Consider the following 115,343-nt stretch of genomic DNA (forward strand, 5'->3'; position numbering starts at 1 on the left):
CAGCATCGTTGCTCATGATCATAACCGGTGTTTGTACTTTAGGCAACTGGAATAAGGGAGAGTTTTCAATATACAGCTGTGGTTTCTCCCACAAGGTAGCGCCTATACGGCTTTGTGTTTTTTCATACTGAAACTGCCTGTTCACACCCGATTCCCACCTGATACCACCATAGGCAGATGTCATATTAACTACAGGCGCACCTGCCCAGGCCGCAGCATACATATTGGTTTGGGTAATAAGATACGCCACCTGGTAACCACCCCAGCTTTGTCCCTGGATGCCAATGTGGGCAGTATCAATCCAGGGATTCTTCTTTAATGATTCTACACCCGAATTGATAAATTCTACAGCGGATGCCCCGGGATGCCCATTCTGGTAACTGATATCTGGCGCGAAAACCAGGTACCCGTTGCTTACAAAAAATGAAATAGGCAGTCGCGAAGGAGTAGGAGCAGGCGCAATATAATTGTAAAGACCTTCCGAGAGTTTTTCATAAAAATATACGATCATCGGATATTTTTTGGTGGGGTCAAAATCTTCAGGTTTGTATAAAATACCGTCTGCCTTAAACCCTTTCGGCGTAGTCCAATGAACCAGCGACGCCGTGCCCCAATTGTATGTCTGTTGCTGTGGGTTGATACTGCTTAATTTGATCTCCTTTTTCAGGTTAGCCGATAGATACAGATCTGGGGGTAATTCATAACTCTCCCTGGTATAAATATACATATCAGCATTTTTTGCCTTTAACAGATTGTTATAACTCATGGAAAGCATGGAAACTTTTTCGGGAATGGCCCTGCTTTCCGGATATTTGGTGAAATATCCCCACTGTTTATTTACCTCATTTTGAGCCTGCAGCCACATCACTTTTTTGGCCGGAATGAATTTTTGTTCCGGATCGGCAGCATCATAACGGATAATTAGCTTGTTTTTACGGCCCATGCCGTTGGTGAAATTGGTGGCGATACCAGTCGCAGGATCAATACTCCATATATCATAACGGTCATATATCAACACCGATTTATCACCCTGAACCCAGCCGGCCAGTCCATAATTTGGCGCATAGTCGGGTACATCATTTAATTCATCACCCATTTTGGTACCAACAGCGCCTGTTAAGTTTGTTTTTTTACCGGTAGCAATGGTATAGCAAAACCAGTTTTGTTTTTCCTGATCGAACCAGATGACATATTTGCCGCCGGGAGAGATGTGATACCGGGCTCTCGTACTCGCGTTAATAAGCCGTTTATTGCCACTTTTGGTATCTATTAAATATGCCTGCTGTTTGGTGCCACCTTCCCATTGGGCCTGTACACGGGCCCCTGTATCGGTAACACCTAATACATAGCGGGCATCTTTATTACATGCTACCTGTATGTCCTGTATAGCCTTGCTGCCAAGCTGCAATGGCGCGGGTACGGTTTCGTTGAGTTTTATGACGGCAAGATAACTGCGCTTTAATTCGGTTTGCAAATTTTTAAGCTGTTGTGGCTGCAGGTAATCGTCTTTATAATTCCATATATCGAGTTTGGCGACCTCAAAATCAACAATAGTGGTATCGGCTGGTTTGGGAATAGGGGCGGTGCCGAAAAATAAATTATTGCCGCTTTTACTAAAATAAACTTTTCCGTCACCGCTTACGGCCCATTGTTGAGGCATGCCTCTTAACCCGGTGGCGGCAATAACTTCGGCGCTGTCATAAGGGGTATTGTAATAATATAATTTAAAAGGTTTAACCAGCGCTTTTTCCGGATTTTTCTCGGCAGTAAAAGCTACTTGTTTGTCGTTATCATCAATGGTGATATTGCGGTAATTGCCCCTTCCCGTGCCTATCGGTTTCACCGTATTTTTATCAATATCATAAACATACATGCCAGACTTTATATCCTTTTGCTTTTCCGGCGCGGTAACCGCAAAAGCCAATAGTTTTCCATTTTTACTTAACTGGTAATCGGTAACATATTTAAATGTGCGGGAGGTTTTGCCTGATAGTTTACTCACAGTCAGGTCGGAACCTTCATGTGTTGGCGGGGCAATAATAGCGCTAACTGCCTTTTTTGAGGTATCATTAGCCGCACTTTTCTTTACTGTATCAGCTGCTGCAAGGTATGCCACAACGCTTGCGCACGAAGCCAGTTTGAACGAACGGATAGCGGGTATCTTAGTTACAGATTTTGAACCAAGTGCAACAATGACCAGGGTATCTTTAGGAAAATCGGCCTGCTTTTTCTTTTTGATCTTCGCTTCGCGGATTGCTTTATAAAAAGGTCTGATCAGGAGTACCGCAAACCGCGAGTCACTGGTAAAACTGGCGGTATCGGCGCGTTCAATTCTTAACTTATTGGCGTTATGGCTGTTGGTGATAAATAGTTCGGCATCACCTTGCTGGGGTTTTACGGTATATAATATCCATTTGCCATCGTCACTTATACGCTGGTTGCTGATGCTTTGCCAGCCGTCAAAAACGGTTTGATCTAAGGGCTTTTTACTTGCTTTTTGTGCGAATGCATTTACGCAGATAGCCAATGAAAACAACAATAGCAGGAATTTAAGCATACCTATTAATTAAAAATTAAATATGCTAAAAAGAGCGCGCTTATAAAAATTGCCTGATGAGAAAATATAAGGAGAGAAGGGGAGTGAGAAAAAAATTAAAGGCGAAGATTCAGATAGTTTCCCTTCGCCTTTAAATTCAAAATTATATCATCTCTTTATTTAGAGCTTTAATGGCTTCTTTAAAATCCTCGCGCGCTACCAGGAACTGAATGTTCACTTTACGTAAGGCAAAGCCACAGCTTTTTATGTTGATGCCTTTTTTTGCCAGAGCGGTTGCCGAGCGGGCAAGCAAGCCGGGCTGATCCATATTGGAACCGATGAGGCAAACCATGGCCATTTTTTCTACAGTTACCTTTTCAAAATCGTTTTCGAGCTCCTGTATCAGTTTTTTATTGAAATCCTTGTCCCATATCACAATAGAAATACTGTTGGCGCTGGTGGCCTTAAATGTATAGCTCACGCCAAATTTGTAAAACAATTGCATGATATGGAAATCGGTACCCACATTGCCAACCATAGAGGGGTCATAAATATCAATCATTAGCACCCTTTCGGTACCGGTAATCACTTCAACCCGTTTTTTATCGCAGATGTATTCGCGCGTGATCAGTGTGCCCGGGTGTTCGGGCTGGAATGTATTTTTGATACGCAGGTCAATGTCATTAATTTCCAATGGTTTTGACGCTTTTGGATGGATAGCCTCCATACCAACATCGGCCAACTGATCGGCCACATCATAATTGGTATTACCAACCGGGAAACAATTATCTACCCCCACCAGCTCAGGGTCGGCAGTGCATAAATGATATTCTTTATGGATGATTGCTTCCTGCGGTTTTACAGCCACAGCTATCTTACTAAAGGTAACCTCAGAATATCCGCGGTCAAACTCACGCATAATACCCTCGGTACCTTTAGTATAACCTGTTACAATGGTAATGGTGTTTTCAAAATCAATATGCTGCAGGTCTTTTTTTATACGCTGGTCAATTGTAAACGAACGATGATCATGAAAGCCGCTCAGATCAACAAAGGTGGCATTGATACCCATATTTTGGAGGATATTGGTAAAGTTAAAGGCCGAATGGCTTTCACCAATAGATGCCAGGATTTCGCGGGCAGCCAGCAAGATGTCTTCTTTATTAACATACCCGGAAGTCAAAATACTGGCTATATTTTCAAGATAAGTTTGAGCATCTTTTAAACGCTGCTCAATAAATTTATCGGCTTCGGCTAAATCAAGACCCAGGCTTTCGTAACTTTTATTGATCTGCTTTAGTTTTGTAATAAGATCTTTAAGTGGTTTGTGAAAATCCTTAAAGTTAGCCAACTTATGGTAAACACCGGGTGCACCGGTTTTTTTGTTCTCGAGCAAAAGATTTGTTACTCCCGAAAAGGCAGATACCACAAAAATACGATTATACAGTTGTTGCCCTGTACGTTCAAATTGAATGATGTTTTTTATAACATCGTTTAAGGCGGTCATGGATGTACCACCGATTTTTTCGACTGTTAACATTTTTTAAATAGACGCTTAAAAGCGTATGTGCCAAAGTTGTGCCATCTGTTAAATAATGGTCTTTTAATTAAAATGGCTTTTTAAATATTTGGTAATTAGGTTATTGTTGTAATTTCTATTTGATAGCCTGTATATCAATATGATATGCAGGCTATCAAAATAAGCATATTTATTCCTTTTTATAAAGGTCACCCGCTTTTTCGGCCGAAAGCCTGATACCTTTTATCATGGCCGAGCTAAAACCGTGGTGTTCCATTTCATTTAAACCAGCAATGGTACAACCGCTTGGCGAGGTAACCTTATCAATTTCCTGTTCGGGGTGCGATGACAGTTGCAGCAGTAGGTCGGCGGCGCCCTTAGCCGTTTGCGCGGCCATTTTTAAGGCATCATGTGCATGGAAACCTATTTCAGTACCGCCTTGTGATGCTGCGCGGATGGAGCGCAGGAAAAACGCTATGCCGCAGGCACAAAGCGCTGTGGCCGACGTCATCAATTCCTCATTGATCTGTATGCTTACACCTACAGTATCAAACATTGATTTAACAAGGTTTATGTTTTTATTAGTACCATTATCGGTAGCAATGCAAGTCATGGATTGGCCGATGGCGATGGCTGTATTAGGCATTGCCCGAATTACTTGTACATTAAGATCAAGCTGCTGGCGGATATCGTTGCAGCTAACGCCTGATATAACGGATATTAGCAATTGTTTTTCGGCTTTAATGGCAGGCCTTATTTCGTCAAGCAGTTTGTTGAGTTGCTGGGGTAATACAGCTAAAACAATAATGTCGGCTTTTCTTACCGCTTTAATATTATTATCGGTAGTGTGATAACCTTCCTGTGAGTATTCCGCTAACGCAGCTACATTTCTGCGTGTAAGGCTAATTTGCTGAGGCTTGCAGATGTTTGCTTTAACTAACCCTTTGGCTAAGGACAGCCCGATGTTGCCAGAGCCTAATATGGCTAAATGCTGTGATGAATTCATGCGTTTTTACTTAAACGTGTTCCAAATGGTTGATTATTTTTTAATTGACCCAGATCGTCGGACTTGCCAATGATAACAGCCTTTACACCACATGAAATGGCGGTAAAGGCATTGTCTAACTTAGGCAGCATGCCACTGTGTATAATACGACGGGTTTTAAGTTCTTCATAATGTTCCGGATCAATTTCCCTGATCAGTGAGTCTTCGTCATTAATATCAAGGAGTACGCCCTTTTTCTCAAAACAATAAATGAGCGTGGTTTCATAAATTGAAGACAATGACACAGCCAGCGCAGAAGCAATGGTATCGGCATTGGTGTTGAGTAATTGACCCTCGCCATCATGCGTTAACGCGCAAAAAACAGGGGTAAAGCCAGCTTCCATTAAGCGGCTTATATTTTGCGGATTGATGGATTGTTCGTCCATATCACCCACAAAACCGTAGTCAATGGTTTTTACCGGGCGCTTTTTGGCGCGGATAAAATTACCGTCGGCCCCCGTCAAACCTATGGCATTGTTGCCGAAGCGTTGCAATTGCGCAACTATATTTTTATTAATAAGGCCACCATATACCATGGTAACCACCCTTAAAGTTTCAATATCTGTAATACGACGGCCGTCAACCAGCTTAGCCTCAATACCCAATTCTTCAGCAATTTGAGTTGCTACCTTGCCGCCGCCATGTACTAATATCTTGTAACCATCAAGCCCTTCAAAATCTTTTAGAAAATGATACAGATTTTCGGAATTATCAATAACATTTCCGCCAATTTTTATAACGTGCAGGCTTTTCTTCTTCAATAATTGGGTGGAATTTGCCAAAACCGTATCAATTTTATTCATTCTTAACAATAATATAACCAGATAAATGCTAAATATCCATTAAACCAAACAGAAATCTGTTAAAAATATGAATTTATGGGATATTTTGTTTAAAAAATGTTAAAAAATGATTAAAGTATTATACTTGTAACTTTACAATTTGATTATGAAATAATTAGTATTATTGAAAATCTAAGGCATTAAACTTGTTGTAAAATTTTCCTATGGATCAAAAAAAAAGTAGTAAGCCCCGTGTGGTAATTATCGGGGGGGGATTTGGAGGACTTCAGGTAGCTAAAAACCTTAAAAATGCACCTGTGGATGTGCTTTTATTGGATAAGCATAACTATCATACCTTTCAGCCGCTACTTTACCAGGTGGCCGCGGGCAGTATAGCTGCCGATTCAATAGGTTTCCCGATACGACGGATATTTACAAAACAGCACAATTTCAGATTTGCGCTGGCAGAAGTACAGCAGGTAAATCCGGAAAACAATACACTTACAACAGATATAGGTACTATTTACTATGATTACCTGATTATCGCTACCGGATCAAACACCAACTTTTTTGGCAATAAAGAAATTGAGCATTTTGCTATGCCAATGAAAAATATCCCCGAGGCGTTAAACTTACGCAGCCTGATCCTGCAAAACCTTGAAAAGTCCCTGGTTTCTAAAGATCCGGAAGAAAAGGCGGCTTTAATGACCTTCGTGGTAGTGGGTGGTGGTCCTACAGGTGTAGAACTTTCCGGAGCATTAGCCGAAATGCGGCAGCTGATACTCATGAAAGACTATCATGGGTTAAGAAAACATAACATGAAGGTCTACCTGGTTGAAGGTAAGCCTGAATTGCTGGCCGCATTTTCACCGGCTGCTTCAACCAAGGCCAAAAAGTTTTTGACGGATATGGACGTAACCATATTTAACGGTGTGCATGTACAAAGCTATGACGGCATCGAGCTTAAGATTGACGATGGCACAACTATTTTAACCCGCAATGTATTGTGGGCCGCGGGGGTAAAAGGGGAGGTTCCAGCGGGAATACCAGAAACCAACATTACCAAAGGGCAACGTATACAAACAGACGAAATTGGAAAGGTAAAGGGATACTCCAACATTTTCGCTATTGGCGATGTAGCGGCCGTAATAACAACCGAAACTCCCAACGGGCATCCTGGCGTGGCACAGGTGGCGATACAACAAGGTAAACATCTTGCTAAAAATCTTATTCGGACACTTAACGGTGAACCTACCATCCCTTTTAAATATAATGATAAAGGGTCACTTGCCACTATTGGACGTAACAAGGCTGTAGCCGATATTGGTCGGATACACCTTCAGGGGTTTATTGCCTGGGTGATCTGGGGCGTAGTGCACATTATGTCCTTAGCCGGCTTTACCAACAAGGGAACTATATTTTTTAGCTGGGCCATATCCTATTTTACTAAAAACAGCGATAACCGTTTAATAGTACGCTATTTCGACATCGAAACAAGAATGACCGACCCCGAGTCGAGGTGAAAACCTTGGGGTGTAAAACATTGTTAAGCTTATTCCCTTACTAAGTAGGGTTATAAGTATGGAATTATTTGCTATTATTACTTTGCTGGTTATTGTAAGTGCCGTTTTTTCTTATTTAAACGCACGTTTTATCAAACTTCCCGGTACCATAGGGATAGTTTTGATAGCTACGATTTCTTCGATAATTATACTGATTATCGACAGGTCGAACCCCGCCTCTGCAAAGTACCTGACCACGCTTGCTAAAAATATTAATTTTTCAAAGGCGGTGCTCAATATTATGCTGGGTTTCCTGCTATTTTCAACATCATTTAACCTGGACAGCAAGCGGCTTAAGCGCGAAATGCGACCCGTATTTGTATTAAGTACCTTTGGGGTTATTTTGTCAACAGCGATATTCGGTTTGCTTCTGTTTTACCTGGCTCCGATTTTCCATATCCGCATGCCGCTCATTTACTGCCTGTTATTCGGGGCATTGGTATCACCGACGGATCCCGTAGCGGTATCCGCTATCATCAAAAATTCAAAGCTTCCGGCTCATTTAGAGACCATTATTTCGGGCGAATCATTATTTAACGATGGTATTGGGCTTATTTTATTTGTTATTATACTGGAAATAGCAAGAGTAGGCGAGGAAAATATTGAAGTGGCGAAGGTTGTGATATTAATTATCAAAGAGGTTTTAGGGGGAATTGTGGCGGGGGCCATTTTAGGTTACCTGGCCCATCGGCTTATGAAATCAATAACCGATTTTCAGACCATCGTTTTAGTATCACTGGCTTTGGTTATGGGTTTGTCGGTGCTGGCAACTATGCTTCATTTTTCTACACCGCTGGCTGTTGTAACTGCGGGTTTGTTTGCCGGCAGCCACTCTATAAATCAGGATAATAAAGAACGATCGCACGAAGCGCTTGAAAAATTCTGGAAACTGGTAGATGAAATGCTAAATACCATTTTGTTTGTAATGATAGGTTTACAGCTTGTCAACCTGCCTTTTGTAAATAATTATTGGATAACAGGGAGTATTTCTATAGTGATGATATTGATAGCCCGCTGGCTGAGCATTATGTTGCCGCTCACATTTTTACGCCGATCATTAAAGGTAAATTACAGCAATATCAATGTCATGACCTGGGCAGGCCTGCGCGGAGGCATCTCGATAGCGTTGGCATTGTCATTGCCTGACACACCTTACCGGCATTTGATACTGTCCGGCAGTTACTTTATCGTAATATTTTCGGTGATAGTACAGGGGCTAAGCCTTAATGCAATGATTAACAAAACATCGAAAACTATTGATTAGTCTTCATGTATTTAGCTATCTCATTTTCAGATTGATCTGCGCTATTACTTAAAGTCTTAATGATATTCTCTCTTTCCTGAGCGGAGCGGTTTTGGCTCAGTTTCTTTTTCGCTTGCAGGTCATCAACGGTTATTTCAAATGCAACTATACCTTTCATCATTTTTTGCTTGTAGTCGTCGGGTAAGCCATTCCATTGTTGCAGGTAACCGGCCTCGTACGTGTTTATGGTATGGGCTAATAGGTCGGCAGTTTTTTGTTGTTCATCAAGCAAAGTTGCCTTACCATACGCGTGAACAGCTAAATAGTTCCAGGTGGGTACGTTGGTTTCCTTTTCGTAATTGGCCGGCGAGATATAAGCATGTGGTTCGGTAAAAATAACCAGCACACTTTTATTCAGAATTTGGGATGCCTGTGGATTTGCTTTTGCAAAATGCGATGACAATATAATCTTGCCATCGCGCTGTGTTACCAAAAAGGGGAGATGAGTTGCAACCGGTACATCATCAACCGACGTTACTATAGTGGCAAAACTATAGCGCTGCATAAAGCTGATGGCTTCCTGCTCATTGTCGAATTTATTGAATGATGGTATGTACATGGTTAAAGAGCCAAGACTTTTAGATTCAGGAAACAAGAAAAAACAATAGCTTGATTACAAACTCTCCAGCATTTGTTTTAATACCGCCTGCGCGGCCCAAACGCGGTTGCCTGCTTCATGTATTACTATCGCATTCGGCCCGTCCAGTATTTCATCAGAAAGCTCCAGGTTACGGCGAACCGGCAGGCAGTGCATTACTTTGGCATCGTTGGTTATCTTCAGCTTTTCGTTTGTGAGCATCCATTCTTCATTTTTACCGAGAATGTTACCATAAGGCTCATAAGCCGACCAGTTTTTTACATAAATAAAATCTGCACCGGCTAAAGCTTCGTCCTGGTTATGGGTGATGTTTGCACCTTTTGTAAAATCGGCACAAAGCTCATAACCTTTGGGCTGGGCTATCGTGAAGTCCACATCGGCCTTACACATCCATTCGGCAAAAGAGTTGGGTACAGCCTGTGGCAAGGGCTTTATATGAGGCGCCCAGGTTAGTACAACCTTTGGGCGCGCTTTGGTTTTTAACTCTTCAATAGTAATCAAATCTGCCAAACTCTGCAAAGGGTGACGTGTAGCCGATTCCAAACTAACCACCGGTACTTTGCAAAACTCAACAAACTTGTTAAAAATCATTTCGCTATAATCTTCTTCGCGGTTGCGCAAGCCGGGGAATGAACGTACGCCAATAATATCGGCATACTGACCCATAACGCCTGCTGCCTCGCGGATGTGTTCTACAGTGCTTCCATCCATAATTACGTCATCACGAAGCTCCAAAGCCCATCCTTCTTTATCAATATTGAGCACCATCACATTCATACCCAGGTTAAGCGCAGCCTTTTGCGTACTCATGCGGGTGCGCAGGCTTGGATTTAAAAATACTAAGGCAAGTGTTTTATTTTTGCCCAGTTCCTGGTGCGCGTAAGGGTTTTGTTTAAGCTCCAATGCTTGTTTTACAAGAGCATTGATATCGGCAACATCATTTACAGAAGAAAATAGTTTCATTGGCCCGGATATTTAATAGCGAATTATTGGTTTAAAACATTTACAAAAGCCTCCAGGAACCTGTCGGCGTGTGCTTTGGTTAAATTAAGTGCAGGTAAAAGCCTCACTACATTTGGTTTGGCTTCGCCGGTAAAAATGCGGTGCGTAAACAGAAGCTCTTTCCGCACGTTTGCCAACTCTTCTGGCAGTTCAATACCAATCATCAAGCCCCGTCCGCGCACTTCTTTAACCTGCTCCAGTTTGTTTAATTCTTTTATCAGATACTCGCCAATAGTGGCTGCATTCTGCATCAGGTTATCCTGTTCCATTACTTCCAGCACGGCTAAACCGGCGGCACAAGCCAAGTGGTTGCCGCCAAATGTAGTCCCCAGCATACCATAAGCAGGTTGTATTTTTGGCGAAATAATAATGCCGCCAACCGGGAAACCATTACCCATACCTTTGGCCATACTGTAAATGTCGGCATTAACTCCGGCAAAATCCTGCGAGAAAAATTTACCGGTACGCCCGTAACCGCACTGTACCGAATCGGCGATGAATACTGCATTATGCTCATCGCAAAGCGAACGGATTTTTTGCAGGAAGCTTTCTGCGGCAACCTGGATGCCGCCAACACCTTGTATGCCTTCAATAATTACTGATGAAATGGCACCGCTATGGTCTTTAAAGGTTTGCTCCAGCGCTGCTTCATCATTCCATGGCAAAAATATAATGTTATCGGTTTCATTAACCGGGGCAACAATTTTAGGGTTATCTGTAGCGGCAACAGCCAGTGAAGTACGTCCGTGAAATGCTTTGCGGAAAGCAATTACCTTTTTTTTGCCGTTATAAAATGAGGCCAGCTTTAAAGCATTCTCATTAGCTTCGGCACCAGAGTTGCACATAAACAACTGGTAGTCATCTTTGCCAGATACTTTACCTAATTTGGCAGCCAGCTCTTTTTGAATAGGTATCTCGATTGAATTGGAGTAAAAACCCAGTTGATGCAACTGATCTTCTATCCGTTTTACATAATGCGGATGGGTATGGCCAATGGAAATTACGGCATGACCACCATACATATCAAGGTACTCGTTGTCGTGATTGTCATAAACCAGGCTGCCCTGGCCTCTAACTATATTTATTGGATTGACTGGGTATACGTCGAATAATTTCATTTTTAGATTAAACTTAAGAGATAAAATACTTAATTAATATTCCCTTCTAAAGGGTGTGATGATTAAAACGCTGCTGCCTTTAAGCGCAGCCCGGCTCGTTCATCCAGGCCAAATAGCAGGTTCATGTTCTGAACTGCCTGGCCTGAGGCTCCTTTAAGTAGATTATCTAATATGCTTATGATTAATAATTTGCCTTCGTGTTTTGTAACCTGTAGAAAGCATTTATTGGTATTCACAATTTGTTTCAGGTCGATATTACGATCGGTTACATGTGTAAACGGATCGCCGGCGTAATACTCCTGGTAAAGTTTCAGTGCTGCTTCTGCGCTCAGCGTACTATCAGTATATACCGAAGCTATGATGCCCCGGGTAAAATCGCCGCGGTAAGGGATGAAATTTATTGGCTGATTAAAACCGTTTTGTAACTGTTTTAATGATTGCCCGATTTCGTTTAAGTGTTGGTGATTAAATGCCTTATAAACAGATAGGTTATCGTTTCTCCACGTAAAGTGAGAAGTAGGTGATAAACTTTGTCCGGCACCGGTTGATCCGGTTGTAGCCGCAACATGTACTTCGTTATTCAGTAAGCCTTTTGACGCAAGCGGCAATAAGCTTAATTGCAAACAGGTGGCAAAACAACCCGGATTAGCAACATTAGAGGCTCCTTTTATGGCTTCACGGTTTAACTCAGGCAGGCCATAAACAAATGTTTTAGTTTTAAACGTTGAGTTTTGGCTTAAACGAAAATCCTGGCTCAGGTCAATGATCTTGATATGATCAGGAATAGGATTTGCCTCCAGGAATTTCTTTGCATCACCATGGCCAACGCACAAGAACAGTACATCAATAGCAAAAGATAATTCACCGGTAAAACGCAGGTTGGTATCACCAAAAAGATCGGTATGTACTTCGTAAACATGATTACCTGTATTACTATTGCTGTGAACAAAAGCAATTTCTACATTAGGATGGTTGATCAGAATACGCAGCATTTCGCCGCCTGTATATCCTGCACCGCCAATAATGCCGGCACGAACTTTATTTGATGTTGATTCTGTCATTGTTTGTTGATGGATAAGAATATAAAATAAATTCCAGGTCCGTCCGGTCGTTATTACTGATAAAGTGTTGTTGACCGGGCAGTATTTCAATACCCTGCTCTGGTTTTAACTCCGTAATGTCGCCATCAATGGAGAAGGTTGCCCGTCCTTTTAAAATGAAAAATACCTGTGTAGCTTTTTCGTGATAATGCAGCTGTTCGGCAGTGTCTGGCGGCATCAATTCCTGCTTAACAGACAGAACTTCGGTATCAATAAAAGTCCATCCGTGGCAATCATCGCCCCAATTATAGTGCTTTAGGCACTCCCCCTTGGAGAAAGCCCCCCGACCCCCTAAAGGGGGAGTTGGATTGGCTGCTTTATTTTGTGTGTTGTCCATTTACCCTTTAATTAAGCATTATTTGCTCCCCCTTCAGGGGGCTGGGGGGCATTTACCTTGTGATAGATCATTACCTGGTTGCCAAATATTTTGGAGAAGCCTTTTACATCCTCCCCAGACCAGGCATTATTCATTTCGCCGTAGCTGCCAAACTTGTTCGACATCAGGTCGTGATCAGACTCAATACCAACTATCTGGAAACGGTAAGGGTGCAATTCAACAAAAACTTTGCCGCTTACATTTTGCTGGGTATCAGTTAAAAATGCCTCCATATTGCGCATGATCGGATCATGGAACTGACCTTCGTGAAGCCAGTTACCGTAAAATGCAGATAGCTGATCTTTCCATGACAGCTGCCATTTGGTTAATACATGTTTTTCTAAAGTATGATGAGCCTTGATGATCACCATTGGGGCAGCGGCCTCGAAACCTACACGGCCTTTAATGCCAATAATGGTATCGCCCACATGAATATCCCTGCCAATACCATAAGGCTGTGCTATAGCCTGTAAAGCCTGTATTGCTTTGGTTGGGTGGTCATATCTTTGTTTATCTATACCAACCAGTTCGCCTTTTTCAAAAACAAGTTCCAGATTTTTTGCTTCTGATTCGGTAACCTGGGTTGGCCATGCTTCTTCGGGCAAACCTAAATTAGAAGTAAGGGTTTCCTTGCCACCAACTGATGTTCCCCAGATGCCTTTGTTGATAGAGTACTTTGCTTTTTCAAAGTTCATATCAACACCATGTTTTTTCAGGTATTCTATCTCCTCTTCACGACTCAGTTTAAGGTCTCGGATAGGAGTAATGATCTGTACCTCAGGAACAAGAATGTTAAATATCATGTCAAACCTCACCTGGTCATTACCGGCCCCGGTGCTGCCATGCGCTACAAATTCGGCGCCTATTTCCTTAGCATAGTTAGCAATAGCAGTGGCCTGGCTCACACGTTCGGCACTTACCGAAAGCGGATAGGTGTTGTTTTTTAAAACATTGCCATAAATTAAAAAGCGAACACAAGTGTTATAAAAGTTTTTAGTTTCATCAACCACATGATGCGAGGTAACGCCCATTTTATAAGCGCGTTCTTCAACTCCTTTTAATTCTTCGTCACTAAAGCCACCCGTGTTAACAATAACAGAATGTACTTCGTAACCAAGATCCTGTGTTAAATAAATACAGCAAAATGAGGTATCTAATCCGCCGCTGTAAGCTAATACTACTTTTTTCTTCATGTTTCTTTATGAGGTTAAAACTAAAAGCAAAAGGCTTAAAGCTTTATTATGTTTCAATTATTGTCTTAATTAACTCTCCCTGAGTAACCTTTAACCTACCTTTAATCCTGACCTATTCTCTTTTTAATGGCATTTTCAATACGCTCAAGCAGGGTAGCCTTGTGCGTTATTCTTTTCATTTTTTCTTCGTCCTGTTTTTGTTTCTCTGCCGGATCAAACAACATGGCGGTGCACATGCAGTTTTTACGCTCCTTGCTGGTTAAAATGTCATAATTAACACAACTTTTACAGCCGGCCCAAAAGTTCTCGTCCTGAGTGAGTTCAGAATAAGTTACAGGCTCATATCCCAGTTCGGAATTGATCTTCATAACAGCCAATCCGGTTGTTAAACCGAAGATCTTGGCATTAGGGTATTTGGTGCGTGAAAGCTGGAAAATACGGTGTTTAATGGCTTTGGCCAAACCTGCCTTACGAAACTGCGGGTTAACAATAAGCCCAGAATTAGCCACAAAATCGCCGTGGCTCCATGTTTCAATGTAGCAGAAACCGGCCCAGGTACCGTCCTTATGCAGGGCGATAACCGCTTTGCCTTCCAGCATTTTGTTGGCAACGTACTCTGGCGAACGTTGTGCGATACCCGTACCCCGTGCTTTAGCCGATTCGGCCATTTCAATACATATCTGGGGGGCATAATCTACATGCTGGGCAGTAGCAACCTGAATATCAAAATCTTGTATGGTCATTAAAATAGATATTACCGTTAAATTAATTGGCTTAACAGCCTTAATAATTAGATGGTTTTTTTAAAAGGAAGTTTAAAAACTTTCTTTCTTTTTGAGGGTTCAGTACGGGAAATTAATTCAAACCCTTGGCATATAGGGCCTTCGTCGGGAAGGGCAGCTTAAAAAAACAGTTGAAACCAAAGCAGCGGCAGCCGGAGCAAATGTTGCTCTTATTGCGGGCTTATTTAAGCTTTGTAGATTCATTTTTTAGAGGTATTACTGTGTTTTTAAATTTTTGTGCAAAGTATCGCATTAATTTTTATTTATGCAAGAAAAATTTGATTTAATAACCCTAAGATTATATTTAGTTCTTTTTCGGTTTTTATACTGCTTGTAAATTATTGACGGTCAGATAATATAACACTGAACTTTTTAAAGGTCAAATTTTAACAATTTTCGCCCCTAAAACGAAGAAAAAACGCTTCAAAACTGCCAGAAAATTGATCGGTAATTTTGATTTTAACACTTTTTTTGAAACGCTCAGCGAGTTTTGAAAACTTTAAAAAGTTTTAACTTATTGACATGTAGTTTCCTGATAAAAATAAGCTCATTTTTAAGCCTGTTTTATCTTTAACTAAACAGCCCGGTTTCTCTTTATCCAGAGAACCGGGCCGTTTAATATATAAATGTACTTAAATTTTTTACCTTTTCAAAGTTTGTCTTTTGGGGAGACGCTTCGGCATTCGTTAGGCTTACTTCTTTTCTTCAAACTTATCCAATACAAATCTCAGCTTTCTATCCGGCGATTGTGGACTTTCGGCAACAAGGGTAACTTTTCCGTCTTTGCCTTCAATGGTTAATACGTAATCTTTTTCGCCGTTTCCGTCCTCATCTTTTAGTGTAGTATTAATTACCGATTTTCCTTCTTTAAATGGTGTTTGCCAGTTGCAGTTGTTTGATTTGATGGTGCCCGTCAGCGTTTGTTTTCCGTTCTCGATATTAACGGAGATATTTTTGTCATTTATTTCAATAATGGTTTGCTCATCTGCAGTTCGCTCCAGGTTGCCGCTCCCGTCCAGGTGCTCGGTTTTTGAAGTTACAAGGTTTAGTTTTTTGTCGCATTGTGCGAAGGTTACGGTGCAGCCGGCAATGAGCAGCAGCAATGTAATAATGGTTGATTTCATGGGATTTGCTTTTTTTGGTTAATAACTTAAATAAAGATAGGTGTTTTATATAGTATTATGCAATACATAGTACTATTTTAATATAATAAAAAGCATATCTATTTGTTAATGAGTTATTAAATCATCTTATCTAAACCTTTTGTAAAACGGATTAGACTGATTTACCCTTTAGCTATGATGTCATTGATAATCATATCGGCATGGATACGGGAGTTTTCAATGAACCATAAATGGGTATCCAAACCACCGCAAACCACACCGGCAAGGTACAAGCCGGGCAGGTTGGTCTCCATGGTTTCGTGGTTGTATTGGGGTATGAATTTATCTTCAGACAGTATAATCCCCAGTTTTTTCAGGAAATCGAAATTGGGTTTATAGCCGGTCATGGCCATTACATAATCATTTGGAATAGTAATCAGTCCTTCCGGGGTTTTAATATCAACCTCATGCTCGCGGATGGCTTCGAGGTTGGAGTTAAAGTATGCCTTGATGCTGCCTTCTTTAATCCGGTTCAGGATGTCGGGGCGCACCCAATATTTTACGCGGGTACTTATTTCGCTGCCGCGCACTACCAAAGTAACTTCAGCGCCTTTGCGGTAGGTTTCCAGGGCTACATCTATAGCGGAATTACTGGAGCCAACTACCACTACCTTTTGCAGGGTGTAATAATGAGGGTCCTGGTAATAGTGTTTTACTTTGGGCAGGTCTTCGCCCGGAATATCCAAATTGACCGCTATATCATAAAACCCGGTAGACAGGATAACTTTTTTGGCGTGGTAGGTTGTTTTAGTTGTGCTAATAGTATAGCCGCCATTTTCTGCCTTAACGTTGTTAACTTCCTCAAACAGGTTTATGGGCAAATGATTGGATAAGGCAACCCTGCGATAATACTCCAGCGCGTCGGCACGGGTAGGTTTGTTATGTACGGTTACAAAAGGTACCCCGCCAATCTCCAGCTTTTCGGAAGTGGAGAAGAATGTCATGGTTGAAGGATAGTTGTACAACGAATTAACCAGGCAGCCTTTTTCAACAATTACAAAACTTAAGCCGGCTTTTTGGGCAGCTAAGCCGCAAGCCAAGCCAATTGGGCCGCCGCCTATAATGAGTATATCGAGCATGTTGCGAAGATAGTCAGTTTAGGGGGGAAGTAATATCGAATAATGAATTTTGACTGGCGAATGTCGAAGTACTTTATTATTGGATATTGGGTGTTCGATATTTTCCTCCCCGGAAAAATCAGGGCATAAAAAAGGGTAAGCTACTTTTATCGCGCCGCTCAACTCTCTACCCTTGCTGTGTTCCCACCCTGGGGGAGTTCAAGAGGAGCTGGCCGTAAAAGACTTACCCCGGCGCAAATATAGGAAAAGGTTTGTTTATGGTTAATAAATTGTTAAAAAAGATAATAGGCTATCATTTAGTATTTTATCTTTTTTTGCCCTCCAAATTTAGTCTGACCAGCGTTATAAAGCTGCCTGTTTTTTCCCGAACGGCAGCTTTTTATACACTTTATAATGGTCAAAAAGGTTACCGCTTTGTTTTTCTAATATGGTTAAACCGTCGGCTTCAAAGGTGTCTTTATAGTCGTTTTGTTGAAAATACGGCCATAAGGTGTCGAAACAGGCTGTGGGTATTTTGCGGGTAATGGTAATATGCGGATTAAGTTTTCTGTTTATCCTTAATGCCTGCTTAACACTGTCAAACCATTGTTTTGTTTCTTCATCTAACTCCAGGGCCGCGTAAATGGTCCTGAAATTTGGCCCGTGAACAAAAAACTTGAAGCCGCTGATCTTTAATTCACGAGCAGGTATTGTCCTGATCTTAAAATCCATCAGTTCATAAAAAGGCTTAAGTGCTACCGGTTTTTGGGTAAGTTCATCAATTTCATCCCTGATCATATCAAAAGAGATATGCGCCCTGGCATACATTCCCGGAAACTTCCCGATGTGTTTACCGCATGAACGTTTGAATAACCTGATCTTTTTATCTACGTGCTCAGGCGCCGAAATAATGGTAAGATAATCTTTGTGATCCATGACGTTTTGTTAAAAAAGATTGATTTGATCCCTAAACTGGCTATCAGCTTCGGCTTGCCTGCTAATGATGGCATCGGCAGTATTGGAAATGCTTGTTCTGCTTTTAAATTCAAAAGTTTTATAATGTTCCCATTGCGGAGCGGCAGCAAATGTTGCGCGTTTCAACAGGTGCAATTCCCTTATCCAAAAGGGTTCAACCAGTTTTTTATGTCTGAAATTTGGCCATAGCAGGTTAAAGTCGCTTTCGGCAATGTCGCGGGTAACCGTAATATGCGGTACAATGGTTTTCCTAACGCTTAGTTTCTTTTTTAACTGCTGAAACCATTCATCAACGGCCGGGGTAATCCTGATGTGGGCGTAAATGGTCACCCGGCCATGCAGGTGCTGGAAATAATTAAAACCATCAAGGTGCAACAACACCGGCGGCAAGGTATTTAAACTGTTCTCGAGTTTCAGTAGGTTTGTTTGGGCCATGAATGGTTTCTGACGCTCCAGGTGATGCACGGAGATGTGCGCTGGCGAATTCATGCTTTTGTAATTGCCAATTAATTTAGCCGAAGCTTTTTTATAGCGCGCAATTTCATGTTTAATCGCTTCGGGCGGCGAAAACAGCATCAAATAATCCTCATACATATTCATGGCTACAAGTTTTAGAGAACAAAAATGCTAATATTTTTAGTAAAATGCTAATTTTATTTTCATATTTGTACATGGATATTAAGCGGCATATCGTACATATCGATCTTGATTCGTTCTTTGTATCTGTTGAGCGCAAGTTTAACCCGGCCCTGATAGGTAAACCGGTGATCATTGGTGGCTCGGCCGAAAGGGGAGTGGTGGCCTCATGCAGTTATGAGGCGCGTAAATACGGCGTACACTCCGCTATGCCTACACGGCAGGCGCTCAAGCTTTGTCCGCATGCTATCGTAATCCACGGTACACATGGGCGCTATTCAGACGCCTCACGCGAGGTAACGCAAATTATCCATGACTCCGTACCGCTTTATCAAAAAACATCGGTTGATGAGTTTTATATCGACCTTACAGGTATGGACCGTTTTTATGATTGTTATCAGGTAGCCCGTAACCTGCGCCAAAAAGTGATCAGGGAAACCGGTCTACCTATTTCTTTTGGCATGGCATCGGGCAAAACCGTTGCCAAAATGGCAACCAACCAGGCTAAACCCAACGGCGAGCTTTTTGTTAAGCATGGCGACGAACTGCAATTTCTGGCGCCCCTCAACATCGGCAAAATACCCGGCCTTGGCGAGAGTACCTGCCAAAAGCTGTATCAGTATGGTATTGAGAAAATAGGTGATCTGCAAAAAACAAATATCCGTTTTTTGGAAGCTGTTTTTGGTAAGGCCGGCAGGTATCTGTGGGAAAAGGCCCACGGTATTGATGATAGTGAAATAGTTCCGCACTCCGACCGTAAATCCATATCAACCGAACATACTTTCATGACCAATGTAAACGACCTGCGTACATTGGAAACCTCGTTGGTGTCCATGACCGAAGAGCTATCGGGCAAATTGCGCAGGGAGAATAAACTGGCATCATGTATGGCTATTAAGGTACGTTATGCCAATTTTGAAACCCATACCCAGCAGCAACGAATCCCACTTACAGCAGCCGAACATATATTGATACCGGGCATAAAAAACCTGCTTAAACAAGCCTGGAACCAGCACCGCCCCATCAGGCTGATAGGCGTAAGACTCAGCAACCTGTGCAGCGGCAGTTACCAGATTAATTTGTTTGAAGATAATGAGGAACGCATCAGGCTTTACCAGGCCATGGACAAGATCAATTTTAAGTTTGGCGACAAAACCGTTTGCCGCGCCGCCGGAATGGAAATAGGTACCCGCAATTTTAATCCTTTTTTGAAGGATTAACGTAATAAAACGCGATAGTGTCATCCTAAACGCCGTGAAGGATCTGTTGACAGTTTCTTTTTTTAACCCTCATTGCGGCGAAGCCGTAGAGGGTGATCCAGCGAAGCGCAGATCGGGTGAGTCTAACGCTCAACTGTTCGTTATCTTTAAATATGTCATCTATAAAGAAGACATTGCAAATTCTGTGAAGACTCACCCCGGCTTCGCTTTGCTCGCCGCCCCTCTCTACGGCTTCGCCGCAAAGAGGGGATTATATGATTCTTATTTTTTATTTGTCATGCTGAAATGAAGAACCTTATATGCTTTGCAAGTTCAACGATAGATTCTTCCCCGCGTTCAGAATGACAAATTATGCCTTAATCAACCCGCGCTTTCCCGCTATAACCTACCATTGGTCAAAGGAAAATTACCATTGGTCAAACTGTTTTTATCAAGTAACCAGCTGTTGCTTCTTTTGATAAAAAAAGGACAACAATATGGAAACCACACAACGTCAAACTTACCTGGATTGGTTAAGGATATTATCAATAGCAGGTGTATTAGTTTTTCACTCCGCCATGCCTTATGCAGCCGGCGAAACCTGGCATATCCGTAACAAGGAAACCAGCGATCTGCTTACCTATTTTATTGCTTTTATGCACCTGTTCCGGATGCCGTTATTGTTTTTTATCAGCGGTACCGTAAGTTACTATATGATGAAAAACCGCAGCGCCTTAAGTTTTATAGGCTTGCGGTGTACCCGATTGCTTATCCCTTTGCTTGTGGGTATGTTTATTATAGTGCCACCGCAAATATACATGGAACGCTTAACACAGGGCTTTACAGGTAATTACTGGGATTTTTACAAAACCGTATTTCAGTTTGTGCCATACCCCATGGGCGGCAGCTTTAGCTGGCACCATCTATGGTTTATAGCTTATCTGTTTATATATGACCTTGTATTTGCACCATTTTTTATGTGGATGGTATCGGACAAAAGCAATAATGTTAAACAGGCCTTGCACAAGTTAAGCAAAGGTAAACTGGTTTACCTGTTAGCTATTCCGTCTGTAATTTGGTATGCGCTGCTGAGCAAACGCCTGCCCGAAACTGCCGATCTGGTTCATGATGGCTGTTATTTTGTTTACTGGCTGTTATTTGTATTGGCAGGGTTTATATGCATACAGGTGCCTTCGCTCATAGATAGTCTGCAGCGTAACCGCCGTTTTGCCATCAGCATAGGTTTTGTAAGCCTCATGATGTACTACTATGTATGGTTTAACGATGCAAAACTGCCTTTTGTCCCCGATGCAATATGGCCATTCTTTTCTGCCGCTTTAAAGCCTGTTATTGCATGGAGTTGGGTAATGGGTTTTATTGGTTATGGCAAGCAATACCTTAACCACCCGCACCGTGTACTCAACTATGTAAATCAGGCGGTATATCCTTTTTACATCCTGCATCAAACAGTAATTGTTATTTTAGCCTATTACATTACCCGGTCGGCCGGCGATACCGTACTCATGAAATACATTTATACTGTTATAGTTACCTTGATTGTTACCATGGGTGTTTTTCACTTCTTTGTGAAACCCTATCCGGTAATACGGTTTTTGTTTGGCATGAAACCATTAAACAGCTCAAATAAAAAAGCCGCCCCAGCCGCTAAAGTATTTGTAGAAAAAGAATCATTAGTAGAAATTGCAGCATAAAAATGGCAAGGTCACGATTTATAAAATATGTTTTCCCCGCAATATACGGGCTGATTGTTTACTTTACCATAAGGTTGTTGCAGGATACCGAAAGTGGTTTCCGTTTCTGGAACAGACCGCTGCTGGTTAACGCGCTCGAAATTGGCTTAAGTATATTGGTTGGGTACATCTTCATATACATGATAAACTATGTGTGTGACCTTACCGACCGGCGGCAACAACCTGGTGACAAGTTAACCCCATCATTATTATGGCGGGAAATATACATGGTTGCCGGTTTAAGCATTATCCTGGTTAATTTGATATTTACCCCGATAGCTGCATTTACAGACGATGGCTTATCATGGAGCGATCTGACGAGCATTAATATTGTTCCCCTGTTGTATGTGCTTATATATTATGGCGTTATCCGCAGCGGTAAGTTTTTAAAAGCTTATATTGAGCATCAGCTGCTGGTAGAGAAATTGACCAACGACAAATTAGAAACCGAACTGAAGTTTTTAAAGGCACAATATCATCCTCACTTTTTGTTCAACGCGCTGAACACCATTTATTTTCAAATGGATGAGGATGTACTGGGAGCAAAAAAGAGTACCGAGTTGCTCTCCAGTTTGTTAAGATATCAGCTTTACGACCAGCAGCAGCAGGTTGCTGTGCGGCAGGAGCTGGAATACCTGGAAAACTACATTCAGCTGCAAAAGATCAGGGCGAGCCAAAAAATGCGTTTAAATGTAGCTTTTGACGAACAATTAACCGATCAGCAGATTTACCCCTTGCTTTTATTGCCACTGGTAGAGAATGCTTTTAAATATGCAGGCGGAAAATACACCATTGATATTACGGCAAAAGGTACCCCGAACGGCATTGTATTTAGGGTGTATAACGATACGCCGGCACAAATAAAACCTTCGGGTAATTATAGCGGCATAGGGCTGGAGAATTTAAAAAGGCGCTTACATTTGCTTTATCCGGATAAACACCGGCTGGTTACCGGCCACACAGAAAATAGCTACACCGCCGAACTGGAATTAAATTTTTAAATAATGACATCAATCAGTTGTATTATTACCGATGATGAACCATTTGCTCGCAAAGGGCTGGAAGGCTATGTTGCCAAAGCTGGTTTCTTTGATTTGAAGGCCCAATGTGAGGATGCCATGGAACTGGGTATGGTTTTATCGCAGCAGCCGGTTGATCTGCTTTTTCTGGATATACAGATGCCGCACTTAACAGGTGTCGATTTTATCAAGTCGCTGGCCAACCCGCCGAAGGTGATTTTTACTACTGCCTTTAAGGAGTACGCTACAGATGGTTTTGACCTTGATGTGCTGGATTATTTGCTTAAGCCAATTTCGTTTGAGCGTTTTATGAAAGCCGCTTTTAAAGCCAAAGACTACTTTGATCTGCGAAGCAGTAATAATGATACAAACTATCTGTTTGTAAAAAGTGATGGCAAGCTGGAGAAGGTGGTGTTTGATGAAGTGTTGTACATTGAAGGCATGGAAAACTATATCGTGATACACACCGCCAATAAAAAGATCATCACCCACAGTACTTTGAAAGCTTTTGCCGATAAGCTGCCCCAGCGCAGGTTTTTACAAACCCATAAATCGTACATTATAGCTCAGGATAAAATTACCTCTATTGAGGGTAATATGCTAAATGTTGGTCAGCACCAGGTACCGGTGAGCAGGCAATTACGCGATCAGGTGATGCGTACGCTTATTAATGAAAGATAGAGGCTTATTCAGATAGTTCCTTTTTCATCAAGAGGTCGGTTTGTTGTTCGCTGCCGAGCATGAACGGGTGGCTGCCAAATATATCGAACCCATGTTTCCGGTAAAAATCAATAGCTTTTTGATTGTGCTCCCACACACCAAGCCAAACGTATTGCAAACCCATATCACGGGCAGTTTGCAAAGCGAAATTTAATAACTGGTGCCCGATTTTTTTGCCATGATGTTCGGCCAGTACGTAAATACGTTCAACCTCGAGCGATTGACTGTCCTGCAGTTCAGTTTGGGCCGCGTTGAAATTGATCTTGATGTAGCCGGTTATCTCGCCGTCAAGCACAGCAAAATAAAAATGCGAATCGGGGTTGCTGAGCTCGTCCTTTACTTTTTGAGTAGTAAACGCCGTGGAAGCGTATGCCTCCATATTTGCCGGATCATTTAAATGTGCAAAGAAATCAAAAAAAGTTTTTCTGCTAAAGGTAAGCAGTGTATCCGCATAGGCAAGGGTTGCTCTTTGAAGAACGATATTATTTTTGGTCATTAAAATAGCTTGTAATTAATCAAATTGCTCCTTTAAACGCACCAGGCGATCAATCATCAGGTTAAGTTTTTCTTCCTCGTTTTTAAACATACGGGGCTTTAAATAAAAGGTGGTGAACAAGAACCATATTATTGTAAAGCCGTAAGTGATGAGTTTAAATGGGAGGGAAGCGGTTTCGAGTACTTCGATTAGATAGAGGGCAAGACCGCCGCTGATGAGTAATGTGTAGATATAATAGAACCAGCCAATTACTTTAGTTCTGTTTTTTTGATAGGCTTTCAAACTGTCAAGGTATTCGGCGGGGTTAAGGGTTGCATCGCGCTTGCTTAATATGTGGTAGTGCCTTACTATGAGCGAGAGGTACATAAGCATGGTGACCAGCACAATCAAAATACCCACTGTGGTTACCCACGATTTAAAGGCCAGAAAAAATGTAATGATGAACGCGAATATGGTTATCACCACCATGGCCACTATACTCCAGTATAACTTTGTAGTTATGCTGCGAATCCCCTTCTTTACCTGCTTCAGCACCTCATCCACCGAAAGCTGATCTGGCTTTGGCTGTCCCTGCCAAACCGACATCAAATGATCAAAGTCTTTCATACTGGTTATATAATTCTGTTAACTTCTGTTTTATACGATAAATTTTCACTCTCAGGTTCCCTTCTGATATACCCGAAATATCTGCTATTTCGGGGTATGGCACTTCATCAAGCACCATGGTTATTATAATTCTTTCTGACTCCTCGAGCTTTGAAATACACTTGTACAACAAAGCCACCTGCTCGTTTTTATCTGATAGTTCCTCTCTTTTGGTTTCGGCTATTTGGGGGGTAAGTTCGTCTTTAGCCTGTCGTTTTTCTGAACGTAAGTAAGTTAAACAAGTATTTACGGCAATCCGGTATATCCAGGTTGATATCATGGCCTGGTTACGGAACTTTTCTAAATTTTGCCAAACTTTTAAAAAAGTTTCCTGCAAAAGGTCGTTCGCGGCATCATCATCGCCGGTGTAACCATAGCACAAATGGAATATCTTTTTAGAATTAGCCTCATATATTTGCTTGAATGCTGCTTCTTTGTTGGCCACAGTGTTAATAGATTTTTAAGTTTAGATTACGTTTATACCTATATGTTACAACAGGTAATCATTCTTTTTAAACCATCCCAATTTTTTTTCCGCCTCCTCTATTAAGTTGTTGTAACCTTCGGCATAGTCAAACTGCAGGTCTTCATGCAGCTTGCTTATCAGCGTCCTTGTTTTTTCTACCTGCCTGGTTAATATCAGCCTGATGGGTTTGTAGGATGTGCGCCTATCGGCATATTCGAGGTAATTATCACAAAAATTTAAGAGTAATTCAATTTCGGCCCCCTTTGATCCTGTAAATTTGGTGTATTTGCTTAACAGCCTCAAAATTTTACGCATCCCTTTAGCTGCATGATAACTTAAAGCAGGTAACTGACTGAACATAAAGCCTGCTTCGGCCTTAACTTTTTCAATAAAGGCAGTTTCGTCATGGGCTTCAAATAGTAAATAGGCCAGCAATTCTTTGTTCTCTTTTTTATAACGTGCCAAACGGAGCAATAATTCAGTTAACTGTTCATTGGGCAGGTGCTGAATTTCTTTTTTGATATGCTGTAATCCGTAAGAGCTTATGTTCATGTTGTTTTTAAATATTTTAGCAAAATATTAAATAGTTGTAGTTTAGCGCCCTCTAATGGGTTATATGCAAAAAAAAAGCAAGCTTACACTTTATATTTTTATAGCACTTATACTGGGTATAATAGCCGGTTATATTTACAATGTTAGTGTAATTAAAGCCATTAACGATAATATTAACACCGCCGATGCTCAGGTAAAAGCCATAAATACCAAATTGGTTTTACTAAATGACACTACCGCTGCTGAGCATATAGCGTTAAGAGCCCAAAAACTACAACAATTAAAGATCAGTAAAGATAATAATTCTATACGCGAGGGTAAGCTGGAAGGTTTTACCATTTTGAGCGATATATTTTTAAGGCTGATAAAAATGATAGTGGCGCCGCTTGTTTTTACCACGCTGGTGGTGGGTGTCGCCAAAGTAGGGGATATTAAGGCTGTTGGCCGAATTGGCGGTAAAACCATGCTTTGGTTTTTAAGCGCTACGCTGGTGTCACTTTTATTGGGGATGCTTTTTGTAAATGTGTTTGAGCCCGGAAAAGTAATGCATCTTCCATTGCCCAATAGCTATTTAAGTACCGGGATCAAAAAATCGGCACTGTCGTTAACAGATTTTATCGGGCATGTTTTCCCCAGAAGCTTTATTGAAGCTATGGCCAATAACGAAATACTGCAAATAGTAGTCTTCTCCCTATTTTTTGGAGTAGCGACTGCGGCTATCGGTGAGCAGGGCAAAATTGTTATAAAAGCAATGGATGCCATTGCTCATGTGATACTGAAAATAACCGGCTATGTGATGAAAATGGCGCCACTGGCAGTTTTTGGAGCTATAACCGCGGTAATTGCCAAGCAGGGACTGGGGGTTTTATCTACTTATGGTATTTTCATTAGCGAGTTTTATTTCGCGCTTATTATGCTTTGGGCCGTTATCATTTTCGCCGGCTTTGTTGTGCTGCGTAAACCGGTATTTAAATTGGTAGGTAATATAAAAGATGCCATGCTGATAGCTTTTAGTACATCTACAAGCGAGGCCGCCTACCCGAGGGTACTTATTGAGCTGGAGCGTTTTGGGTGCAGCAACAAAATTGTAAGTTTTGTACTGCCACTGGGTTACTCGTTTAATTTGGATGGCTCCATGATGTACATGACCTTTGCTTCCCTGTTCCTGGCGCAGTCCTACGATATTCATCTGTCTTTCGGGCATCAGTTGTCAATGCTGCTGGTATTGATGCTTACCAGTAAAGGGGTAGCGGGTGTTCCAAGGGCATCGCTGGTAGTTATAGCGGCCACCTTATCTATGTTCAATATTCCGGAGGCAGGTTTGTTCCTGCTGATCGGTATCGACCCATTGCTTGATATGGGGCGTTCAGCAACCAACGTACTAGGTAATGCCATGGCTACTGCTGTTGTAAGCAAATGGGAAGGGGAACTAAAATAATTATTGAATTATTGATTTTTGGAAGCGCAAATCAAATTCTTAAAATTGCACCCCATCAAGAAAAACGGTATCAACAAACAAAAAAATATAAATATATCAAGTAAAAAACTCAAAATTCGGTAACTCAATAATTCAATATTCAATAACTCAATAATTCAATAATTAAAACATGTCCGACCGTTCAAAAAAGATATTTTTCGCGCTTACCATCATTGTTCCATTTTTGGTTTACTGCTTTTACTATTATGGTATGATGATCAAAAACGCCCCTTACAGGTTCTCTGATTTTGATTCGATAACGTTCGCCTACGGTCCGGTTGATAGCCTGGTAAATAGGTACGATTCAAAAACAGGCGATTACCAGTATGTAGACAGACGAGATTCGCTGGTAAAAATGCATTTAAGACTTACCAACGACGATTTATTATACCTGCACCGTAAAGCGGCAGATCTTGGTTTCTGGGATTTTCCGGTAAAAGAACTGGCTGATAGCACACACGGAAAAAACAAATCTATACGCTATATTATTGAGTTTAAATACAAGAAAAAAAGCAAGCGGGTAGTGTTTGATACCGAGTATGCCGGCGACGTGAGGCTAATAGATGCAAATAAGACCCTGATTAAGGAAATAAGACAAAGTTTATATACGGCTGAAGAAAGACTGAAAAAATAACATATAGTATGTTGTTTTTTAAATAATCAATCCCTATATTTGCACCTCGAATTTTAAAACAATAATTAACAAACATGTACGCAATAGTAAGTATAGCCGGACAGCAATTTAAGGTTGCAAAAGACCAGCAGATCTTTGTACACAGGTTACAAGGCGATGAGGGCGCTAGTATTGAATTTGACAGTGTATTGTTAGCAGAAAACGAAGGTAAATTCAAATTAGGTTCTGATTTGAAAGGCGCTAAAGTATCGGCTAAGATCGTGTCTCATTTAAAAGGTGATAAAGTGATCATCTTCAAAAAGAAAAGAAGAAAAGGTTACAAAAAGAAAAACGGTCACCGTCAGCAATTTACCAAGATCGAGATCACTGGTATTACATTATAATTAAAGTTTAAACCGAGCCGATTGATTGGCTCATAAAAGATATTAACAATGGCACACAAAAAAGGGGCCGGTAGTTCCAGAAACGGCCGTGAGTCGCATAGCAAACGTTTAGGTATCAAAATTTTCGGTGGTCAGCCAGCTATTGCAGGTAACATCATCGTTCGTCAGCGTGGTACTAAACACAATCCTGGCGTTAACGTAGGTATCGGTCGTGATCATACATTATTTGCATTAGCTGATGGACAGGTAGTTTTCAGAAAGAAAGCTGATAACCGTTCATACGTTTCTGTAGTACCGTTTGAAGTAGCGCCGGTTGCAGAAGATGCAGCGCCTGCACCTAAAGCAAAAGCAGAAAAGAAAGTAGTTGAAGCACCAGCTCCGGTAGCTGAAGCTGTTGCAGAAGAAGCTCCAAAAGCAAAAAAAGTAGCAGCTCCAAAAGCAAAGAAAGCTGATACAGAAGCAACTGAAGAAGCAGCAGCTGAGTAATTAGCTGAAACTTTACAAATATTAAAAAGTCCCGGTCATTATTGATCGGGACTTTTTTGTTTGAATAAACCGGGTGTCATGGTGAGCCACTTCGAAGCATGGCGGTGGGGCCTCTACGCACGAGTCTTCGACAGGCTCAGACTGACATGCCTACCTTTTTATTTTATGCTCAAGAAAAAACAGGGGGTGTCATGGTGAGCTCAGTCGAACCATGGTGAGTAGGGCTTCTACGCGCGAGTCTTCGACAGGCTCAGACCGACACAGTTCCTTTTTTATTTATACTCAAACAAAAACAGGAGGTCATGGTGAGCACCGTCGAACCATGGTGGGTAGGGCTTTACGCGCGAGTCTTCGACAGGCTCAGACTGACACAGTTCCTTTTTTATTTATACTCAAACAAAAACAGGAGGTCATGGTGAGCACCGTCGAACCATGGTGGATGGGCTTCTACGCACGAGTCTTCGACAGGCTCAGATTGACATGGCCTCCCTTATTTAATTATCAATGCTCTCTCACCAGTAAATGATCTGCAAAAAACCGTAGGTGTTGTTTGCGCTCTTCGGGCAGGTTAATGCTATCCAGTGCCCCAAAAGCTTGTTCGGCATATGTTTGCATGGCTTGCTCGGCATATTGCCGTATTTGTAACTGACTGTATATACCGGTTACCGCAGTTACTTTTTCTGCCGCATCAAAGGTTTGGTTGTTTAACCAATTGCTCAGTTCATCGGCCTGTGCATCTTTAGCCAGTTCAAGGGCTTTAATAAGCAAGTAGGTTTTTTTGTTGGATATAATATCGCCTCCAACCTGTTTGCCAAATTTACCCGGGTCGCCGTAAACATCAAGTATATCATCCTGTAATTGAAAGGCCACGCCCAGGTTAACACCAAAATTGTATAGTAATTGTGCATCGGCCGATGTAGCACCGCCTATAATAGCACCAATTTTGAGCGTTCCGCCCAATAATACCGCGGTTTTAAGACGTATCATGGTCAGGTACTCGTCAATGCTTACATTTTGGCGCTTTTCAAAGCTCATGTCAATCTGCTGGCCTTCGCATACACCTGTGGCGGTTTCGTTAAAAACATCCATTACACGGCGCAAAATGGCGTCCTGTACCTTCATCATCAGTTTGTTCGATTCCACCATCATGGCATCGCCCGAAAGAATTGCTACATTGGCGTTCCACTTTTCGTGTACGGTTGTCTGACCGCGACGGAGTGGGGCCTTATCCATAATATCGTCATGCATCAGGGTGAAGTTATGGAACACCTCAATTGCCAGGGCAGGTTGAACGGCACCTTCCACGTCGCCGCCGAAAAGGTCGCAGGCCATAAGCAGCAGGGCAGGACGCAGGCGTTTACCGCCCAGGGCCAGAATATAACTTATAGGTTCGTATAAGTCGGCAGGGGTTTCCGGAAAAGATAGTTTATCAACCGCTTCATTTATCAGTGCCTGCAGATCTGTAAGTTTCTTCATATTATTAGTTAGTGGTGAGTGGTTGATCAAGTAACTATAACGGGAGATAACCGATTAACTACTCACTCAATCAACCACACACTAATATATCATTCCTGTACTAATGAAAAATCAATTTGTTTTTTTGTAAGGTCAACGTTCTTTACTTTGATCCTCACCTCATCGCCCAGCTGGTATATTTTCTTTTTACGCTGGCCAATGATGGCATAATTTTTCTCGTCCAAAGTATAAAAATCATCAGATATATCGCGCAAACGGATCATGCCTTCGCATTTATTTTCAATGATCTCCACATACATGCCCCATTCGGTAACGCCTGATATAATACCGGTAAATATATTGCCTACCTGATCTTTCAAATACTCAGCCTGTTTGTATTTTACCGAGGCGCGCTCCGCATCGGCAGCTTTTTTCTCCATTTGCGAGCTGTGCGAACATAGTTTTTCATAATGCTCAGCATTGGCCGACTGGCCGCCGTTTAAGTAATGAAACAATAGCCTGTGAACCATCACATCCGGGTAACGGCGTATTGGCGATGTGAAATGCGTATAATGGTCAAATGCCAAACCGTAATGGTTGCTGGTTTTGGTGGTATATATGGCTTTGGCCATTGAACGGATAGCCAGTTGGGTAAGCACGTTTTGCTCCTTTTTGCCTTCCACATCTTCCATCAGGAAGTTAAGTGACCGGGCGGTTTCCTTGTCAGATTTGGTATTGATCTTGTAACCGAAACGGGCAGCAAACTGTGCAAAGTTGGCCAGCGCATCGGGTTTGGGCGAATCATGCGTACGATACACAAATGTGTATTTATGCTTGCCTTTACCCATTTTGCTTACATGTTCGGCAACTTTGCGGTTAGCCAAAAGCATAAAATCTTCAATGAGCTTGTGGGCATCCTTACGTTCTTTTACATAAACGCCAATAGGCTTACCATGGTCATCAAGCTTAAATTTAATTTCTGTGGCTTCAAAGCTTATAGCGCCACTTTTAAATTTACGTTCGCGCAGTTTGTAGGCCAGCGCATTGAGCGTTAGTATTTCATTTACAAAATCCCCGGCTTTGTTTTCAATTACTTCCTGCACTTCTTCGTAAGTAAAACGCCTGTCGGAATAAATAATGGTTTTACCGTACCATTCATTCATGATATAGGCGTTTTGATCCAGCTCAAATACTGCCGAAAAGCAAAGCTTATCTTCTTTAGGTCGCAGGGAGCAAAGCCCGTTAGACAGGCGCTCGGGCAGCATGGGGATCACCCTGTCTACAAGGTAAACTGAGGTGGCGCGTTCCAGCGCTTCCTTATCCAGGGCAGAGTCGGGCGCTATATAATGCGATACGTCGGCGATGTGTACACCTACTTCATAATTGCCGTTCTCCAGCTGTCTGAATGACAAGGCATCATCAAAATCCTTGGCATCAAAAGGGTCAATGGTGAATGTGGTGATATTCCTGAAATCGCGTCTTTTAGCTATCTCCTGGGGACTAATAAAATCTGAAATGGCTTCGGCTTCATGCTCCACTTCGGCCGGGAATGATAGGGGAAAGCCATATTCGGCGAGTATGGCATTCATTTCGGTGTCATTCTCGCCCTGGGCGCCCAGTATATGTTTTATACGACCAATGGGGTTCTTCGCATCGGTTGGCCAGTCGGTAATTTCGGCTACAGCTTTTATCCCGTTTTTAGCACCGTTTAATTCGCTGATGGGGATAAAAATATCGTGCATCATTTTACGGTCGTCCGGGATAAAAAAGGCAAAGCGTTCCGATAGTTTCACGACACCTGTAAACTCCATTTTGGCACGCTGCAAAATTTCAATAATCTCGCCTTCCTTGCGTTTGCCCTTGCTTTTGGCGTATACGTAAACCTTAACCCGGTCGCCGTTTAGTGCATTGCGTAATTTACGTGGTGCAATAAAAATATCGCTCTCAAATTCATCATCGGTAACAATAAAGGCCGATCCGTCATTAGTCAGGTCTACCTTGCCTTCAACAAATGTTTTGAGCTCAAGCAGCTGGAATTTGCCGGGCGAAAGCTCCTTTAATACCGATTTTTTGGCTTCGTCTTTTAATATATCAAATATGATCTCGCGCGATTCGGGATCGCGCACATTTAGTTTAGCAGAAACTTGTTTGTAATTTAACGGCGTATTGCCGTTTTGTTCAAATATGTCAAGTACCATTTGAGTGAGCACCTGAACTATAGAAGAATTGTTTTTCTTTTTAGACATACATAAGTATTTACGCAAAGATACGGAATTTGCCTGTTAAGCGATTGGGGTTTGGGCGATGTACAAAAAGGCTTCGTTATAAAAAACGTATGCCGTTAGCCCTTTGGTATAGATGCAATTAGTCTTTTGGTATAATCTTCTTTAGGTCGATAATATATATCATCAGGATACCCGGTTTCTACTATTTTTCCCTGGTTCATGACCATCATACGGTCGGATATATGTTTGATAACGGCAAGGTCATGAGATATAAAAATGTAGGTAAGCTTAAATTCCTGCTGTAATTCCCGAATAAGGTTAAGCACCTGGGCCTGCACCGATACATCAAGCGCTGATACCGACTCATCACAAATAATAAATTTAGGCTGCAGGGCCAGCGCGCGGGCTATTACGATGCGTTGCCTTTGCCCACCCGAAAACTCATGCGGGAAGCGGTTAAAATGTTCGGGCAGCAGGCTTACCCGTTGTAATAACTCTAATACCTTTTGCTTGCGTTTGGTGTCATTACTATAAAACTGATGCACCTGCAAAGGTTCCATTAATGATTGCCCAACGGTTAAACGTGGGTTTAAAGAGGAGTAGGGGTCCTGAAAAATGATCTGGATATCGCGGCGGATCTCCCTGAGATCATTTTTTCTTAGGCTGCCCAGATCTGTTCCCTCAAAACTTACCTTGCCTGCCGAAGGCTCTATCAGCCGCAAAATGGTACGCCCCAAAGTTGTTTTACCGCAGCCTGATTCGCCTACCAGGCCCAGTGTTTCGCCGGGGTACACATCAAAACTTACATTATTTACGGCTTTAACAACCTCACCCGAGGGGCCGAATAAACCCGGATTTACCGGGAACCAGGTTGAAAGTTTTTCGATATTCAGTATGGGTTGCTGCTCGTAAAGCTTCTTTTTTCTTTCCGCTATCTCCACGTCGGGATAATGATATAAGGCCCTGATGCTTTCGATAGTAGCGGTTTGCGCGTTCGCGATATCATCAGCATTAAAAAAATCGGCAATAACAGGCAGCTTTTTTAGGTGCTGACCTGGTGAAGGGCGGCAGGCCAGCAAGCCTTTGGTGTACGGATGCTGCGGGTTATTGAACAGCTCGGTTACTGAGGCCTCTTCTACGATCTGGCCTTTGTACATTACCAGCACGCGGTCTGCAATTTCTTTAATCACACCCAAATCATGCGATATGAATATTAAGCTACGACAGCGGGTTGCTTTAAGGTTTAATAAAAGTTCAATAATGGCTTTTTGTACGGTTACGTCTAACGCTGTGGTTGGTTCGTCGGCTATCAGTATCTCGGGGTTGCATGAAAGCGCCATGGCTATCATCACCCTTTGTTTTTGCCCGCCCGATATTTGGTGCGGATAGCTGTCAAATATAGCCTCAGGGCGGGGGAGTTGCACTTCGTTAAAAAGCTCCAGTGTTTTCTTTCTGGCTTCCGCTTTGCTTAAACCAAGATGAAGTTGTATGGCTTCGGTAAGCTGAAAGCCACAGGTAAGCACCGGGTTAAGCGAGGTCATGGGTTCCTGGAATATCATGGCCATGCGGTTACCTCGTATGTGGCGCATTTCCTGTTCAGGGAGTTCAAATAAGCTGGTGTCATTTAGCTGTACCTTGCCGTTAATTACAGTTTGGTCTGTATTCAGCAAACGCATCAGTGCCAGCGAGGTCACCGATTTTCCCGAACCCGATTCGCCCACTATACCAATGGTTTCGCCCTTCTTTAAATCGAACGATATGTTTTTTACAGCCTTAAATAAGCCGTCCCTCGTTTTAAAACTAATCGACAAATCTTTTACACTCAGCATTATTACCCTATTATAGTGATAAATTCATCTTTTATCAACTCTTCGCCGCGGTAACGTCTGAGCAATTGGGCAGTAGCTATCACATCTTTTTGGCAATAGGTGCATATACGGTCTAACCGGTTCTCCTGCCAATAAACATGACCAACCATGCTGCCGTCAATATCATCTTTGGGGCTGGGGATGTTAAAAATAGCAGTAAGCAGGTTTAAGGAAGTATAGTTTTTATAATCGCCAAATTTCCATAGTTCCATGGTATCCAGGTGGGTTACTTCCCAAGGTTTTTTCCCAGCGAATTGCAGTTGGGGCGGAAACGGTAGTCCGTTTACAAGCAGCCTGCGGCAGATATACGGGAAATCAAATTCCTTCCCATTGTGAGCGCACAGCACCAGGTTGGTCGGCTGACTGAAGAGCAATGCTGAGAATTTGGCAAGTAACTCCTTTTCGTCGTGACCGGCAAATGATTTTACCCGTAGGCCGATATCCTTGCCCCCCGTGAAAATTCCCGCCGATATACATATTATTTTGCCAAACTCGGCCCAGATGCCTGCGCGCTGGTAAAAGCTGCCTGCGTCCTCATCTTTACGCTGGTTTTGTGTTTTAAGGTCCCAAAGTACCTGCAAGTTTTCGGGTAATTGCTCGTGACTGCTGTATTGTGGCACGGTTTCAATATCAATTACCAATAAATTATGCAGATCATACTGTTCAAGCATGCAATTAAAATTTATGAGGCAATATAATTATAGTTTTTAGTTTTGAGTGATGGGTTATGAGTTTACATAGAAAATAAGCTTCTTGTCATTGATGTACGAAGAAATCTTTACTCAAGTAATTATTGAAACGAAGGGTGTCTTGCTGCTCTGTAGAAGCATGGTGGGGTAACCTTTGCGCTCGCCCTTCGACAAGCTCAGTGTGACAGCCACTGATGCTGTCCTAAAGAGATTACTTCGTGCCTCGCAATGACACATTTTTTATTTGACTCATTTACTCAAAATCTCAAAACCGATATTGATGGTATTACCGTTTCCGTCAACCAGTGTAAGTATGTGTTTGCCGGGAGGCGGGTTTAATGCCATTTGATGAAAATCTTTGGTTTCGCCAACATATTGATCATCCAGGTGCCAGAATATTTTCATGCCCGGCACCCGATGGGCCGCGTTACAGATCATCCGGCCCCGGCTGCCGTCAGCCTCAAGCGGCACATATATTTTAGCGCCATCCTTAGGATATATTACCTCCATGGCGTTATTATTTTCGGCCTGGCTGCAGCCATCGCGGAACGGTGGCAATACATGGTACTGATAGTTGCGTGCTTTGTAATAATATTCCATTGAAGGCGGCAATACAAACCAAGTTTTATTGACCATGTTTTGCGGCGATTCGCAGTTGCCGTTTACCTGGTATTTGCCATCGGCAGAGAGGTGTATCAACTGGTGGTACGGGCAAACAGGTGCCCTTAACCCGGCTTTAGGTATCCACATTTCGTCGGTATCACTGCAATATTGCCCGGCGCGGTAGCCGCTTTGCCGGCATACGTTTATTTTTACCATTTCGCTGGTGGGCATTTCAAACCAATCACGCGTTACGGGTAATAGTCTAAATATTTCAAACAGTACCGGTGCGGCAGTATTGATGCCGGTTAAGCCGGGCCTGCCTTCGCCATCGGTATTGCCTACCCACACGCCAACCACATACCTGGGTGTAACGCCTATTGCCCATCCATCACGAAAGCCAAAGCTGGTGCCTGTTTTCCAGGCCACCCGTTGCGTGGAGCTGAATTGCTGCCATAACATTTCCTCGCCGGGCCGCATTACCTCTTCCATAGCCTGAAACGTGTAATAAATAGAGGCGGCATCCAATAAGCCCGATCTTTCTAAGTTGGGTTTCCCAGAATTATTCTGCAAGCTGTAGACCGGGTTATGATAATCGCCCGGATCATACATTCCTTTGTATTTATTATAGTGGTTAAGCACCCGGGCCATATCGGCATAGGCACCGCTGAGCTCCCATAAGGTGTTTTCGCCGCCGCCCAATATTAGTGACAGGCCGTAATGGTCAGCCGGTTTGGTTAGGGTAGTGATCCCTGTTTTATGCAGGAAATCATAAAATCTTTCATATTTAAACTGCTGCAGCATTTTTACCGCGGGCACGTTAAGCGAGCGAGATAAGGCCCTTGAAGCTGGTACTGCGCCATCATAACCCAGATCAAAGTTCTCGGGATGATAACCGGCAATTAAGGTAGGCACATCGGGCAGCAGACTATTGGGTAATATAAAGCCATTATGCAGCATAGACGCATATAATAAAGGTTTTAACGTGCTGCCGGGACTGCGGGGGGCATCTATCACGTCAACATCGCTTTCCATTTGAGGATCTTCCCGGTGCGAAATGTTACCGGCATATGCCAATGCAGCGCCCGTTTCCACATCTAAAACAATGGCCGCAATGTTATTAATATCATTTGCCTTTAAAACCTGGTGATGCTGCTCCAGTATGTCATTAACCTGTTGTTGCAGCGTTGAGTTTATACTCGTTTGAAGCCTTGTATCACCCAGGGGGTTGGCCTGGTGATCATTTTTAAAACGCTGTAGCAGGTGCGGTGCAAACTGCGGCAAAGGCATTGGCCTGTCTGGTACAGGCTCTAACTCGGCCAGGGCTTTGGTTGTGCTGTCAATAATACCATCCTGGTTAAGTTTGTTCAATAACAAATTACGTTTTTTGAGCAATATAGCCCTGTTCCTGCCGGGATGTACCAATGACGGGGAGTTTGGCAGAACCGCCATGGCAGCCATTTCGCCCCACGAAAGTTTATCGGGGCCCCGGCCAAAGTATCGCCATGAGGCTGCATCTAAACCTACCACGTTAGTGCCAAAAGGAGCGTTACTGCTGTATAAAGCAAGCACCTCATCTTTACTATAGGTAAGCTCCAGCCGCAGGGCCATAAAAATTTCAATTATTTTGTTCCAAATAGTGCGTTTATGTTTAGTTGCCAGCCTGATAACCTGCATGGTAATGGTACTGCCACCGCTGGTTACCTTTTTTGATTGCATATTTTGCCTGATGGCCCGGCCGAAGGCCAATGCGTCAAAACCAGGGTGGTGCTCAAAGCGCTTATCTTCAAACGTGATGATGCATTGTTTAAATTTTTCGGGTACGTTGCTGTTGTACGGAAAACGCCACTGACCATCAGTTGCTATGGCAGCCCCCAGTAATTGCCCGTTATTATCATCAATTACATAAGATGTAGGGCTTTTAAATAACGGTTTAGGCAAACAAAACCAAAATAGCAGGGTTAAACCAAACAAGAATACGAGTATTAGTACTACTTTTGGTTTTTTTAAGTAAACTTTGGCTCGTTTTAATATTGCTTGCATTAATATATTTTCAATAAAGATAAAATAAGCCATATACAGCAGCATAAGATACGCAGCGGCTGTATAGTTTCATAACAAAACAATAATGACAATACAAAAATTATCAATTATTATCCCTGCCTATAACGAAGGTAATACGATACATCTGATTTTGGATAAAATTAAAGCCGTAGACCTTACAAATGATATTCAAAAAGAGATCATTATTGTAAATGACTGTTCAAAAGATCATACTGAACAAGCTATTAATACTTATCAGCAAGCTAATCCCGACCTTAATATACAATACTTTAAACACGAAATTAATAAAGGTAAAGGCGCGGCATTACATACCGGTATATCAAAAGCTACAGGAGAATACCTGATTATTCAGGATGCCGATCTTGAGTATGACCCATCAGAATACAATGACCTGTTAAAGCCTGTTATTTCGGGCTTTGCCGATGTGGTTTACGGATCAAGGTTTATGGGGAGCAACCCACACCGTATCCTGTTCTTTTGGCATACTATAGGCAACAGGTGGCTTACGTTCGCATCAAACATGTTTTCAAACCTGAACCTTACCGATATGGAAACCTGTTACAAGCTGTTTAACACCAAGGTAATACAGGCCATACCGCTTACCGAAAGACGATTTGGCTTTGAGCCTGAAATTACCATCAAAATTTCAAGGGTGCCAAAAATCCGGATATATGAGGTGGGTATATCCTATTACGGGCGTACTTATGAAGAGGGCAAAAAAATAGGCTGGAAAGATGGGGTAAGGGCTATCTATTGTATATTAAAGTACGGTTTGTTTAAAGCCAGGTAAAAATCTTTCAAAGTTAACATCCCAATACCTGATTTCGCCGGCTGTTATTTCTGTGGCTAAACTTGCCATATTATTTTCGTCGGGTTTAAAGCTGTTTATAAGCCAGTTTGTATCTGATGAAAGTATGTTAATATCTACTTCATGATTGCCTGTTAAGCTGGGTATATATTTCAGGCAATCATCCAACCCCTGTGCTGTTGCTTTGGTAATGGCCTCCTTACGTGTCCAGAGCAAATAAAAGCTGTTAATGGTATCCTGATGCGCGATGTAATTGATCTCGTCTTTGCCAAAATTGTCTGCAAGTATCTCTTTATAGCTAAACGATGAATCTATTTCTTCTGTATCTACACCAACTTCGGTATTTGATATAGCAATCAGCACCCAATCGCCCGAATGTGATACATTATATTTGATGTTTTGCTGAAATATAGATGGCTTTTTATTGGCGCTTACCACAAATTTAATAGTTGTAGCGGGCTGATTGGTATATTTGGCAAGCAGGCATCTTAATGCGCCGCGACTTACCACAAACCTAAGCCTGTCCTTTTTTTGTACATAGCGGTTTGCCCTTACTATTTCATCGGGTAGTAATACCTTAAAAAAGTCGTCGATAAAAGCCAGGTTTGAACTGATTTTGATTCTCCATACATCTACCTGATTATCATTTAATTTATAATCGCATTCTTTCCCAATTTGCCATTTGACATCATCCTGAAACTGAATGCGAACTTTAATTAAACTCATGGGTATAGTTATTTTTTTGCGGCCTCGTTTAAACAGTTTTGCAATATACTGGCAAATATTTTATCGTTAGGGGCTTTGAAGATGGTGTTATGCTCTCCGGGTACCTTATGCACATTAACTCCTTTTAATGCATAAGGTTTCCATCCAAGATGCTCAAAGTCGTCCATATAAAAGGTTCGTTCCTCTGCTCTGAATAATTCTACAGCTATATCATTTGGCGCTAACCTATACCATTTTTCAGCAAGGATATTCATTTCATCAATTTTATTGGCATAGCCAAAAAAACCTTCCTGCTTTTCATTTTTTGATAATTTCCAAAACAGCCGGGTAAGACCGCGCTTAGCCATTTTACCTGCATGTGAAACAGTATCTGCAAAGCCGTTCGGAAACGATAAATTATATCCTACTTTTCTGCCAAAAAACTTGCCCCTTTTAATCTGCATGGTTAACCAGGGATCATAATAGGGCGAGCGATACGCATATGTATCAAACATAGCAAGCATTTTTACCTGTTTGCCCATGGCCTGAAACTGTTTGGCCATTTCAAAGGCAATGATACCACCAAATGAATACCCGGCAAGTGCGTAAGGGCCGTTAGGGTTTTGTGCCATGATTGACGCATTATAATGCGCCGCTATATCAACAATATTCTTTAATGGCTCATCAATGCCGTTAAGGCCTTTAGCCTGCAGGCCATAAACCGGTTGGTCGGCATCCATACCCGATGCCAGCGTATTAAACAGCAGTACATTTAACCCGGCACCATGTACAATATACAGCGGCATTTTGTTGCCCGTAGGTTTAATGGGTACGAGAGAATCCCATACAATAGACTTGCCATCCATCTCCAACATTAACGCCAATTTTTCAACCGTTGAATTTTCAAACAATGCAGCGAGCGGAAGGCGTTTGCCTGTAAGCTTTTCAATGCGGGTCATCACTTGTACAGCTATAAGCGAATGACCGCCCAATTCAAAAAAGTTATCGTAAATACCTACTTTATCAATCTCCAGAAATTCGGACCAGATATCGGCAACTAATTTCTCTACATCGGTTCTTGGGGCAACGTATAAATTGATACTTTCGGCCAGTATGGTGTGCTGAGCAGCAAGGGCTTTTTTATCAACCTTGCCATTAGGCGTTAATGGCATAGCTGGTATCACGATTAAATCGTCGGGTACCATATAATCTGGCAGGGCAGCTTTTAAAGTCATCCGCCAGCCCTTTATCTGCTCCGCTTCATTCTCCGCACGATAGTTATCGTTAATTACTAGGTAGGCTACCAGTTTATTAATCCCATTTTTATCCGGCCTTGCTAAAACCACGGCTTCCTTTACGTTGTATTCGTTGGCAAGGTGATATTCAATTTCGCCGGTTTCTATGCGATAGCCACGTATTTTTATTTGCGAATCGATACGCCCCAGGCATTCAATTTCACCATCTTCCATGAACTGGCCTAAATCGCCGGTGCGGTACATTTTACTGCCCGGCGTGGCGGAGAATGGATCGCTGATAAATTTCTCGGCGGTTAACTGGGCTTGGTTTAAATAACCTTTGGCAACTCCATCGCCGCCAATATAAATTTCGCCCGGAATACCGGGCGCAACCGGATTAAGGTATTGATCTAAAATATAAATGGATGTATTGTCAATCGGACGCCCGACGGTGATCATCCGATCATCAGCTTTTATTTGCTTAATGGTTGACCATACCGTGGTTTCGGTGGGCCCATATACGTTCCATAAACTCTCAGCGCGGGCGGTTATCTTCTCGGCCAGTTCCTTTGGTAGCGCCTCGCCGCCGCAAATAACCTTTATAGGGGTGGATTTGTTCCAGCCGGCTTCGAGCATGATGCGCCAGGTATAGGGGGTGGCCTGCATAACGGTTACCTTCTCGTTCCTGATGATATCAAGCAGGGCGCGGCCGTCTTTTGCTTCGGCACTGTTGGCAACAATTATCTGTGCGCCGCTGATTAAGGGTAGAAATAACTCAAGTCCCGAAATATCAAAACTTACGGTAGTGACAGCCAATAATTTATCAGCAGCAGTTATGCCGGGCGTTTTCTGCATGCTATACAAAAAGTTAACCAAGCCATTATGGGCTATCTGTACGCCCTTAGGCATACCGGTAGAACCAGATGTGTACAAAATATAAACCAGGTCATCGCCGGTTACCTCAACAAGAGGATCGGTTACAGGATATTGCGCAAGTTGTGGCCAGATATTTTCTATCAATAGCTCCTTAGCGTTTGATTGATAGCGCTCTTTATAATCATCGGTAGTTAGCAATAACACCGCCGCCGAATCATTCAGCATGTGATTAATGCGGTTTAAAGGGAACTGCGGATCAACAGGCACGTAAGTTGCGCCGGTTTTCATGATCCCCAGCATAACCATAACCAACTGTGCCGATCTGTTTAAGGCAAAGGCAACTTTATCACCTTTTTTTACGCCCTGGTTGATCAGTAAAGCAGCCAGTTGGTTCGCGCTTTCATTTAACTGTTTGTACGTTATGGTTTCGTCTGCAAACTTAACGGCTACACTATCGCCAAACTGTTCACATCGCTGGCTGATGAGCTGGTGCAGCGGTGTATCTTTGGGATAGGGAGCGTAAGTGTCATTCCAGACACTTAAAAGCTTTATTAGTTCACCGGAATTTTTAGCCGGGATATCGCCGATGAGCATATCCGGATCGTTTACCAGTTGCTTTAACAGAAACTCAAAGTCATCCATCATGTTACGAATGGTTGATGCTTTAAAGAGCTGCGTATTATATGACCACTCCAATACGAGTGTTTCGTCGCGCCCGGATATGTTTACAAATATTTCAAAACTTTCGTACTCCCGTGGATTGCTGATCAGCTGGTGCTTTAAGCCTTCAAACACCACACCGTCATCCATGCCCATATCAATGTTAAACATTACCGGTACAAGCGGTATGCGTGACGCGTCGCGGGGGATGTTTAAATTTTTGAGCAAGCTGCCAAAAGTGTACAGTTGATGGTCATAAGCATCCAGAATAGCAGAAGTGCGTTGTTTTAAATAATTTTTGAATGACTGATCGCCCTTTGGATAACTGCGCAGCGCGAGCAAGTTAACGCAGTGCCCAACCAACCCGTAATTTCCTGTAGCCGATTGCCCCGCGGCCGGTAAGCCTAAAATGATTTCTTCCTGTCCGGTTAAGCGCTGCAAAAATAGCTCGAAGGTGGCCAGCAGGGTGGTAACAAAGCTGCTGCCGCTGGTTTTGGCCAGTTTTTTAAGGGAGACAACCAGGTCAGTGTCCAAGCTGAAATCTTCCCGATGGCTTTTATAGGTACGCAATGCGGGGCGGGGCAAATCAGCCGGAATATTTAAGAGATGGCTGCTCCCCTTAAACTGATCGAGCCAATAAGCCTCGGTTTCTTTAAATTCAGGACTTTGTTCAAATGCTGATTGCTCTGCAGAATAATCGCTGAATGAAGGCGCAGGTGGTAATTGTATGGGTGCATTATTAGAGTGGGCGTTATACAATTTGCCCAGGTCCTGCATCATAATACCAATTGACCAGCCATCGCATACAATATGGTGAGCGGTAAAGGTTAAATGGTGTTTTTCATCAGCCAACTTAAGCAGGTTTATCTTAAACAGCGGGCCGTTAATAAGATCAAATGGAGTTGAGGCATTTTGCAGGTTTTGGCTGTCAATAAAAATCTGTTGTTCTGCTTCCGACCTTTCAGAAATGTCCTGATAATCCATTTCAAGCGGCAGTTCTTTGTACACGCAAATGTATTGGCCATCGGCGCTAAAACTTGATCTTAACGCTTCGTGCCTGTCGGTAATATCCTGTAAGGCCCGGAGCATAGCATCCTGATCAAACACGCCTGTTAATCTTAACGAGAACGATTCATTATAGGCACAATTAGCTGCATCGCCACCTATCAGGCACGACGTCCAGATCTCCAGCTGTGATTCTGTTGCCGGTGCAAGTAGCAATAATTCGGGCCCATGGAAAGGGTCAAATTCTACCGGGATTGTATCGTATGTGTAAATATTATCCAAATTAGTTATTGCTAAATTTTACCTGTAAATACTTCCCCGGGTTGTTTTCGTCGTTAATGAACCAGCCCGGATTCCCATCTTTATCACGGCCAAGCTTCGCGCCGGGAACGGGCGGCTCTGCTATTACCTTAGCAGCTTGTAATCCATTTGCAGGTTGAGGTTTCTCAGTGGGTATAAAACCGGCTTCTATTAATTCCGCCACACTTTCATCAAATTTGCTTATAATCTGATCTATTTCTTCATCAGTATGAGATGCAGTTAAAAAACAAGGAAAAAGGTCCCATATATGAATGCCCTTTAAGCGCATCAATGTAAATAGCAGCTCTCCGTAAGCTAACTCATATTTAAACTTAATTTTCCATAATGAGCCAAAGTACGGTATGTATAGAGGCAAACCTTCACGCTCGCAAATTGCATTTAGTGCATCGGCGAGGCGTTTAGTACGGGCATTTAAACCTTCCTGCAGGGCAGGGCCCTGCTCTTTCATATACAGTAACGTAGCCTTACCGGCTGCAAGGGCCAGCGGGTGGCGAACAAAGGTGCCTGCAAAATAGGTTACGCCGGCTTCGGGAGTTGAATCGTCGCCAAACTGCCAGTTGCCGCCATCAAGGGCATCCATATATTTGCTGATGCCTGCAATAGCGCCAATAGGCATACCACCGCCAATTACTTTACCATAGGTGCCGAGATCGGCTTTAATGCCAAACAATGCCTGGGCGCCGCCCTGGTGCATCCGGAAACCTGATATTACTTCGTCAAATATTAAAACGGTATCAGATTGGCTGGTTATTTCCCTCACTTTTTTCAGGAAAGCAACCGGCTGAAATTCCGGACGACGGCTCTGAACAGGTTCAACCAGTACAGCAGCCAGTTCATGCGCTCTTTCGGCTATTATTTTTAAGGACTCCTCTGTGCCGTAATCCAGTATGAGCATGTTCTGAACCACTTCGGGCATAATGCCCGGCGCGGCGGGTACGGTCTTTAGTTTTTTAGTCCCGCGAACAATCACCTCGTCATTAATGCCGTGGTACGATCCGCTAAATGCTACAATTAACGAGCGGCCTGTAACCGTGCGGGCTATTCTCATCGCGCCCAAAACCGCTTCGGAGCCGGTGTTGCAAAGCGCTGCGCGGTCGAAATTGGTAAACTCGGTTATCAGTTTACAAACATCACCTGCCAGCTCATGCTGAGGGCCAATTTCATAGCCTTTTTCAACCTGTTCCAGCACAGCTTTTTTAAGATAATCTGTTTGGTAACCTAAAAAGTTTGAACCGAAACCATTTAACGCGTCAATGTATTTATTGCCATCAATATCCCAAACATGACTTCCTTTTGAACGATTCACCACTAACGGATAAACCACCTCCTTGGTTAAGGGCCTGAAACCACTTACCACACGCGGGTCGGCCATATAAGCACGGTCCTTTTGTGTTTGCGCTTTACTGCCTTTTGTTTTTGCATTGTATTGAATAGTGAGACTTTTCAAAAAGTCGGTTTGCTTTTCATTCAGTCCAAGCGTTTGTTTTTCGATGCGTGCTGTTGCGCCAAAAGGTTTTTTTATTTCGATTGCTTCTTCGGGCGAAAGCTCAAATTTTACCGGCTGTGATTGTGCAGGCGCTGCAACGGGCCTTGATGAATTGTGATCCAGAGCAATTACAGGTGGATTTACATTCCCATTTTGCAGGAGTGCAAGCTGATTGGTGAGCAACTGCAGCTGCTGGGATATCAGTCCAATTATCAGATCATTATTATTAGTCCCGTTGCTTATAACTGGTGTTTGAATATTAAATGCAGGCTGTTGAGCTGCTGTTACAAGAGCAGGCGCAACTGGTACGGGTTTAAATGTATCGGCCGGTAAATTGGCATCAAGGTATGAAGCCAGTAATTCGAGACTGTTATATTCTTCAAATAATTTTCTGAAAGTAACGGGTATATTGAATGTTTTTTTAAGGTTAGTGGCAATTTGTGTTAACGAAAGGGAATCGAAACCAATTTCAATAAAACTTAAACCAGTGGCAGCCGCGTCAATCTCAATACCTGCCGCATCCTCAAATATTTCTTTTAGTTTATTAATTAAAATATCTTTTCTCATCTCTATAGTTTGCAGAACTGTGTTTTCTGTTGGTTTAATAAATGTATTTGATGCGATTTCAATAGTATTGGCAATAATGGCCGGTTCGAGCCAGTAACGTTTATGGTCAAAGGCATAAGTTGGTAAGTCTATCTTCTTTCGGTTGAGGTTTTTATAAAAGGCTTTCCAGTTAGGCTCAATGCCGTTTAACCATACTTGCCCCAAAGCCTTTAATACGGAATAACCTTCTGTAAGGGTTTCATTTTTTTCAAACCCGGCTATTATAGATCGGCCTGCCATGTGCTGGCGGGTTAACGTGGCCAGTATATTGCCCGGGCCAACTTCAAGGAAAACGCTGTTCTCATTTTGCTGTAATATATCCAAAGCATCTGCAAAACGCACGGTTTTTCTGAGATGCTGTGCCCAATAGGTAGGGTCGGTTGCTTCGGCTTCGGTCATCCAGTTGCCCGTTACTGTCGACACAACCGGTTTAACGGGAGGGTTTAATTTTATGGATTTTACCACCGCTTCAAAAGGAGCAATAACATCATCCATCATAGCCGAATGAAACGCATGGCTGGTATGCAGCAAACGACTTGGTATCCCTTTTTCGGTTAACTCACCTGCAAATTTATTGATCAGTTCGGCAGGGCCGGCAACAACACACAATTTACGTCCGTTAATTGCTGCGATAGAAATACCTGCTGGTAAAACTTCCTCCAATTTATTGGCCTCTAATCTAACCGACAGCATATTGCCTGTTGGCGCACCGTTAACTAACCTTGCCCTTTCGGAGATCAATGTTAAAGCATCCTTCAAACTAAACACACCAGCTAAATGCGCGGCCACGAATTCGCCAATGCTGTGGCCGGTTAATACCTCGGGCTGCATACCGTTGTGCATCCACCATTTTGCCAGGGCATACTCTAAAATGAATATGGCGGGCTGGGCATACAGTGTTTGTTTTATTTTTTCATGCGATTGATGGTCAGGAGCATCAGGGTACATTACATCCAATAAGTTTTCATGTATAGTACCCTTCAATAAATCAATACATTCATTAACAGCTGCGGCAAAAACAGGTTCGTTCCGGTACAGGTCATGTCCCATCCCGGCATATTGTGAACCCTGACCGGGGAACATAAATACTACTCCGGTAGCTTTGGTTTTTAAGCTTTTTGAAGCAGAAGGGTCTGTACTCGTCGCGTTTAATTTAACAAGCAGATCGTCATTACTATCGGCTATAATAAATTTGCGAAAGTTAAAATCTTCCCGCGTAGTTTGCAATGTATAGGCTACATCATTAAGTTCGATATCTTTATGCCGGGCTATATGGTCGCTTAACTTCCTGGCGTAATTGTTAAGGCTGTTTTCTGTTTTTGCCGACCAGGTAATCAATTTTAATGATTTATCAATACCAACTGCTATAGGCTCAGGTTCAAATTCTTCTAAAACAACATGCACGTTGGTGCCGCCTACGCCAAACGAGCTTACACCGGCACGCCTTATACCTTCGGCATCCCACGGTTTTAATTGCGCATTAACGTAAAACAGACTATTTGCAATATCAATGTTAGGATTGATGTGGTTATAAAATAATGATGGAGGGATTTGCCTGTTACGCAAAGCCAATACTGTCTTAATCAATCCCGCAACCCCAGAGGCAGCGGTAAGGTGCCCCATATTACTTTTTACAGAGCCAATGGCACAAAATTGTTTTTTGTCCTGATTTCCAAAAGCAAGATTCAGGCCTTCCATTTCAATAGGGTCGCCGAGTGGGGTGGCTGTTCCGTGGGCTTCCACATAGCTAATAGTCGATGCGTCAATTCCCGCATCGTCTATTGCCATAGCTATTGCCCCGGCTTGTCCGGACGCGCTTGGGCCGCCAAAGCTGCTTTTGCCCGCACCATCATTGTTAACGCCAACGCCTTTTATTATACCATAAATAGTATCACCATCGCGTTTGGCTTCCTCGAGGTCTTTCAAGAGTACTACGCCCGCGCCATCGCTAAAAACAGTACCAGTAGCTAAAGCATCAAAAGGGCGGCAATGGCCGTCGCTGCTCATGATAGAACCTTCTTCATAAAGATGCCCGCTTTTTAAAGGCGAAGTTATGGATGCCGCACCGGCAAGCGCTACCGAACATTGTCCGTCGCGGATGCTGCTCACCGCCTGGGCTATGGCCAACAAAGAAGTGGAGCATGCTGAATAAACCGCAACCGCCGGTCCTGTAAGGTTTAATTGATAAGCTGTGCGGGTTGCTATATAGTCTTTTTCGTTTAGTAACCTTACGTTGAAATGGCCTGCACGTTCAACCAGTTCCGGGTTGGTTAATACATTGTTATTATAATAAGTATTATACCCGCAACCGGCGAATACACCAACAGAACCGGTGTGTTTTTGTGGCAGGTGACCGGTTTTTTCCAGTACCTCCCAGGCCAGTTCTAAAAATACCCGTTGCTGCGGATCCATGAGTTCAGCAGCCCTTGGTTTAAAGCCAAAAAACTCCGCGTCAAATTCATCGGCTTTATCAATAATGCCCCTTGCTTTTACATAAGCCGGGTCGTTCTTTAAGACCGATGGTATATTTTTATCTAACTCATCATTGCTAAAAAAGCTGGTGGTTTCCCTACCTTCAGTAAGCAAGTCCCAAAATTCATCCATGGTATTGGCTCCAGGCAACCTTGCTACCATGCCAATAATAGCAACATCGCGATTGGTATTATTGCCTTTGTTTTTTCGGTTAAGTAGGAGAGGAGCGGCTTTGTGAACACCATTTAAAAAGTCAACCAGCCCGCTGACAGTTGGGTATTGATAAAGTTTAGTGACAGGGACATCATAATTGTGCTGCTGCTTTAATAAGGCAACTGTTTTTAAGGCTAACAGCGAGTTACCGCCAAGCTCAAAAAAATTATCATCCAAACCTATTTTATCCAGTTGCAGCAATTGGATCCAAGCCGAGGTTATGTTTTTTTCAATTATGGTTGATGGTGCTTTATAAAGCGCTGAAAGTTCAGGTCTTTGAAGACTTGGCAGTGGCAGCGCTTTCCTGTCAACCTTGCCGCTGGTAGTTTTTGGCAGTTCGTTGAGCCATACATATGCAGAGGGCAGCATAAAATCAGGTAATTGCTGTTCTAAGCTTTTACGGATATAATCAGTTTGCTGCCGACTACCTGATGCTACAAGATAAGCTATCAGGCGTTTTTGCCCGGAAGCGTCTTCCCTCGCTATCACTACCGCCTGTTGTATGTTTTCCAGCTGATTGAGCAATACCTCAATTTCGCCAAGCTCTACCCGGTTTCCCCTAATCTTTACCTGTGTATCCCTGCGGCCCAGGTATTCAATGTTTCCGTCGGGCATGTAGCGTGCCAGATCACCGGTGCGGTACATGCGGGTTGTTTTACCCGTAGAATCCTGCCAATTGATAAACTTTTCGGCAGTAAGGTCGGGCTTGTTTAAATAACCTACAGCCAGACTTACACCGGCTACGCAAAGCTCGCCGGTTTCTCCGTCCGGTAGCTTATTCAGGTTTTCATCAAGTATCAGAATTTCGGTATCGTTGATAGGTATCCCGATAGAAGGCAGGGCAGGCCATTGCGCAGCATCACCAGCTAATTTTAGCTGGGTTACCACATGCGTTTCGGTAGGGCCATACTGGTTATATAAAACACAATTAGGTAAGGCTTTAAAAAAGGCGGCGACCTGCGGGGTTATTTTCAACTGTTCACCTGCGGTCATTACCTCCTGCAGGGAGGCCGGGATATGCTTATTAGCGATAGCCGCCTCTGTTAGATATTGCAGTACAACAAATGGTAAAAATATCCTGTTTATCGAATAATCTTCAATATACTGTAAGAGCCTAACCGGATCAATCCTTAAATCTTCATCAACAAGCACTAAAGTGCCGCCTGTGGTTAAAGTCGCAAATATTTCCTGGAAGGATACATCAAATGTAAGCGGGGCGAATTGCAGTGTGTTTGTACCTGTAGTTGAAATGGAATTATCTTTTTGCCATAAAAGGAGGTTAACAAGAGCGTAATGCCCCATTAAAACGCCCTTTGGAGTGCCTGTTGAACCCGATGTATATAGCACATACGCACCACCTGAGTTATTAGTATACGGAACAGAATTAACAGATGGGTAGGTTTGATCGCTCCACAAAACATTTATGGGCAACTGTTCAAATATGTTTTTTTGCGCCGTGACCGCCAGGCAGGTATCAATGCCAGAATCGCTAACAATCTGTTCAAGTCTTTCCAGGGGATAACCAGGGTCGAGCGGTAAATAAGCTTTACCTGCTTTAAGAATACCTAAAACACCGATGATTGTTTCTATACTGCGATAGGTGCTGACCCCAACGATGGCTGAATTGGGAGAACGTTCAATAAGGGCAGCTGCCAAATTATTTGCCTGTTGATTCAGCTGACTGTAAGTAAGTTGTCTGCCATCATAAGAAACAGCAATTGCATCAGGAATTTTATTTACCTGATGTTCAAATAATTGGTGGATCAAAAAAGCATGATTCCTACCTTCTGCTGTAGACACGTTATCGATATTCATTAAATGACAAGGTTGGCTATCTTACACTGGTACAACCATTTAATTGGTTTTATTAAAGTTATTTGCAGGAACTTTAATTAGTTCAAGATAGCAATTTTTATGTTTTTATATATGTTTAATATTTAATTTAAAGAAATAAAATTAATTCTTTGTGTATTTAATTATTGTATAACTACTTTAATTCAAACAAACAGTCAGTGCTTCTTTTGAATTAAATTTAACTATTGCTTACGTTGTGCCTTTTCCCAAACTGCACTTTGTTTAGTGGTAAAATATCTGATAATACCTGCTAATACAGCATAATTCATCATGCAAAAATAATATGGTATAAATAATATTTTGATACGTAACTGCCTGTTTTCCATGATGTACCCGAGCAACGCCAATATGTAAAACAGTATTTGCGCAAACAGCAGTACCCTATAACCGGTGTTATCAGGCTCAAGCGCAAGCACTACGTTTAAAACCAATGAAAGTATCAGCAAGAAAGGAGTGACCGTCCATCTCAAAACCCGGTGGCTGATGTATTGAAAAGAAAGCACAGGGTAAGAGAACGGATTAAACAAACTCTTAAGGCGCAATATTGATTGCATACCGCCTGCCGCTATCCTGATCTTCCTCTTTAATTCCTCGCTTACGTTTTCTGACGCGGTTTCGGTAGCGTAAGCCTCAGGTTCATATACTATACGGTAACCCTTTTTGGCTATCAGCATAGATATCATAAAATCGTCCAGAACAGTATCTGCCGCAACCGGCTGGTACAACGAACGCCGCACACTGAATAACTCACCTGCGGCGCCAACAACCGAATAAAGTTCAGAATCCCATTTTTTAAGGGCCGATTCATACTTCCAGTAAAAACCTTCGCCAGCCGCGCTCGCATCGGCATTTTCGTCAAAATGAACCCGTTTTTCACCGGCAACGGCTCCAACGGTTTTATCGGCATAATGCCTGCATATTTTTATCAGCGCATCTTTATTTAAAAAGGTATTGGCATCGGTAAAAACTACGGCATCGGTATGTACAAATTCCATGGCGCGGTGTATGGCGGCTATTTTGCCGGCCCGCTGTGGCTGGTGCAATAATTTGATCTGCGGGTATTGAGCAATAATATTCGGCGTTTTATCTGAGGAGCCATCGGTGATAAACAGCAGGTTTAATTTGTCTTCCGGGTAGTTAAGCAGAAGGCTGTTGTTGATCTTTTCTTTAATAAAAGCCTCTTCGTTATAAGCGGCAATTACAAGGGTGCAGGTAGGTAAACTATCTATATTATCAGCTATGATTGGTTTTGGGCCTTTAACTATCCTTTTGATGCGGATAATGAGGTATAACAGTATACCGTAACCGGCAAAAGTGTAAAAAACAATAATCAGGCTAAGTATTAATGTGATTTTCATGCGATCGTATTAATGGGATAACCTAAATTATTACTGTTTTTAGAGTTCGAAAAATTCCACCAGACTGCCTTAAAAAGCATAGGAATAAAATTGTAATTTTTAGTTTTTATATATGCTATCACATTACGGGGTACAACCAACAGCAGAAAGTAAACGTAGAATATGAGCATCTTAAAAAACGGTGCGTTACGGCGTATAAAAAGTATGCGGTTGCGGTTCATGAAATACTCTTTCAACCGACTTTTTTTGCCAACAGAAACAGACTCTTTATGATAAATGAGGGCATCGGTACAAACCCAGGCTTTATAACCTGCCCTGATGATTTGCTCGGCCCAATCAACTTCTTCGTAGTATAAAAAGAAATTCTCGTTCATGAGCCCGGCTTTATCAATAGCTTCTTTCCTGATCATCATTGCTGCGCCGTGGCAATAAGCGGTAGGACCGGTGATATGATTAAACTGGCCTGTGTCACTTTGTTTTAAACCGATGCAATTATTACGGCAGGTATAGTAATTCATAGCTGTATAGCCTGCATATTGTATCAGTTGTTTATCGCTGTAATATTTGATCATCGGGGAAATCATTCCCGCATCAACGTTGTTGTCAAGTATTTCAACCAGTTTATTAATTAAGCCGGGGGTAAACTCGGTATCGTTATTTACCAGAAAAAGATAATCGCCGGTAGCTTCTTTTATACCAAGGTTATTCCCTCCGGCAAAACCCAGGTTCTTATCCGAGCGGATCAGTTTTACCGCAGGGTACTTTTCCGACCATTCGGGCACAGGGTTTACTTTGCTGGCATTATCAACCACAATGATTTCGATATTAGCGTAGCTGTTCGTTTTTTCTATAGATAACAGTAAATCCTCAGTAACCGCCGGTTGATTGAAATTTACAGTAACTACAGAAACTTTTTTCATGTATACCATTTGTTGTTATGAGCGGGCAATTTTATAAATTACAATTTTGATACTTTATCAAGGCAGCCCTGCAGCACAACTGCAAACTCTTTATCATTTGGTGGTGCAAATATGGTGTTATGTTCGCCCGGAATCTCGTAAACATTAACCCCTTTTTTGGCAAACGGCAACCATCCCAGGAATTTAAAATCGGCCATGTAAAAGGTGCGTTTTTTAGCCCTGAACAGTTCAATAGCTATTGGCAGGGGTGTTAGTATGTAATTGCGCAAAGCTTTTTCGCTGGCCTCGTCAATTTCATTATCATAAGCAAAAAAGCCTTCCTTTTTCTCTTCCTTGCTTGGTGAAAGTTTCCAGAACAATTTGATGATCTTCCGTTTTAAGATCAGGCTCTTATATTCAATAGTACGTTTAGGATCGTCGGCAAGCAATACCAGGCTGTAGCCTATCTGTTTTAAAACTAAAGTGGTACTATCAAAAGCTTTCCTGAGGACCGGATTATTTACGGTTGATTGTTCGGCATAAGTATCAAACATAGCCAGCATTTTAACCTCTTTGCCGGCAGCCATTAACTGTTTGGCCATTTCGTAAGCAATAATACCACCTAAAGAATATCCCGCAAGGGCATAAGGGCCATCAGGGTTCTTGGCCACAATTTCGGCTATGTAATTTGCGGCAATTTCTTCCATTACATCCAAAGGCTCATCAATACCATTAAGCCCTTTAGCCTGCAATCCATAAACGGGCTGGTCTGCATCCATGTTCATGGCAAGGGCATTAAATAACAGTACATTTAAACCGGCACCATGTACAATGTATAATGGCATTTTGCTGCCGCTGGGTTTAATAGGCACCAATGACTCCCAGGTTATGGAAGCTGGATCCATTTCGAGTCTTGCCGCCAGTTTTTCTACTGTCGAGTGTTCAAACAGGGTGGCTAAAGGTAATCGTTTGCCTGTTTCTTTTTCAAGACGGGCCATAATTTGCACTGCAACCAATGAACGGCCGCCCAGCTCAAAAAAGTTATCGAATATGCTGATATTCTGTAAACCCATTAGTTCCTGCCAAATGTCGGCAACCAGTTTTTCGGTGGTGGTACGTGGTGCTACAAATTCACCACTGCGTTGTATGTGACTGTAATCAGGTTTTGGGAGGGCCTTGCGATCAATTTTCCCGTTAGGGGTGATGGGGATGGTATCCATGATCACAAAATCGTCAGGCACCATATATTCAGGCAATACAGCAAGCAGGCCATGCTGCCAGGTGTCAAACTGGGCCCGCAGATCTCCGTCGTTTTTTTGCTCGTGTACAACTACGTAAGCCACCAGTCTTGGATTGCCCGGGGTATCCTCCCTTGCAATAACTACGGCTTGTTTTATGTTATCTTCTTTTAAAAGATTTTGTTCAATTTCTTCCAGTTCAATACGGTAACCACGTACTTTTACCTGGTGGTCGATACGGCCTAGGCAAACTATTTCTCCATCTTCTCTTATCTTACCCAAATCGCCTGTGCGGTACATTTTACTGCCGGGGATGCCTGAAAATATATCATCAACAAAGCGTTCTGACGATAATTCGGCCCTGTTTAAATACCCAACAGCAACGCCATCGCCACCTATGTATATTTCGCCAATAGTACCATCGGTATAATTTTTCAGGGCTTCGTCTAAAATATATATCTGGGTATTGTTAACCGGTTTGCCGATGGTAATATCTTCCTCACTGGTTACCTGTTTAACAGTAGAATATATCGTAGTTTCGGTGGGGCCATAAAGGTTCCAGATCTCTCCACATTTTGGGAGCAGTTGTGCCACAAGGTCCTTTGGTAAGGCCTCACCGCCGCAAAATACTTTTAAAGGCAGTTTTTCATCCCAACCCGATACCAGCATCATGCGCCAGGTATAGGGGGTTGCCTGTAATATGGTAACCTGTTCAGCCTTTACCAGATCAACCAGTGCACGTCCGTCTTTCGCGGTAGCAGAATCGGCTAAAAGTAACTGTGCTCCGCTAATGAGTGGCAGGTAAAGATCAAGACCGGCAATATCAAATGAAATGGTAGTAACAGCCAAAAGCTTATCGGCAGGGGTAATGCCTGGTTCGCGCTGTACGCTTAATAAAAAGTTGATGAGGTTATGATGACGAATCTGCACACCTTTTGGTTTACCTGTTGAGCCTGAAGTATAGAGTATATAGGCCAGATCCTGACCTGTTACACCAACCTCGGGTTCCTGTGCCGAATAAATAGGAAACTTATCAAGCGCATCTTCAATTAAAACTTCTTTTGAGTTGGCTATAAAGTGATCGTGGTACTTTTTTGAAGTAATTAATATTTTGGCCGATGAATCTTCGAGCATAAATTCAATCCTGTCTTTCGGATACTCGGGATCGAGCGGTACATAGGCCGCGCCGGCTTTCATAATTGCCAGCAGGGATATAACCATTTCCGGCGAACGGTCAAGCGCCAGACCGGCAACATCACCTTTTTCCAAACCCTGTTCAATTAAATATTGAGCGAGCTTATTGGCAGCATCATTTAAACTTCTGTAGCTGAAAACGCGTTCATGAAATTTTAAAGCTACCTGGTCGGGCGTTTCATGTGCTCTTTGGCTGACAAAGTGGTGCAGTGCTTTATCCTTCGGATAATCGGCCTGGGTATTGTTTAATGTGCTTATAGCGGCGGTATTTACTGTAGCATCCATCGTGGGGTATTGCTTTGTTTATCTAAGTAAGTAGTAACGGATTATTACCTGGTATTTATCATTATTTTTTGCCGAAGATTTAGTGCAGCTTACGCAGCAGTATGATCGTGTGGCGTATGTATGAATTTTTTATTTGCACCTTTTAGTTTAAATAACAATAACAGCATAGTAAAAAATATAAGCGGCAGTTTAAGTGCAGCGCTAAGTAATTTTCCGTTAAAGAACTCTCCCGGTATAGCAACAACAATACCAACGTAACAGCAGATGGTAGCTATAAGCCAAAGATGCCAGTGAGGGCCAATGCCGGGTAGTAAAAACGAGATGAGCAGCATAAAAGGCATAAGCCCGAGCATGAGCACGCGCGGCAGTATGGACATTTGATATATCTCATTGAAATAATCAAAATTACCGTGCATAAAGAGCTCGCCAAATCCACTGCTTCCGTACTTGCGCAGCAGGTTGAATTGTGCCGAAAGCCATCTTTTGCGTTGCTTTTTGAATACCTCCGGGTTGCTTACTTTTTCATCATAAATGAATGCTTTTTCGGCATAGGCAACACTGATTTTTTTCCGGGTGAGGATCAATCCCATCTCTTTATCAAAGCCGCCAACCGCGTCAATTTTCGACATGGTTTCTTTAAACAAATTGTATTCTAACGCCATACCCGAACCTATTATGGCTGCAGAAAGATTAAATACCCGTTGTGACTTCCTGAAAATGTGATTGTTAACTTCTTCACTGATGGCATCAAGCACCGCTACTGAAGTGTTGGTGTTTAAAGCAACCCGATGGCCCTGTATCACTTTTTCGCCGGCTTTTAAATAATTATTTATTTGATATAAATAATCGGGAGCGGCTATGTTATCAATATCAAAAACTATGGCTGCATCAAAGCCTTCGGCAGTGTTTTCAATGGCTTTATTCAAAGCTTTTGATTTGGTGCTGTTCTCAAAAAAAACTTCCAAAACCTGCAAAGGCATCTGCTTTAATTTTTCGATGGTTTCGGGTTTAAGTGAGTCGGCAATAATGCAAATGTGGAACAGCTCTTTTGGATAATCAATAGTTAAGGCGCTTGCGGCAGAGTTTAATAAAATCTCATCTTCCTTGTATGCACATATATAAATTACAAAACGACTTAACGAAGAAGCAACAGGAGGTTGCTTAATGGGAATTAATTTCCCCGCGAGTGAGAAAATAAATAGATAGATGCAATATATACCCAGATATATAAAAATTACATCCATCACAATTGTTGCTATTAATCTTACGATATCCATGTATATGTGCTTGGGGGCTTGTTAATCCTTTATACTATAAATTCAATTATTTAGTTTACTTTCTAAATTTAATGCCAGTAAGTTTTTTATTTCTTTAATGCGGTGTTCCCAGGTGTTTTCGGCAGCTACCGAAAGCCTCTTTTGTTGCAGAGTTGGCGAGTCGTTTAATGATTTGTTAATTGCAGCGGTAAACTCAGTGGCGTTGGCGCAATACGTTACGGTATCGCCGGTAAAATCATTCAAATCTGTATTAAAATCGGTTGATACCACCGGCCTGCCCGACCCGAGATATTCAAATAATTTTAAAGGAAATATTGCGTTGCTTACCTCATCTTTTTTAAACGGGATAATGGCTACATCAAAGCCTTTTAATACTGACGGCATTTGATTGTATGGTACAGCGCCCTTTAAAAATATATTGGGCTCTTTAAACGCAACGTGCTCTACATAATCAATATCAATTGGGCCTATAAAAGCGAAATTTTTATCAGGGTTTTGCTGTAATACTTTTATCAGCAAATCGTAATCTATCCGGCGTTCAATGTTTCCGAAGTATCCAATAACGGGCTTTTTGATGTCCGATAAAACATCGGCTACAGGTAGCATAGGGTCCAGGGCCTTTTGGCTATGGGCTATGTTTGCCGCGTTTGGAATGAAGAATGTATTACTGTTAAGTTTTTTCTTACTATCCCGTAATTGTTTGCTGGTACAAATTACCAGGTCAACGCTTTTTACCACAATATCCTCAGAGATTAAACCATGTTTGATCTGGTATTCCTCAACCAGCGGATCAACGCAGTGATAAACTGTTAATACAGGTTTTATCAGCCGGTGAAAGTTGGGGTAGGTGTAATTGTAGGAATTGATATAGATGTAATCCTGTATGTTTAGGCTTTTGATTACCTTTTTTAACCTCTTAACAACAATCTTTTCATTGAATTTTACGGCGGCACGGTATAAAGGCCCTTCGGGTAACATGTTGATAGAAGGTACCGGCGGCGAAATAATGATTTTAAGATTAGGTATCTCCGTTTGTATACAGCTATTGCCCGGTGAAAAAAAATGCGGTTTACGTACCCTGTATTCTGGTGTATCTTTAAATTTGATATAGTCCTTCCAGGTAAATGGCCTGTCTACATAATACACTTGGTTATCCTTAGCCAGATGTTTGGCCATGGTGTAGTTGGTCGACTCCAGGCGGCCGTCAAACTGCATTTGAGAAAATATAATGATATGCTTGTTTTTAAGCTCCATGTTCATTTCGCTCCAGTTCTTTTTTCCTGATCTTTTGATAGAGCATGCCTATCAGTTCCATCAATTCGATATAACCTAATTTGAATATATCGCCCATTTTAAATTGTAAATGTTTTTTGAGCGCCCAGTAACCAAATATCGCTCCTGAAAAAAAAGTGAAGATCGATGCTATAGCCACGCCGTATAAGCTGTGGAAGATAAATATCCCTGCAAAATCGCCGGTTACATTTACGGCCAGCATAATAAAAACCTTAATCATATTAAGGTGCGGCTTGTTGATGATGTCGAGGGTTATTCCAAAAAACCTGTCGATAGGTAGCAGCATTACAAAGCACATGAATATGCGGAAGATATTTCCGGCATCAGAGTGCTTGTACTGCCCACCGAAAAGCAGGCCAATAATTATATCTGCAAGGATAAATGATACTATGGCCACTGGTATTAATGCCATAGTAAGCATACCCGAGTATTTTTTCATGATATAGGATACATATTTTTTGTCTTCGCGATGCACAGCTGCCGACATCACCGGTAACGCTGTCGCTATAAAGGCCCTCAACGGTATTTCAAATATCTCCATTAACCTTTGAGGGATGTAGTAAACGGCCAGCAGTTCCGAGGGGAACATCATTTTGATAATGAACGTATCAGAGCTGCGTAATAAGTATGAGCTTATAGAGGTACCTACGCTGTATTTACCAAAATGCGCAAGCTCTTTAACCGATGCCCAGCTTTTGCTGCTAATGGTTTTTACTTTGGCCCAGCCCACCGATGATGTAATAATGCTGCTGATAACATTATTTAAAAGATAACAGTAAATGGTATTTTGGAAATTTACGCGGTGGAAAATAATAAGCAGCATTATTAATATAAAGAACCCGCCCTGGTTAATAAGCTGTACCATGAACAATTTGTCAAAACGTTCTTCAGCCTGTAAAATCCAGCCTGCTATGGCAGTAGGGAGGGTGCTGATAAAAATTACACTGAACCACTTTATGATAATAACCATATTGGGATTGGTTCCGAAGTAGAAGAGATACAATAATAAATTCCCCACCCCGAAGCAGGCTACTATGATAAACCCAAGATACCAGGCAGAACCCGCAATATTGTTAGCGCGTTGGGCACTTGTGCCTGCATAGTATTTAATGAGCGATGTTTGCAGAAACCCGGTCCTGAAGGTATCGGCCAGTGTAAATACAACAAGGAAAAAAATATAATCGCCAAAGTCGGATTTAGCGAGATAACGTGCCATTAACGACAGTATAGCCATGCCTAATACCGGCATAATGGCGTTACTTGCTAAGGAAAGAGTATGTTTATTAATGACTTTTTTAAGAAACCCCATGTGTTGTTTGTTACGCTTTTTCCCAGCTATTTGTTGTGAAATTGTACCTCTTGATAACCCTGGCCGGGTTACCAACCGCTACAGCATAATCAGGAATGCTTTTTGTAACCACACTGCCTGCGCCAATGATGGAATGTTTACCAATAGTAACACCAGCGGTAACCACGCTATTAGCGCCTATCCAAACATTATCAGCAATGGTGATTTGTTTTGTAGTTACTTTTTGCATCCGAGGAGGTGTACTAATATCTTCATATGCATGGTTAAGACCGGATAAAACAATATTCTGCGCCAGCATTACATAATTTCCTAAAGTTACGGGGCCAATGATCACATTACCGATGCCAATGCCGCAATTATTACCTATCATAACGTCACCAACACCGTTGTTTATGGTAGCTAAATCTTCAATGATGCTGTTATTGCCTAATGAAAATTTATTAAAGGGAAATACGTCCATGCGTGCCTTAAAGCGAACAACCGACTTTTTGCCACGCTGATGAAAAAACGGATTAATAAACCAGCGGGTCCATAACCTTGGTTTAGCTTCGCCGCTTCGTACCAGTAACCAGTGTACAAAGCTTTTTAGCCTGGGGTTTGATTTTATGGTTGATACAAATGCCATTAGTTTAGTTCCATTTTAATTTAATACGTTCTTGTTTGGGTATTTGGGTATGTACTTTTTGCTGTTCTTCATTATCAAGTCTTTTACATACAACTAAAATGGCAATGGCCAGGTAAAACAAAATGTTCGACGGGTATTGTATAAGGGCCTGTTGCGGAAAATTGCCCACATTGAGCGCAAATATGATAAGTATCATGGCCATGCAGTAAATTTTTAGCTCAGGGTTTTTGATGGTGTAAAAGAAATTAATGCCGTTATAAAGCACAGTAAAAATCAGGGTGCAAAACAGTATTAAACCCACCCAGCCCATTTCAACTGCCACACGTACATAACCACTATCTGGCGGGAATTTGGCAAGCATGGAGTTTGGGGCGAACCGTCGCCCCCAAATACCAACTGACCCCAGACCACCTCCAATTGGATGTGCCAGAATGTAGGGTTTTATACGCTTCTGATTTTCGGCCCTTACATTATATGATGGATCGTTAGACGGCCTGAAAGCTGATTGAAACCTTTTAATAAGTGGATTGGAGGTAGGGACAACGATCAAAGCTACCAGCATGAAGCCCGCGATTAAAGCAAATATCAGCACCTTTTTATTGAAATTTAAAACAGCCATCATCAATAAAGCAGCCGGTGCCAGCACATATGCAGCCCTGGTACCCGAGTAAAGCATTACAAATAAATAGAAGGCGGCCAAACAGCCCAGGATGATCTTTTTGCGTAAACTTAAATTAGTCATGATCAATGAAATGCACAGCAAGCTTGCCATTACCATGTTGTAAGAAAACGTAACCGGATCTGAGAATATAGCAAACTTGCGCATGTGCCCCTCTATAAAAAGCAGGCTTACGCGCAAAGGATCTGCAAACAGATATCTTTTTTCAAAGCCAAAAAAACCAAAATTTTCCTGCTGAAAGGCAGATATGGCGGCAACGGTTGCCAGCGCGAGCCAAAGCTTAAACAGGAATTTAATAAAGCTTACCGACCTGATATGAAAAACAAAAACAAAGTACATCAGCATGATAAAGCCTACAGTACGCACCGTGTACACCCAGGCCAGCATTGATGGCGCGACCGGATTAAGTACCTCGAATAAATTATATGCCAGCCATAAAATGATAACATAACTTATGGGATTTTTAAAATAGGTCCAGTCCTGCTCCTTCCTTTGTTTAATAAAAAAACCTAATATGAGCAGATAGGTAATAGCATCAAGCAATGTACCTATAGGTACTTCATCGGGTAAAAACTCCGACACATAATTAATAAAGAAGGAAGCCAGGATCAATACTGTTATCCCAAATTTCGGATACATCACGGTTGCCAGCACCACCGGTAAACCAACAATCAATGCTAAAATGCCTACGGCGCCAATGATACCGAGTTTATAAACAACAAAACTTGAGAAAAACGAGAATACCAGCAAACAAAAAGGTACCCACGGATTGGAGAACTTTTGATCAATTAATTTGTCCCAAAAACTCATCTTGATTCTACTATTACCGGTTTGATCATTCTGCATGTAGTACGCGCTGTATGATTAGAGGAATAATATTTTTATCACCCAAACAAAAACACCGCAAAACGCCAGTGCTATTGCCACCTTTCGCGATCTTTTTTGAAGAACGCTTAGTTCATGATATGTATCCTGTTGTTTTTCGGGCTCTATTCTCATAACAGTAATATTTTAGCAATAACCGGTGTAGTACAGGTTGTTGCTTTTATGATCTGTTGTTTTCTTTCTGATTAAAATCGGCGTTGTTCAATACCCAGCCGGCAAATTTATTTTCGAGACCGCGTAAATAAGTTATGTAAGGCTTTTGTGAATTTGTAAGCTTTTTACCCGACTCAAAAACTGCTAAAGTTTTGTTGGCAAACAGTAACCATTCTTTTGATTTATTTAAGGAAGTCAGTGGGGGAGTATCAATAATAATGATATCATATTTTGATTTTAACTCATTAAAACGTCCTTTAATAAATGCCTCGTCGCCAATTTCAAACGGAGTAACATCACTACCATGATTGCCTAACACTGTAGTGTTGCCATTATTTACTTCAGCAGTATTCAGCGGGTTATTTTTGAAAAAATCTTCAACATATATATTCGGCAATACCGTTTTACTAATAGTTGGGTTATCAAAATTGCCATCAATCAATAACACTTTCTTATTGATCATGGAGTAAGAGTAAGCCAGGCTTATAGCAAGCAGGGTTTTACCCTCCATTTCATCAATACTGGTGATCGCTACAACTTTCTCGCCACGCAGTTCCTGATCTATCTCAAACCTGATAGACCTGAGCAGCTCCTTAAACTGCTTCATTTTATCCCTGTGCTCTACGTCCCACAATTTTTTCAGATCAAGATTTGCACCATTAATACGGTTTAAGTATCCCAGTAAAGGCAATTGGGTTTTATTAACAAGTTCCGAAGGTTCTTTAATACTCTTATCCAAATAAAACAGGATAAACATCACTAACAAACACGCTACTACGCTTAGCACCGCGCTTAACGCTATAAGCAATATTTTCTTTGATGGCTGAGCAATATCAGGGGTAGCCATTTCTACCTGCCTTAAATTGATGGAAAAGTTCGATTTAAGATTGGTTTCGTTATATCTGTTTAGCACGTCAAGATATTCTTTGCCTGCTATATCTATATCAAAATCATAAGTTTTTACTGTAGCATCAAAGGGTACCAGGCGCGTGAACTTGCCATTTAAACTGGCCAGCTCCTTATCAATTGATTTTACGCTGTATTTGGCCAGGTCTCTTGATATTTCAAGCGTTAATTTTTGGTGTACAAGGTCATCTTTGGCAACAAGCGGATTGGTAAGGTATTTATCAGATGATAGATTTAGCTGTGAGGTAAGCTCGTTTTGAACAGAATCTATTGTTGCTTTATATCTTGGATTAAAACCACTGCGCACATAACGGTCTTCGAGCACATGAAGCTGATCTTGTGTAGAAGTTATGGCCTGGTTGTACTTAGCTACCGCAGATTCAACGTACTTTCTATCTTTCGGCTCAAATTTGCCGTTGATAGAATTAATAGCACCGTCATAAGAGATGATATCTTTTTCGGCCTGCAGTTTTTTATCATTGTAAACCATGATCTGGTCAAAAATAGCTTTTGACTGTTCATCAAGGCTTAGCACACCGTTCTGTATCTTATATTTTTGCAGTTCCTCGGTTTTTTCGCTTAAAGCCTTTCTTTTTTCTTCCAGTAATTTTGATAGAAAATTTACTGCTGTTGTTTCATTCTGTCTTACGCTCTGGGTATAATAGTCGATAAACTGCTTGCACAATACGTTTACTATAAAAGCCGATAGTTGTGGATTTTCAGACTCGAAGCTTACACTTATAAAATCGCTGTCCTCATCGCGTTCAATATTAAGGCTCTTTAGTATGGAGCGCTCATCATACTTCATGGAGATGAGTATATCGTTCAGTTTGTCCTCATTTTTATCATAAAGCGATAATGGCTCAAGGCGTTGAAACTTGTTTTTGAACACAGCCAGTGCATGATCACGCTCGTATGGGCGCATCTCGGTTAGCTCTTTGCTATATTTACGGAATGGCGCATTATTGCTCAGATCATGGATAATAAGCTGATAAGAAACCTGATTTATGAGTTTCTTGAGCTTCATGACGGCTATAAGGTTGCTAAACTCACGATAAACCTGTTGTTCCTGTGCGTTGGCATTTTCTTCTTTATCAATTACATGCCTTGAGGCATCAACAATACCGGTGGCTATTTGAGCATGGGATATATAACTGTTAGACAGGTTTTTGACAAGAAAAAATGAACCAATAACCGTTAACAACGGAATGATTATAAGTATATTTCTATGTTTACGTAAAAGCTTAAAAAAGTTGGCTATCTCCATTATTATTTAATCTCTTCTAATTTAGTACCCAATAACTCTTCCAGGTTGGTTTTGGCTGTAAATGTGGCTAACTCAGCTTGTACCTTAAACGAGTTTTGGTTATAAAGGCTGTTAAGTTGTTCGTTATAGATCTGAAAAGTGGTTTCGCCTTTTTGAAACGCGTATTTGAGTTGTTTTACGGCACCTTCGGCATCAAGTACCGCGTTTGAACGTAACCTCAGTTCGGCTTGCGCCTCAAGGTAGGCAAAATAAAAACGCTTTACCTGGGCCTCAATATTTAATAAATACTCACTTTGCTGATATTCGGCAATTTTGTAATTCTCTTTGGCTACATGCGTTGCCGACGGGTTTTTTAACAGCTGACCTATACTAAGCGATAAGGCCAGTTGATACCCTTTAAAAATGGTAGGTGTAGCCAGATTAATGGAGTTTTGAGGGCTGTAAATATATGAGGCAGTTAATCCGTCGAGCCAGGCAAATTTTGTTTGATTATAGGTGCTTTTTGCGGCGTTTACCTGGCTTTGCCTTAGTTTTACTTCCGGATAGTTTTTTTTCGCGGTGGCTATCAGTTTTTCAAGGTAAGGATAGGATATATCTTTAATAAAAGATTCTTGAGCGTATAAATGATTGGTAAAAACAGTGAAAGCTAATAAAAAGCAGATTTTTTTAATTTTTTTATTCATTGTTTATACTTTTTCTTTTTGAAACAGTGCAGGTATAGTGCTCATAATAATTTTAAAATCTAACCAAATGGAATACTTTTGGGCGTAGAAGTTGTCTAATTTTTTCCGTTCACGTTCAGACATATCCTCTTTTCCTCGTTTACTCACCTGCCATAAACCTGTTAATCCGGCAGGACCCAGGAAACGCATTGACCATTCATTTGAGGTTAACATTTCGGCTTCATAAACAGGTAGGGGCCGGTTTCCAACTACAGACATGTCGCCCCTCAGGATATTGAATAGCTGCGGCAGTTCGTCAAGACTGGAGTTGCGTAAAAACTGACCAAGCTTGGTAATGCGCGGGTCGTTCTTGATCTTCACAAATGCCGCCTGCGTACTACCGCCCGACGATGCATATTGGTTATTTTCGGCTGATAACTTTGCCAATAACTGATCAGCATCGGTACGCATCGATCTGAATTTATAAAAGTCAAATACCTTGTAGCCGGTGCCAACCCGTTTGCTTTTATAAAATACCGGTCCTTTTGAATCTAATTTAATGAGTATGGCTATCAGCAGGAATAAAGGCGATAATATAAACAGCATGCTGCATGATATTACCAAATCGATCAAACGCTTACCAAAAGGCATTTTGTAAGTAGTATCTACTTCTTTTGATAGCTCAAGCAGTCTTGGTTTTATTAATTTGAAAGTAACCAGAAAATTAAGACGCTCACGTAAATTGTCAATCAGGAACGGCATACTATAAAAATCATGCACTTTTAATCCCATTGCTTTTTGCTTGATGTCTTTATCGTTACCTGATGATAAAAGAACGACGATTGCCCCATTTAACAAAAAGCTTTTTTTGAGATCCTGAACCAATTTAAAATATTTGCCGTCGGTATCAGTTTCTACCAGGATGATATCAGGTACGGTTAAAATAGACTGATTGCCCAGATATTCTTCAAGTTGAGGTATCGAATCGTTATAAATTATATTGAAATTATCGTTTAGTCCAGATAAAATTAAGTTCTTTAATTCCGAGCCCGCATAAGCAATCTTGACATGTGAACCTGAATTTTCGTTCCAATCAGATGTTTGTTGATTCATAAACTTGTAAAAGTTGGTTAATGGCCGATTTCAGGTCGTTTGGTTTAAAAGGCTTGTGAATGTAAGCTTCCACTTTAAAAGGCATTTTGCTTACCTGTTCATCCAGATCATGCGCTGCGGACAATAAAATAACAGGGATATCGCGATAGAAACCGCTGATTTTAACATTTTTTACAAATGATTGGCCATCAAAATAAGGCATCTGCAAATCTGATATTATCAATTCGGGCATATTGCCATCCTCAAGCCAGCCGAATGCATCAATGCCATTGCTCTTAACAACTACATCGTAATCTTTTGCCAGAATAAAGTTGAGTAATTTTAATATGCTTAAATCGTCATCAACAATTAGTAAGGTACTTTTCATTTATAGGGGGAGTAAATTGTGAATTAATAAAGGCAAAAACATATCGTTATTACGAAAAATTTAAGATGGTAGATTTTAAAATCAAATTCATTTTAATGATATGCTTTTTAAGGTTTGCTAAATTTTTTTAGTGTACGTTAAAACAGTGTCCGGGGTTTGTTTTTTTATTAGTTATTTATGAATAAGATATCCGGCGATCTTGAGAGTGGATATTCAATTACTATACCGAAAATAGACATAGGCGCTAACTGAGGTGCCGTCAGCGATTTTAATTGGAAAGAAAGCCTTAATTTAATAAAATGACCAGTCAAAGTGACCAATTATGTATAATGTTGTATAAAAGCCGTATAAAAGTTGTATAAAAGCTGTGGCAGGAGTGAGGAATTAATTCCCGGTTAGGGAATTAATTTACTATGAGTTGGTGTTTTATATAAGCAATAATTATGCTTTTGTTGTAAAAGGAAAACCCAGGATTATAATAAAAAACAGCATTGGATAAAGGTTGACTTATTGATCTCAACTCATTTTCTCCAATGCTGTTTGTTATGGAATGGAAGCACAATAAATAAAGATCACTCATCTGATTCAATGACAGAAAGGATATTGCCGGCAGGATCGTTAAACCAGGCTATATTAGGGCCATGGCCATCGCCCCACATAATACCCTTTTCGTCTGTTTTGAAATTTTCCTCATTATAAACAATAAATTTTACACCACGGCTTTTCAGTTCATTAACCGTTTCTGCTATATTCTTTACCGGGAAATTAAGTATAGTAAAAGTAGCCGGCTCATGGTTGGGCTTAGGATATATCAAAATGGTGTTTTTTTCATTGATGTGCAGGTTCAACAGATCCGGCATTTTCTCATCGTTTTCAACGTTGAGACCGAGTATCTTACTATAAAACTCCTTGGCTTTTTGTAAATCGCTTACCGAAAAACCGCTAAATGCCTTGCCTTCTTGTATCATAATATTAATGTTTATTAATTAATAATTAACGAATTTGTTTTTTGTTTTCCCGAAACCTGATTAATCAGGTAATATCTCAGCATTACAGCCAAAATCTTTTAAAAACATGATCAGCGCCCTTGATCTTATTGCTCCAGTGGAACATTGAATACGCAATATTTTATCGCAATCATCCAGATCAAAGTTGGCGTGATATTTTGTAAACGTTTTATGGATCTGATTAAGCAGTACGTTGGCATACCTGCGTGTACTTACATTGGTTTTAAAAACTTCTACCGTCATTTAGCTTATTATTAGTATTGCTATTTATTTCGGATAATAGGGCCATATTTAACATGGCCCTATATTTTTATGATCAATGAATGCCGTTTACTTTGCTGCAAACAAAGGTTTATAGCTTTCGCGTTTGGTATAGGCCAGAAATAAAATGCCCAACAATAATGCAATTGGAACAGGTAAATCCGCAGGACCTAAAAATGAGTGGTAGAATACAATATTAACTATGATAGGAAATAATACTACTAAAGCCAACGCAACATATCTGCCTGTAAGCAGTGCAATGGCACATACAAGCTCTGTTATTTTTATAAGCGGCATCAGGTAAACAGAGGCGACTATACCTTCCATAAATACTTTTACATTGCCCTTTAATTCGGGATGAGGCATCAGGTTGAAAAGTACAACCACAGATGAGAACAGGAACATCAGACCTACCAATGTCCTTACAATAATTACAGCTATTTTCATGATTAAAATAAGTTTATAAGTTTAAATATTTACCGGTGTTAACGGGCCTGTTTAATTTGTTCAAACTTTTTCCAGAAGTAGTAGGTTACAAACATATAAGCAAGCATTATTAAAGGTAATATTAGAAAAGCTCCGGTATCGTGTGCAAAAGCCCTTGAAGCGAATGCCCCTATAAAACTGAAAGCGAAACCAGCATACGCCCACTCTTTAATAGTTTTGAAACTGTTTTGCAATACGGCAACAGCTCCCAGCAGCTTTGCACTGCCTAAAATAATGAGCAGATAAAAGGGGTAGCCCAAATGGGTCATTACATCTTTACCGGCTTGTTGCTGTGATACGCCTCCAAAACCATCGCCAAGCATGGCTAATACAAACAATATGGTTAATACCCAATAAATGATTTTTACGGTTGCAGGTTTCATGATATATAAGATTGTGTTTAGTTAATATTTATAAAGGGCAATCAACCATCCATTGAATACCAAACTGATCGGTAAGCAAGCCAAAGTATGTACCCCATTCTGATTTATAGACGGGTACGTTTACAGTACCACCAACGGCTAAAGCATTAAACACTTTATCGGTTTCGTCTTTTGTTTGTGAGTTTATGGAAATAAAAAAATTATTGCCGGCCACCAGGTCGTCGCCCATTTTGCCTAAAGCATCGGTACCCATAATCACATTGCCAGTACCAACAGGCAAGGCTATGTGCATGATCTTTTCGGGATATTTATTTTCAGGTTCCATGTCTTTAAAACGTACCACTGCTGAAAATTCACCGCCAAAAACTGATTTGTAAAAGTTAAATGCCTCTTCGGTATTTCCTTTGAAATTTAAATAAGGGTTAATGGTTATCATCTTGTTTTAATTTAAGTGTTTATTGATTTGTTGTTGAACTATTTACATATCAAAAGTACTTCCATATAACAAGATCAGAAAGGGGGGAATACGACACTTTTAGGGGTCAATTATGACATTGTCGGGCGTTTGGGCTTTAAACCGGTATAAATAAGGTGCCTTATGCGCCCCACCTGTCCATTTTTTTGCAATCCGCTCTAATATCCCAAGACTGAGCATTTTGCGCTGGAAAGCGGCGCGGATAAGCTTTTTGTTTAATATAGTTTCATACATGCATTGCAGATCGCCCATGGTAAAGCTTTCCGACAGCAGGTTAAAACCGATGAGTTTATGATCGAGGTTGGCCTGCAGGGTTTGCAGGGCTTTATCTACAATTTGCCGGTGGTCCTGCATTAAAACGGGTAGCTCGTCCAAACCATACCAATCGCAACTGTCTGATATACTATCAGGGGTAGGGATGGCTTTGGTGAAATCAACAAGGGCGTAATATCCAACAGATACAAATCGACCTAATAACCAATGGTTATCACCTGGTTCATAGCCACGGGCTTTCATTATGGTTTTCAGCGGGGCAACATCATGCCGGCTTTTATCACCAAATACATAAAACTGCTCCAGAAAAATGTCGGTTAAGCCCGTTCTGCTAAACAAAACCCTTCGGGCAGCCTCGTTTACATCCTCGTTGTTATAGATAAAACCGCCCGGAAGAGCAAAAAAGCCTGTGTTTTTATAAGCCAGCAGCAAAACTTTCAGCTGAGCATCATGAAAGCCAAAAATAACCGCATCAATAGCTAAGCCCGGTAAAAAGCCTTCACCGGTTACGTTCATTTCCTGCCTTATAAATTCATTACTCATTTTGCTGAAAATTTGGGTCGCAATTAACAAAAAAATTGGTGCTTAATTAAATTTAATTTATTATTGTAACAAAATGATACAATAATAAATGTTATTCATTTTAAACCAGTTTACATAACCACAAACCAATATGAAGAAAACACTTATAGCATTTTTGCTGCTTAGTCAAATTACCACTGTAAAAGTATTTAGTCAATCAATTAACCAGGTAACTACCGAAAACGGAGTAGTTGAGGGAACGAAGGAAGCTGGCTCTTCAATCACGAGTTTTAAAGGCATCCCTTTTGCGCAGCCACCGGTTGGTGATTTACGCTGGAAGGAACCGCAGCCGGTTAAAAATTGGCAGGGTGTGTTTAAGGCTGATCATTTTGGAAACAATGGCATGCAAAAACCAATATTTGGCGATATGGGTTTTCGTTCGGCAGGCATGAGCGAGGATTGTTTGTACCTTAATGTTTGGACACCTGCCAAAACCGGGAAGGAGAAACTTCCTGTACTGGTTTACTTTTATGGCGGCGGCCTGGCGGCCGGCGATGGTTCTGAATCAAGGTATGATGGGGAAAGCATGGCCAAAAAAGGTATTGTTGCGCTTACTGTAAATTACAGGCTGGGGATATTCGGTTTCTTTGCGCATCCGGAACTTACCAAGGAATCGCCAAATCATTCATCCGGCAATTACGGATATCTTGATCAACACGCAGCCCTGGTTTGGGTGCAGAAAAATATAGCGGCGTTTGGCGGCGATCCTAAAAAGGTAACCATAGCGGGTGAATCTGCCGGGTCAATCTCTGTATCAGTACAAATGGCATCACCCTTATCAAAAGATCTGATAGCAGGCGCTATTGGCGAAAGCGGCGCGGCTATAAACCCGACTTTGTTCCCAATCCCATTAGCCGATGGCGAAAAGAACGGAGCTGCCTTTGCTGCCCGTTTAAAGGCCGGTTCATTAGCCGAGTTACGGGCCCTGCCTGCTGCACAACTGCTCGATTCGGTTTTCTCACCTGGTGGCCCGGTTACATCAGCCACTATTGATGGCTATTTATTGCCAAAATCATTGCCTGCTATTTTTGAAGCCGGTGAACAGGCGCATATACCCATATTGGTTGGTTGGAATTCTGCCGAAGTTCCGTATCAGTTTTTAATGCGTGCCGATGCGCCAACATTGGATAACTATAAAAAAACATTACAACAATTATATGGCGACCGCGCTGATGAAGCTTTAAAATTATATCCCGCTTCAACCGATGAGGAAGTGATTAAGACGGCAACCGCGTTATCAAGCGACCGCTTTATAGTTTACAGTACCTGGAAATGGGCCGACTTGCAGATCCAGACCGGGGGTAAGCCTGTTTACCGGTATGAGTTTTCGCGTATACGCCCTGCCATGGTGGCCGAAATGGGTAATGCAACGCCAGGGCTTGCGGGTGGTGTAGTTAAAGGGGATGCAGCAAAGCCGGCCGCTCCAAAACTACCGGTAGTTGGCGCGCCACATGCGTCAGAAATTGAGTACGCCATGGGCAACCTGGCTGGTAATAAAGTGTATGCCTGGACTCCTGACGATTATAAAGTATCTGAAACAATGGAGAATTATTTCGCTAACTTTATAAAAACAGGAAATCCAAACGGCAGTGGTTTACGTAAATGGGAAGGGAACACAAGCAATAAAAATGTTAAATTTATGAACATTGATGTTAACAGCGAACTCAAAACTGAAGTAAACCGTGCCCGCTACCTGTTCCTGGATAAGGAGTATATGAAATAGTAATTTTATTGGTATGGATATATGAATCCTGGTTGCCGCGAGGGCGCCGGGATTTTTTATTTTTTGGACTGATTCTTTTTGAATAAGTTAGCGCCATTATATGAGCACCTTTGCCGACAGAATCATCGCTTTTAATCAGCAACTTGAGTTTACAGGAACTTTACCTGACGGGATCAGGATCATGAACCCTTTTAAAGAAAGTGAGCTTGCACCTGTTGTTTCCGAACAGTTTTACCGTAAGTATTATAACGACCATCATCCGCGGCATTTAATATTAGGCATTAACCCCGGCAGGTTTGGCTCGGGCATGACAGGGGTTTCTTTTACCGATCCTAAAAGGATGGTAAATCAATGCCATATACCTTACCCGGGCCCTATGGCCCATGAGCCCTCATCAGAATATGTTTATGAAATGATTAACGCGTTTGGCGGGATAAGTAAGTTTTATGAGCAGTTTTATATCCATTCGGTTTGCCCGCTGGGTTTTACTATAGCCACCAATAATGGTAAAGAGGTAAATTATAATTATTATGATATGCCCCAGCTGCAAAAAGCAGTGTATCCTTTTATTATTGAAAACATACAAAAGCAAATTGAGCTCGGTTTTAAAACCGATGTGTGTTTCTGCTTTGGTACAGGTAAAAATGAAGCCTTTTTACGTAAGCTGAATGAGGAAAAGAAATTCTTTAAGCAGATTGTTGCGCTGGAACATCCGCGGTATATTATGCAGTATAAATCAAAAACAAAAAAGGATTATATCGCAAAATATATCCGGGAATTTAATAAGGTGCTTTTGTAGTAACAGGATTTACTTAGTGCTGATGTCGCGCTTGTGATCATCAAATTCTTTACCCGAGGCATGGTAGTTCCGGATAAACTGTACCAATTGCTTTAATTCAAAATCGGTAAGCTCTGTGCCTCCTGAATATTGATACCCGGTATTTGTATCATCTAAAACCAGCGCACCCAGGTAGCCTTTATCAAAGGTTTTCGGGCTATCAGTTCCCCGGTAAAGTTTATAAGTTCTGGTATTTGAAGGGCTTACTTCGCCCTTATTGATCCCGATAGGATCAATCGCTATATTGATGAGGGTACCATCTTCTTTGTTTACTCCAAATGTAACACCGCTTGTGATCATAATATGTTATTTAAGTAAATAGACAATAGTCATGTTTAATTGTTTCAATATTTACCCATAAATTAGCTATTATGATTAGTACTTATGAGATGCTTTTACGGCTGCTTGTAGCCGCTTTATTGGGCAGTATAATAGGATGGGAGCGGGAGCGCAGACATTGGACAGCCGGGTTACGTACTCACATGATGGTTTGTTTGGGTTCGGCGCTTATTATGCTGGTTTCTGCTTACGGCTTTCAGGATGTAGTAGGAAAACCCGGTTATGGGCTCGACCCATCACGAGTGGCGGCGCAGGTGGTAAGCGGCATCGGCTTTTTAGGTGCTGGTACCATATTTTTTCTGCGTAATGAGATAGTAAAGGGCCTTACCACAGCGGCAGGCTTGTGGACGGTAGCTGCCATAGGGCTGGCCGTTGGCGGTGGTTTATATATTGAGGCAGTAAGTACAACTGCTATTGCTATGATTATCCTGGTTGTTTTTAAACCATTTGAAAATAAGTTTTTCAAAAAAAATAAATACCGCAATATCCGGCTGCTACTTTCTCAAAAACAGGTTGATTTTGAAGCGATAGAAGAGGTATTGAAAAACAATAACATTCCGTTTAAAGAGATCAGCTTAACAGGAGGCGACGGTAATGACGAGATTAGAATCACCATTCAAAAGCAATTTACCCCACAGGAAAACGTAATGACCGTAGTAGCCGATCTTAAAAATATTAAAGGTGTACAAGGCGTAGATTTCTTAAGCTGATGATACCAAAAAAGCACCGTGTATTTTTAATACACAGTGCTTTTTCAATTGAAGTTTTCTATAATTAATGTTGATTATTTAGCTATGGCAAAATCAATGCTCGCTTTTTCATCAGCAGAATTACTGCCAAGTACCAGCTTGTATTTACCGGGATAAACTTTCCATTTATGAGTTGTCATGTCCCATTTTTGCAGGTCCTGCACAGGGATTTTAAGGGTAACAGTTTCATCTTTGCCTGTTGCCACGCTTACGTGTTTAAAGCTCTTCAACTCTTTAACTGGCATACGGTCAAGTTTCGGGTATTCCACATAGGCTTGTACCACTTCGTCGCCATTTATTTTGCCGGTATTTTTAACATTTACTGTTACAGACAAAGTGTCGGTTTTTTTATAAGCGTTTTTGGGTTTACTATCCAGTGTATAGGCAAAAGAGGTATAGCTTAAGCCAAATCCAAAAGGATACTGAACCGGGCCGTTATAATAACGGTAGGTGCGGCCTTTCATATTATAATCCTGGTAATCGGGCAGGTTACTCATGTCTTTATAAAAAGTAAGCGGTAAATGGCCCGATGGAGAAACATCGCCAAACACAATGTCGGCCAAAGCGTTGCCACCCTGCTCACCTGGGTACCAGGCAAAGATGATAGCATCGGCATAAGGTTCAATGGCCGATACATCTACATCGCTGCCGGCAGTTATTACGGCTATAACGGGTTTGTTTTTAACGCTTTTACGCAGGGCTTTCATAAAGGCAATCTCGCTGGCCGGTAAGCTTAAGTTTTTCTTATCGCCGCCACTTTCAGATAAAAACGCATCACCTGCCTCACCTTCCAACACAGGAGACAAACCAATCACGGCTATGGTTACCTCAGCGTTGCCGGCTGCCCATGTACCGCCAAAGTGTGTGGTGTCCCGGTAGTCGCATCCCAGATCATACTCCACCCTGGTCGATTTGCTAACCGCCCCGGTAATGCCCTCAACAAAATTAATTACTTTACTGCTGGTGCCGTGGTAGTTGGCAACCATAGCATCAAGTGAAGCCGCGTTAGGGCCCAAAACCATGATGCTTGAAATGCTGTCTTTTTTCAGGGGTAAAATGTTCTTGTCGTTTTTAAGCAATACCATACTTTGCTGGGCCACTTTGCGGGCCAGGGCAAGGTGCTGCGTATTGTGGATACTGTCGGCACCATAGCTACGGTAGGGATTCAGTTTGGGATCGTCATAAAAGCCCAGTTTAAATTCGGTGCGTAAAATAGCGCTCAGTGCAAAATCAATGTCTTTTTCGGTAAGCAGCTTTTGCTGAATAGCTTTCATACCGTCTTTTTGTAATATCGTTGAACAATCAAGGTTCACACCGGCTTTTAAGGCCGCCGCCGCGGTTTCTACAGCGGTAGGTAATGTTTTATGACGCAGAAAAACATCATCAAGCGCGCCGCAATCAGTAACCACATGACCCTTAAAGCCCCATTCTTTCCTCAGAATATCGGTCAGCAGCATTTTATTGATTGAGTTTGGGACACCGTTAACCCGGTTATACGCGCTCATTACCGATTCAACACCGGCGCCTACCAATTCATGAAACGCGTACAGGTAAGTTTCGCGCAGGTCTTTTTCGTCAACTTTGGCATCAAAATGATCGCGTTCGGCTTCGGGGCCGCTGTGCACCGCGAAGTGTTTAGCAGTTGCTGATGCTTTTAAGTAACGAGGGTCATTACCCTGCAAACCCTTAACAAATGCCGAGCCCATCCGCCCTGTTAAAAACGGATCCTCTCCGTAAGTTTCCTGCCCGCGTCCCCAGCGCGGATCGCGGAAAATATTGATGTTGGGTGTCCAGAAGGTAAGGCCCATATATTGCAGGTGCCTGTCTTGCGCAATGGCCAGGTTATATTTGGCCCGGGCCTCAGTTGATATGGCAGTTGATACCTGTTTCAAAAGGTCGTCATTAAATGTAGCGGCCATACCAATAGCCTGCGGAAATATAGTAGCTTCACCGGCACGGGCCACACCATGCAGGGCCTCATTCCACCAATTGTATGCAGGGATACCTAAACGCGGTACGGCTTTACTCTGGTAACCTAAAAGGGATATTTTTTCTTCAAGTGTAAGCTTTGATACAAGGTCCTTTACCCGCATTTCAATCGATTGCGAGGGGTCTTTGTAAAAAGGGGTTTGCTGTGCTTTTGAAGCTGATGTAATAAATACCAGGGCAACAATAGCTAAAGACAGCCTGGTAATGTTTTTCATGGTTAACGCCATTTGTTTGTTGTTACTTTTTGATTTTAAAATTAATATTAATTCCATAAGTATGTGTTGGGGGTAAGCTTGCACCTTCAATGCCGGCATATTTGATATCAGGCGAAAATCCCGATTCGGGGTCAATATTGTCTGAATGTTTCATTATCGTCCACAAATTACGACCCACTAAAGATACGGTTATACCGTCAAAAGGCGAACCGCTTAAAAAACCTTTTGAAAAAGTATAGCCAAAGGTAACTTGTCTTAACTTAATAAAACTACCATCTAAAACATTTAATGCAGATATATTTTGCGCCAGTGATTGGTAATAACTCTCTGCCGGTACGGCTATTGTATTTTTTGTACCATTTAATGTTACACCATCGCCAATTACACCACCTTCGCGGCCGGCAAGCGTTAGTTTGTTAAGCCCGCGGTAAATACTGTTATAATTGGTAGCCGATAGTATTTTGTTCCCGTACCTGTAATCAATAAGGAACGATAGGCTAAGGTTTTTGTATGTGAAATTATTATTAAAACCGCCATAAATTTTGGGTACGGCGCTACCCATAGGCACCCTTGGGCCTGCTATAGGTAACCCGTTTGCATCAAATATGATTTGTCCGTTGCTGTTACGCAGGTAATCGTTTGCCATGATCTGTGGTCCGGGAAGGCCTTTAACCAAAGCGGTAGCGGCATTAAGCGGACGATACGTTCCGAAACTGATATTTGATGAAGTAGCCGTACCGTCGGTTTGCAATATCTTATTTTGCACATAGGTGAAATTAAAAGAAGGCATCCAGGCAAAGTTTGAGGTTTTGACAGGTGTGCCACTCAGTTCAATCTCTATACCGCTGTTTTGTGTTGAACCTGTACCTATAAAGCGCCTGGCGTATCCCGAGGACAGGTCGAGATCTCCTTTGATAATTTCGTTCCGGGTTTTCCGGTAAAAATAGGCTGCATCGATACCCAAACGGCCACCAATAAATTTCAGATCGATACCTATTTCGGTTTCAGTAAGCGTGTATGGCTTTAGAAATGAATTAGGTAAGCTGTCAGAAAATCCGGCGGCGGGAACACCATTTACAATACTTTTGATAATATAATATTGCGATGTAATATAAACATCGGTTGGTTCGCCGCTGGTTTGAGCGTATGAAAGCCTAAGTTTCCCATAGTCAAGCGCCGGTATACGTATCAAATCGGAAAATACAACACTGGCCGATATTGATGGTGTAAATATACCCCTTTGTCCATCTGGTAGGGTGGAGTAAGCATCGTACCTACCTGTATTGCTTATGGTTATGTATTTTTTTATGGAAAAATCAGCAGAGTAATAAGCCGAATGTGTTTCTACTCTTTTAAAATCATAAGTGCTGTTTTGAACAGATACGTTACTGATGTCGTAAAAGCGGGGGACTATAAAAGGCCCGCCAAAAAGCCGGGTATATTCATAAGTGGTTTTGCGGATGTTGGCCCCACCCGAAATATCAAAATTAAGCACATCCTTAATTATATCATGTTTTACACCAATCAGCACATCTGTATTCAGTTCAGACCGATGTGTTTTTGATGCTTCATCCAGCGATCCGGCGCCACTTGGAGAGTAGGCCGTACCGGTAGGCGTTACGGTTAACCGGTCGTCATACAAAACATCATTTCCCAGTCTGGCCTGTGCATACAACCAATTGGTAAAATTATATTTGGCAATTACTGCCGATATAAGACGTTTGCGGCCTATATTATTTACAAACTCATTTACTGCGAAATAGGGATTGGTAACAAACGGATCGTTACCCCAGCGTAGTTCAGAGCCGTTTGCGTCAACACCCGGACTTAATGCCGCCTGGTTTTCATTGGCCGCCAGGTATTGAATGTTATTGGGATTCATGGGGCCATCACTTAAATTGGGTTTCAGATCTGATGATTCTGAAATATAATTGGCTATAACGTTTAAATCTAATTGGGGTGTTATATTTTGATTAGCAGTGAGGTTTACTGTTTTACGGGACAGGCCGCTGTTGCGAACGATAGCGTTATTGCTCAGGTTTGACAGCGAAAGCCTAAAGCTCCCGGTTTCGCTGCCGCTGGTAAACGCTACTGTATTGGTATTGGATGAGCCGGTACGATAAAATTTGTTTATATTATCTTTAACCGCAGAATAAGGATAGTATTTACCGTCGAACTGGATGGTGGGTTTTCCATCGAGTTTTTCGCCCCAGCCCAGGTTGCCGGTTGATATCGCGCTATTTATGTTCACAGGCCTTTGACCATTTTCACCCTGGCCATAAACGGTTTGATAATCAAAGGTATTAACCGCTTCGTCTACCTGAAAATTTGTATTAAACTCAACCCCAAATCCCGAGTTTTTTTTGCCGCTTTTTGTTGTAATCAAAATAACACCATTTGCTGCCCTGGCACCATACAGTGCCGATGCCGACTGGCCTTTAAGCACAGTTAAACTTTCTACATCGTCTGGGTTAATATTGCTTATGCCATCGCCAAAATCGGCGCCGCCCCATTCATTTGCGGCCCCTCTCTGAGTATTATCAATAGGTACACCATTAATGATAAACAAGGGAGCTGCAGCACCGAAACTGGTTACCCCCCTTAATAGTATACGCGCTGACGAGCCCGGACCGCCATTTACACCGTTGATGCTTAAACCTGCAACCCTGCCTTCAAGCGAGTAGGCAATATTTGTCTCTTTTACCTTATCAAGCTGGTCGCCGCTAATGGTACTTACCGAGTAGCCAAGTTTTCTGTCTTCTTTTTTTACGCCTAATGCGGTTATGACTACCTCGTTTAACAGATTGTTAGGCACTAATTGTATTATGCAAGGCGTTGTGCCTGATACTTTTACTTCCTGAGTTTGATAACCTATGTAGCTGACTACCAATGTAGAGTTTGCGGGTGTTTCCAACGAGAAAAAGCCACCGTTCTCTGTGGGCGTTCCGGCAGTTGATCCTTTTACCATCACTGTTGCGCCGGGTAGCGGCTCGCCCTTTTCGCCGGTTACGTGACCGCTTACCTTAATAACGCTCACTATTTCGTTAACCGGGGCTATGACCACCAGATGATTTGCCAGTTCGGTGTAGGTGAAGCCGGAGCCAGCCAGGATTTTATCAAGTACTTTTAAAACATCTTCATCAGTAACATCAACATTTACCTTTTGTAGGGCAGGTACTTTCCGTTCGCTATAAACAAAATGGTAGCTGCTTTGACGCTCAATAGCCGATAGTACTTTCCGAAAATCGGCTGATTGCAAATTGATAGTTACACGTGTTTGGGCATATAGTGTTGGGATAATAAGTAAATTGAAGAACAATATTAAAGTACACGTTAATTTCATTATCAATAAGGACTTATAGTCAATATGTATATTTACACACAGTAGCCGTGTTTTAAATTTACATAAATTTTAATAAGTAAGCAGTAGGGGAACACACTCCTTATAAACGGAAAGATATTAAAAATAATGTTATAGATGCCACATTTTGAGGATTTAATTCGAGGGCATTGTACACGGGGTTTGTAAAGTTTATAGCATAGGCAGCTTTAGTAGATATAAATGGTTGAGTTTTTAATTTTATAACTAAAATTCTCGGTCATACGCAACGCATCAAGTGCCTGATTTATGGTTTCCTTTTCAAACATGCCGCTAAAACGGTATTGTTTTAAAGCATCTTTTCTGAATTTTATATCCACTCCATACCATCTTTCCATGCGGCTGGCCAAAGCTGCAAAGTTCTCATCGCGGAAAATAAACTTGTTTTGTGTCCATGAAGTTTCAACAACAATACTGTCGTCCTGCTGCAGGCGGGTAAATGTGGTTAATACGTATTGGTTAGATTCGGCCGGGATAAGTTTTGTTGTGTTTTTACGTACGGTTTGGAAAAGTCCGTTCTTTACAATAAGCTTTTCACTCGGTTTTAATATGATCCGGTCAGATGGCCTGTCGTCAAGGGTAACTTCAATGGCGCCCCTGATGAGGGTAGTTTCACTTTGCGGATCATTTGGATATGATTTTACGTTAAAGGCGGTACCCAACACTTTAATGTTCATTTTTTCCGTGTGGATAATAAAGGGGTGTTCATGATCCTTATGTACATCAAAAAAAGCTTCGCCGCTTAAGTAAACCTCTCTTGTTTTACCATTAAATGATGCCGGGTACGTTAACGAGCTTTGCGAGTTTAAAGTAACATGTGTTCCGTCGGTAAGTACAATAGTTGATTTTTCGCGCTTTACAGTATTTTTATTTTGCCAGGAACTTTTGGCCGCAACTAACACCCGGTTTGTTGATTTACTGAATTTTGAATAGAAGAAATAAGAGCAGCCAGTCAGCAGAATAATGGCCGCAGCGGCACGCCATAAATACGAAACAATGCTTTTTGAAGCAGGTGCTATTATAGGTGCCGGCGCTGCCTCAGCCCCTAAATTTTTAATCTTGGTTTTTATTTTTTGAAAAGCAAACGCGTTATCTGCAAATTCGGTATCATTACTGTTCCAGTAAATATTCAGGAATTCAAAATCACGGCGATTTATCTCATCATTATGGAGATAATGTTGAAATTCTTCGCTTTCCTCAGGGCTGATCTCGTCGGTTAATTTTTTACCAACCAGTTCTATAAATCTGTCATCGCCCATTTTAATATTTTCATGCTTTTATAGGTAGGACAACTTTTTTGGATAAAGTACTTACAAGTTTATAAAAAATAGTTGTAAAATAATAAAAAGTGCGCTTAAAGTATTGAAAATATTACCTTTAGGTATTTGGTCATTTGCCTTGTTATAGTTACTTAAAACTATACTTAATTTTTTAATGGCCCTGAAAAGCTGTGTTTGAACGGTACGGGGAGAGATATTTAAAATTTCAGCAACTTCCTTGTATTTCATGCCATCTTCCTTAATCAGCCTGAATACAATACGGCATTGCTGCGGAAGCGAGGTGATGGCTTTATCCATCCTGAAAATCAATTCCTTGTTTTCAATTTCCTTTTGTGGGTTAAAGGTATTTACAAATTCAACAGAATTGGTATCTTCAATTTGTACCAGGTGGATACTGGAATATTTTTTAATATGGTTTAACGACTGGTTTTTTACAGCCACAAAAAGATAGGTTTCGGGATTTTGTATCTCGGTTAAGGTTTTGCGGTTTAACCAGCATTTAACAAAAACATCTGAAACAATTTCTTCCGCAATTTCCCGGTGATTAACGTAAAGAATACAAAACTTAATCAGCGAATTGTTTAACAGATGAAAGAAAAGTTCAAAGGCTTTCTCGTCGTCATTATTGCAAATGAGTTTCCACAAATTTAATGTATCAACTTTCCTATCTTTCAACACCAAGATTTTTAATTAATCAATAGAATTTAAATCTTAATTTCAATGTAACAATAATAACACATTAAATATTAAAAATGAAATTTTATAAGCTAAGTTTGGATATTTATTAAAAAATTTTAAAAAGTGTAGGCAATACACTATCAAATATTGTCAATATAGTATAAATCAGTTAGTTCATGAAAAAGTTGTTTACAATGATCTTTTTAAGCTTTTGCAGTGCCGTTTTAATGGCGCAAAAGCACAATGTTTCCAAGCAATATGTGCCACCCGGCGATCCGCTGGTTGAACAAAAATTAATGCAATGGCAGGACCTTAAGTTCGGGCTCTTTATGCATTGGGGAACCTACAGCCAATGGGGCGTGGTGGAAAGCTGGAGCATTTGCCCCGAAGATGAAGGTTGGACACAGCGGCGAGGACCTTACAGCGCTACATACAATGGATATAAAGCCGCTTATGAAAACCTGCAAACTACCTTTAACCCGGTAAAATTTAATCCCGAGAAATGGGTTAAAGCCGCAAAAGATGCTGGCATGAAGTATGTAATATTTACCACCAAACATCACGATGGTTTTTGCATGTTTGATACAAAGGAAACAGATTATAAGATCACCAGTACCAAAACACCTTTTTCATCAAATCCACGGAGTAACGTAACCAAAGAGATATTCAATGCTTTTCGTAAAGATAATTTCATGATTGGTGCTTATTTTTCAAAACCCGACTGGCATACAGAAAATTACTGGTGGCCATACTTTCCGCCTAAAGATCGTAACGTAAACTATGACCCGAAGAAATATCCGGAACGCTGGCAAAAATTTAAAGATTTTACTTATAATCAGATTGGTGAGTTGATGACTGATTATGGCAAGGTTGATATCTTATGGCTTGATGGCGGCTGGGTTCGCCCCAAAAGCAGCGTTGATACCTCTGTTGACTGGCAGCGCGGTATAAGGTTTGATCAGGATATTGATATGCCTAAAATAGCGGCAATGGGCAGGCAAAAACAACCAGGACTTATTGTGGTTGACCGTACCGTATCCGGCCAATATGAAAATTACACCACACCGGAGCAAGAAGTACCCGAAGTGCCACTTGACCATCCCTGGGAAAGCTGTATCACCATGGGAAACTCATGGAGTTATGTTCCTGGAGATCATTATAAATCTGTTCAAAAAATTGTGCAATTGCTGGTGAAGATAGTATCGCGCGGAGGTAACCTGCTCATGAACATTGGTCCGGGACCTGATGGCGACTGGGATCCGGTTGCTTATGAACGTTTGCAAGGCATAAGCGCCTGGATGAAAATTAATGGTGAAGGTATTTATGGTTCTAAATCAGTTGCGCCTTACTCAACCGGAAATATTTTTTATACCAAAGCAAAAAATGACAAAGCAATTTATGCCTTTATGCTTTCGGATCAGGATAAGGTAGTGCTTCCGACAACCGTATCGGTTAAAGTGAGTAAACCAAAAAAGGTAACCTTACTGGGTAGCAATCAGCGTTTGAAATGGAAACAGCAAAATGACGAGGTAGTGATCAGCGTTCCGCAGGGTTTGCAAAACAATAGCGGTTTAAATGCGGCTGCCTGCTTTAAAATGGAATATTAATCAATAAAGTGTCTGACAAAAAAACTCATCAAATAGTTAAATAACCATAGCATTGCACTTGTTGCAGTGCTTAATTTTGAAATTAACACCCTACCAGATAATGGCAAAAACTTACCCCGCGGGCAAAACTTCATTTTTTAAATTTTCAATAACATCATTATTGTTTTCGTGCCTTGTTTTTCAAGGTATTACGACAAAGGCGCAAAGTAAATACGAATTAAATACGGGATGGAAGTGCACTCCTGTAGGCAATGTAAAGGATAAAGGAACTGAGATTTCGCAATCGGCTTACAATACAGCTGCCTGGATGCCGGCGGTTGTTCCCGGTACGGTATTAACCAGCCTGATAGCTGATAAAAAAGTACCCGACCCGTTTTACGGAATGAATAACGAGCAGATTCCAGACATATACAGAACCGGTCGCGATTATTATACTTATTGGTTTGTAAAGGATTTTAAAGAAGCCCAGCCACAGGTCGGCAACCAGGTTTACTTGAACTTCAGGGGAGTAAATTACAGCTTCGACGTGTTTTTAAATGGGCATAAGCTTAATGATAAGCCCCATAAAGGCATGTTTTTACGTCAATCTTATAATATTACCAAATGGTTAGCAAAAAATGGTAATAACAGGTTAGCTGTTATTGTTTATCCGCCCGATGTGGTAGGCAATCCAAATGGCGGCCAGGGCGGCGACGGAACCATTGCGAAAAATGTGGGCATACAATATACTGCCGGCTGGGACTGGATACAGCCCATTAAAGACCGCAATACCGGTATCTGGGATAAGGTAGTTATTGAACGTACAGGTGCTGTACGTATCAAAGATCCACATGTGGTTACGCTGGTACCGGGGGTAAGGCAAGCCGAAGGTCCTCAGCAATCTGCCATTATACAAGTATCTGCCGAGCTGGAAAATGCAACCGCGCAGCCTGTAACAGGTGAACTGAAATATACGCTGGATGGCAATACGGTATCAAAAAAGGTTACCTTAAAAGCCAATTCGGTTCAAGCTGTTCAATTGAACGACTATACATTAAAAAATCCAAAATTATGGTGGCCAAGTGGTTATGGTGTGCAGCATTTGTATCCTATGCAGCTTCAGTTTGTAGCAGGAACTAAGGTGTCTGATAAGGAAGATATTAAAATAGGTGTGAGGCAAATCACCACAGAGTGGAACACCCGTACAGAAAGCCGGCAGATCAATATTAACGGGCAGAAGATATTTATTAAAGGCGGCAACTGGATAGTGTCTGACGAAATGCTGCGTTTCTCAGACGCACGTTATGATGCCGAAGTCCGCTTTCATCGTGATATGAACCTGAACCTGATCAGGGTTTGGGGCGGTGCGCTGATAGAACGCCCGGAGTTTTATGAGGCTTGTGACAAGTATGGTATGCTGGTATTCCAGGATATGTGGGGATCGGGTGATTGTAACGGCCGCTGGACAGACCCCATGAAGCTTGAGGATCAATGGACCCGCCGTAAATACCCTGATGATCATGATCTGTATTTAAAATCAATTGAAGATCAGGTTAAACTGGTGCGTAACTATCCTTCATTGGCTATATGGTGTGGAGGTAATGAAATTACGCCCCCCGAAGACATTTTAACGGCCCTGCGCGATAACATAATGCCCAAACTGGACAATACCCGCTGGTTTATTCCGTATTCTAATTCCGAGGAAATGTCGCGCAATGTGGAGGGCGGCAATGGCGACGGGCCTTATGGCATACAGCCATTATCAACCTTTTGGGCGCATAAAACTTATCCTTTCAATTCAGAAGTAGGTTCGGTGGGTGTTGGTGATTATGAATCTCTGAAAAGATTTATGCCGGCTAAAAATATGGTTTTACCAGAGTATGATGAAGCTACACATAAAACCAAAGCCGATTCTGTTTGGGAGTATCATAAATATATTGGCTATGATGAATTTATAGATAAATACGGTAAACCCAAAGATGTAGAAGATTTTGCCACCAAAGCCCAGCTGGTAAATTATGACCAGTACCGCGGCTTGATGGAGGGTTTCAGTTCGCATATGTGGGATTGGTATACCGGTACCATTATCTGGAAAACACAAAACCCGTGGACGGCCTTACGCGGCCAGATGTATGATTATTATCTTGATCCTAATGCCTGTCTGTACGGCTTGCATAATGGCAGCGAACCTCTGCATATTATGTATGACCCAACTGACGGTATGGTTATGGTTGCCAATAATACCTTTAAAAGCCATACCAATATGATGCTGGTAGCTAAAGCTTATGATATGGATGGCAAAGAAAAAATGCTTACCCAGGTTTTTTCGGATGTTACACCAACCACGGTTAAACGTTATTTATCCCTCAAAAAAGCGGTTGATAATTTAGCTAAGGATAAGGGAGCGTTTTTATGCCTGCAGTTATTGGATAAAGATAAAAAGACCATCAGCGAAAATATTTACTGGATGCCTGATGCAAATGGTAACTATTCCGGCCTGGAAAAAATGTCTAAAATAAATCTGGATGCTTCGGCCAAATATCTTGGCAGTGATAAGGTTGAGGTGACATTGAATAATAAAGGCAATGGTCCTTTGGCATTCTTCAATAGATTATCATTGGTAAATACCGATACCAAACAACGGGTATTGCCTGCGTTTTACAGCGATAACTATGTGTCGGTTTTACCTGGCGAAGAGAAAAAGGTGATCATTGATTATAAAGGCGCCGATAAATTAAATCTTTCGGTTGATTTAGCCGGCTGGAATGTGAACGAGAAACTTATACAGATCAATAAATAAAAATAACCCATAATGATAGCATTTGCTAAAAAAAATACCGCTTTTAAACTGGTATTCCTGTCCGTTTTTACACTGGCCTTAAGTGCCCGGGCACAGGATGCCGCTAAATTTCCGTTAATACCTTATCCAAGCCAGTTAACGGCCGGCGAAGGTTCATTTGTTATCACCGGCAAAACAAATATTATAACTGCAAAAGAATTTACTAATGAAGCTGGTGAACTTAATACATTAATGCTAAAAGCTTTGGGCAAACGTTTGTTGATTGTAAAAGGTAATAAACCACGTGCCATTAAACTGGTATATGATGCAGCACTAACAGCCCCTGAAGCGTATAAACTAAATATAAGCAAGTCGCAGGTTATTATTACAGCTAAAGACCCTGCCGGGGTATTTCACGCTGTTGAAACGATCAGGCAATTATTACCGGTATCTGTCGAGAAAGGTATTGTCAGCAAGTCATTGACCTTACCTGCGGTAACCATCGAGGATCAACCCGCCTATGCATGGAGGGGGATGCACCTGGATGTTTCGCGGCACTTTTTTTCGATATCCTATCTGAAAAAGTTTATCGACAGGATGGCCTTATATAAAATGAATAAACTTCATTTACATCTTACCGATGATCAGGGCTGGCGTATCGAAATCAAAAAATATCCTAAACTTACCGAAGAGGGCGCTTGGCGTACTTTTAATAACCAGGATTCGGCTTGTATGAAACGTGCTAAGGATAATCCTGATTTTGTTATCGATAAAGAACATATTGTTCAGCGTAACGGTAAAACCATGTACGGCGGTTTTTACACCCAGCAGGAAATGAAGGGCGTAGTAGCTTATGCAGCAGCAAGGCATATCGATATTATTCCTGAAATTGATATGCCGGGTCACATGATGGCTGCCATTAATTCATATCCGTTTTTAACCTGCAATGGTGAAAACTCATGGGGTAAACTATTTACCAAGCCAATTTGCCCGGGCAATGAGAGCACATACGAGTTTGCACAAAATGTGTTCAGCGAGATCATGGATATATTTCCGTCAAAATACATCCATATTGGCGGTGATGAGGTTGACCGTACCACCTGGGGAGAATCCGAAGCCTGCAAGGCTTTAATGGCGCGTGAAGGCATTAAAGACCTGCCTGCTTTACAGAGTTATTTTATAAACCGCATGGAGAAATTTTTCAACTCCAAAGGGCGCAAGCTGATTGGTTGGGATGAAATTATCGAGGGCGGCATCAGTCCAACGGCTATTATTATGTACTGGCGTACCTGGGTACCTGACGCTCCGGTAAAGGCGGTTAAAAATGGCAACACTGTAATCATGACTCCGGGCGAACCGTTGTATTTTGATAATCAGCCAGATCAGTATTCTATTGACAGGGTATATCATTTTAATCCTATCCCTAAGGTTTTAAATGCCGAAGAAGCAAAATCTATCATAGGCGCCCAGGCTAACATCTGGACTGAAATGATCCCTTCTGAAAAGCGTGCCGATTACATGTACATGCCCCGCTTAACAGCGCTGGCCGAAATGCTTTGGACAAACCAGCCTGATAAATACAACTCTTATTTGCAGCGCCTTGTTAAGCAATACAGCCGGATGGATGCCATGAATATCAACTATCGTCTGCCCGATCTGCCCGGTTTGCTAAACCAATATGTATTTACTGATGAAGGCAGATTGAGCATTAGCAAACCATTACCAAGTCTAACCATACGTTATACAACTGATGGTACATTGCCTGATGTAAAATCACCAGAGCTATCATCGCCATTAAGTATAAAAAAATCAGAATTGATAAAGGTTGCCGCCTTTACGCCAAATGGTACCCGTGGTGATGTTTATAACCTTAACTATACCCAACAGCAAATGCTTGGTACAGTAAAAGTAGCGCCACCTAAACCAGGATTGGTTTGCAGCTATTATAAAGCGGCATTTAAACATACCAGCCTTATGCAGGATGCTAAGGTCGACAGCACTTTTACAACCAATGCCATATCAGTACCCGCAACGGTTAAAGCTCCGTCATTTGGTATTGCATATAAAGGATATATAGACGTACCTTCGGATGGTATTTACAGCTTTTATTTAACTTGTGATGATGGGGGCGTATTAAAAATAGGTCCAACCGTTACCGTGGATAATGATGGCAACCATTCGGCACAGGAAAGAAGCGGACAGGTTGCCCTGAAAATGGGGCTGCACCCTTTCGCGCTTGATTTTATTGAAGGCGGCGGAGGTTTTAAGCTTCTGCTAAAATATAGCTTAAATGGGTCAGAACCGAAGGAAGTACCGGGTGAATGGTTTAAAAATTAATAATCTGCCATGAAAAAAAATATCAGTTTAGTATTACTGTTTATTATTGTTGGTCTTCGGGTTTTTAGTCAGGCTCCCCCCAAACCTTATGGCCCTTTACCAACCCAGGGACAGCTTAACTGGCAGGAAATGGGTATGTATTGTCTTATACATTACGGCCTTGATACCTATACCAATAAAGAATGGGGCGATGGGAGTGAAGACCCCAAATTACTAAATCCATCACAGTTTAGCGCCATGCAGATAGTTGCCGCAGCCAAAGCCGGTGGCTTTAAAGGGGTAGTAGTGGTGGCAAAGCATCACGATGGCTTTTGCCTTTGGCCAACTAAAACTACTGATCATAACATTTCCCATAGCCCGTATAAAAATGGCAAAGGTGATATGCTGCGGGAATACCGCGAAGCCTGCGATAAATTAGGAATGAAGCTGGGCGTTTATTGCTCACCCTGGGACAGGAATAATGCAAACTATGGCACCCCTGAATATGTAAACACATACCGTGAGCAGTTAAAAGAACTTTATACTAACTACGGGCCGTTATTTATGTCATGGCACGATGGCGCCAACGGTGGCGACGGCTATTATGGGGGCAAGCGTGAAGTGCGTAAAATTGACCGCTCTACCTATTATGGCTGGCCAACTACCTGGGGAATTACACGCAAGCTGCAGCCCAATGCGGTTATATTTGGCGATGTTGGCCCCGATGTGCGCTGGGTAGGTAACGAAGAAGGTCATGCCGGCGAAACCAGTTGGGCTACTTATACCCCACATGCGCCGGATGAAGGCAAAGAGCCGGCTAACGGGTATGTAAAAGATTACGAGGGTACAGAAGGCACCCGCGGCGGTAAATATTGGATGCCTGCCGAATGCGATGTGTCATTGAGGCCTGGATGGTTTTACCACGAAGCACAAAATAGTGGCGTTAAATCGCCCTATACTTTGCTTGACCTATATTATAAAAGTGTAGGCCGTGGAGCAGCCCTTGACCTCGGTTTATCACCCGATCCACGTGGTATACTTAATGAGATAGATGTAAAATCATTAACAGAATTTGGCAACCTGTTAAAGCAAATATTTGCTGTTAATATGGCAAAAGGCGCAACCGTTACGGCCAGCAATGTTCGCGGAAGTAATAAAGCCAAATATGGGCCACAGTTTTTGCTTGACAATGACCGTTACAGCTATTGGGCTACTGACGATAAAGTAACCAACCCGCAACTGGTATTAGATATGCACACGCCGAAAGTGTTTAACGTAATAAGGCTGCGCGAAAATATTAAGTTAGGGCAACGTATCGATTCTGTAGCTGTTGATGCTTTTATAAATAATAAATGGCAGCAAATAGCAACGGCAACCAGTATTGGAGGTAACAGGCTTATCCGCTTAACTCAAAACGTTACCGCAAGTAAACTAAGGCTCCGTATTACCGGTTCGCCGGTGGCAATTGCGTTAAGTGATTTTGGTATCTATAAAGAGCCTGTACACTTATCGGCGCCAATTATTACCCGTAATAAAAATGGTGAAGTGGTTATAGGTACAGAGGCTCCTGTAAATGCTATACATTATACCTTAGGTGGCAGCGAGCCTACTATAAAATCACCGGTTTATGATAAACCCATATTGATTGGCAATGGGAAAACAGTAAAAGCGCGCGCGTTTGAAAATGCAAGTCTTTCAAGTGAAATTACCACGCATCAGTTTGGCATAAGCCCTAAAGACTGGACAATTATCGATGCTTCGGGTACAGATGGTGATGGAAAAAGGGCAGAGAATGCAATTGATGAGATTTCAAAAAGCTTTTTCAGTACACTTAAACATAATCAGGATACCATCGCCTTTCCCCAGCAAATAACCGTAGATATGGGTAAAGTGCAGGAAATAAAAGCATTTTCGTATTTGCCAAGGCAGGATAAGCAAGCCGAAGGAACAGTTGACCGTTATAATTATTATATAAGCAATGATGGTAAAGATTGGACGAAAGCTGCTTCGGGCGAGTTTTCAAATATAAAATCGAACCCTATTGAACAAATGGTAACATTGCCCCAGGTGGTTAATGCAAGGTATTTTAGGTTTGAGGCGGTACATGTAATTGCAGGCAACGGTATTACTGTGGCCGAATTAAGCGTTTATTAATAAACTATTAAGAGTACAGGTGTATGTTTGAAAAGAAATTATAAACCTCAGTACTATTTTCTATAAAATCACAAATGAAAAAACAAATTTGTTTAGCCGGATTGCTGGCACTATTTAGTTTAAACTCCTTTAGCCAGTCGCATCGGTCAAGCCCTTTAAAGAAAGTTGCCGGCTTAACCCAATATGTTGACCCATATATCGGTACAGGTTTTCATGGGCACGTTTTTGTTGGGGCCAGCGTGCCTTTCGGCGCGGTACAATTAGGCCCAACCAATATATCTCAGGGCTGGGACTGGTGTTCAGGTTATCATATATCTGATTCAACTATTATAGGTTTTCAGCATACTCACTTAAGCGGTACCGGTATTGGCGATTTGGGCGATATTTCATTTATGCCCACAACTGGTGCGGTAAAAGTTACAAAGGGCACTATAAAAGACCTGCAAAGTGGTTATACCTCACTGTTCAGCCACAAAGATGAAGTAGTGAAACCGGGCTATTATAAAGTAAAGCTAAAACGTTACGATATTGGTGTGGAGCTTACTGCCAGCACAAGGGTAGGAATGCACAAATATACTTTCCCGGCATCGAATGATGCGCATATTGTGATTGACCTGCAGGAAGGCATTGGCTGGGACAGGCCGATGGAAACCTACATTAAACAGGTTGGTAAGAACACCATTTGTGGTTACCGCTTTTCAAAAGGTTGGGCAGTTGACCAGCGTATTTATTTTACCGCTGTTTTCTCTAAACCCATCAAAACATTTGCTGTGTATGACAGCACCGCAAGCGCTACCGGCACTGAATTAAAAGGGCGTAAAGTAAAAGGTGTGATTAGTTTCAGCACCACTAAAGGCGAAGTGGTTTACGCCAAAGTGGGTATATCGCCGGTAAGTGCAGAAAATGCCATGCTGAACATTAAAACTGAAATACCGGGCTGGGATTTTGATAAAGTAGTTGCCGATGCTGACAAAGCCTGGAATACGCAGCTTCAAAAAATCACCATTAAAGCCGATTCACTGTCGCAGATGAAAAAGTTTTATACGGCTTTTTATCATACTATGATAGCACCGTCAGTATTTAATGACGTTAACGGCGAATATTGGGGAACTGATAAAAAGGTTCATAAAAATCAAGGATTCAATAATGTAACCACTTTTTCTTTATGGGATACTTACAGGGCAAATAATCCACTGTCAACTATCGTTCATCCTGAGCATACGAATGATATGATCAACTCCATGCTGGCAATTTATCAACAGCAGGGAAGCCTTCCGGTTTGGCATTTAATGGCTAATGAAACCAATTGTATGGTTGGCTATAGTGCCGTACCTGTGGTAGCCGATGCTTTATTAAAAGGCTATAAAGGGTTTGATGCTAACCTTGCCTATGAAGCCATGAAAACCACAGCTATGCAGGATGCACGTGGCATTAAGTTCGTAAAGAAATTAGGCTATATTCCGGCCGATAGCACCGCTGAGTCTGTTTCTATGGGTATGGAATACGCTATTGACGATTGGTGTATTGCGCAGGTAGCAAAAAAGCTGGGTAAGCAGGATGATTATGCTTATTTCAGCAAGCGCGGTCAGTACTATAAAAACTATTATGACCCTAAAGCCGGCTTTATGCGGGGCCGTTTGTCCGAAACTGCATGGCGCACGCCTTACAGCCCTTTTATTTCCATACATGAGCACGGCGATTTTACCGAAGGAAACGGCTGGCAATATACTTTCCTTGTTCCGCAGGATGTGGAAGGACTGATCAGCCTTTTAGGTGGACAGGAAAAATTTAACACCAAACTCGATTCGTTGTTTATAGCCCAGGGCGATATGGGTAAATTTAAATCGAACGATATATCGGGTTTAATAGGACAGTATGCACATGGTAACGAACCAAGCCATCCTATGACTTATTTTTATGCTTATTCTGGCCAGCCATGGAAAACTGCTGAAAAGGTAAGATACATTTTAAATGATTTTTATACCGACAAAACCGATGGTATCATTGGTAACGAAGACGTAGGCCAGATGTCGGCCTGGTATGTGTTGTCGGCGCTTGGTTTTTACTCAGTTAACCCGGCAAATGGCTTGTACGTTTTTGGCAGCCCGGTTATTAACGAGGCAACCCTGAAACTGCAAGGCAACAAAACATTCCATGTTGTAGTGAAGAATAACGGGCCGCAAAACAAATACATCAACGCCATGCAGCTGAATGGCAAAACTTATAATAAAACATATTTCGCGCACACGGATATTATCAATGGCGGCGAATTGGTGATAACAATGGGCGATAAACCCGGAACTGTTTGGGGAGTTGGTGATGCCAATAAAGCTGTATCAGAATTGAAGTAAGGGTTTTAAACCTGTCATCCTGAGCGCAGCGAAGGATCTATTAGGCGATATGCAAATTCGTGAGTAGATTCTTCGCTGCGCTACCCATGACATAATAATTTAAGCAGGCACAAGTTCCATATTTAATTCAAGGGCGAGTCTTTCTAATCGCCTTTGTTTCTGTTCTTTAAGAATGTTCTCATACGAGTGAAGGCCCTTCTCTACAAAGTCGGCGCCTTTTACGATTAAACGCCAGTATTGAGCAGCCAGTTTTCTGGCTGTAGCTTTAATAGCTATCGCGGGGCCTTTTCTACCCCTTAATCTTCTTGCAAATGAACCCCAGCCGATATACTTGCTGTTCAATAATCCATGGGCCATCTGTTTGAATATTTGCCCAACGGTCGGCTTACCCTTGCTTTTACTTTTGTTTTTCTTTCCAGAACGGTCATGCCCCGGCGATAAACCAAGCCAACTGGTGAAATGTTTTTCACTTGGCCATCGGCTAAGATCCGAACCTACCTCTGTGTATAACTGTAACCAGTTGTAATCTGTAATACCCGGGAGTTTGGTCGCGTCTTTACCATCAAATATTTTCAACAAGTGATCCCCCAGATTATCGATATTAGGTTTGTTGTGACGGATCGCTTTGCGTTTCCCGCCGCTTATTCCCGGCGGTAGGCTCTTGTCCCTGTTGATCCGCTGTAAAACACGATCAATCTGACTGTCGCATTCCTGTATCTGACCCTGATAAAAACCATAGCCCTTATAGGCCTGACCCAAGGCAAAAAGCCCCTGGGCTGTATAATGGCCCTGCAAGGCCTTCAATAGTTCTTCTCCTTTATTCTCCCTGATCTTTTTATGGCACAGTGAAAACAACTTAGCAGGATCACGCTCACCCTGCAGTATCGCATCGATCAACGCCATGCCGCTTACTCCATGGACCTGGCTTAATACCTCCGGCAAACGGATATTCATTTCTATCAGTGCCTTCTGCATGTGTTGAACATGCATGGCCGCACTCCGAAGGTGATCCTCCCGAAGACGCTGATAACTACGCAATTCTTTGATATGCCCCTCTGAAACATAACAGCGGTTCAGTAAACCATAGCTATGCAACTGCTGTATCCACTGGCAATCCTTTACATCTGTTTTTCTGCCTGGTAACTGCCGTGTCTGCCGACCGTCAACAAGCCACACATCTAATCCCGCATCCAAAAGAATATCATAAAGCACATACCAGTAAACTCCTGTCGCTTCCATGGCTACCGTACTTACTTTATGCTCCAATAAATAATGCTTAAGTGATACCAGATCACTGGTGAAAGTTTCAAACGAACGAACCGGCTGACCTTCAAGCCCCACGAATAGCTTACGGGCGCCTATATCTATGCCCGCTGCATGAAAATGCATCTTTTTCATCCTTATATCCTTTTTTAAGAAGCCGTGCCTGAAGGAGTTTAAAGAAAAGACAGGCTACCCATCGGACAAATCACTCTTGTAAGGATCGTACCATACCTTCAGACTCTATACTTCAGAACCATACTCAGCAACAGGCAATAAGCACTATAACTTGATCGGACACACTGCACGGCTCAGCAAAGCTATGTCATTTCTCCTTCAGAGGCCAAGGATTTAATCACTCAGAATGACATTTTTTATTTTACTTTTTACTCTGATAAAGCTGATTAAAAAAAAAACTCAAACCATACTTTGCCGATTTCCATTTTTGGTCCAGATCCGCAGGTGCGGGGCCGGGGCTTTGAGCAAAGTTGCCGGTTATAATGTCCAGATCTCCATCGCCATCAACATCGGCGGCTTCTAATGTTAATGTTTTAACAGGTACCTCGCTCTTTAAGGTATAGGGTTTAAAATTAAACTTATCCTTGTCTGTATTTTCCAGATAGACGAATGATTCATCAACCAGTTTATCAAACGCAGGGAAAAACGCCGTGGCGGCAAAGTCAATATCGCCATCTTTGTCAAAATCTTCTGCCAATACCCGGGTTACTCCGTACATAGGGTAAAAGAATTTATCCTTAAAAACATCATTGCCCTGGTTAATATGGAGACGGATGCCATGAAAAGCTTTCAGGATGTTGGAGTAATCAGCATTATCACCATGTACGGTTACAATATCTGTAAGGCCGTCATTATTATAATCAACCAGAACCATGTCGGTTGTGCCGTAATCAGGCGGAAAGCGTAAAACCCGTTTAGCTTTAAATTTTAGTTTATCTTTCTGATAAAAGATCCATACGCTTTCATCTCCCTGCGAAAACATGGCCACAATATCTTTCCTGCCATCACCATCCATATCCTTTATATAACACTTAATAGCACCCGCAAGAGGCATTAATACTTGTTCATTGTACTTGCCGGCCCTGGTCTTTTTAAATAGCGACAGCGAGCCTGTTTTATTGCCGAAATTACAAACCACCACTTCCGGTACACCATCATTATCCAAATCTTCTATCTCGGTGTGTACCGGGCGATGTAATTCAGTAATTAATGGTGAACTGATGCTATCCTTCAATAACGAATAAGAACCAGTGCTTAGTTCTGTGGGGTATAGTTTTCCTATTTCTGTGAAGTAAGTATCGCTTTTATAAAAGTTAAAATCAACTACCGGGCTGTTAGTGCTGATAACTTTGGTAATGCCCTTATCAAATTGCCATTGATAAACCTTTTTGTAGAAATTGCCTATCCAAAGGGTTTTAGTAGCTGTATTATACTCCAAACCGGTTATCAGGGAAGGTGCCTGGTTGTCTATTTGAATATCCTGCCGTATAAACTGTTTCAAAGGATTGTCGCGCGTTAAACGTTGTTGATCAAAACTGACAGTATCCGGTGCATTGCTCAGAATGTAATTGACAATTTTACCATATTCTTCATTAGTTAAAATGGGTTCATCAGGAATAATATTATGTTTCTTAACAATAGCTCTTTCTTCATCTGAGAGTCCTCGTAACGGATCATAATTGGGATAAATGATACCCATTCGGCTGGCCATGATGGGCAGTACATGGTTTTGCCATATTTCTTTTGTAAGCCCGGCGGGATCAGGCTCCATGTGGCAGGTGGTGCAGTACCTTACAAAAAGCGCCTTTCCATCATCGGCCAGGCGCGGGGTTTGCCGTGTGGTGAACGAGTTTAAGCAAATAACCGCGGTTAAAACAAAAAGCCCCGATAAAACTAAGGTCCTTAAATTCATAAGCTGATTGTTTATCCTGATTATTTAGACTATTTATTTTGCCGGGTTATTTTTGCCGCCTTGATTTTTTCAATAACCTTATCTGCTACCAATCGGCCTTGTTTATTACCAAAAACTATAGCGTCTTTAAAATGAATACCGCCATAAAACCTGGATATAGATGCCTCTTCGGCTGCTTCGATGAATGATTTAAAGTTTCGTGGGCCTACACCATACGGAATCTCTGAATCATCGGTATAAGCAAAATTATCACCTAACAGGTAAGTTAAAACTCCTGCCGAAGCATTGGATAATACCGCATGGCCGCTGGGATACTCAGGGAACGGCGGTGTTTGCAAATAGGGTACCCAGGTAATATCAATGTATTTATTGATGTATGTTTCGGGTCGTATACCATTGCTGCGATATTTTTCGTCCCAGCAGCTTATAAAAGCATCCATGAGGGTTATGGCTTCAATGGTTAGTACGGTAACGGATTTGTCAAAGCTCAAACCTGCTTTTTTTGAAACAATGCCCGCAATGTTCATCCAGTGCCCGCCCGGACTTATTTTTTTAAAACCGATCATCATATGACCTGATGTAGTTACCGCGAAAGGGTTACAATCCCAAAAGTTGGCTATAGTAACTTGTTCCATGGGCGGATTTTTAGAAACCGTATAAACCTCGTAAGCTTGCTTATAAAACTCACTGGCAGTATCTGTACTGAATGGTGCAGGCCTCACCGGTACAAATTCGTTAGACGAATCTATAAGCATAGGCCTGATGGTTTTCCAGTTGGGCTCAACAGCTTCCATATAAGTAGGAGGGGTTGGATACCAGTTTTTGCCACCTTTTAAAGGTGTATATCGCAATTTGCCGCTTAACCTGTTGTAGTTATCGCCTTTTGAATATTTAATCACCTTAGCGGTCATTTCGGTTGCCGCGGCGATTGATTGTTTAATAATTTCGTCGTCAATTTTATTTGCTTTTAACAGGGCAATGTATTTGTCCTGGTCAGGCTGTAGCATAAAACCCGATGGCAGCATTTGTTTGCCGGTTTCCAGCATGCAATAAATAGCAGCAATCTGGTAATTGTATTTTCCTTTTTCGATGCTGATTTGATTGTCTTCTTTATAACTTTTAACAAAATCGGCCAGCGGAATAATATCTTTATTATTTAAAGCCGTAAGGTTATAGGCCCCCAGCATAACGTAGTTGTAATAACGGGCGGCAGCGGGTGGGTTTACCACGTCATGTATCATTACTACGGATATAGCATTGATAGCCTTGTCGAGTTGTAAATAGTCAGGCAAGGGCTTTTTGGTTTTTTGAGCATAGCCGCCTGTACTACATAGTATCAATAAAAAAAAGAGTATGTTTTTTATCATTAGTTCTCTTTATAAAATTGTAAAGCCTGATCCGATACCCCAATCAGCAGGTACCTGTTACCATTAATTTTTAACTCTGTAGCCGATTTGACATCGCCGGTAACAGAAAGCCCCGATACTACCTGGGTTTCATATTTAAAATTACCCTTGCCGTCGCCGGTTAGCAAGCACCCGTAGTTGGCGTCAAAACTGCCTAATTTCAAGCGGTTATCAGCGTGGTTCCCCAATAAGAGTAAGTCGGTTTTGCCATCATGATTAAAATCGGCTGTTATTATTTGCGATACTATAGAGAATTGTGCTTCCTGTGGTAACGGTGTTTTTACAAATTTACCGTTCCTATTTAAAAAGCAACTGGTTTGCACATTATTAGCGCTTAGTTTGGTGGCTTTGGCCAAATCATCAGGACTAAAAATGTCCTTCATAGTGGCATCGCAATATGCTTTGTACGAATTGAATTTTTTACGCATTGGGTAAATCTGCTCATTTAATTCATCACGGCTAACAAATGGGTAGCTAACACCCTGTATATAGAAATTAAAGAAGGGGTCGATAGAGCCATTGCTATCAAAATCAGCGTAATACATTTCGGCGGGTTCGGCGGCTGTTACATGTATCTGGGTGTTGGTACCCAGGTTGCCGGCTATTATATCCGGTTTTCCATCCCCGTCAACGTCGGTAATGGTCAAGCTGTTCCAGAAACCGCTTTCCTGGTGTTCAAAGTATTTAACAGTTTCGTCAATAAAACCATTAGCGGTATTGGTATAAACCATAATAGGCATAAATTCGCCGCAAATAATCAGGTCTTTGCGACCGTCGCCATTTAAATCGGCCCATTGCGCATCCTTTACCATGCCACAGGCAGAAAATGGTGCGTCGGTTATGGTAAAACGCCCGTCGCCGGCGTTAGTAAGCAGGTAGCTTTTGGGTGTTACCGGATACTGGCCCGGTATAACATTCGAACCTACAAACAGGTCAATTTTGCCATCCTTATTATAATCACACGGACGAACGCATGATTTGCTATCAGTATTAAGTACCGGCAGTGAAGTAGTGGACAGGGTAAAATTACCTTTGCCATCGTTAAAATACAGTTTATCCTGCAAGTCTGAGCTGCCGGGTTCTAATAAAGAGTAGCCGCCTTTGGCCACATAAAGGTCCTGGAAGCCATCTCCATTCGCGTCAAAAAAAACCGCGGCCGAAGTATTTTCGTGATTGAGGTCGGATATTTCGGTTACGGTAAAAGTTCCGCCTGCTTTTTGAATGTATAGTTTACCCGGTGTCGTCTGATCGCCCCCAATAAAGAGGTCTTCTAACCCATCTTTATTGACATCGCCTTTGGCTATTACAGGACCCGTTTTTGAGCTCATGAAAAGCATCAGCAACTGGCGTTTAAAATCATTTATGGTAGTCTCGGTATGTTTATAATCAATTATGGGTTTGGCAAGACTAAAAACAGGCTTCGCAATGCCTTTACCTGCAGATTTATATGCGGTTAAACCACTTTTATAAGTAATATTAAGCCGCTGGTTTATTTTAACGCCAGTAAGTAACTGCGTAGATTGATCGGGCCATATAATGCGGATGGAATCGACCTTGTTTTGGTTGCCCAGGCCAAAGTTTAAAACCGTTGATACACAAGAAAGATAACCCCGGTTAGGGTTAACCTCCTGATATTGTACTTTTTTATCGTTATATACATAAACCTTGGAGCCTATAGCATTTACATTGGCGCCGGGTTGCTTTAAATTAATAGCTATGTAGTTCTTTTTAGCGGTTTCCATAGTCGTGTTCTGATAAATGGATGCTTCGCTGTTAATATTATTGGTAACCAGGTCCAGGTCGCCGTCGTTATCCATATCTGCGTAAACAGCCCCGCTTGATATGCCGGCTTTTGTTATTCCCCAATCCTGTTTTTTTTCGGTGAAGGTAAGGTCATGGTTGTTTTGGAATATATAGTTTGACAAAGTGGTTGATGGCATAGCCTTTACCAAATCCATTAATAGGTAAGGTTCCCTGTCCATTGCCTTTTTAAGCTTATAATCGCCCCAATAGCGTAAAAAATCCTTGTTGGTATAATCCCTGAAATAGCCATTGGATATAAAAATGTCTTTATAACCGTCGTTGTCAAAATCGGCCATGAGGGGGCACCAGCTCCAGTCGGTGTTGGAAATACCCGCCAGCTGGCCAATTTCACTAAAAGTTCCGTCACCATTATTTAACTGCAGCATGTTACGCATGTATTGTTTGTACAAGTCTTGCTGCAGCATTAATTCAAATGACTCGTAGTTTTCCTGTAACTGTAAAAGTTTTTGCCTGCGGTTATCAGGCGGCAGCATATCCAGGGTGAGGATATCAGAAAAGCCGTCATTATTCATATCGGCAATATCTACTCCCATCGAAAATTGAGAAAGGTGTCTGAGACTCTGCTTGCTCTTATCAGTAAAAGTTCCATTCCCATTATTGATGTATAAATAATCGGGTTCGTTATAATCATTAGTTACATAAATATCCTGCAGGCCATCTTTATTAATATCAGCAATGGCCACACCGAGCCCAAAAGTTAGCGGGTTTTGAATAATGCCTGCCTTTTTAGAAACGTCAACAAAATGCCCTCCCTGATTTTCAAAGAGCTTGTTACTCGCCAGTTCATCGGTTTCTTTTTTGTTTTGGGCAAATTCCAGGTTACTTATTTTTTTAACGTTGTGGTTAAGCAAAAACATGTCGAGTTTACCGTCATTGTTGTAATCAAAAAAAACCGCCTGGGTGCTATAACCAGCATCATCCAAGCCATATTCATGGGCCTGTTCGGTAAATTTGTTATTGCCTTTGTTAATGAATAATTGGTTACGGCGCTTGCTGTTGTCACCCAAACCCGAGTAGCAAACATAAATATCCGGTAAGCCATCGCCATTTACATCGGCCATGGTAACACCGGTTTTCCAGTCGCCGGGTCTGCCCGCCAGCCCTGTGCCTGCATCTTTGGTAATATCTTTAAACTTCATATTACCCAGGTTAAGGTAAAGCTTGTTTGGGCCCAGATTACTGGTGAAAAACAAGTCTTCTAAACCATCATTATTAATATCGCCAACCGCAACACCGCCACCATTGTATAGATACTCATACGACAGTACGTTTAACCCTTCGTTCTCTACCAGGTCATTACGAAAAGTGATGCTGGTTTCTACAGGAGTTAACAATTTGAAAAGGGGCTGCTGGGCCTTAGCTGCCTGACAGTAACAACATAAAAAGAGTATAATGCTCCATTTATTAGTAAAAACCTTTTTTAAAAAGATGTTAAATGGGAGTGGACAACACATTAATTTGTGGATTTATTTATATACGGTATGTATAAAATTAAGTATTTGATTAGCAATTACTATTACTATCAAGACTCTTTTTTTGGCATGAAAATTAAAAAACAAGACTATGAACCCATAGCCTTGTTTTTAGATTGAATTATATAAATAGGGGTATTATTTATCCCACCATACTTTGGCGATGAAGGTATCTCCACCCGAAAGTCTGGCAACAGCGGCCGCATAATTTGCAGCGTTTGTTGATGGTAATCCAAGCGGATAAGGAATCCTTCTTGGAATAGTTGTGGCAAATTGATTTGGATAGTTTACTTTGGTTAAAACCGGGTAACCCGACCTTCTCCAATTAGCCCAGGTTTCATTGAAATTAAATGTTGCTGAGGTATGAACAAAATATTCCATATTAATCTGTTGTAAAGCTGTACCAGCTACCAAAGGGTGAGCAGCAACATAAGTAGCTATGCTTGCCGGAGCTACAGATGTTGTACCAAACTGAGCCAGCGTTTGTAAATCAGCTGTAAGTGCGTTCGCATAATGTGTTGCTGCGGAACCAGTACTCCAGCCTCTTGAGGCCGCTTCAGCAAATAAAAGCTCGCTTTCTCCGTAAGTCATCAGGAAGTTATAACGGTTACGATCATCATAAACTGCAAACTGAGGACGGGAGTATTTACCAACCGGAGCAGCTGCATCGCCTGTAACAGCTGGATTAGCAGGGCTTGTGCCCGGATAACCAGGGGCATTTGCGATGTCAGTAGCACCACCTTTAAGGTCATAACCATTTGGCATACCTACTTGCAGGCTTGCTGTATTAACACCAACTACCTGGGTTTCGTTAGCCTTTTTTCCGGTACCGGTTGAAATTTCAGCAATAGCACTAATGCGAGGGTCGGCTGTTAACTTCATATAATCTATCAAAGTTTTTGACCATCTTACTTCCCTGAAATCATCAGTCACTAATAATGCAGCAGCGTCACTGTTACCATTCCCGTTTGTATTGTCAGCTTTTACTTTTGCATTGTCCTCTATAGAGGCCATAGCTCCGCCAGCATATGCCTTTTCTGCATATTTCTGCGCAGTAGCGGGGTCAACTTTAGTTAAACGCATGGCAGCTCTAAGCATCAGCGAATAACCTAATTTCTTCCATTTGGAAACATCTCCAGAATAAAAAAGATCAGAAGAGGGTCCGGCTTTCGATACGTCCAAAGCAGCGGTTGCTGCTTCCAACTGGCTAAGCATAGAAGTGTAGATACTTTGCTGGGTATCAAAAACAGGTGTAACTACCCCTTCTTTTGCTTGCCCTTCCTGTGAAAAAGGTATATCGCCATATGCATCAGTAATGCGCTGCAATATCATCATCCTCAAAATAGTGCCGCAATTATCAAGGTTACTAAAAGCTGCATTGCCTTTAATAACATTCTTCATCTCATCAATTAATGTAGATGAGCCATAGCTGGTGTTCCATGTTCTTGAAAAATAATCGCGTCCGCTGCCAGCATAGATATACTTATCGCCGTTGCCGTAGTAATCATAAGTGGAAGCTAATGACTGCGACCACATACTTTGAAAAAGCAATTGATCATACCCCGAATTTGAAAATTTAATTTGGGCCTGAGACATCAAAAATGGTGCAGTAATTAAAGTTGGGGCAACTTTAGTAGGATCCGTATTTATCTGGTCGAAATTTTTAGTACAACCCGCTATAAAGGTGGCACCTATAAGCAGGCAACTATATATCAGTTGTTTTTTCATTTCCGTTATTTTTTAAATTTAAAGTTAACATTTAACCCATATGTCCTGACAGGAGGTACGCTTGTACCTTCGATACCCGCATAATTGATGCCTGGGGCAAAATTTGATTCAGGGTCAATATTGTCTGTATGCTTCATGATTGTCCAAAGGTTTCTACCTACCAATGAAACTGTGATAGAATTGAATGGACTGTTACCCAAAATATTTTTAGGGATACTGTAACCAAATGCAACCTGACGCAGTTTAATAAAGCTACCATCTAAAACATTTAAGGCAGAAACATTGCGCGCCAAAGTTTGATAATATGTTTCGGCCGGCACATTAACGGCATTTTTTGCGCCGCTTTCAGTAACACCAACACCAACTACACCGGTTTCACGGCCCTCAAGGGTCATTTTATTTAAACCGCGGAAAATGCTGTAATAATTGGTTGCCGATAATACCTTGTTGCCGAAACGATAATCAACCAGGAAACCCAGGTTAAAGTTTTTATAAGTAAAATCGTTATTAAAACCACCGTAAAATTTAGGCACTACGCTTCCCATAGGTATACGTGCGGTGGTTTCGGCATTACCTGTTGCATCAAATATAATATTGCCACTGCCATCACGTTTATAATCGTTAGCCATAATTTGCGGACCAGGCAGGTCTTTAACAAAAGCAGTGGTTGCATTTAACGGACGATAGGTACCTAAGCCTAAATTTGCACCTGCAAGATCGGTTTCCAATACCTTGTTTTTAATATAGGTAAAGTTAAAAGACGGTGACCAGGTAAACGCGCTGGTTCTTACCGGTGTGCCATGTATCTCAACTTCTATACCTTTATTACCGACAGATGCTGAAGGAATATAATAGTTTGTATATCCGGCCGACCAATCAAGGGTGCCGCTAACTATCTCATTTTTAGTTTTTCTGTTAAAATAAGCAACATCCAATCCTAAACGGTCGTTGAAAAACTTTAGTTCAGTACCAATTTCAAACTCGGTTAAAGTAAACGGTTTTAGGTTAACGTTTGGTAACTGAGAAGAAAAAGTAGCCGCAGGGACACCATTAATTGAATTGGCTACGCTGTAGTAAACCTGGTTAGTAAATGGAACAGCAGGATTACTTGTTTTTGCGTATGAAGCGCGGAGTTTTCCAAAATCAAGACCATTGATATGAGTAAGATCAGAAAATATAAAACTTGCAGAAACAGAAGGGGTGAAAAGTCCGGGGCCTAATGCTTTTGATATACTGCTATAATAATCATAGCGTCCAGATGTGCTTAAAATCAAAAAGTTTTTTATAGCGAAATCAGCAGTGTAATAGGCTGAGTTAACCTGTTGTTTTTTAACATCATCATCTAATGTGCCAGAATCAGATCCAATATTTCCGCTAAGCCTTTGTGCGCCGTTTGAAAGGTCGTAAAAGTAAGGAAGGATAAGATTGTTGGCGTTGATATAAATACCGTCATAATTGCTTTTGCGAATATTGCCACCTACAGACATATCGAGGTTAAGGAAATCTTTGATCAGATCGTGCTTGGCGCCTAATAATACGTCGGCATTAAATTCGGTTGTTTGTGTTTGTCGTGTTTTTAAGTTACCACTACTACCACTTACATATGCTGTTCCGGTTGGCTCTACGGTAAAACGCTTGTCATGAATGTTGTCATAACCAATGCGGCCTTGCACGTATGCCCATGGTGTTACGCTATATCTGGCCGATATAGATGATATTAAGCGCTCGCGGTTTGAGTTGGTTACAAAATTATAAGCTGCAAAATAAGGATTGGTGACATATATATCATTTGTAAACGATTGCTCAGACCCATCGGCTTTTGTCCCCGGCGCTAAAGTGCTTTGTGCCTGGTTTGGTGCCAGATATTGTACGTTGTTAGGGTTACCCGGTCCGTCACTTAATCCTGAACGATTTTTTTCATTATCCAATATGTAATTGGCAACCAGGTTTATGTCCAGGTTTTTCATTACGGTTTGCGAACCGTTAAAGTTAAAGGTTTTCCTGTTCAGCCCGCTGTTTGGTGTAATGGCGTGATTATTCATATCTGATAATGACAAGCGGAAAGCGCCGGTTTCATTGCCGCCGGTTAAGGCTACTGTATTGGTAAAGGTGTTACCTGTTTTGTAAAATTTGGTATAATCATCGCTGGTTTTTGAATATGGATGGTTTTTACCATCAACCTGAATTACCGATGAACCATCAAGTTTTGGTCCCCATGCCAGGCTACCTGTGCTCAGCGCTGCGGCAAGGTTGGCTGGTTTAACACCAAATTCGCCTTGCCCGTATTGGGTTTGGAAATCAGTATTGTCATAAATTTTATCCATCTGGTAATTACTATTGTACTCAACACCAAAGCCTGAGTTTTTCTTACCCGATTTGGTAGTGATCAAAATAACACCTCCTGTAGCACGTGTACCATAAAGTGCTGACGCTGATTGTCCTTTTAATACGGTCATGGTCTCGATATCATCCGGGTTGATGTTGGCAATACCATCACCAAAGTCTGCACCGCCCCATTCGCCTGATTGGCCCCTTTGGGTGTTATCCATTGGCACTCCGTTGATTACGAATAATGGCCCCTGGGTAGTACTGGTACTGGTTACACCACGTAACAATATACGTGCAGATGAACCCGCCCCACCATTGGTTCCACTAATACTTAAACCAGCCACACGACCGGTTAATGAATAGGCAACGTTTGATTCTTTTGCTTTATCAAGTAGATCGCCTTTAACCGTTGTTAAAGCGTAACCAACCTTTTTCGATTCCTTTTTAATACCTAATGCTGTAACCACAACTTCGTTCAGGCTGGTATTAGCCACTAAAGTAATAGTTAATGAAGTTCTTGTACCTACAGTTATTTCCTGGGTAGTAAAGCCAATATAACTTACAATCAATACTGTTTGCGGAGTTGCATCTACGGTGAAATTACCCCGGGTATCAGTTTGTGTGCCTGTAGTGGTACCTTTTATCCTAACGCTTACGCCAATTAGCGGTTCGCCTTTTTCATCAACTACCTTACCGGTAACTTTTGCAATGCTGGTTTTGGTATTAAAGTTTAAATTGTTTGCTAATTTAGGGGCCGTAGCGGCTATTGCCTGCGTATTTATGAGAACTAAACCTGCAAGGGCTAATTTACACAGAGGCAAAGATTTTGCTATCCATGGCCTGTGTACACCCATTGGGTGTTTAAAAAATTTCATATTTTACTGAATTTAAAGGGGTTAATAACATGGTGCTGTTACCAGTACCTGTATTTATAAACATTCAAAAATCATCGGGAAGGACTACAATCGCCGCCCGGAGACTGTGCCTTAGTGAGAGTAAGTAAGTGTTTTTTTACATAGGCCTGGGTTTTTCGGAGTTTAGTTTAATTAAAGTCATTGTGTTAAATTAACGCATTATAGTAACTATAAGCGGGGTAACTTAAAGCAAGGACAATTAAATTTTAACTATTGCCTACAAACCCATGAAAAATATTTTAATATTTTATTTTGCCCATATTATCAACTGTTTTTTGTGTGTTTGACAGTTATTAATATCTATAATTTTAGTAGATATTATTGTATCCAATAATGCATGGTCTTTTAATAACTTCCCCGTCCTGACAGGATCATGGAAGCAAGCTGCCTATCCCGGTTATAAATATCTTTGCGGAAGTTAAGTTTATTGGCCCTGTCGGTAAATGCCGTGAAATAAGCTATAAAAACGGGAGTTTTTTGTTTGAGGGTAATTTGTTGTTCTTTGCCAAGGTGCATGGCCTTGCTGATACGGGCAGTAGTCCAGGTGGTATCGTATTTAAGCAAAAACGATGCGAGTTTGGCGGGTTCGCCAACACGGATACAGCCGTGACTAAATGCCCGTGACGATTCGCCGAATAATGATTTTGAAGGCGTATCATGTAAATAAATGCTATAACTATTCGGAAACAGGAATTTAACCAGCCCTAAAGAATTTGCAGGACCGGGTTTCTGCTTAATCACCGGCAGGCCATTTAGTTTGCCCGTAATGATCATATTATGTCGACTAATATAATTGGGGTTGCGTTTTATTTCCGGTAATACCTCATTACGGATAATGCTTTCGGGTAAGTTCCAGTATGGGCTGAAAACAACGTATTGCATTAGGCCATAAAAAATAACAGTTTGATGCACCTTTTGGCCAACCACCACATTGCAGCTCCATAATAAGCTATCGGCATGATAAACATGTAGTTTAAACTCAGGAATGTTAACCGCAAGATAATCGGTGTTAAGACTTACCGGTAGCCATCTGCACCGTTCCATGTTCACTATTATCTGTTGTATACGAGCTTTTAATGATACGTTTAATTCGGCAATAGTACCCGGGCCAGCAACCCCATCGGCAGTTAGGCCATGCCTGAGCTGAAACTGCTTAAACGCCTCTTTCAATTCATTATCGTAAACATTGTTCAAAGTATCGCCTTTAAAATCATCCAGTTTATAAAGGCGTTTTTTTATTAATGATATTACCACTGATGAATCACCGGGTTTTAATTTTTTATCGGTAATAATGGGTACCCATTTTTCTGTGGCATCAAGTTGACGATATCTGGCCAGAAATCTTTTTAGCAGATCATATTGTCTGTAAACCGGTTCAGAAAGGGTGCCATCTGGTTTCGCTGGTTTCTTTAACAAGCTGTCCAGATAATCATTGTATGATACCTTTTTGCGGGGCAGGTACCAGTTTACTGCACGTGTAACAGAATCACTCATGCCCTGAAAAGCAAATTTCGAGAAAACAAAATATTGAGCTGTAAGCATTAGCTCAGTGGTAATATTGGTTTTAGCTTGTGTTGTTTTAGGGTGAGCGTCAAAGATGAGTGAATCTAACGTTTTGGGATAGGGGATAGCCTTATATATCCCTTCGTTTTGAAGGTTTGTCAGCCTGTCTGAAAGGTTACCGGCCTGTTCAATCAACACGTTATTAGCATACCAGGCGTACGCGAATTTACGCTTGCTGTAAAATAGGTTAATGTCATTAGCGTAGGCATTAAATGCAGGATATTTTTTCAGGAAAGCAGCAATCTGCGAACTGTCGAAAACAGCCTTTGTTTGGTCGCTGAAGTTACCTGGAATGGTTTTACTCCACTCTTTAGTTATTTTCTTTTTTACAGAATCGGCTTTTGATAGCTGGTTATATTTCTTCTCTTGCTTACAGCTAAATAGCGTTAAAATACATACAATTAGTAATAATGCATATTGTTTGTTTAGCCCGTTTAACATGTTGTGTTTTTTTGTGGGAAAGATAAGAAACAAAAAAATAAAAAATATTTTATAAAATATATACTAAATATATAGACTTTATAGTATATTTGATTTTTATAACATTCAAACTATGTCAGGAAGCAATTTTTACGCTAACAATCTCATTCTTTTAAATCATGCCAATGATAAAAAGATGATGGTCATGTGTTGCTGTTGTTGAGTTATTTAATCAACAAATCCTTGTGCATTTTCAAATTTTACTGACCTCTTTATTCAATATTTTTTATGGGCATTTCTTTGATCAATCAATCAAATATATCAACAGCTGGTAGGCTGATGCCTCATTATCATGTAATTTATGGACTATGCCGTTGTTGCAACTGATAGCAAATCACCGAGTCAATAAAATCATTATTCCACTAAATTTTTCATTCTGTAAAACATGTTAATCGCAAATAATAAATATCCGTTTTTTGATCTGTCAGAAATTGTTGCTGAAACCGACCTGCCGTTTAAAGCATATCAGCCTTTAAAACCGGTTAAACCTGGTAATTACATCCCCGAACTTAAATTATATAATAACTACAGCCGCTGGCAACAATTTTTTAATGGTGCCGAAACGCATGGCCCCATTACTTTAAGGCATTTGTTAAATAAACCATTGGTTATCGCCTTTTATTCGCATCATTGGCGTGAGCAAGGCTTTGAGTTATTAAAACAGCTTAACAATATCCACAATGAAATAAAAGCCAGTGGTGGAAACCTGCTTATTATTACCGATGAACGTACTGATGAGCTGGAAACAAGAGCCTGGGAAAACAGTTTGACCCTGAATTTTTACCATGATGAAGATAAGGAAATAGCACGCACACTCAGGATATACTCAGAAAATGATCCGGTTTGGAACAGGTTTTCGGGTATTGATGTGAATGTGCCACTTTTAGCTACTTATATTATCAATCCGTCAAAGCAGATTGTCTACAGTCACATCGACTGGGACCTTTTAGGCAATTTTACTACCGACGACATTATTTCATCAGTTTATGAGGCGGCCTTGATTGGTGGTACTAAAAAGTCGGCATAATCACCTTAATTTAGGGCTTTAATATCTGCAACTAAATGAAGCTCGAAAAGCGGGATTATGACGCAATAGTAGTTGGCTCCGGACCAAATGGCCTGGCCGCGGCAATCTTAATGCAACAAAACGGCTTGTCGGTATTGTTGCTGGAAGGCAAGAGCCTGGTAGGCGGGGGGATGCGCAGCGCCGAACTTACCCTACCCGGTTATCTGCATGATGTGTGTTCAGCTGTACATCCGTTGGCAGCAGCTTCACCATTTTTTGAAACCTTGCCCCTTGCACAGCACGGGCTCGAATATTTATACCCCGAAATAGCAGCCGCCCACCCGTTTGATGATGGTACGGCTGCTATTCTTACAAAATCGGTTGTCGAAACAGCGCGGTTACTTGGTGCCGATGAAAAGGCATATCTGAAGTTGTTGGGACCGGTTGTTAAAAATTGGCCGCAGATGGCGCCGGATATTTTAGCCCCACTGCATTTTCCAAAGCACCCTTTAGCCATGGCCCGGTTTGGGCTTGATGCGCTTACGCCGGCCACCTTTCTTAGTAAACGATTTAGAACCCAGGCGGCAAAAGGACTGTTGGCGGGTATGGCGGCACACGCAATACAGCCATTAAGCAATATAGCAACATCGGCTATCGCGCTGGTATTGATGTCGCAGGGGCATTTAAAGGGATGGCCTGTTCCAAAGGGTGGGTCGATGCAAATTGGGACGGCATTGGCTTCTTATTTTACCTCTATTGGGGGCAAGATTGTAACTGATTATTATGTAGAGTCGTTAAATCAGCTGCCATCTGCACATACAGTGTTATTTGATGTTACCCCGAAGCAACTGCTAAAAATAGCAGGACATAAATTTTCCTCTGTATATAAATGGCAATTGGAACGCTACCGCTATGGCATGGGGGTGTTTAAGGTTGACTGGGCTTTAGATGCTCCGATACCTTTTAAGGCGGAAAGCGCCAGGCAAGCCGGAACCGTACATCTTGGCAATACTCTTGAAGAAATAGCTTACGGCGAACAGCAGATATGGCACGGAAAACATTCCGAAAAACCTTATGTACTACTGGCGCAGCAAAGCCTGCTCGATCCGTCGCGGGCGCCGGAAGGCAAGCATACGGGATGGGCGTATTGTCATGTACCCAATGGCTCCGAAAGGGATATGACCGGCATTATTGAGCGGCAGGTTGAACGGTTTGCGCCGGGTTTTAAGGATACTATACTGGCAAGGCATACTTTTAATACCGCCCAGTTTGAAGAGTACAATCCTAACTATATTGGGGGCGATATTAATGGTGGGGTTATTGATATAGGCCAGTTATTCACTCGCCCGGTATTGCGCTGGTCGCCTTATAAAACATCCGCTAAAGGGCTTTACATCTGTTCTTCGTCAACGCCGCCAGGAGGCGGGGTGCATGGCATGTGCGGTTATCATGCGGCCAAAAAAGCTTTAAGCGATATCTTCAACATCAAAGTAAATTCATTGTAATTTAGACTTGCAAATTTAGACTTACGAAGTTTTTAAAACTTCGTAAGTCTTTACCAGAACGGCTTAATTCAATTCAAGTGTTACAACCGATTTGGCAGGAAGTGTTACTACCAGTTTGTCACCATCCTTTTTAGCTCCCGTAAAATTACTCAGATGTATTTTGTCAGGATCCTGAAACGTATTGATATTGGTAACGTTGGCAGAAGTAAGTATCTGGCCACTTACATTAGTCCATTTAATATCGCTAAAACCAGTAGTGATGGTAATTGGCTTATGAATGTCAAGATTAACCAATGAGATGTGTACTTTTCCGGCAGCATCCTGCGAGGCAGAAGCATTTACCGCTGGGATCTTTTTTCCATCAACCTCGTAATCCGGGGCATCTAATTTTATTGGCAGGTATTTAGCATCCTGGTGCACTTTGTACATATCAAATATGTAGTAAGTAGGGGTAAGTACCATTTTTTCTTTATCTGTTAAAATAAGCGACTGCAGCACGTTAATGGTTTGTGCCAGCGCTGCCATTTTAACCCTGTCGCTGTGGTTATTAAATATGTTGAGTGTTGTTGCAGCAATCAGCGCATCGCGAAGACTGTTTTGCTGATATAAAAAACCGGGATTGGTGCCTGGTTCCGGATCAGTCCACACGCCCCACTCATCAACCACAAGCGCAACGTGTTTTTCCGGATCATACTTATCCATAATGGCCGAATGTTTGGTAACCAGCTCTTCCATTTTAAGGCAGTTAACCATAGTGTTAAAATATTCGCCTTCTGTAAATGCGGTTGCCGAGCCTTTTTTGCCCCAACTCCCGGTAGGTATGGTATAATAATGCAGCGACAGGCCATACATCATGTGTGCCGGAATGTTTTTCATGCAAACCTCGGTCCAGTTATAATCATCAGCATTGGGGCCGCTGGCTATCTTTTTAAGCTTAGCCCCAGGATAATCTTTAGCGAATGAGGCATAGCGTTTAAACTGATCTGCATAGAATTGAGGCGTCATGTTACCACCGCAGCCCCAGCTTTCATTTCCTACTCCCCAAAACGAAACTTTATATGGTTCCGGGTGCCCATTTTTTACTCTCTCTTTTACAACGGTGCTGGTACTGTTCGAGTTCAGGTATTCAATCCATTTCGACATTTCGTCAACAGTGCCGCTGCCTACATTGCCGGCTACGTAAGGCTCACATTTTAATAAACTGCAAAGTTCCAGAAATTCGTGCGTTCCAAAGCTGTTATCTTCAGTTACACCACCCCAGTTAGTATTAACCATACGTGGGCGTTGCGCGGCAGGTCCAATGCCATCTCGCCAATGGTATTCATCGGCAAAGCATCCGCCTGGCCAGCGCAGGTTAGGGATCTTTATTTTCTTCAAAGCCTCAACCACATCAAGCCTGATGCGGTCTTGTTTTTTCACTGGCAGGCTCTTGTCAACCCAAAAGCCGCCATAAATGCCGTGGCCCAGGTGTTCTGCAAATTGCCCGTAAATGTGTTTGCTAATAGTTGTTTTTGAATCTCCGCTGATGTTTAGCGTACCTGTTTGGCCAAAGCCCCGCATTGTGATAACGCACAGCGCCAACGCCCCCAGGCAGGTGAGTGTTTTCTTCTTCATTGATTTAATTTCTGATTTGGTTTTGTAAATAAAAGCAAAAAATTTAATAAGTGTATAAACAACAAATATTTTTTTTGAAAATTTGGCTTAATTATCAGTTTTTATTTTGTGTGTATTATACAATTAATTAATCTGTATTAATGAGGTTTCTTAATTAACATGTTTAAATATGCTGTAAAGTTGCTGTTATTATAATCGGCAGCGCCGGTATACTGGTATACCAATCTGCCGGCATTATCAAATACCAATGTGGTTGGTATGGTGCCGTCCATTATATTTCCGGGCACATCACTTGCCAGGGTGTACATGGGTAAATTGTAATTGTGTTTTTGCATAAAGCCATTGGCCTTGCTATAATCATTATCAACGTCAACAATCATAAAAACCACATTAGGGTTGTTTTTAAACTGTGCGTACAATTTATTGATAGATGGCATTTCGGCAATGCAGGGCGGGCACCAGGTAGCCCAAAAGTTAACAAATATCACCTTGCCCTTAAGATCTGTCGTATTAACCATTTTACCGTGTGTGTCTTTAAAACTGATATTAAACGGGTCGGCAATAGGCTTTTTTGAAGCAGGAACAGGGATATCGGGCCGAAAGAAACCGATATTCATAAGGGCTCTGATCAGGGAGCTTTTCGCCGCGGGGTTAATCAGCATGATTAAAATAATAACCATCATTAACGTATATAATATATTACCGGCGGTTATTTTCCTTTTCATTATTATAAAATATCAAATCAGTAGGGAGGTTTCACATTGCAAACCGTTATAAAATTATGCAAATTAGTTATTTCGCATTTTTTTATTTGTTTTCATCAATTGTATCAATATATTTACGATAAAATTATACCCTGTCAATTATTCTTTTGGTGAAAAAGCTTATCGCTATACTATTATTAAATGTACACCTGTTCAACCTGGGCGGCTACAATTTGGTATTTAAGTATTTAATTCACCGGTCAGAAGTGCAGATCGTAAAACAGATCTACGAAAATAAGGTTGATGCCACAAAGCTTGTTGAAATAAAAATTCCGGTGAGCCTGCCAGGCATTCACGACTGGAACGATTATGTGGTTGATCACGGCCAATTGCAGTTAAAGGGAGTTTATTATAACTATTTAAGATATAAGGTTACGCGGGATACAATGTCGTTCATTTGTATTGCCAATAGCGTTAAAACCCGTTTAGTTTCGGCCAATTTAATTATTGCCAAAGAGTTTAGCGATGTTCCCCTGGACAAAAAGGGGCACGAAGCACCGCAGAAAAAAGTGAATTTTGTTGGTGAGTATAATTTCCAAACCATGCATTACCAATTTTTAGCTTTTTCTACTATTTTAAAAGCCAAAGTATACCCTATAAGCTACCATTTAAATTCTCCGTTTATAGAGTCTCCGGGCAAGCCGCCTAATTTTACCTGCTAATTATATAATCTGTAAATTATGATGTTGAATTGCCTTGTGCACCTTTAATTGGGCTGCCGAGTGTATTTGATAAAAATTAATATAGTTGTTGACGTTGCTCCACAATTGTTAAATCATCATAGTTTATCATTTTATACCTCCGCAATCTTTTTTTATTGCTGATTAATTATTTGAAATCTCGCTTAAAAGCGCTTTAAATAATGACACTTCAGCCTGTTTTTAAATTATTTATTTGCTAATATCCTAATTCATTTATGATGAAATTTTCATTGCTGTATATTTACAGATGTTGTATAATTATAGCTTGTTGCCTCACATTTTCGCAGTTTGCAGATGCGCAAACGGATGCCGACGCATTAATGATCCCTAAAAATTATTTTTGTGCAGCTGGCATTTACTCCCACAGCAGTTGGGACCATTACTGGGAAGGAACCTTTAAGCGCGATAACCCTAACCTTGGTACCGTAAGCACAACTACTTATAGTGCTGGTGGTACCTATGGGTTATCAAACCGTATCAACTTAACATTGATGGTTCCATATGTTAAAACCCATGCAACTGCTGGAACTTTAAGAGGTGAGCAAAATTTCCAGGATCTTAGCGCTGTTATTAAATGGATGGCTATTAAAGAAGAAATCGGCTCCGGGTTATTTAGTGTACATGCTATTTTATCCGGCTCAATCCCTTTATCAAATTATCAGGCCGACTTTTTACCTCTATCAATAGGGTTACATAGTAAAAATGTTGCTTTACGTGGGTTACTAAACTATCAAACAGGCAGATTTTTTGTAGCAGGAGCAGGGCAGTATATACGCCGCAGTAATATCACCATTGATCGTAATTCGTACTACACTACCGAAATGCATTATACTGATGAGGTTGAAATGCCAAATGTTACCAACTTTTTTGTAAGCTCGGGCTATCGCAGTTTAAAATTCAATGCCGAAGCTGTTTTAACTAAGGTTACAACACTTGGCGGTTTCGATATCCGGAAAAATGACATGCCTTTCCCGAGTAATAAAATGAATTATACAGCGGCCGGGCTGATATTAAAATATAGCTTTCAGTCAATTAGTGGTTTGGAATTTACCGCCGGCGGCAACTATGTTTTAAATGGCCGCAACGTTGGACAAACAAGAAACTTTTACGGTGGTGTTTACTATGTTTTCAGCACAAAAAAAGAGAAATAAACAGGTTGACTATTTAACGATAAACGAGATGAAAAAACCATTACTTTATATAATTCCAACAATTTTTTTAGGTGTTGTCACGTTGGCTTCATCATGTAAAAAAGATATTGTTGACCGTACATCACAATACCCCGCATTGGCGCCGGCCAATCTTGACCTGAATGCCGATACCTGGAAACCGGTATTGGTTACAGATTTCAGTGTTCTCAACGTGGCTGCGCCGGACGCTGTTACTTCACCAGCCTATATTGCCGATATCAATGAGATCAAAGGATTACAGCGTAATTTATCTGCCGATCAGAAGGCCATTATAAAATACTGGAGCGCCGGGGCGGTATTACGCTGGAACGAAATATTACGCACGCTGGTTGCTAAACATAATGTGCCTCCTTACCAAAACCCGGATGGCACTTATCCGGCGCCAAACGCAGCCAATCCCTTTAATTATCCTGAATTTCCGTTTTCAAACCCGCCTTACGCTGCACGGGCTTATGCCTATGTAAGCGCCGCGCAATATGACGCGCTGGTTGCCGCCTGGCATTTTAAAAACCTGTATAAACGTACAGCCCCTTATAAAAACGATTCCGGGGTTCAGGCACTGGTTCCGGCATCTGAACTGCCATCATATCCAAGTGAAGATGCTGTTGCTGCCGGCGCTGCTGTAGAGATAATGAAGCTGTTGTTCCCGGCAGATGGTGCTTATATTCAGCAAAAAGCCGACGAAGAAAAACAGTACCGCATTATGGCTGGCGCTAATACCAGGGCCGAACTTAACGCAGGCGAATCTTTAGGCAAACAGGTTGCTGTTATATTTGCTAACCGCGCCCGTAATGACCGCGCCGGTAAAGCAGGAGGCTCACCAGATATATGGAAAAGCTTTGAAACAATGGCCACTGCCAAAGGCGAGCAATTCTGGGTTAGCCTGGAAACTCCTAAAAGGCCTCCGATGCTCCCCTTGTTTTCAAAGGTTCTACCTTTTTTGTTTGATACGCTTACAGTAGCTGCCATAAGACCGCCTGCGCCTTATGCTACCAACTCGCCTGAGTTTAAAAAAGAAACAGAAGAAGTTTTGTCATTTAGTAAAGACAGGTCACGTGCACATGAAGACCAGGTGGCATTTTGGGCAGATGGTGCCGGTACCTACACTCCAACAGGGCACTGGAATGCCATTGCCGCCGATGAATTTGTAAAACAAAAATACAGTGAGGTGCGCTGGGCCCGTAACTTTGCGTTATTAAATATGGCGCAAATGGACGCAGCGATAGTTTGCTGGGACACAAAATATTTTTATTTTAACCAGCGCCCTTCGCAGGCAAATCCGTTAATTAAAACCTTAACCGGGGTGCCAAATTTTCCGGCATATACATCTGGGCACTCTAATTTTAGCGGATCTGCTGCAACGGTGCTAAGTTATCTGCTACCAGATAGGGGCCCGAAATTTACCAATTTAGCAAATGACGCTTCCATGTCAAGGTTGTATGGGGGGATACATTATCGCAGCGATTGTCAGGTTGGTTTGCTGACCGGTGGCAAAGTTGGCCAATATGCGGTACAAAGGGGCAAAACAGATGGTGCCGATAAATAAGAATACAAATAAAATAGAATACGATGTTACGTTTGACTGTTGACCAAAAGATTTATTACACCCTGCGACTTGCCTGTGCTATGTGCTTTATAGGCCATGGAGCATTTGGTATCATCACCAAACAAATATGGTGTAACTATTTCGCGGTGGCGGGTATTGGTCGCGATGAAGCCTACACATTGATGCCTTTTGTAGGTACAATTGATATTTTAATGGGCATATCCATACTTGTTTACCCAACACGCGCCATCGCGGGCTGGCTGATCATATGGGGAATGGTAACAGCGTCTTTCCGCCCCTTATCCGGCGAACCTTTCGCAGAGTTTATTGAACGCGCGGGCAATTTTGGCGCCCCATTGGTACTTATACTGATACAGGGTGGTTTTAAAATTCCGCTTAAACAATGGTTTGCACGTATGGATGACCATGTAGTTGTAAACGCAGCTACATTAAAAACAGCTGTTGGGGCTTTAAGGATACTGGCGTTTTTACTGCTGCTGGGGCATGGATGGCTTAATTTTATTGAAAAGGCCGGGCTTGTAAATCAATATCATGCACTCGGCTTTAATGATCCCGGGAAAACAGCACAGATAGTGGGAGTACTGGAAACAGCAGCCGCTTTTTCTATCCTGATACGCCCGTTTAAAAATTTAATACTCGTGTTGGCTATCTGGAAAATAACAAGCGAACTGTTTTATCCGCACTATGAAATGTTTGAATGGATAGAGCGCGGTGGCAGCTATGGTGTGCTGCTTGCTTTGTGGCTCGCTGTAAAAAAGGCACCGGCCGGATTTATAACATTCCCTTTTAGAAATTCACATAATTTGAGAGTTAGTTGATTAATACATAAAAATCCTGTATGAGAGCAGGTTGAAGTCAGGCTGAAAAATGCCTGACTTTATTAAACTTATTTACACAACATAAAAACAATTTAAACCAAACAATAAATGAAACTTTTTATAAAATTTCTTTTCATAACAACCTTCTACTTATTAATCACTTATACTAACGTAAACGCACAGGGATGCGTGGCTATCAAGA

General features: G+C 41.7%; 85 protein-coding genes and 1 other RNA gene (2 of these 86 running past the window's edge). 26 read left to right on the plus strand and 60 right to left on the minus strand.

The window, feature by feature from the left end; genetic code table 11:
- From SNE25_RS16755 to argB, 4 genes are all read right to left on the minus strand, one after another.
- Positions 1-2,557, minus strand: partial view of a S9 family peptidase gene (locus SNE25_RS16755; protein WP_321560141.1) — the 5' portion only. The gene continues 254 nt to the left of window position 1, outside the view; 2,557 of the gene's 2,811 nt are visible here — the first part of the coding sequence; its start codon is at positions 2,555-2,557; its stop codon lies off the left edge, out of view.
- Positions 2,558-2,699: 142 nt separating this feature from the next.
- The gene (locus SNE25_RS16760) at positions 2,700-4,076 is read right to left on the minus strand and encodes an aspartate kinase (protein WP_321560142.1); all 1,377 of its coding nucleotides are present in this window, start codon (positions 4,074-4,076) and stop codon (positions 2,700-2,702) included.
- A gap of 169 nt (positions 4,077-4,245) precedes the next feature.
- A complete protein-coding gene (gene proC / locus SNE25_RS16765; RefSeq protein ID WP_321560143.1) occupies positions 4,246-5,061 on the minus strand; it encodes a pyrroline-5-carboxylate reductase in 816 nt (271 codons plus the stop codon).
- Complete coding sequence (gene argB, locus SNE25_RS16770; protein WP_321560144.1) at positions 5,058-5,903, minus strand: acetylglutamate kinase; 846 nt, start codon at positions 5,901-5,903, stop codon at positions 5,058-5,060. The genes proC and argB overlap by 4 nt, the downstream gene beginning before the upstream one ends.
- Positions 5,904-6,106: 203 nt before the next feature.
- Here argB and SNE25_RS16775 point away from each other — a divergent pair, with 203 nt between their 5' ends.
- Both SNE25_RS16775 and SNE25_RS16780 read left to right on the plus strand, forming a co-directional pair.
- The gene (locus SNE25_RS16775) at positions 6,107-7,405 is read left to right on the plus strand and encodes an NAD(P)/FAD-dependent oxidoreductase (protein ID WP_321560145.1); all 1,299 of its coding nucleotides are present in this window, start codon (positions 6,107-6,109) and stop codon (positions 7,403-7,405) included.
- 58 nt (positions 7,406-7,463) lie between these two features.
- Entirely contained in the window at positions 7,464-8,708 is a 1,245-nt protein-coding gene (locus tag SNE25_RS16780) for a cation:proton antiporter (protein ID WP_321560146.1), read from the plus strand.
- On the opposite strand, the gene SNE25_RS16785 is transcribed toward SNE25_RS16780, so the two are convergent.
- The 12 genes from SNE25_RS16785 to SNE25_RS16840 form a co-directional block, all read right to left on the minus strand.
- Positions 8,698-9,306 carry an FMN-binding negative transcriptional regulator gene (locus SNE25_RS16785; protein WP_321560147.1) on the minus strand — a complete coding sequence of 203 codons (609 nt, stop codon included), beginning with the start codon at positions 9,304-9,306 and terminating at the stop codon, positions 8,698-8,700. The two genes, SNE25_RS16780 and SNE25_RS16785, sit on opposite strands and share 11 nt — an antisense overlap.
- Before the next feature lie 54 nt (positions 9,307-9,360).
- Complete coding sequence (locus tag SNE25_RS16790; protein WP_321560148.1) at positions 9,361-10,308, minus strand: N-acetylornithine carbamoyltransferase; 948 nt, start codon at positions 10,306-10,308, stop codon at positions 9,361-9,363.
- Positions 10,309-10,331: 23 nt separating this feature from the next.
- A complete protein-coding gene (locus SNE25_RS16795; RefSeq protein ID WP_321560149.1) occupies positions 10,332-11,465 on the minus strand; it encodes an aspartate aminotransferase family protein in 1,134 nt (377 codons plus the stop codon).
- Between the two features lie 62 nt (positions 11,466-11,527).
- Positions 11,528-12,526 (minus strand): N-acetyl-gamma-glutamyl-phosphate reductase, encoded by a 999-nt coding sequence (argC, locus tag SNE25_RS16800; protein ID WP_321560150.1) that lies wholly within the window; start codon positions 12,524-12,526, stop codon positions 11,528-11,530.
- A complete protein-coding gene (locus SNE25_RS16805) occupies positions 12,504-12,902 on the minus strand; it encodes a cupin domain-containing protein (RefSeq protein ID WP_321560151.1) in 399 nt (132 codons plus the stop codon). Before SNE25_RS16805 ends, argC begins: the two co-directional genes overlap by 23 nt.
- Before the next feature lie 11 nt (positions 12,903-12,913).
- A complete protein-coding gene (argG, locus tag SNE25_RS16810) occupies positions 12,914-14,134 on the minus strand; it encodes an argininosuccinate synthase (RefSeq protein ID WP_321560152.1) in 1,221 nt (406 codons plus the stop codon).
- 101 nt (positions 14,135-14,235) lie between these two features.
- On the minus strand, positions 14,236-14,877 hold the full coding sequence (locus tag SNE25_RS16815) for a GNAT family N-acetyltransferase (RefSeq protein WP_321560153.1): 642 nt from the start codon (positions 14,875-14,877) through the stop codon (positions 14,236-14,238).
- A gap of 731 nt (positions 14,878-15,608) precedes the next feature.
- Complete coding sequence (locus tag SNE25_RS16820; protein ID WP_321560154.1) at positions 15,609-16,040, minus strand: hypothetical protein; 432 nt, start codon at positions 16,038-16,040, stop codon at positions 15,609-15,611.
- A gap of 161 nt (positions 16,041-16,201) precedes the next feature.
- Complete coding sequence (locus SNE25_RS16825) at positions 16,202-17,158, minus strand: YpdA family putative bacillithiol disulfide reductase (RefSeq protein WP_321560155.1); 957 nt, start codon at positions 17,156-17,158, stop codon at positions 16,202-16,204.
- A 130-nt stretch (positions 17,159-17,288) separates the two neighbouring features.
- An RNA gene (gene ffs, locus SNE25_RS16830) (signal recognition particle sRNA small type) lies at positions 17,289-17,387 on the minus strand.
- A gap of 113 nt (positions 17,388-17,500) precedes the next feature.
- Positions 17,501-18,073, minus strand: a complete 573-nt coding sequence (locus SNE25_RS16835) for a 2'-5' RNA ligase family protein (RefSeq protein WP_321560156.1) — start codon at positions 18,071-18,073, stop codon at positions 17,501-17,503.
- Positions 18,074-18,082: 9 nt separating this feature from the next.
- Positions 18,083-18,712, minus strand: a complete 630-nt coding sequence (locus tag SNE25_RS16840) for a 2'-5' RNA ligase family protein (protein ID WP_321560157.1) — start codon at positions 18,710-18,712, stop codon at positions 18,083-18,085.
- 44 nt (positions 18,713-18,756) lie between these two features.
- On the opposite strand from SNE25_RS16840, the gene dinB reads away from it, so the two are divergent.
- The 4 genes from dinB to SNE25_RS16860 all read left to right on the plus strand — a co-directional run bounded on the left by dinB (position 18,757) and on the right by SNE25_RS16860 (position 23,398).
- A complete protein-coding gene (dinB, locus tag SNE25_RS16845; RefSeq protein WP_321560158.1) occupies positions 18,757-19,968 on the plus strand; it encodes a DNA polymerase IV in 1,212 nt (403 codons plus the stop codon).
- Between the two features lie 476 nt (positions 19,969-20,444).
- Positions 20,445-21,659 (plus strand): acyltransferase family protein, encoded by a 1,215-nt coding sequence (locus SNE25_RS16850; RefSeq protein ID WP_321560159.1) that lies wholly within the window; start codon positions 20,445-20,447, stop codon positions 21,657-21,659.
- A 2-nt stretch (positions 21,660-21,661) separates the two neighbouring features.
- The gene (locus tag SNE25_RS16855; protein WP_321560160.1) at positions 21,662-22,699 is read left to right on the plus strand and encodes a sensor histidine kinase; all 1,038 of its coding nucleotides are present in this window, start codon (positions 21,662-21,664) and stop codon (positions 22,697-22,699) included.
- Between the two features lie 3 nt (positions 22,700-22,702).
- A complete protein-coding gene (locus SNE25_RS16860; protein ID WP_321560161.1) occupies positions 22,703-23,398 on the plus strand; it encodes a LytR/AlgR family response regulator transcription factor in 696 nt (231 codons plus the stop codon).
- Positions 23,399-23,402: 4 nt separating this feature from the next.
- Here the strand turns inward: SNE25_RS16860 and SNE25_RS16865 are convergent, their stop codons facing one another.
- From SNE25_RS16865 to SNE25_RS16880, 4 genes are read right to left on the minus strand one after another with little or no spacing between them, the layout of a single operon-like run.
- Positions 23,403-23,933, minus strand: a complete 531-nt coding sequence (locus SNE25_RS16865) for a GNAT family N-acetyltransferase (protein ID WP_321560162.1) — start codon at positions 23,931-23,933, stop codon at positions 23,403-23,405.
- Between the two features lie 15 nt (positions 23,934-23,948).
- Positions 23,949-24,539 carry a hypothetical protein gene (locus SNE25_RS16870; RefSeq protein ID WP_321560163.1) on the minus strand — a complete coding sequence of 197 codons (591 nt, stop codon included), beginning with the start codon at positions 24,537-24,539 and terminating at the stop codon, positions 23,949-23,951.
- On the minus strand, positions 24,526-25,023 hold the full coding sequence (locus SNE25_RS16875) for an RNA polymerase sigma factor (protein WP_321560164.1): 498 nt from the start codon (positions 25,021-25,023) through the stop codon (positions 24,526-24,528). The genes SNE25_RS16870 and SNE25_RS16875 overlap by 14 nt, the downstream gene beginning before the upstream one ends.
- Positions 25,024-25,068: 45 nt before the next feature.
- Positions 25,069-25,596, minus strand: coding sequence for a hypothetical protein (locus tag SNE25_RS16880; protein WP_321560165.1), 528 nt, complete (start codon positions 25,594-25,596; stop codon positions 25,069-25,071).
- Between the two features lie 64 nt (positions 25,597-25,660).
- On the opposite strand from SNE25_RS16880, the gene SNE25_RS16885 reads away from it, so the two are divergent.
- The 4 genes from SNE25_RS16885 (at position 25,661) to rpmA (ending at position 28,576) form a co-directional block, all read left to right on the plus strand.
- Complete coding sequence (locus SNE25_RS16885; protein WP_321560166.1) at positions 25,661-27,034, plus strand: dicarboxylate/amino acid:cation symporter; 1,374 nt, start codon at positions 25,661-25,663, stop codon at positions 27,032-27,034.
- 169 nt (positions 27,035-27,203) lie between these two features.
- The gene (locus tag SNE25_RS16890) at positions 27,204-27,707 is read left to right on the plus strand and encodes a hypothetical protein (protein ID WP_321560167.1); all 504 of its coding nucleotides are present in this window, start codon (positions 27,204-27,206) and stop codon (positions 27,705-27,707) included.
- A gap of 74 nt (positions 27,708-27,781) precedes the next feature.
- Positions 27,782-28,090, plus strand: coding sequence for a 50S ribosomal protein L21 (gene rplU / locus SNE25_RS16895; protein WP_090467954.1), 309 nt, complete (start codon positions 27,782-27,784; stop codon positions 28,088-28,090).
- A gap of 48 nt (positions 28,091-28,138) precedes the next feature.
- Positions 28,139-28,576 carry a 50S ribosomal protein L27 gene (gene rpmA, locus SNE25_RS16900; RefSeq protein WP_321560168.1) on the plus strand — a complete coding sequence of 146 codons (438 nt, stop codon included), beginning with the start codon at positions 28,139-28,141 and terminating at the stop codon, positions 28,574-28,576.
- A 501-nt stretch (positions 28,577-29,077) separates the two neighbouring features.
- Here rpmA and SNE25_RS16905 read toward each other — a convergent pair.
- The 5 genes from SNE25_RS16905 to pbpC all read right to left on the minus strand — a co-directional run bounded on the left by SNE25_RS16905 (position 29,078) and on the right by pbpC (position 37,456).
- Positions 29,078-30,052 carry a polyprenyl synthetase family protein gene (locus SNE25_RS16905; protein WP_321560169.1) on the minus strand — a complete coding sequence of 325 codons (975 nt, stop codon included), beginning with the start codon at positions 30,050-30,052 and terminating at the stop codon, positions 29,078-29,080.
- Between the two features lie 89 nt (positions 30,053-30,141).
- A complete protein-coding gene (gene rnr, locus SNE25_RS16910; protein ID WP_321560170.1) occupies positions 30,142-32,277 on the minus strand; it encodes a ribonuclease R in 2,136 nt (711 codons plus the stop codon).
- 95 nt (positions 32,278-32,372) lie between these two features.
- A complete protein-coding gene (locus tag SNE25_RS16915) occupies positions 32,373-34,085 on the minus strand; it encodes an ABC transporter ATP-binding protein (RefSeq protein WP_321560171.1) in 1,713 nt (570 codons plus the stop codon).
- Between the two features lie 2 nt (positions 34,086-34,087).
- On the minus strand, positions 34,088-34,795 hold the full coding sequence (locus SNE25_RS16920; RefSeq protein WP_321560172.1) for a 3'-5' exonuclease: 708 nt from the start codon (positions 34,793-34,795) through the stop codon (positions 34,088-34,090).
- Between the two features lie 267 nt (positions 34,796-35,062).
- Complete coding sequence (pbpC, locus tag SNE25_RS16925) at positions 35,063-37,456, minus strand: penicillin-binding protein 1C (RefSeq protein WP_321560173.1); 2,394 nt, start codon at positions 37,454-37,456, stop codon at positions 35,063-35,065.
- Positions 37,457-37,541: 85 nt separating this feature from the next.
- On the opposite strand from pbpC, the gene SNE25_RS16930 reads away from it, so the two are divergent.
- Complete coding sequence (locus tag SNE25_RS16930; protein ID WP_321560174.1) at positions 37,542-38,267, plus strand: glycosyltransferase family 2 protein; 726 nt, start codon at positions 37,542-37,544, stop codon at positions 38,265-38,267.
- Here the strand turns inward: SNE25_RS16930 and SNE25_RS16935 are convergent.
- The 21 genes from SNE25_RS16935 to SNE25_RS17035 form a co-directional block, all read right to left on the minus strand.
- The gene (locus tag SNE25_RS16935; RefSeq protein WP_321560175.1) at positions 38,238-39,011 is read right to left on the minus strand and encodes a 4'-phosphopantetheinyl transferase family protein; all 774 of its coding nucleotides are present in this window, start codon (positions 39,009-39,011) and stop codon (positions 38,238-38,240) included. The two genes, SNE25_RS16930 and SNE25_RS16935, sit on opposite strands and share 30 nt — an antisense overlap.
- An 8-nt stretch (positions 39,012-39,019) precedes the next feature.
- Complete coding sequence (locus SNE25_RS16940) at positions 39,020-43,048, minus strand: non-ribosomal peptide synthetase (RefSeq protein WP_321560176.1); 4,029 nt, start codon at positions 43,046-43,048, stop codon at positions 39,020-39,022.
- 1 nt (position 43,049) lies between these two features.
- Positions 43,050-49,679 (minus strand): polyketide synthase, encoded by a 6,630-nt coding sequence (locus SNE25_RS16945; RefSeq protein ID WP_321560177.1) that lies wholly within the window; start codon positions 49,677-49,679, stop codon positions 43,050-43,052.
- A 221-nt stretch (positions 49,680-49,900) separates the two neighbouring features.
- Positions 49,901-51,076: a glycosyltransferase family 2 protein gene (locus SNE25_RS16950; RefSeq protein WP_321560178.1), complete on the minus strand. Its 1,176-nt coding sequence runs from the start codon at positions 51,074-51,076 to the stop codon at positions 49,901-49,903.
- On the minus strand, positions 51,073-51,996 hold the full coding sequence (locus SNE25_RS16955; RefSeq protein WP_321560179.1) for a glycosyltransferase family 2 protein: 924 nt from the start codon (positions 51,994-51,996) through the stop codon (positions 51,073-51,075). The genes SNE25_RS16950 and SNE25_RS16955 overlap by 4 nt, the downstream gene beginning before the upstream one ends.
- 38 nt (positions 51,997-52,034) lie before the next feature.
- Positions 52,035-54,692 carry a non-ribosomal peptide synthetase gene (locus SNE25_RS16960; protein ID WP_321560180.1) on the minus strand — a complete coding sequence of 886 codons (2,658 nt, stop codon included), beginning with the start codon at positions 54,690-54,692 and terminating at the stop codon, positions 52,035-52,037.
- 89 nt (positions 54,693-54,781) lie between these two features.
- Entirely contained in the window at positions 54,782-55,969 is a 1,188-nt protein-coding gene (locus SNE25_RS16965; RefSeq protein WP_321560181.1) for a glycosyltransferase, read from the minus strand.
- Between the two features lie 42 nt (positions 55,970-56,011).
- Positions 56,012-57,223 (minus strand): glycosyltransferase, encoded by a 1,212-nt coding sequence (locus tag SNE25_RS16970; RefSeq protein WP_321560182.1) that lies wholly within the window; start codon positions 57,221-57,223, stop codon positions 56,012-56,014.
- Complete coding sequence (locus SNE25_RS16975) at positions 57,213-58,571, minus strand: oligosaccharide flippase family protein (protein WP_321560183.1); 1,359 nt, start codon at positions 58,569-58,571, stop codon at positions 57,213-57,215. Before SNE25_RS16975 ends, SNE25_RS16970 begins: the two co-directional genes overlap by 11 nt.
- A 10-nt stretch (positions 58,572-58,581) precedes the next feature.
- A complete protein-coding gene (locus tag SNE25_RS16980) occupies positions 58,582-59,196 on the minus strand; it encodes an acyltransferase (RefSeq protein ID WP_321560184.1) in 615 nt (204 codons plus the stop codon).
- A 4-nt stretch (positions 59,197-59,200) separates the two neighbouring features.
- Entirely contained in the window at positions 59,201-60,721 is a 1,521-nt protein-coding gene (locus tag SNE25_RS16985) for an O-antigen ligase family protein (protein WP_321560185.1), read from the minus strand.
- Positions 60,722-60,920: 199 nt separating this feature from the next.
- Positions 60,921-63,086: an exopolysaccharide transport family protein gene (locus SNE25_RS16990; RefSeq protein WP_321560186.1), complete on the minus strand. Its 2,166-nt coding sequence runs from the start codon at positions 63,084-63,086 to the stop codon at positions 60,921-60,923.
- A 2-nt stretch (positions 63,087-63,088) separates the two neighbouring features.
- The gene (locus SNE25_RS16995) at positions 63,089-63,769 is read right to left on the minus strand and encodes a TolC family protein (RefSeq protein WP_321560187.1); all 681 of its coding nucleotides are present in this window, start codon (positions 63,767-63,769) and stop codon (positions 63,089-63,091) included.
- A 3-nt stretch (positions 63,770-63,772) separates the two neighbouring features.
- Positions 63,773-64,861 carry a sugar transferase gene (locus tag SNE25_RS17000; RefSeq protein WP_321560188.1) on the minus strand — a complete coding sequence of 363 codons (1,089 nt, stop codon included), beginning with the start codon at positions 64,859-64,861 and terminating at the stop codon, positions 63,773-63,775.
- Entirely contained in the window at positions 64,842-65,228 is a 387-nt protein-coding gene (locus tag SNE25_RS17005) for a response regulator (RefSeq protein ID WP_321560189.1), read from the minus strand. The genes SNE25_RS17000 and SNE25_RS17005 overlap by 20 nt, the downstream gene beginning before the upstream one ends.
- A 572-nt stretch (positions 65,229-65,800) precedes the next feature.
- Positions 65,801-66,196, minus strand: coding sequence for a VOC family protein (locus SNE25_RS17010; RefSeq protein ID WP_321560190.1), 396 nt, complete (start codon positions 66,194-66,196; stop codon positions 65,801-65,803).
- A gap of 60 nt (positions 66,197-66,256) precedes the next feature.
- Complete coding sequence (locus tag SNE25_RS17015) at positions 66,257-66,478, minus strand: hypothetical protein (protein WP_321560191.1); 222 nt, start codon at positions 66,476-66,478, stop codon at positions 66,257-66,259.
- 87 nt (positions 66,479-66,565) lie between these two features.
- Positions 66,566-66,943 (minus strand): DoxX family protein, encoded by a 378-nt coding sequence (locus SNE25_RS17020; RefSeq protein WP_321560192.1) that lies wholly within the window; start codon positions 66,941-66,943, stop codon positions 66,566-66,568.
- A 38-nt stretch (positions 66,944-66,981) separates the two neighbouring features.
- The gene (locus tag SNE25_RS17025; protein ID WP_321560193.1) at positions 66,982-67,365 is read right to left on the minus strand and encodes a DoxX family protein; all 384 of its coding nucleotides are present in this window, start codon (positions 67,363-67,365) and stop codon (positions 66,982-66,984) included.
- Between the two features lie 28 nt (positions 67,366-67,393).
- A complete protein-coding gene (locus SNE25_RS17030; RefSeq protein WP_321560194.1) occupies positions 67,394-67,801 on the minus strand; it encodes a VOC family protein in 408 nt (135 codons plus the stop codon).
- Positions 67,802-67,900: 99 nt separating this feature from the next.
- Positions 67,901-68,656 (minus strand): NUDIX hydrolase, encoded by a 756-nt coding sequence (locus SNE25_RS17035; RefSeq protein ID WP_321560195.1) that lies wholly within the window; start codon positions 68,654-68,656, stop codon positions 67,901-67,903.
- Between the two features lie 130 nt (positions 68,657-68,786).
- Between SNE25_RS17035 and SNE25_RS17040 the strand changes: the two genes are divergently transcribed.
- Both SNE25_RS17040 and SNE25_RS17045 read left to right on the plus strand, forming a co-directional pair.
- Entirely contained in the window at positions 68,787-70,418 is a 1,632-nt protein-coding gene (locus SNE25_RS17040; RefSeq protein WP_321560196.1) for a carboxylesterase/lipase family protein, read from the plus strand.
- Between the two features lie 100 nt (positions 70,419-70,518).
- The gene (locus tag SNE25_RS17045) at positions 70,519-71,217 is read left to right on the plus strand and encodes a uracil-DNA glycosylase family protein (protein WP_321560197.1); all 699 of its coding nucleotides are present in this window, start codon (positions 70,519-70,521) and stop codon (positions 71,215-71,217) included.
- A 9-nt stretch (positions 71,218-71,226) separates the two neighbouring features.
- Here SNE25_RS17045 and SNE25_RS17050 read toward each other — a convergent pair whose 3' ends face one another.
- Complete coding sequence (locus tag SNE25_RS17050) at positions 71,227-71,556, minus strand: hypothetical protein (protein WP_321560198.1); 330 nt, start codon at positions 71,554-71,556, stop codon at positions 71,227-71,229.
- 71 nt (positions 71,557-71,627) lie between these two features.
- On the opposite strand from SNE25_RS17050, the gene SNE25_RS17055 reads away from it, so the two are divergent.
- Positions 71,628-72,305, plus strand: a complete 678-nt coding sequence (locus tag SNE25_RS17055) for an MgtC/SapB family protein (protein WP_321560199.1) — start codon at positions 71,628-71,630, stop codon at positions 72,303-72,305.
- A gap of 74 nt (positions 72,306-72,379) precedes the next feature.
- Here SNE25_RS17055 and SNE25_RS17060 read toward each other — a convergent pair whose 3' ends face one another.
- The 4 genes from SNE25_RS17060 to SNE25_RS17075 all read right to left on the minus strand — a co-directional run bounded on the left by SNE25_RS17060 (position 72,380) and on the right by SNE25_RS17075 (position 79,882).
- Positions 72,380-74,605 (minus strand): glycoside hydrolase family 3 N-terminal domain-containing protein, encoded by a 2,226-nt coding sequence (locus SNE25_RS17060; RefSeq protein ID WP_321560200.1) that lies wholly within the window; start codon positions 74,603-74,605, stop codon positions 72,380-72,382.
- Complete coding sequence (locus tag SNE25_RS17065) at positions 74,571-77,891, minus strand: SusC/RagA family TonB-linked outer membrane protein (protein ID WP_321560201.1); 3,321 nt, start codon at positions 77,889-77,891, stop codon at positions 74,571-74,573. The genes SNE25_RS17060 and SNE25_RS17065 overlap by 35 nt, the downstream gene beginning before the upstream one ends.
- Before the next feature lie 206 nt (positions 77,892-78,097).
- On the minus strand, positions 78,098-79,186 hold the full coding sequence (locus SNE25_RS17070; protein ID WP_321560202.1) for a FecR family protein: 1,089 nt from the start codon (positions 79,184-79,186) through the stop codon (positions 78,098-78,100).
- 51 nt (positions 79,187-79,237) lie between these two features.
- Complete coding sequence (locus tag SNE25_RS17075; RefSeq protein ID WP_321560203.1) at positions 79,238-79,882, minus strand: RNA polymerase sigma-70 factor; 645 nt, start codon at positions 79,880-79,882, stop codon at positions 79,238-79,240.
- Between the two features lie 179 nt (positions 79,883-80,061).
- Between SNE25_RS17075 and SNE25_RS17080 the strand changes: the two genes are divergently transcribed.
- From SNE25_RS17080 to SNE25_RS17100, 5 genes are all read left to right on the plus strand, one after another.
- Positions 80,062-81,492 carry an alpha-L-fucosidase gene (locus tag SNE25_RS17080; protein WP_321560204.1) on the plus strand — a complete coding sequence of 477 codons (1,431 nt, stop codon included), beginning with the start codon at positions 80,062-80,064 and terminating at the stop codon, positions 81,490-81,492.
- 100 nt (positions 81,493-81,592) lie between these two features.
- The gene (locus SNE25_RS17085) at positions 81,593-84,271 is read left to right on the plus strand and encodes a glycoside hydrolase family 2 protein (protein WP_321560205.1); all 2,679 of its coding nucleotides are present in this window, start codon (positions 81,593-81,595) and stop codon (positions 84,269-84,271) included.
- Positions 84,272-84,283: 12 nt separating this feature from the next.
- Positions 84,284-86,587, plus strand: coding sequence for a family 20 glycosylhydrolase (locus SNE25_RS17090; protein WP_321560206.1), 2,304 nt, complete (start codon positions 84,284-84,286; stop codon positions 86,585-86,587).
- Positions 86,588-86,596: 9 nt separating this feature from the next.
- Positions 86,597-88,720 (plus strand): alpha-L-fucosidase, encoded by a 2,124-nt coding sequence (locus tag SNE25_RS17095; protein ID WP_321560207.1) that lies wholly within the window; start codon positions 86,597-86,599, stop codon positions 88,718-88,720.
- A 74-nt stretch (positions 88,721-88,794) separates the two neighbouring features.
- Positions 88,795-91,071, plus strand: a complete 2,277-nt coding sequence (locus SNE25_RS17100) for a GH92 family glycosyl hydrolase (protein ID WP_321560208.1) — start codon at positions 88,795-88,797, stop codon at positions 91,069-91,071.
- A 99-nt stretch (positions 91,072-91,170) separates the two neighbouring features.
- On the opposite strand, the gene SNE25_RS17105 is transcribed toward SNE25_RS17100, so the two are convergent.
- The 7 genes from SNE25_RS17105 to SNE25_RS17135 form a co-directional block, all read right to left on the minus strand.
- Entirely contained in the window at positions 91,171-92,469 is a 1,299-nt protein-coding gene (locus SNE25_RS17105; protein ID WP_321560209.1) for an IS110 family RNA-guided transposase, read from the minus strand.
- A gap of 241 nt (positions 92,470-92,710) precedes the next feature.
- On the minus strand, positions 92,711-94,261 hold the full coding sequence (locus SNE25_RS17110) for an FG-GAP-like repeat-containing protein (protein WP_321560210.1): 1,551 nt from the start codon (positions 94,259-94,261) through the stop codon (positions 92,711-92,713).
- 29 nt (positions 94,262-94,290) lie between these two features.
- Complete coding sequence (locus SNE25_RS17115) at positions 94,291-95,628, minus strand: vanadium-dependent haloperoxidase (protein ID WP_321560211.1); 1,338 nt, start codon at positions 95,626-95,628, stop codon at positions 94,291-94,293.
- Entirely contained in the window at positions 95,628-98,825 is a 3,198-nt protein-coding gene (locus SNE25_RS17120; RefSeq protein ID WP_321560212.1) for a VCBS repeat-containing protein, read from the minus strand. Before SNE25_RS17120 ends, SNE25_RS17115 begins: the two co-directional genes overlap by 1 nt.
- A gap of 276 nt (positions 98,826-99,101) precedes the next feature.
- Positions 99,102-100,691 (minus strand): SusD/RagB family nutrient-binding outer membrane lipoprotein, encoded by a 1,590-nt coding sequence (locus SNE25_RS17125; RefSeq protein ID WP_321560213.1) that lies wholly within the window; start codon positions 100,689-100,691, stop codon positions 99,102-99,104.
- Positions 100,692-100,696: 5 nt separating this feature from the next.
- Positions 100,697-103,894, minus strand: coding sequence for a SusC/RagA family TonB-linked outer membrane protein (locus tag SNE25_RS17130; protein WP_321560214.1), 3,198 nt, complete (start codon positions 103,892-103,894; stop codon positions 100,697-100,699).
- Between the two features lie 384 nt (positions 103,895-104,278).
- Entirely contained in the window at positions 104,279-105,937 is a 1,659-nt protein-coding gene (locus SNE25_RS17135; protein ID WP_321560215.1) for a L,D-transpeptidase family protein, read from the minus strand.
- A gap of 424 nt (positions 105,938-106,361) precedes the next feature.
- Here SNE25_RS17135 and SNE25_RS17140 point away from each other — a divergent pair, with 424 nt between their 5' ends.
- Positions 106,362-107,003, plus strand: coding sequence for a redoxin domain-containing protein (locus SNE25_RS17140; protein WP_321560216.1), 642 nt, complete (start codon positions 106,362-106,364; stop codon positions 107,001-107,003).
- Between the two features lie 35 nt (positions 107,004-107,038).
- A complete protein-coding gene (locus tag SNE25_RS17145) occupies positions 107,039-108,487 on the plus strand; it encodes a phytoene desaturase family protein (protein ID WP_321560217.1) in 1,449 nt (482 codons plus the stop codon).
- Between the two features lie 63 nt (positions 108,488-108,550).
- Here SNE25_RS17145 and SNE25_RS17150 read toward each other — a convergent pair whose 3' ends face one another.
- Positions 108,551-110,101, minus strand: coding sequence for an alpha-N-arabinofuranosidase (locus tag SNE25_RS17150; RefSeq protein WP_321560218.1), 1,551 nt, complete (start codon positions 110,099-110,101; stop codon positions 108,551-108,553).
- 137 nt (positions 110,102-110,238) lie between these two features.
- Positions 110,239-110,826, minus strand: a complete 588-nt coding sequence (locus SNE25_RS17155) for a TlpA family protein disulfide reductase (RefSeq protein ID WP_321560219.1) — start codon at positions 110,824-110,826, stop codon at positions 110,239-110,241.
- 149 nt (positions 110,827-110,975) lie between these two features.
- Between SNE25_RS17155 and SNE25_RS17160 the strand changes: the two genes are divergently transcribed.
- From SNE25_RS17160 to SNE25_RS17180, 5 genes are all read left to right on the plus strand, one after another.
- The gene (locus SNE25_RS17160) at positions 110,976-111,527 is read left to right on the plus strand and encodes a hypothetical protein (protein WP_321560220.1); all 552 of its coding nucleotides are present in this window, start codon (positions 110,976-110,978) and stop codon (positions 111,525-111,527) included.
- Between the two features lie 254 nt (positions 111,528-111,781).
- Positions 111,782-112,717 carry a hypothetical protein gene (locus SNE25_RS17165; protein WP_321560221.1) on the plus strand — a complete coding sequence of 312 codons (936 nt, stop codon included), beginning with the start codon at positions 111,782-111,784 and terminating at the stop codon, positions 112,715-112,717.
- Positions 112,718-112,745: 28 nt separating this feature from the next.
- Entirely contained in the window at positions 112,746-114,302 is a 1,557-nt protein-coding gene (locus tag SNE25_RS17170) for a phosphatase PAP2 family protein (RefSeq protein WP_321560222.1), read from the plus strand.
- Positions 114,303-114,325: 23 nt separating this feature from the next.
- Complete coding sequence (locus SNE25_RS17175; protein ID WP_321560223.1) at positions 114,326-115,141, plus strand: hypothetical protein; 816 nt, start codon at positions 114,326-114,328, stop codon at positions 115,139-115,141.
- A 108-nt stretch (positions 115,142-115,249) separates the two neighbouring features.
- On the plus strand, positions 115,250-115,343 hold the beginning of the coding sequence (locus SNE25_RS17180) for a hypothetical protein (protein ID WP_321560224.1). 995 nt of this gene lie beyond the right edge of the window; the window shows 94 of its 1,089 coding nt (coding positions 1-94); the start codon lies at positions 115,250-115,252; the stop codon falls past the right edge of the window.

The organism is Mucilaginibacter sabulilitoris (assembly GCF_034262375.1).
Lineage (GTDB): Bacteria > Bacteroidota > Bacteroidia > Sphingobacteriales > Sphingobacteriaceae > Mucilaginibacter > Mucilaginibacter sabulilitoris.

Coding starts and splice junctions, on each gene's coding strand:
- SNE25_RS16760 (WP_321560142.1), bottom strand. CDS start 4,076: ATGTTAACAGTCGAAAAAATCGGTGGTACATCCATGACCGCCTTAAAC.
- proC (WP_321560143.1), bottom strand. CDS start 5,061: ATGAATTCATCACAGCATTTAGCCATATTAGGCTCTGGCAACATCGGG.
- argB (WP_321560144.1), bottom strand. CDS start 5,903: ATGAATAAAATTGATACGGTTTTGGCAAATTCCACCCAATTATTGAAG.
- SNE25_RS16775 (WP_321560145.1), top strand. CDS start 6,107: ATGGATCAAAAAAAAAGTAGTAAGCCCCGTGTGGTAATTATCGGGGGG.
- SNE25_RS16780 (WP_321560146.1), top strand. CDS start 7,464: ATGGAATTATTTGCTATTATTACTTTGCTGGTTATTGTAAGTGCCGTT.
- SNE25_RS16785 (WP_321560147.1), bottom strand. CDS start 9,306: ATGTACATACCATCATTCAATAAATTCGACAATGAGCAGGAAGCCATC.
- SNE25_RS16790 (WP_321560148.1), bottom strand. CDS start 10,308: ATGAAACTATTTTCTTCTGTAAATGATGTTGCCGATATCAATGCTCTT.
- SNE25_RS16795 (WP_321560149.1), bottom strand. CDS start 11,465: ATGAAATTATTCGACGTATACCCAGTCAATCCAATAAATATAGTTAGA.
- argC (WP_321560150.1), bottom strand. CDS start 12,526: ATGACAGAATCAACATCAAATAAAGTTCGTGCCGGCATTATTGGCGGT.
- SNE25_RS16805 (WP_321560151.1), bottom strand. CDS start 12,902: ATGGACAACACACAAAATAAAGCAGCCAATCCAACTCCCCCTTTAGGG.
- argG (WP_321560152.1), bottom strand. CDS start 14,134: ATGAAGAAAAAAGTAGTATTAGCTTACAGCGGCGGATTAGATACCTCA.
- SNE25_RS16815 (WP_321560153.1), bottom strand. CDS start 14,877: ATGACCATACAAGATTTTGATATTCAGGTTGCTACTGCCCAGCATGTA.
- SNE25_RS16820 (WP_321560154.1), bottom strand. CDS start 16,040: ATGAAATCAACCATTATTACATTGCTGCTGCTCATTGCCGGCTGCACC.
- SNE25_RS16825 (WP_321560155.1), bottom strand. CDS start 17,158: ATGCTCGATATACTCATTATAGGCGGCGGCCCAATTGGCTTGGCTTGC.
- SNE25_RS16835 (WP_321560156.1), bottom strand. CDS start 18,073: ATGGATCACAAAGATTATCTTACCATTATTTCGGCGCCTGAGCACGTA.
- SNE25_RS16840 (WP_321560157.1), bottom strand. CDS start 18,712: ATGAATATGTATGAGGATTATTTGATGCTGTTTTCGCCGCCCGAAGCG.
- dinB (WP_321560158.1), top strand. CDS start 18,757: ATGCTAATTTTATTTTCATATTTGTACATGGATATTAAGCGGCATATC.
- SNE25_RS16850 (WP_321560159.1), top strand. CDS start 20,445: ATGGAAACCACACAACGTCAAACTTACCTGGATTGGTTAAGGATATTA.
- SNE25_RS16855 (WP_321560160.1), top strand. CDS start 21,662: ATGGCAAGGTCACGATTTATAAAATATGTTTTCCCCGCAATATACGGG.
- SNE25_RS16860 (WP_321560161.1), top strand. CDS start 22,703: ATGACATCAATCAGTTGTATTATTACCGATGATGAACCATTTGCTCGC.
- SNE25_RS16865 (WP_321560162.1), bottom strand. CDS start 23,933: ATGACCAAAAATAATATCGTTCTTCAAAGAGCAACCCTTGCCTATGCG.
- SNE25_RS16870 (WP_321560163.1), bottom strand. CDS start 24,539: ATGAAAGACTTTGATCATTTGATGTCGGTTTGGCAGGGACAGCCAAAG.
- SNE25_RS16880 (WP_321560165.1), bottom strand. CDS start 25,596: ATGAACATAAGCTCTTACGGATTACAGCATATCAAAAAAGAAATTCAG.
- SNE25_RS16885 (WP_321560166.1), top strand. CDS start 25,661: ATGCAAAAAAAAAGCAAGCTTACACTTTATATTTTTATAGCACTTATA.
- SNE25_RS16890 (WP_321560167.1), top strand. CDS start 27,204: ATGTCCGACCGTTCAAAAAAGATATTTTTCGCGCTTACCATCATTGTT.
- rplU (WP_090467954.1), top strand. CDS start 27,782: ATGTACGCAATAGTAAGTATAGCCGGACAGCAATTTAAGGTTGCAAAA.
- rpmA (WP_321560168.1), top strand. CDS start 28,139: ATGGCACACAAAAAAGGGGCCGGTAGTTCCAGAAACGGCCGTGAGTCG.
- SNE25_RS16905 (WP_321560169.1), bottom strand. CDS start 30,052: ATGAAGAAACTTACAGATCTGCAGGCACTGATAAATGAAGCGGTTGAT.
- rnr (WP_321560170.1), bottom strand. CDS start 32,277: ATGTCTAAAAAGAAAAACAATTCTTCTATAGTTCAGGTGCTCACTCAA.
- SNE25_RS16915 (WP_321560171.1), bottom strand. CDS start 34,085: ATGCTGAGTGTAAAAGATTTGTCGATTAGTTTTAAAACGAGGGACGGC.
- SNE25_RS16920 (WP_321560172.1), bottom strand. CDS start 34,795: ATGCTTGAACAGTATGATCTGCATAATTTATTGGTAATTGATATTGAA.
- pbpC (WP_321560173.1), bottom strand. CDS start 37,456: ATGCAAGCAATATTAAAACGAGCCAAAGTTTACTTAAAAAAACCAAAA.
- SNE25_RS16930 (WP_321560174.1), top strand. CDS start 37,542: ATGACAATACAAAAATTATCAATTATTATCCCTGCCTATAACGAAGGT.
- SNE25_RS16935 (WP_321560175.1), bottom strand. CDS start 39,011: ATGAGTTTAATTAAAGTTCGCATTCAGTTTCAGGATGATGTCAAATGG.
- SNE25_RS16945 (WP_321560177.1), bottom strand. CDS start 49,679: ATGAATATCGATAACGTGTCTACAGCAGAAGGTAGGAATCATGCTTTT.
- SNE25_RS16950 (WP_321560178.1), bottom strand. CDS start 51,076: ATGAAAATCACATTAATACTTAGCCTGATTATTGTTTTTTACACTTTT.
- SNE25_RS16955 (WP_321560179.1), bottom strand. CDS start 51,996: ATGAAAAAAGTTTCTGTAGTTACTGTAAATTTCAATCAACCGGCGGTT.
- SNE25_RS16960 (WP_321560180.1), bottom strand. CDS start 54,692: ATGGATGCTACAGTAAATACCGCCGCTATAAGCACATTAAACAATACC.
- SNE25_RS16965 (WP_321560181.1), bottom strand. CDS start 55,969: ATGGATATCGTAAGATTAATAGCAACAATTGTGATGGATGTAATTTTT.
- SNE25_RS16970 (WP_321560182.1), bottom strand. CDS start 57,223: ATGGAGCTTAAAAACAAGCATATCATTATATTTTCTCAAATGCAGTTT.
- SNE25_RS16975 (WP_321560183.1), bottom strand. CDS start 58,571: ATGGGGTTTCTTAAAAAAGTCATTAATAAACATACTCTTTCCTTAGCA.
- SNE25_RS16980 (WP_321560184.1), bottom strand. CDS start 59,196: ATGGCATTTGTATCAACCATAAAATCAAACCCCAGGCTAAAAAGCTTT.
- SNE25_RS16985 (WP_321560185.1), bottom strand. CDS start 60,721: ATGCAGAATGATCAAACCGGTAATAGTAGAATCAAGATGAGTTTTTGG.
- SNE25_RS16990 (WP_321560186.1), bottom strand. CDS start 63,086: ATGGAGATAGCCAACTTTTTTAAGCTTTTACGTAAACATAGAAATATA.
- SNE25_RS16995 (WP_321560187.1), bottom strand. CDS start 63,769: ATGAATAAAAAAATTAAAAAAATCTGCTTTTTATTAGCTTTCACTGTT.
- SNE25_RS17000 (WP_321560188.1), bottom strand. CDS start 64,861: ATGAATCAACAAACATCTGATTGGAACGAAAATTCAGGTTCACATGTC.
- SNE25_RS17005 (WP_321560189.1), bottom strand. CDS start 65,228: ATGAAAAGTACCTTACTAATTGTTGATGACGATTTAAGCATATTAAAA.
- SNE25_RS17010 (WP_321560190.1), bottom strand. CDS start 66,196: ATGATACAAGAAGGCAAGGCATTTAGCGGTTTTTCGGTAAGCGATTTA.
- SNE25_RS17015 (WP_321560191.1), bottom strand. CDS start 66,478: ATGACGGTAGAAGTTTTTAAAACCAATGTAAGTACACGCAGGTATGCC.
- SNE25_RS17020 (WP_321560192.1), bottom strand. CDS start 66,943: ATGAAAATAGCTGTAATTATTGTAAGGACATTGGTAGGTCTGATGTTC.
- SNE25_RS17025 (WP_321560193.1), bottom strand. CDS start 67,365: ATGAAACCTGCAACCGTAAAAATCATTTATTGGGTATTAACCATATTG.
- SNE25_RS17030 (WP_321560194.1), bottom strand. CDS start 67,801: ATGATAACCATTAACCCTTATTTAAATTTCAAAGGAAATACCGAAGAG.
- SNE25_RS17035 (WP_321560195.1), bottom strand. CDS start 68,656: ATGAGTAATGAATTTATAAGGCAGGAAATGAACGTAACCGGTGAAGGC.
- SNE25_RS17040 (WP_321560196.1), top strand. CDS start 68,787: ATGAAGAAAACACTTATAGCATTTTTGCTGCTTAGTCAAATTACCACT.
- SNE25_RS17045 (WP_321560197.1), top strand. CDS start 70,519: ATGAGCACCTTTGCCGACAGAATCATCGCTTTTAATCAGCAACTTGAG.
- SNE25_RS17050 (WP_321560198.1), bottom strand. CDS start 71,556: ATGATCACAAGCGGTGTTACATTTGGAGTAAACAAAGAAGATGGTACC.
- SNE25_RS17055 (WP_321560199.1), top strand. CDS start 71,628: ATGATTAGTACTTATGAGATGCTTTTACGGCTGCTTGTAGCCGCTTTA.
- SNE25_RS17060 (WP_321560200.1), bottom strand. CDS start 74,605: ATGGAATTAATATTAATTTTAAAATCAAAAAGTAACAACAAACAAATG.
- SNE25_RS17065 (WP_321560201.1), bottom strand. CDS start 77,891: ATGAAATTAACGTGTACTTTAATATTGTTCTTCAATTTACTTATTATC.
- SNE25_RS17070 (WP_321560202.1), bottom strand. CDS start 79,186: ATGGGCGATGACAGATTTATAGAACTGGTTGGTAAAAAATTAACCGAC.
- SNE25_RS17080 (WP_321560204.1), top strand. CDS start 80,062: ATGAAAAAGTTGTTTACAATGATCTTTTTAAGCTTTTGCAGTGCCGTT.
- SNE25_RS17085 (WP_321560205.1), top strand. CDS start 81,593: ATGGCAAAAACTTACCCCGCGGGCAAAACTTCATTTTTTAAATTTTCA.
- SNE25_RS17090 (WP_321560206.1), top strand. CDS start 84,284: ATGATAGCATTTGCTAAAAAAAATACCGCTTTTAAACTGGTATTCCTG.
- SNE25_RS17095 (WP_321560207.1), top strand. CDS start 86,597: ATGAAAAAAAATATCAGTTTAGTATTACTGTTTATTATTGTTGGTCTT.
- SNE25_RS17100 (WP_321560208.1), top strand. CDS start 88,795: ATGAAAAAACAAATTTGTTTAGCCGGATTGCTGGCACTATTTAGTTTA.
- SNE25_RS17105 (WP_321560209.1), bottom strand. CDS start 92,469: ATGAAAAAGATGCATTTTCATGCAGCGGGCATAGATATAGGCGCCCGT.
- SNE25_RS17110 (WP_321560210.1), bottom strand. CDS start 94,261: ATGAATTTAAGGACCTTAGTTTTATCGGGGCTTTTTGTTTTAACCGCG.
- SNE25_RS17115 (WP_321560211.1), bottom strand. CDS start 95,628: ATGATAAAAAACATACTCTTTTTTTTATTGATACTATGTAGTACAGGC.
- SNE25_RS17125 (WP_321560213.1), bottom strand. CDS start 100,691: ATGAAAAAACAACTGATATATAGTTGCCTGCTTATAGGTGCCACCTTT.
- SNE25_RS17130 (WP_321560214.1), bottom strand. CDS start 103,894: ATGAAATTTTTTAAACACCCAATGGGTGTACACAGGCCATGGATAGCA.
- SNE25_RS17135 (WP_321560215.1), bottom strand. CDS start 105,937: ATGTTAAACGGGCTAAACAAACAATATGCATTATTACTAATTGTATGT.
- SNE25_RS17140 (WP_321560216.1), top strand. CDS start 106,362: ATGTTAATCGCAAATAATAAATATCCGTTTTTTGATCTGTCAGAAATT.
- SNE25_RS17145 (WP_321560217.1), top strand. CDS start 107,039: ATGAAGCTCGAAAAGCGGGATTATGACGCAATAGTAGTTGGCTCCGGA.
- SNE25_RS17150 (WP_321560218.1), bottom strand. CDS start 110,101: ATGAAGAAGAAAACACTCACCTGCCTGGGGGCGTTGGCGCTGTGCGTT.
- SNE25_RS17155 (WP_321560219.1), bottom strand. CDS start 110,826: ATGAAAAGGAAAATAACCGCCGGTAATATATTATATACGTTAATGATG.
- SNE25_RS17165 (WP_321560221.1), top strand. CDS start 111,782: ATGATGAAATTTTCATTGCTGTATATTTACAGATGTTGTATAATTATA.
- SNE25_RS17170 (WP_321560222.1), top strand. CDS start 112,746: ATGAAAAAACCATTACTTTATATAATTCCAACAATTTTTTTAGGTGTT.
- SNE25_RS17175 (WP_321560223.1), top strand. CDS start 114,326: ATGTTACGTTTGACTGTTGACCAAAAGATTTATTACACCCTGCGACTT.